This window comes from Porphyromonas endodontalis (assembly GCF_052173515.1).
Taxonomy (GTDB): Bacteria; Bacteroidota; Bacteroidia; order Bacteroidales; family Porphyromonadaceae; genus Porphyromonas; species Porphyromonas endodontalis_A.
Genome location: NZ_JBQMYL010000002.1, coordinates 115,344 through 225,765, shown reverse-complemented (window position 1 = coordinate 225,765; position 110,422 = coordinate 115,344). Strand labels below are relative to the sequence as shown.

Below are 110,422 nucleotides of genomic sequence, written 5' to 3'. Positions count from 1 at the left end.
AATGCACCGCTTTACGGTACTTCAAATTATACGAATGTATGGATCTAGAGAAGATAATCCCTCCTCTCGAAGAGAATGACTGCTGCGAGATGCTATCCATACAATACACTCCCCTCCAGAGCTTAGACCTCTCCAGCTTTAAAAAGCTACTCGTACTGGTAGCCTCTTTCAACAAGCAACTAGAGAGCGTTAAGCTAGCCGAATGCCCCGAGATGTTTGATCTAGACTGCTCCTTTACCAAGATCTCTAAGATCGATCTCAGCAAGGTACCGGCTCTCACAGGCCTCTACCTATGCATGACTCAGCATCAAAACATAGATCTCTCCCTCACACCCAATCTAAAGCTCCTTTCTATTGGTGGTAATTATCTGAAGAACATAGACCTCAGTAAGACCCCTAAACTCACCAATCTGAGCCTCTTCGACAACGAACTTACAACGATAGATGTCAGCATGCTCCCCAATCTAGAAATACTAGAATTGGAGCAAAACAACCTCAAGACTGTTGATGTTAGCAAGAATAAGGAACTCAAAGAGCTGACCATGCACATCAACAATATCTCTGATCTAGATCTATCCATGCTCCCCAATCTGCACCTAATCACGCTCTCCGACAACAACATATCGGAAGAAGCAATGGGTAAGATCGTCTCCAAGATTCCTCAATGCAAGGAGTTCAACGAAGAGGGAGAAGAAGAAAAGGCAGACCTCTGGGGGCACTGCTATATCGTAAACACTCCCTCTCCTACGAGCAACGTCTGCAATACCCTACAAGTTGCAGAACTAAAGAAAAAGGGATGGACACCATACGATGTCAATGGAGCAGCAGACCCCCAAGGCTTTATGACCAATGCCGTAGAATATGCAGGATCTACCCCTACCGGCATTTGCGCACCCATCAATGAAGACGGGGTAAAAATCTCCCAAACAGCTACAGGAGTACAGATACAGGGGCTTAATGCAAACACCCATGTATACCTCTTCAATACGAGTGGAGAGATGCTACAGAGATACAACTCCCTCAGATCTAGCGAAGTCAATATCGCGACCGAAGGATATCCTGCAGGCACTTACTTCGTAGCCATAGGCAATAAGAGCTACAAAGTAATCTTCCACTAAGATCTAGAAAGACGAGACTATAACCGGCAGAAAGGCTGTTTGCAGGAGCAAAAGCCTTTACTATGTGGTCAGAGAGAAGATACGTTAGAGTTTTTACTTTGGCGTATCTTCTTGTTTTGGTAGTAGAACTCGGGGAAACTTCCTCTGTCTCCCACCTTTCCAACAAAAGAAAAGTATAGGTTTTACCCGACAATCTTCCAAAAAATCACATATTAGTTGCCTAAACACTAAAAATATAGTATTTTTGCTCTGCAAAAAAAGGAATGAAGAGCTTTCTCTCCGGAACGAGGAAGAGGCTTTAGTTCCCAATCAGAAACTAAATGATAAAATAGTTGTACGATGAAACAAATTCTCCTTACAGCCGTTATCCTCGCGATGGGCATCGCTCCGGCTTTTGGACAAAAACATGTTCAGAACGAAAAAAAACACTCTGTCACACACAACGAAAGACGCTTCACTGTTGAGAACCGAAGAAATCGCCCTACACGCGTACACTTGTATGCCGGTCTAGGGTCTTCTAATGTAAACCTCCTCACAAAGGGACTCAAGGTAGAGTCTGAAAGAGCCCTTCTAAGCCCCACGGTGGGTGTAGACGTCCGTATCCCTATCGGTAGACTATTAGACCTCACCCCCGGGTTTAGCTACAACCAGCGTGGTATACGCATTGTATCTCAAAACCCCATTGTAGGAGTAACAACGGTACGTACTCCCATACACACGCTCTCCGGGAGCCTTCTTTTGGGCACGAGTTTGGGCGATAATGATTTTAGACTTCGATTCAATTATGGACTCTATGCCGGCTATGCTATCGGAGGCTCTGCCATCAAGAAAGTAAGCAAAGGAGGCGGAAATGTAGAAGTCTACGAGGTGGACCTATTCAAAGGGGATGAGACTCTTCCTTCGGGAGGCATCTCTTTCGAAGGGTTCAATAATGGCAAGGTACTCCCCGCTCTTAAGCGTTTCGACCTTGGGACACGCGTTTCTTGGAGCTTTGAGTTTGGCGGTCACTACAACCTCTCCTTCAACTTCGACCATAGCATTCTCAACCAGAGCAACGACGAAACAGTCAAGCTCTACCACAGAAGTGCCTTCACCACTATCGGCTATACATTCTAAGAGAAAGACTAATAGAGAGGTATCCACTCTCTAATTCTCTACCCGATACGAATGCTCTCGACCTCTAAGGTTGGGGGCATTTCTTTTTATATGCATATCAACATAAAAAAGCGACCCGAGCCCTCCCCAAAAGAGGAAACTCTTTAGGTCGCTTCTCACCCTTTCTCAAAGGTCTAGAGAGCTAAATAACGGCGAATGTCAAGCTCTCTTATTGTACAGAGAAGGTATCCTCTACTTAAGGAAAGGATAGGTATAGTCCGTAGGCGGCGCATAGGTCTCTTTGATGCAACGAGGGCTGCACCACTTTAGAAGATTGATCGGGCCTCCGGCCTTGTCGTTGGTACCCGATGCTCTCGAACCACCAAAAGGCTGCTGCCCAACAACGGCGCCGGTAGGTTTGTCGTTGATGTAGAAGTTGCCGGCAGCATGCTCCAGAGTTTGTAGCGCGAGCTCCGTGGCGTATCGGTCGTAGGAGAAGATAGAGCCCGTAAGGCCGTACTTAGCCGTGCGATCAACGAGCTGTAATGTCTCAGCATACTCGCCATCGGGATACACATAGACCGTGAGAACGGGACCAAAAAGCTCGTCACACATAGTTTCGTAATTGGGCGTTTTGGCGAGTATTACAGTGGGTTGTACATAGTAACCTACGCTCTTATCGCAAGCACCTCCGAAGACAATTTCGGCATCGTTGCTCTGCTTTGCTCTATGGATATAGGCAGCTAGGTTATCGAAAGAGGATTCGTCAATCACCGCATTGAGAAAGTTGTCAAACTCGCGCACATCGCCCATTTTTACCGTTGCAAGCATATCGCCAAGGCGACTCTTCACATCCGCCCACATGCTCCGGGGGATATAGGCTCTACTTGCTGCCGAGCACTTCTGCCCTTGATACTCAAAAGCTCCGCGCAATAGAGCCACAGCCACCTCTTGGGCGTCGGAAGAAGGGTGTACCATAACAAAGTTTTTTCCTCCGGTCTCACCCACAATACGTGGATAAGTGCGGTAGCGGTCTATACCCGAGGCAATGCTCTTCCAAATAGAATTGAATGTAGCCGTAGAGCCCGTGAAGTGGAATCCGGCAAGCGACTCACTCGCAGTTACTACCTTGCCGATGGTGCTCCCTTGCCCGGGCACAAAGTTCACAACCCCATCGGGTAGCCCGGCCTCCTTAAATATCTTCATAAGGAGGTAATTGCTGTAGAGCGATGTAGAAGAGGGCTTCCACACCGTTGTATTCCCCATCATAGCAGGGGCGAGGTTGAGATTGGAGGCAATACTTGTGAAGTTGAAAGGCGTTACGGCAAAGACAAACCCTTCCAATCCTCTGTACTCCATACGGTTAAGCATGGTAGCATCGCTCAAGGGCTGCTCACTATAGATTTGCCCTGCATAGTAGGCGCTAAAGGTAAGGAAGTCGATAAGCTCACAGGGGGCATCAATCTCCGCCTGCATGGGGTTTTTACTCTGCCCCAGCATGAGAGAGGCATTGAGTTCGTAGCGATACTTTGTGGCAATAAGGCGCGCAATACGCATCATAATGGAGGCTCTCTCCGTCCAGGGTAGGCGGCTCCAGTCGTGCCGTGCCTTGAGGGCGGTATCGATGGCGAGTTGCACCTCTTTCTCCGTTGCCTTATGATAAGTACCAAGGCGGTGCTTGTGATCGTGGGGCATCACCACGTTGCCAATATCTCCTGTGCGATACTCTTTCCCTCCTATGATTATCGGGATCTCCACCTCTTGGGCGGCTTGGCGACCCAATGCGGCTTTGAGGGCTTCTCGCTCGGGCGTACCGGGGGCATAACTATATACGGGTTCGTTTTTGGGTTTCTCGAAGAGATATACAGAGTTGTTCATATGTATTCTTGGGATTTTACTAGATGAATATTTCGGCTACCATGCAGCGAGCACTCCCCCCGCCTATTGTTTCTATAGTGGTGAGGTCGGGCGCTAAGATGCGGCTATAGCGTTGTAATGTGCGTAGTTGATCGGGGGTGAGGGAGGCTTTGGCAGCGGCAGACATCAGCAGTAGGGACTGCCCTTTGTCGTCGAGCACCTCCAGCATATTGCCGGCAAAGTGGCACACTTGCTCCAGCGTGATGGGCACAATCTCGTGCCCACTCGCCTCCAGGCTCTCCACCACACGCCGCCGCTCCTCTTCGTCTCGGATGCTTTCGAGACAAACCACGGCGTACTCCGTGGCAATCGTCATCATCACATTGGTATGATAGATGGGCTGCCCTTGGCTATCGTAGGAGTGAAAGAAAAGACTTGTATAGTCCAATTCGCTGCAATACTCCTCTACCACCTTTTCACTTGATCGCTCACTGGCGCAGTAGTAAACCTTCTTGTGGACGCGGTCGAGACACATGCTCCCGGTACCCTCAAGATAGAGGTGTTCCTTTTCGAAGCCGGAGAGATTCACAATCTTGGTCACCCCCTCCAGCATCCCCACCGTGGCAAGAGCGGATAATTTTCTCTCCTTTTGTCTGTTGGGAGCAAACATGGGATAGAGAATAAGCTCGCCCGTGATATGGGTACTAAACCAATTATTGGGAAAAATTGAATCGGGGGTATAGGGTTGGGGCGTATCCTGTATTACCCACACATCCACCCCATTGCGCCGCAAAAGATCCACATAGTCATCAAATTCGCGTCGGGCACGCACGGCGGTGTCATTACTCTGAGCCTCAGCCTTTTGGAAGTAATTATTTGCCGCAGTCTCGCTATTAAACCCAAAAGACGCAGGGCGCACCATCAGTACTTTGTTCGTTGCTTGCCGTCTCTCCATAGTCCTATTTTCGTTGGAGGATTATCTATTTCTTCAGGCTTCTCTCTAGGCAAGCTCTTCGAGAGAACGACGGATAATGGCAACGGCCTCCATGAGCTGCTCTCGAGTAATGGGGAGCGGCGGAGCCAAACGGATGATATGACGATGGGTAGGCTTGGCAAGGAGTCCATTTTGGGCAAATTGCTCACATACATTCCATGCTTCTATCCCATTTCGAGGTTTAATCACGATGGCATTGAGCAATCCCTTCCCTCGAATCAATTCGATAAACGGACTATCAATCTTGGCAAGTTCTGAGCGGAAAAGCTGCCCCAACTCTTCGGCATGCTCTGCCAGATGCTCGTCTCTCACCACCTCGAGAGCCGCTATAGCGACCTTGCAAGCTAGGGGGAAACCGCCAAAGGTAGAGCCGTGCTCACCCGGACCAATCGTAAGCATTACCTCATCATCGGCAAGCACAGCACTCACGGGCAATACACCCCCCGAGATGGCTTTCCCCAAGACGAGAATATCGGGACGTACGCCCTCATGATCACAAGCCAAGAGGCGACCCGTACGGGCAATACCCGTCTGCACTTCATCGGCCACAAAGAGTACACGATGCTTGTGGCAGAGGTCGCAACAAGCCTTCAGATACCCCTCATCCGGCACCATTACACCGGCCTCGCCCTGTATCGGCTCGAGCAAGAAAGCAGCAACACGGTACCCCTCGCACTCCAAAACCTCCCTCAGCTGCTCTATATTATTGTACTCTATCTTAGCAAACCCAGGTGTAAAGGGGCCATAGTCGGTATAGCTGGAGGGGTCGCTACTCATAGATATAATACTAATGGTGCGTCCGTGGAAGTTGCCATTACAAACCACTACAATAGATTCGTCTTCGGGCACTCCCTTTACCCGATAAGCCCAGCGGCGTGCTAACTTGAGGGCGGTCTCTACGGCCTCTGCACCCGTATTCATGGGCAGAACCTTGTCATAACCAAAATAATGGTGCATAAACTCCTCATACTCCCCAAGGCAATCATTGTAGAAAGCGCGAGAAGTGAGGCATATTTTTGCCGCTTGATCAGTAAGTGCCTTTACTATCTTAGGGTGACAATGCCCCTGATTAACGGCACTGTACGAAGAGAGAAAGTCAAAGTACTTTTTACCATCTACGTCCCAAACAAACGGGCCTTCACCACGTGACAATACCACCTCTAGAGGATGGTAATTATGCGCCCCAAACCGGTGCTCTAGATCGATGTAATGTTGTGCGTTTTTACTGATCTGCATAGTACTACTCTATTATAATGTTATTACTTATCAGCTACGGAGGTGAGGTAAAGTCACTTGAACTAGTACTCAACCATCCTACTACCAAAAGTATAGAATTACAATAATAACACTATCAAAATGTGCTATGTAAATTATTTACAGCACCTATTTGTTTTACAAATAAGCAGACTAAATATTCATTTAAGGCAAAGAAAGGGCGACCAGTATAGAAGCTATACTACTGGAAATAAAAGACTTACAACTATATTCAGAAGTAGCCTATTTTTATCCATTCATAGAGTTTTTTGCTTTCCTTTTTGCCTCCTCAAAAGGATCCGTACCGGTGTATCCTGCCGCTAGGCGCACACTCTTATAGCGAGCCACAATGTAGGTAAGGATGCCGTACATCCCCAGCAAAAAGGCGGTAAGACCTAGGGCACCGGCTCCACTCAGCCGCAGAGAGAGGACCCCACCCTCCACCGAGTCGAAAAGCGAGGCTGCCTGATAGAGCCCATTCGTAAGCGCCTCAACCCCCTGAGAAAGAAGAGGAAAGGCAACTCCCAAACTTGCCAGAATGGCGTACAACAGAGCCAGTGGGATAAGCAAAGTTGCCAGCAACATGAGAGGAAGATTGCTCCAAAGGAAAAGCGCAGAGGAGCTCCCAAAGTGATAGAGAACAAGGGGGAGCGTGAGTATCTGTGCCGAAAGGCAAACCGACAACGAGAGGTAAATATAGCGTGCCAGTGGATGCGAAAGCCGCCGAGCATAGAGCGCAAAGAAAGGCTCATAGAGTAGGATGGAGAGGAGAGCTGCGTAACTGAGCTGAAAGCCGACATCAAAAACATACCCCGGATGATAGAGCAATAACAGGATGGCACTAAGGGCCAATGTATTGAGTTTGTTTTGAGGGAGAAGAAGCAAAACGCCCACACTATAGAGCGTATACATGGTAGCGGCTCGCACCGTGGGAGCAGCAAGCCCTGTAAGAAGAGCAAAAAGCCATGCTATCATGATAAGGAAGAGCCCCCGAGCGATACGCCCCCTCCGATGGCGAGTGGGTGGGATAAGGAACGCAAACACACCCACCACCACTACTAGATGAAAGCCACTTACCGAAAGCAAATGCGCAGCTCCTGCGTGACGAAAAGAGGCATCTACCCCACTCGATCCATCTCGCATCCCCAGGCTAATAGTGCGTATCAAATCCGCCTCCTCGGGCGAGAGATGGAGCTGCTCAAAGGTTCGCACGAGGGTTATACGAAGGTCTTCTGCCCACTCTCTTAGGCTGGTACACCGAGAGCGCAGCACCACTCGATAGCTACGAGGATAGAGAGCCGCAGAGGCGCCACGCGCTACAAGATAGTGTTGGTACGATGGGTTTTCGATGGCTCCGAGGGGAGTAGACGACAAAATGCACCCCTCGGTAGGATAGAGATAGAGGGTATCCCCGTAAGAGATAATAGGTGCAGCCTCCGAGGGAGGGAGGTAGACGAGCAGATCCCTCTCCGCCCCTTCATGGAGAGGAGAGACCTCTACACGCCAATAGCCTCGGTCAGTTCGTCGGGGTGTGCCGTGAGCAATAGCACACACATTTTCCCTAGGCGTAGGGGCTCCATCCAAGCGACTATAATCAACCTGCGCAAGGATAAAACCAAGAGCGAATGTAGTGGTACCTAGCGCAATATGCCTTAGTAGAGGGGTAACCCTCCGAAAGGCGAGAGCGGAAAGATAGGTCAGAAGAAAAAGAGAGACAGCCCCTAAGAGAATGAAAACAGGGGAATAAAACGTGGGATAACGATAGCCACACAAAAGCCCTATCACAAGGAGAACCGCTTGCAATAGGGCAGGATGGCGCCTAAAAATAATCCGTTGGGGAATCTCTTCCCTCAGCGGCATAGGGCTTTTAGTCCATCTATCGCTTCAAAGGGATTGGCATGACCAAAAACATAACTCCCGGCAACGAGTGCATCAGCCCCTGCCTCCACAAGGAGCGGTGCCGTGGTAGCGTTTACTCCCCCATCCACCTCAAGGATGGTCTCGAGCCCCCTCTCGTCGATCATGCGACGTAGGCGGCGTGTCTTCTCCAACGTGCGATGGATGAATTTTTGCCCTCCAAAACCGGGATTGACACTCATAAGAAGCACAAGGTCGCACTCCTCAAGTACATCCTCTAGTACTTCCACGGGAGTATGGGGATTGAGGGTAACCCCCGACTTCATCCCTGCGGCACGAATGGCCGTGAGTGAGCGATGAAGATGCGGACTCACCTCGTAGTGAATGTTCATGATATGCGTCCCCACTTTGGCAAGCGGCTCAATGAATTTCAAAGGATCCACAATCATAAGGTGGACATCCAGCGGCTTCCGGCATATCGGACTAATAGCCTCAAGGATAGGGAAACCAAACGAAAGATTAGGAACAAAGACCCCATCCATCACGTCTATATGCAGCCAATCGGCATTACTTTGGTTAATCATCTTCACGGATTCCTCAAGGTGCAAGAAGTCTGCACTCAGTAGCGAAGGGGATACAATGGGGGACATAAATGCTCTCTATTTAGTTACTTATTTTGCTGTTGCTATCGCACCTCTGCAAAGGTATAGATTATAGGGGAGATCGCCCCCATTTACTCAAATAAAACCACCCCACTCCTCGGGGAGAAGTGAGGTGGATAGCGTGGACTGTATAACCCAATACAGCCCTATTTATGGAAACACATTGCCGAGTTAGAAGGCGAGCTTTAGCGTAGATCCATTGATGGAGAGAAGGTAGTTGCCTCGCTCAAGGGAGAGCGTGAGCGTACCATGGGCAATAGTGCCCTGTGCCAACAAAGCGCCCTCTACCGAGTAGAGCGAGTAGGTAGCACCCGTGGGGAGATTGCCCAATTGATACCCCTCTGCTACACGAGCCACGGAAATGGCACTTGCGAAAACATCATCGAGAGCCGTATCCTCTGCGAAGGTGTAGAAGAGGCGACTATTATGCTCAAGCTTGAAGGAGAACTCATTCGGGTTGCTGCTACTTGCGCTCTCTTCTCTTCCATTGAAGCGGAGACCCGACACCTTGTATCCCTGCTTGGGAGTGAGCACAGCCACGAGAGGGCTATTCTTGGCAATAGGCGTTTCAAATGCCACTTCGGTGCCCGAGACAAGGAGCTTGGCAGACCCATTCTCTCTATTGGAGAGGTCGAATACTTTGGCGGTAGCACAGCCGGTGCCATCGCCCTCTACATCCGACTTCCAGGTGAGACCTCCATCCCCTTTTGCCACAGGGAGAAGAGCCTTATCGTACGTAGTAGAGCCGGGATTACCTGCCAACTTTACAACATTATTAGGACCGGCATTTTCTGCTGTTAGAGCCTCGGGGAGCAGCATCAAATAGTCGTTGATCGAGCAAGCATCGAGATTATTCTTACCTAGGTCTAGAGCATACAATTTGGGAGCCTCGGTACCCTCAAAAGCAATTGAGGCGAGGAGGTTGTTATTAAGTAGCACTCGCTGCAGCTCCTTCGTCCCAAGTTTTAGCTCGGTGAGTTTATTGTTCATCAGGTCAATCGAGCGGAGCTTTTTGTTGGCGCTTAGGTCGAGAGAGGAAAGAGTATTGTCGCTAGCGACAAGGATCTCTAGTTGCGGTAACACCTTTGTGTCTAGAGAAGAGAACCCATTGTTATTGATATTGAGAACGGATAGTAGGGGCACCTTATCAAGGTCTAGCGAGGAAATCGTGTTATAACCACAATACAACTCCGAGAGCGCGGGTGTAAACGCAAGGTCCAGCGATGTAAGTTTATTGTCGGTCACGCTCAACTCCTCGAGATTGGGAGCTCTCTTTAGATTGATAGATTCAATCTTATTTTGGGCAAGACGTAGGGTTTTGAGTTTGCTTGCATTCGACTGCAATTTAACCCCTACGAGGTGCGTTTGAGAGGCATCTAAGAGGGTAACATCTCCATAGATACGTACCACGCTACCCAAATCTACCGTAGCACTTACCTGCTGAGCCTCAGAGGAGGTAATGGTATAATCTTTGCGCTCGCCATCGCCCCAGTCGATCTGGATATTGGTATTGGGCGCCCCGCCTATCTGCATCGTCATGTCGAAATCGGTGAGATCCTCATCATCCTCATCCTTACCGATAGACTCCTTAGTAACCGTGAGCTCTAGCAGAAGACTAGGATCTGTGAGCGTAATATTATAGGAGAGAAGCCCTGTATTGGTATTATTGGCAAGACCGGGATAGCCCGCATTCTCCACCTTACAACGCACCGTGGCCTTACCACTTGCATCAAGGATAGAGGGGTCGAACGTAAAGATGCCCTCCTTCTCCGTTACCTTGGTATTGTCTAGAGGCTCTTTGACCCAAGTGCCATCTACTTTTTGGAACCATGTAAATTTGGTTTCTATGGGCGTCTCTGAAATCCCCTTTTGGAATTTGAGATTTTTGAAGTCTACCGTAAGAGCATTTACGCGCTCCATCTTTACATAATGCCAATACATCTTGCCAATCTTGAAGTTATCGAGCTGCATTTCGTTCAGATCGGGCAAGTCGTCCATTCCTATGGCGCATTGGGATATATTGACCAAGGTGAGTTTTTTGAGATCTTTTCCCCCGAGAAGCACTGTGGGATATTCCTTATTGCTTACGCCTCTAATGGTCAGTTGCTTGAGGGTTTCTCTGCATGCACGCACGTCGATAGTGCGTACAGCCACTCCCTGCAAACCAAGGGTCTCTAGCTGGCTACACACACTCAAGTCTAGCGTTTTTATCGCTTTTTGAGAGAAAGGAGCCGGGCTGGCAATAAAGGTTTTTAGCTTAGGATTATTAGGAAGAATTACGTCCGTAACATCTGCTCCGCCAAGGGTAATTTCCTCGATATTGGGACAGTTGGAAAAGTCCAATTCGGGAGTTTCTGTTAGTTTAGTTTCGTCCAGATTCAGGCGAACGAGTGACTTCGATTGCAAACTTTTTACCCCATTCACACATTTGCTCGCAGTAATGCATAGGGTCACAAGTTTGTCGGCTTCTATGGTCAGATCGTAGTCTTCCGCCTTAGGAGTGAGCTCTAGCACACAAGTCTCCAGCTCTTTTCCCTCTTTCTTTTGCTCTAGCGTTAGAGTCTGCCCATTACCTAGAGTAACCTCTGCTTTATCGCCCACATTCGCTAGACGATAGAGCATCTTTAGTTGGGTAGAGCCTCCTTTTACATTAAACTTGAGTTCTTCTTTCTGCGCCGAGGCTTGCCAAGAAAAAGCAAACAATAGCGAGAAAATAATGAGTAAATGTCGTCTCATTTTCTTCCGTTTTTATGTGAATATTCCGTTGCTCCATATCTTTTTTGGGGTGGAGCTCCCCGGTAGATGTCCGACAATGTCGCTCTCCAAAAAATTCTCTACGAACGAGATCAACTTACCCCTACAAAGCTAAGAAAAAAAGAAACAGGGTAGAATTCGACAGATTCTCCGGGTGAAATAAATTCCGAAATCCCCCAGAAATGCTCCCCATAATAGGCTGAAAAATAAAAATATTCTACCCTAAAAACTTTTCCGTTTTGGGCAGCAATTTTTCGTCTCTCGCCTCAGTGGGGAAAATCCGCTAGAAAGGAGCCGTGGTAGAACACTCGCCCGTCCTCTTTCTCTAATCAGAAGACATTTTGTCCCATCTTAGGGCAAACTAAACACGCAACAGGCCAAAAATAAACCGAAATAGAGGGGAGCAAAAAAGGAGTGGCACGGTAGTTGTATGAATGGGGGTGTGCGCTTTCACACAATGTGAGAGCCGACCAAAGAAAGAGAAAACAAAAGAAAAGGATATATACTATGTCTAAGATTATCGGAATTGACCTTGGGACCACTAATTCGTGCGTCTCTGTACTCGAAGGGAACGAACCCGTCGTTATTGCCAACAGCGAAGGCAAGCGCACCACTCCCTCTATCGTTGCTTTTGTAGATGGTGGAGAGCGCAAAGTGGGCGATCCTGCCAAGCGTCAAGCTATCACCAACCCTACCAAAACCATCTATTCGATCAAGCGCTTTATGGGCGAGACTTTTGAGCAAGCCCAAAAAGAAATTGACCGCGTCCCCTTCAAAGTTGTGAAGGGAGACAACAATACTCCTCGTGTGGATATCGATGGCCGCCTCTATACGCCTCAAGAAATCTCGGCTATGATCTTGCAGAAGATGAAGAAAACGGCTGAGGACTATCTCGGGCAAGAAGTGACCGAAGCGGTGATCACCGTACCTGCCTACTTCAACGATGCGCAACGCCAAGCTACCAAAGAAGCCGGGGAAATTGCCGGGCTCAAAGTACGTCGTATCGTAAACGAACCTACAGCAGCATCACTTGCTTACGGGCTTGACAAAGCCAATAAGGATATGAAGATTGCCGTCTTCGACTTGGGTGGGGGTACGTTCGATATTTCTATCCTCGAACTAGGCGATGGAGTATTTGAAGTGAAGTCTACCAACGGTGATACACACCTCGGTGGAGACGACTTCGACCACGTTATCATCGACTGGCTTGCAGAAGAGTTTAAGGCCGACGAAGGTATCGACCTACGTCAAGACCCTATGGCTCTCCAACGCCTCAAAGAAGCCGCCGAAAAAGCCAAGATAGAACTTTCGTCAAGCACCTCTACGGACATCAACCTTCCCTACATCATGCCCGTCAATGGTATCCCCAAGCACCTTGTACGTACCCTCTCTCGTGCTAAGTTCGAACAGCTCAGCGACAAACTGATCCAAGCATGTGAAGCCCCTTGCTTGCAGGCGCTCAAAGATGCCAACCTCAGCCCCTCGCAGATCGACGAAGTAATCCTTGTTGGAGGTTCTACTCGTATCCCGGCTATCCAAGAAAAGGTACAAAAGATCTTCGGTAAGGCTCCTTCTAAGGGGGTTAATCCGGACGAAGTAGTAGCCGTAGGTGCTGCCATCCAAGGAGGTGTGCTCACCGGAGAAGTAAAAGATGTATTGCTCCTCGACGTTACTCCCCTCTCTTTGGGTCTCGAAACCCTAGGTGGTGTAATGACGCATCTTATCGAAGCCAATACAACGATCCCAACCCGCAAGAGCCAGGTTTTCTCCACAGCCGCAGACAATCAGCCCTCTGTAGAGATCCACGTATTGCAGGGCGAACGCTCCATGGCTAAGGACAATAAGAGCATTGGTCGCTTCAATCTCGATGGCATTACGCCTGCTCCTCGTGGGGTACCTCAGATCGAAGTTACCTTCGACATCGACGCAAACGGTATCCTCAACGTATCGGCAGTAGACAAAGCTACGGGCAAGGAACAGAAGATTCGTATCGAAGCCTCCAGCGGTCTTAGCGAAGAAGAAATCAACCGCATGAAGGCAGATGCTCAGGCCAATGCCGATGCCGACCGTCAGAATAAGGAGCGTATCGAAAAGATAAATCAAGCCGATACGATGATCTTCACGACCGAGAAGCAACTAAAAGAGCTAGGAGATAAACTCCCTGCCGACAAGAAAGCTCCGATCGAAGCCGCCCTCGAAGACCTCAAGAAGGCACACAAGGCCGAAGATCTCCCCGCTATCGACAAGGCTATGGAAGCCCTCAACACAGCGTTCCATGCAGCAAGCGAAGAAATGTACCGCGCAACCGGTGGTAACCCCGAAGGGGCACAACCCGGAGCCGACGGAGGCAACCCCTCGCAAGACAATGGAAGCAACGCTCAAGATGTGACCGATGCCGACTTTGAAGAAGTGAAGTAATTTCGCTCTTGGCATCTCACACACGACAAATCGCAGTAAGCCCCCCTCGCTTGCTGCGATTTCTCTTTTCTCTTAAAATAAATACAGCAGTAATCCAGACTTAGTTCCCTAGCCGACTACAATATGAATGATTCCTTTTTTCAAATCCTATCCATTGTTCTCACTCTAATCATTGCCATTCTGGGCTGGAAAATGCATAGAAAGACCGAGGAAATAAAGATAATGAAAGAACAACTATCGGATAAGAAATATAAATCTTACAGGGATATTATATCCATATTCTTCGATACAATAAAAAGTACAAAATCCGGAAAGAAAATTATCTGCAACCTTACAATGGATCAATTCATAGATATCAAGAAAGACATTTTTATGTACGGTTCAGACTCTGTCTTTTTCGCTTTCAACTCATGTCTCACAGGCTTATCCGAAGATATAGGTAATCAAAAAAAATATGTAGACTCTATTTTAGGTTTAATGTTAACGATACGTCAAGACATGTGTGGTAAGAAATCAAAGGTGTCAAAGGAAGATATTCTGATTAACCTCATGCAAAATAAAGCAGAAGTTAAAAAATTTCTTTCCTCTTTAGACTAACAGAGGGGAAAGAATCTAACAATACAACACCCTCTCTATTGAGGACTTCAGCCACTCGCAGGCCCTATCGGGTCCTCAATATGGAGCGGTGAGTGGTGCTCACGAGTTCAATACCTTCTTGCTTCAATCGCCTTTTCAGACATTGCCAGTAATTACCAACTTTTGTATAGTCAGGCTCGTTATTAATAGCACGAACGATGTCCGTTGCAAAAATCCAGCAACAGTTTTCATTCTCGTTCCACACAGTCCTCACTTCACGATTACCGAAGGGGCGGATTCAGCTCTTCATGTATTTCGCATGCAGCAATACTGCAGTTTTATCAACAGTTAGGATAGCTAATCCTATTTTTACTATCTTTGAAGGCGTAAATAAGCTGTATTGACAAAATCCACTGCGAGGATTTCGATGCAATACTGCGCAAATGTACTTTTATAAATAGTGTTATGAAGAAATCATTTTTGCCCATCTTTTGGGGAGTATTAGTGCTTATTACTTCCCTGAAGGCTAATGCCCAAAATGTAATTGTAAGCGAAGACTTTGCCAAATTCACAGAAGGCTCTATCGAAAATCCTTCCCCAAAAGATGTTGCAGATGAGTACACAACCTATATACCGGCTGAGCTAATGCAAAAAGAGGGGTGGACAGGAGCAGCAATCCATCAAGCCGGAGGCTGCTGTTTTGTCTCCAACTACACCTCTGAATGGGATATTGAGGACGGCTATCTCAACACTCCTCTAGGAGATTATAGTGGCAAGATCACAATAAAATTCCGTGCCAGAAGCCAAAAGAAATACGACACCCCGGCACATATCTATGTCAATGTAGCATTTCGCTCTGAGACCCTCGGGGGGAACAATTTTGAGTTATCAGACGAATGGAAGACCTATACCACCACCCTCAATATTGAGGCCAACGACAAATCGCAACAAGCCATTGTTCAATTCTCGGCAACGGAAGAGATCAAGTTTTTTATCGATGATATTGAGATCTCGAGGCAAAAAGCGCTCATCCCCTACCCCAAAGTGGATGGGTATGAAGGTCTAAAGGCTAATGGATTTACAGCCAAGTGGCTTCCCTTAGAAGGGATAGACACCTACCTTGTAAGCGTATATTCGAAGGCAGAATACCAAGAAAAAGACTCCATTGCAGAGTATTTTGACCATCTGAATTTAGATAGTGACAACAAACCCGTTTCTAACGATTTTGGCAGGTTTTCTACTTCTCTATCTAGTGAGCATCCCGTTTATATAGGCTCCGAAAACTCGAGGTCGGGCAATCAGGCATTACACTTTATAAATGGAGATTGGCTCGAACTAAAAGCCTCAAATAAGCCTCTAGTACATGCTAGCTTTTGGGCAAAATCTCCTAGTAACAGTCTCAAAGGAAGTATTATAGTAGAGCAATACCTGGGTACGGAATGGATGGAAGTAGTCGAAATTGACAGTAAGGGGATGCCCGAGTTTAAGTTTGTAGACTTAACCAAACACCTCAATTTCAATGCTACTGCTATACGAATCTCCTACAAAGGCGAGGGGGAAATGTACTTTGACGACCTCAAAGTTTACTATGAGCCAGACCATCAATATGCCAAAAATTATCAAGACAGAGAAGTAAAAAATAGTATTCAAATAGAGGTCGAAGGGCTTGATCCCGAGACAGATTACTTCTTCTCTGTCAAATCGAAAAAAGAGCAAGAAATTTCACTCCCCTCCGAAGAAGTTTTTGTGTACGGCTTAATACCCCCCACTTCTCTAGAGGCAACAGATATAGATACAGATCGATTTACAGCTCAATGGGGAGCCACACCTAAGGCACAAGGGTACGTACTCGAGAACTACAATCTCATAAAAGCGACAGAAGCTACGGAGTATGTGATTTACGACGAGAAGTTCGACAAAGTAAAGGTGGGAGAGACAAATCCCGAAAAGGCAAAAGCCGGCAAACAGGAGAATTCATATCTCGATGAATATACTCAATACCCGGGCTGGATGGGTGCAAACCTCATCATGGCAGATGGAATGATGGGGACAAAAGGATTTTCTGCAGCTATTACTACCCCCAATATTATACTACAACCTAGGGGGAATAGTCGAAAGGTAAAAGTAAACCTCACGGTTTGGGCAGAGAAGGGAACCGATCTCGCAATTCAAGTGAACGGGAAAAGACCCGAAGAGCTGGCTCCTATTCACTTCGATGAAACAGGATTTTTAGAAAGAGAAGTTACTTTCAATTACTCCGACAAAGCGGATATGCATCTGAGTTTCTTGTCGTGGTCGGGAGAACCATTCCTCTTAGATGCCGTAAAAGTAAGTGTAGCATTAGAGACCAATGACTCCATCTCCTTTATCAACAACCGCATAAACATCAAAAACAAACAGACAACATATCCCATACAGGGCCTAATTAACGAGAAGAATCACACCTACTTCTATCATGTTAGAGCCTTCCGGATTATTGGAAAGAATGTAATATTCTCAGAATTCTCTAGCGACACAAATGTAACTCTCAAGGAAAAAGAAACATCCCTGATAACGAATAGAGACTCTCAAGAGGATATTATATTTTCTGATGGACTTCTCATTTCCTCAAAAGATCAGCCTATAAGCATCTACAATATAGAAGGGAAACTTATACTCAAGCAATATCTACACATAGGAGAGTCGCTCTCACTCAGAGAATATTCTCAAGATTTACTAATCATACAAACTCAGCAGAAGGTCTATAAGATTACACTCCTATAGAAATGCTGTGAAAAAGTGAAGTAAGTCCGCTTGACATCTCTCTCACGACAAATCGCAGTAAGCATCCCTCGCTTGCTGCGATTTCCCTTTTTTCAGGCTCTCCTCTCCCTAAATGTTTTTGATATTTATAGTATATTTGCGCTGCAACTCAATTAAGAGATGAGCAGGAGGACTGCAAAATCAGCAAACTGAATAGAACGTTATTTTGGCATGAGAGCTTGGAATAAAACCGATTCCTCCATCCTAGTAATCCTCCTTTTAGCTGCCGTTGCCCTCGGCTGGTACTACCCCTCTATCCCCACAGAGGTGCCCAGCCACTACGGTTTGGATGGGAAAGTGGATGCCTTCTCTCCCAAAGTATTTCTGTGGGAGATTTATGGTATTCTCGTCTCACTCCAACTTATACTCTACTTTGTGGGTAAAACAAATCCTCGATTTTACAATTACCCATTCAAGATTCAAGAAGAGAATCGCGAGCGAGTCCTCCGAGCAACCTTCCGCCTTCTCAACGAGCTAAGGATATTCATTTTACTCCTCTTCTTATTGATTATTGGGTTTTCTCTATTTTCGATGGAGAGGATACCAATCTGGTTCCTTTTAGTGACAGTCCTCGTGCCAATCCTCCTCACCATAAAGGGGATCATCCTCATCTACAAAGCAAACAAACCGAATTAGGACATACCCTCTAACTATATTCGACCTATGACAACTGCAGGGAATTTTAAGCGAATCATTCTCCTAACTCTCCTTTTTCTGTTGGAGAGCTCTGCTCTTTTCGGGCAAATCAATTTGCATCTTGACATAAAAACCTGGGATCATCACCCACTAGAGAGCGGCGAGTTACTTGTACAAGAAGGCGATTCTGTGGTACACTTTTCGATAATCAAGGCACAAACGACCGACCTCATACTCCCCAAAGCCGGACTTTATAGCGTTCAACTAGCAAGCTCTAGCTACGAAACATTCGAAGTGGAGCGGTTCTTCTCTACAGACAGCACCCTCAACATCTTTTTGGACAAACCTGCGGTAGCATTGGGAGAGGTGGTAGTTACGGGGAAAGTAAGTCCCAAAGTAACTGCCACAGGAGAGATATTCAAACTATCGAAAAAGGCAAAAGCATCGGGAGATCCTTTTAGAGCTCTCTCAGAAATACCCTTACTACAAGTTGACATCAGCTCTCAGAGTGTCAAGATGCGCACCGGCGAGTCCCCTCTAATATTGGTAGACGGTCATCTTGTAAACTCTGGGATACAACCGATACATCCCGAGAATATCGAATCCGTAGAGGTCTCCGAAGTGGTAAGTGCTCGTTACCTGCAGATGGGTGTTACCAAAATTGTAAACATTCGTCTCCGCAAGGATATTCCTTTTTACTCGTATGTAGATCTTCGCACAAGGCACGACATTCCTCCGAGAGAGGGCTTCGCAGGAGCCAACTTTGAACTTGGAAAGAAGACCTTTGCTGTAGCAGGAGGGGCTTTTGTAGACTACCTTACCAACGATCGTATTCGCTACGTAAGTAAAGAGCAGATGGGGCAAGAAGAGAAAAGCCTATCGGGTATCTCAAATGCAAAATCAAGGGGAATAGATGGGCATTTATTGCTCAAATGGGTCCCCTCTCCTTCTGATTATTTCTCAGCACTCATCAAGGCCAAAACATCAAGAAAGCGCACAGAGGGGAAGCAAGAGGGTACATATACAGCATTGGGAAAAGCTTCTTCTCTCAAAACTACAGACAACAATAGTGTATTGGATGGGGGAATGCTAGCTTCTCTTTTCCACGAGCATACATTTCAGAACCAGAGTACACTCTCCACATTTTTCAATTACAACTATGGATTCTATGACCAATATCAAAACTATCAAGAGAGCTACGACAAAGACCAAGCCTCCTACCTTGTAGACCTTGCAACGCTGCGCAATCAGTACGCTCTCTCTATCGACTATGAGTCGGGAGAGCAATCATTTGGATCCTTGGCTATTGGGAATAACCTAGAATACACCCAAGACAAGGTAACAAACCAAGGCATATCGCCCGCTCTAACAGCCCACGTAGGGCTTTGGAGCAACTACACTCACGCAACCTATAGCAATCAGTGGGGGAAATTATACTACATGGCCTCTCTCGGGCTACAAGGCTTAGCTGTGAAGGCAGCTGATAAGAATCACTCCTATTGGAGACCACGTGCTGCTGTAAGTCTAACCCTTAAATTGCCACACTATCAATCACTACGAGGGAGTTACTACCTCACCAACGTCCTTCCCCAAAGCCGCAATCTTATCTCCTTTAATCTATCGACCAATCCCTGGTTTAAGGAGGAGGGGAACCCGTTCCTTGTACCGATGCAAATTCATCAGTTCAATTTAGGATATGATTGCACTTTTGAGGATTTTCGTATTTGGCTCTTTGGCGATCACAATCGCTATAACAAAATGATAGAGCCCTATGTACGCCAAGAAGGACAATATCAAATAAAATCGTATCGCAACAACGGCACCTATACAAGTACAGAAGGAGGAATAGGAGCTAACTACTCGGGTGAAAACTTCCAAATTTCCGCTACAACCTACTACACATCAGAGGTCTTTAATGGACAATCTCCCAAAGGTTCGTTTGGAGTAAAAGGGTATTTTCGTTGGGATTTTGGCGACTTCTTCATCTATTCTTCTCTATCATGGCGCAATCGCAACTACACAGCCATCAGCCAAACCATCTATAAAAATCCGCTAGAAGCCCATATACAAATTGCTTGGCAGGCGACCAATCGGCTCTATCTATCCCTCGGACTTCCCTACTTTTGGGGCACGAAAAGTGACATAACCGACATAAAGCAGGGCTCTTATACCAGCCACCAACAGACATTCTACGAAAGTGCAAGTTTACGCCCTTGGCTTCTAATTTCTTGGACATTCCGTAAGAATCCCAAGCTTGCGATCCCTAGAAAAATTCCCGATATGTAACCTCAAAAAACATCCGAAACCGCAGGTATGCTCCCCCTATATTTACCATATTGAGTCAAAGGGGGAGGTCTCATGTTGGCGAGGCATGAGGTCGGGGCCTTCTCTCCTGAGGGCTAAATATGGAGAGAAGTTAGGGAGAAAACAAGGGACCTTCTACCACAAAATCATTTTTCTTTACAGCGAAAGCTTATGAGCTTTCGCTAGATTGGTAGTGAGCAATTACCAAGTTACTCATTACTAATCGGCGTATTCGTAATGAGCTTTCGTCTAATTCTTAATACACTTTTCCGAAAATCTTAATACACTTTTCCGAAAATCTTAATACACTTTTGTGAGATTCTTAATACACTTCTGTTAGATTGGTAATTAGCTTTCGACGGATTCGTAATTGGTAATCATCGAATTACTCATAAGCTTTACAATAGAAAAATGCGTTGTGCTCGCCGAGGGCGAATGCCGCACTTTCCTTGCCAACACCACACAATAGAGTATCTTTGCGGTACGTTTAAGCTAGAAAGGAATCTTCGATCACCTCGTGTCTGCCACCGATAGAGCCTCCAATAGTCTGCGCAATGCCCGCTATGCCACTTTGTTTTACATGGTTGGGCTTATTGCCGCCTTCTTCTTTCGTCGCTATTTTATTCAGGTACTGGGGGATGAACTTCTCGGGTTAAACTCTACCTTGGTGAGCATCTTAGGCTTCCTCAATATCGCAGAACTGGGATTATCTTCGGCGATAGCCTTTGCTCTCTACCAGCCCCTGGCTCAAAACGATCGGCAACAAGTCAGCGAGATTATATCCATACAAGCGTGGTTTTACCGCTGGGTCGCTCGCATTGTACTCGTTGCATCGGGCATCTTACTCCTCTTCTTCCCCCTTATTTTTGAGGATAAAGGCATCCCTCTTTGGTATGCCTACGCCACGTATGTAGTCCTGCTTTTCAACGCGCTGTGGGGATATTTTTTCAATTTCCGGCAGATTATCTTCTCTAGCGACCAGCAGGAGTATAAAATGACGCTTGCCATACAGCTGCCCAGAGTACTCAAACAGGTATTGCAAATCTTAGCGATTCTCTATCTCCCAGCTCCCTACATATGGTGGCTCGGCATCGAGTTCCTATTTGGTGTAGTGGGGGCTCTTTTTATTGAATGGCTCATCCATAAGGATTACCCCTGGCTCAAGGCGAACGCCAAACAGGGGAATCGTGTTCGGCGTAATTACCCCGAAATCATACGCCGTACGAAGCAACTTTTCTATCACAAAATAGCCACCTTTGTACTGCAGCAGAGCACCCCTATCATAATATTTGCCGTATTTGCGAGTGCCCAAGGGCTTGCCGTCGTTACGATTTATCAGAACTATCTCGTTATCTACGCAGGGATTAGCGGGGTAATTTACGCTATATTCAATGGACTTACGGCCAGTGTTGGGAACCTCATCACAGAGGGCGACAACAATCGCGTAGAGGTCGTTTTCCGCAAACTTTATGCCCTCCGTCTCTGGATGGCTCTCGTAATTGCAGGGGGGATGCTGTGGTATTCTGAAGGATTCATGGAGCTATGGATTGGTGGGGGACGTAGCTTTCAGCAGATTGATTTGCTGCTCTTTGTGCTTTATATGCTGCTGCAACTCTCTCGCCTTCCCGATCAATTCATATACGCCTATGGTATGTATCAGGATATTTACGCCCCTATGATTGAAGCCATTCTCAATCTTGGGCTATCTATCCTCCTCGGCTCCATGTGGGGAATTACAGGTATTCTACTCGGCATCAACATAAGCCTTATTGTCGTGATTTACGGCTGGAAACCCTACTTCCTCTACTCCCGAGCCTTCAAAAAGTCGGTCTGGGGGTATCACCTACGCCAAGGAGCGGAGCTTCTTCTCGTAGTGGGCGCAGGGTGGGCTCTCTCCTATTTCTTGCCGAGTCTCACCTCCTTTGCGTCTACTCCCTCTTGGCTCGGATGGCTCAAGACGGCACTCTCGGGCACTTGCCTATTTGCCCTCATCTCCAGCATCCTGCTCTATCTTTTACATCCCGACTTTAGGCAAGGGTTCTCTATGCTCATCTCTAAAATACGTCGCAAACACACATGACCCCCTCGGTATCCGTACTCATCCCCGTCTACAACGTAGAGGCGTTTATAGAAAAGTGTCTCCGCTCAGTTCTCCGACAGGACTACCCCAATATGGAGGTTATTTTGGTCAATGACTGCTCTACTGATCGCAGCATCGCCCTAGCAGAAGAGGTTATTACACATGAGAACCCTCAGCGACATAAAATACAGATCGCACACCACGAGCAGAATAGAGGCATCGCTGCAACGCGCGCCACTGCTCTCAGTCTAGCAACGGGAGAATACCTGCTTTTTCTTGATAGTGACGACTATTGGGATAATGATTCGGTAGTAAGCCATTGGGTAGCCACAGCCCTACAAACGGATAGCCCCATAGTAATTAGTGATTACGTTGTAGACTACCACAAACAAAAAATACATCAATCAGTTTTAGAAATAAAGACTGGGCGAGAATACATACAAGCGATACTATCGGGGAGGCAACCCGCCTTCCTTTGGAATAAACTCATCCGCCGCAAGGAATGGGAAGAGTGGAATGGAGGTTTTGTAGAAGGGTTGGCACTTCTCGAAGATTATCGTGCCCTTATCCCCTTTCTTTACCATGTAGATAGGATAGGTTACCTGCATACCCCCACCGTGCATTACGTGCAGCAGCATCTAAATTCTCTCATCCATAAAATAAACATGAAGCAAAAGAGGGATTTGGAGGCTGTGCTCGAATATCTATCCCACTACCTACTGGTGGAGCAGAAGGAGGAGGATTTTGCCCCCTATATAGGTAGAGCCTACATCAATATTAAGATGATGCTATTCAACCGAATACAGGTGCGTGACTACCCCATAGTACGTAGCATCCACCCTGAGTATGACCGCCTCCTCTCTAGCCTTCCGCAGAGTACTCTAAATAAATGTATCTACAAACTCCAAAGCACCAGCCCCTGGGGACGCCTCGGGTGGCTCCTACTAAAGGTGCGCGAAGGAGTGAAAAAAGTTATCCGATAGTAGAATATGCCTACACCTCTAGCCATTGTTGTTAGCTCTATTGTAGACAAAGGTCCTCTCAAAGTGGTGGCAGCTCTAGTGCATTACCTGCCTAGAGACGTATACCGCCCCCTCATAGTCGAACTCCAATCCCCTACAAAAAAGGGGGATGAATTGCGCCAAAAATTTGTATCGTGGGGGTGCAAAGTTGTCTCCCTCTACGCGAGTCTTTGGCGTCTCGAATTGGGTACCTTCCGAGTGGCAAAGGAGCTACAAGATCTCCTCGACAAAGAGCAAATTCGCTTGGTTCATAGCCATACTTACCACCCCGATTTGGTGGTAGCACGGCTTCCCGAGAGGTTCATAAAGCTAAGTACTCTGCACAATCGTGCCCAAGAAGACTTCTCTTCTAACAAGGGTGCTCTAGTCGGAGGGTATATGTGGCGTAGGCTAAAGCGTGCCCTCATTCACTTCGATCATCTTATAGGGATCTCCAACGCTACTACCGACTATTACAACGAAAATCTTTCCCTCCCGAGGCTGGCAACAAGCATAGCCAACGGCATTGACCTAGAGGGCAGAGAGTTAGCAAAGTGCGAAGACAAGGCATCCCTTCGCAAAGAATTGGCTCTACCGGTAGACCCGGAAGCCCCTTTAATCCTCGCCATTGGGCTACAATCCCCCCTCAAAAACCATGGGCTACTACTACGTGCACTAGCCCAACTTGCCTCAAAAGAAGAGTACTGGCAAAAAGCCTCTGTCCTATTTTTGGGAGAAGGGGAGGAGCAAAAAGACTACCAAACGCTGGCACAATCGCTCGGTATTAACGCTATCTTTTGGGGTAATGTGCCAGACGTTGTCCCCTATATGCAGGCTGCAACCGTTTACGTGTCGGCCTCTCAATCTGAGGGATTCGGGCTTACCGTGGTAGAAGCCGTACTGGCTCAATGCCCGATGGCACTCTCGGATATTGCCTCTTTTCGTGAGTTTGCTCGTACTTTCCCGGCTCTCGAAAAAACACTCTTCCCCCCTAACAGCGTCGAGCGGTGCGCCCAAAGTATCGCCTGCGCCGCAAAAATACAGTACACCGAGAGTGACCTGAAACGATTTATCCGCTACTACTCCGCCCCTCGCATGAGCGAAGAGTATCATCTGATCTACCAATCTCTCCTTGCTGAATCAAACTCATAATCCTAGGCTATGCCGCCCTATTCCGCCCTATTCTTTGCCCTATTCTCCCTACTCGCATTCTTCTTGATTTGGACGATTGATAGGGACAAATATGCCTCGCAAATACCCATAGTTGCCCTAGGGGTACTGCTCATCCTTTTCCTAGGGTTGCGCTTTGAGGTAGGGAGAGACTACCCCATCTACAAAGATGCTTTTGAGAATGTTTTTTCCTCTCACTCCCAACATATGTCCAGAATTTGGAAGACTTACAACGAAGTTCTTCGCTTCTTGCATCTCGACTTCTCGGTATGGACCCTGGGCGTGGCAGCACTATTCATTCCCCTCTCTCTCTGGGGATACAAAAAACAGAGCTATCGCTTTGCCATAGCCGCACTTACATTTATACTGGTTTGGAAGCTCTATTTCGAATCCTTCAATACCGTACGCCAATGTATGGCTCAGGCTATCTGCCTCTTCTCGATCCCGCTTTTTAGAGATAGACGCTACCTAGAGACGCTTATCGTACTGCTACTCGCCTACCTCACCCACTCCTCTGCCATAATAATGTTTGTGCTGGTGCCTCTATTCTTTGTCCGCTTCAATAGGGTATTTATGGGCATTCTGTTTGCACTCTCACTCACCCTGCTGCCTATCATTACCAAAGCTATACTGCAATTCTCCATCCCCTATTTGCCATTTGACACCATGTACATTGAGCAAATGTACGACACACAAGAGGGACTGGGGTCGGGCGTCATGTACTACTTCAATACACTGATAGCCTTCTATTTACTATGGAGACAAAAAGATTTACTCGATCGAGATCGCAATCTCCTCCCCTACATCAATACCTTTTTCTTCGCTACTATAATCACAAATACCTTTGTGTTTTTCCAGGTTGCCGATCGCTTTATGTACTTTCCCTTTTTCTTCCTTCCGATACTCATATCCAACCTCTACGAAAAGGGGAACCAATACGATCGCTGGGTGATCATTACTCTACTAGTGGTACAATCGCTCATCACGATGCGTAATATCATGAATACAGACGAAAGTTACTACAACTACAAAATCATTATTCATGATAGGGAAGCTCCCAACGACTTCTGGATAAATCAGGCCAATAATCGAACTTATTCGTTATCTTTGTTTAGAGAAAACGATCAACCAAATGAACCTAAAGGAAATGAAGAAAAACGAAGAGAACAAATCTGCTTTGGACTTTTTCCATGCCAAGCCCAATAACTGGAATTGCGCCCAAACCATTGCTAAAGCCTATCAAGGGATCACTCGGGCAACAGACGACGATATAGAGGCAACTCTCCGCTCAAAGGGCGGTGGAAAAGCCGAAGGAGGCCTATGTGGAGCTCTCTATAGTGCCACACAAATACTCGGAGCGGACTCCCCCGAAGCTAAAGCTCTACTCGAAGAGTTTAAATCGCGCCTCGGAGCCACCCAATGCCACTCCCTAAAGGCTGAGCTACACATCCCCTGCAACGATACCGTAAGCCTAGCGGACGAACTACTCGAGAAGTACCTATCGCAGCAACAAGAGAGACTGCAATAATTCCTTCCACTCCCACTTGATAGAGAGTTTTGGGATTAACATAGGTACTCACATTACCACGGATAGAAATAACCCCCGTCAAGCTAGTTTGATGGGGGTTTTTATTTAGGATATAAGAGGGAAAAGCTATTTGGATTTCTTTTTTCTTCGGAAGGGATTCAACCGAGAGAAGCTTTTTCTCAACACACTGCGCCCTAAAGCAAGAGCCGTAGTCACTAGCATGGGGCGAACAAGGTCGAACAACTCCACTGCAAGGGGAGCGTACCTCATCCATGAAGCAGGCAACATCTTTCCGAGAAGGCTACCAGAGAAAAGATCCACTGTGCTTAGAGTACGAGCCGTTGTATCCTTGCCATGCGTTCCTCTATCTTTGGAGAATACCCTAAAGATCCACTGAGCCAACGAGCCTTGGGGTAGCACATCACGACGGACACTCTCCCAGATGGCATCTTTTCCTTCCGGGCTGCTGATCCAACGCCACTCACTCTGCACGCGAGCACGAGAGACGGAGAGGTCGCGCGCCGCCTCAGCTTGTAGCATCTTGAGTTCTTCGTCTACACTACGCTTCTTCATCGCCATCAAAAGAATCTTCTAAGGGATCTAATTCATCCCAATCTTTCCCCAACTCATCTTCAAAATTGGAGGACTTACAATGATTTGCTGCATCAATAAAAAGAGCTTTTACTCGGTCTCGTATAGGACGGGTAAGGGGCTTATACCACACCTTTACCACTACAATTATACCGATCAACAGCAATAAGGTGAGCAGTACTCCTAGGGTAATGTTACCCCCAAGTAGGTCGCTTATCAGATAGGCAATAAGGAATGCCACAAGTACCATACAGACAGGAACTATGAGCAATATAATAAGTAGAGCTACCAACTTGGCAACGAGCAGCGAAGCCCCCTCGGCACTATCCAATACGGACTTCCGCAAGAGAGCCATTGCGTACACCATCAAGTGGCGAACAAATGAGCGCAAACTAAAAGTCGATTCCATCAATCAAATTAAGCAGAAGCCATTCATACCCCTCCGCTCCTTCCCTTTGAGACGCTCCGTCTCCTCCAGGAAAAGAAAGAAACAGCACACACGAAGCTACATCCTTCAAGAACAATTCTCAAAAATGCACCCCGAGTAACCCTGCTAAGCTATAAGAAGCACTTCCCCCAAGACCTAGATGCCTAAGAGGGGAGTGCCCGGCTACAGCTCTATATTAGTCAAGATCTCCGGCAGAGAGGTCGATATTCTCTTCTACTTCTTGGATCTCTTTTTTCAGTTTATTGCGGTACTGGTTATACTTTGCCTTTGCTTCGTAATACCCTTCTACCACACTATCGCGAGCCTTGTCTGCTGTTGTCATTACATCATCGACAAAGCTATTGCGCTTTTCTTTGTCAGAGAAATAAGCTATTGCAGCACCCAAGGCTACACCAATAGCAATACCTAATCCAAACTTTACTTCACTCTTCATAACTTCAATTCTCCAATTAATAAGGTGATACTTACACTTTGTGCTAACAAACCGAAAGTTGAGGCCACCAACTCTTTCGTGAGCCCCACCTCTCTAGGGGTAAAGATACAAATAGTTTCTGATATAATGCAAATAGAACAAAAGGGACAGAATAGAGCAAGAGGGGCCTTTCGACGATGGAATGAGAGAAAATCCACAACCCAATAAAAGGAAGACAAACGATTTCTTTCATCGCCTCTGTCTTTTATCTAAGGAAAAACACAAGTACGGTAAGAAAACATTGAACCCAAGGTGGCAAATCAAAATCATTGGTTATCTTCGTAGAAGCAAAACGACTAAAAGCACAACTAAATTGAAAGATCGAATATGAAACGACATTTTCTCCTCTCCATCTACACCCTACTGCTATTATTTATGGGTGTTGCCTGTATGAATGCTCAGGCGCCTCTCATTACTATGACCACTATAGATGCGGACAATTATGAGGGGTCTATTGCTTTCTCACTTTCGGGATCTGAAGAAGATTTCAAGAGCCTCCTGATTGACGCGGGTTACGGCAAGAAGCCTGCCAACGAGGTAGATAGTGAGGGGAAAATACCTATCAAGGGAAACGTTGTTAAGATCTACGGCACCTGCCAAGGGTTTGTAGCACCTATGGAGCGGGTCAAAAACCTAGAGTTTGCAGAGAACGAATGCATCAAGCAACTCTCTCTTATGCTCAACGAATTCCCCCAGGGGTTGGATCTCTCCGCCAATAAAGCGCTAGAGAATGTCAGCTTTATGAGTTGCGAGATGCAGTCTCTTGATTTCAGCAAGCTCCCCGCCACGCTCAAGCAGCTATACCTATCCTCTAACGAATTGACAAGTGTAGATCTATCGGGGCTTCCACGGCTAGAGACAATCTACATTGACGAAAATCCTAAAATCCAATCCGTTGACTTCAGTAAAAACCCTCACCTCAACCGCATCAACATCTCGGGCAATCCCCTTATCAAAAGTGTGGACCTAGCGGCCAACAAAGAGCTTGTGGTCTTCGAGGCTTGGGATTGCAATCTATCGGATCTCGATCTATCCCATACCGATCTTTTGGAGAATATCGCCATAAAGAACAGCAAGGTAAAGAATCTCAAACTTGGGAAAACCGACAAAATTCAGGTTCTCGACATCTCAGACAACTCCATTAAAACAATCCGTACGGAGGAGATGCCCGAACTACTATCGCTCTCTGTGGCTGGTAATAAGGAGATGACCACCCTAGACGTTACCAAGTGTCCCGATCTCATAAGCCTAAGCATCGATAGTACGAAAATCGCAGAAATAGATCTTTCGAAATCGCTTGCGCTTGAGACACTGACAGCCTCTAAGAGTGCACTCAAGAGCCTGGATCTCTCCAACAACCCGCTGCTCAACCAACTCTCAATTGAGGATTGCCAATCTTTTACGGCTCTCGACATCTCTAAAAATCCTAAGCTGAGAATCCTTATCATTGCAGGCAATAAACTAGGATTTGATGCAACTAAGGAGATCGCAAATAACCTCTCCGACCTACTCGACACGGAGGACATTGGTGTATGGGGTGTGTTCTTAGAAAAGACTCCCGAAGATCAAAATAAAGTTTCCGATAAGACTGTAGTAGTAGCCTTGAAAAAGAAGTGGGAAGTAGTAGCACGCAATGTCTATGGGGATTTCTATGACTATACCGGAATTGACACCGGATTAAAAACGATAGAAAAGCAACCTAAGGGAGTACTAAACATTAGCGTTAAGGGGAATGGCATTGAAGTAAATAACCTCCCTCAAGGCTACCAGAAGAGGGTCAACATTTTCGATGAAAATGGGCATCTCATTCTCTCCGGACTTACCAACAGCAACTCCATTCTCTTTGATGGCGTAGAAAACCTACAAGGAGTTTTCATTGTAGAGTGCAATGGAGCCATAGGTAAGGGTATCATTCGTTGATAGACACTTATATAAAATCATAGCATAAAGGACAGAGTCTTCTACTCGCGGGTAGGAGACTCTTTTTCCTTTATCCGGGACAAGGGGCGTCAGCATGGCACAAAAAATCCATGCCTAAAACTTTTCTCGTTCCTGCCCTAAAAAGAAATATTTCTTAGTCAGAAAGTGGATGCATTTCCGGCTGGTTTTTCTTTTGTTTTAGGGCAAGAAATTTTTCGCAATTAGCCTAGAGGGAAAAAGAGAGAGGGCAACGGGGAGAGAATTTGTACCTTTGAGGGCATAAAAAACAAACTATAATTACCCCATGCCCTCAGATTATCGTCCTCGTCTTGTAGCCGACCAATCCCTCCCCTACCTCGCAGGATTACTTGATGCCGTGGCCGACGTTACCTACCTTCCGTCCCAAGAGATCACCCGCGAGCGACTTATCGAAGAAAAAACCGAGGGGCTTCTCATCCGCAGTGTCACACGTTGCAACCAAAGTCTACTTGAGGGCACTATGGTTCGCTCCATAGCGACCGCCACCGCCGGATTTGACCATATTGATAGAGATTACTGCTCTTCCCATGGTATCCTGTGGCGCAACTCCCCGGGCTGCAATGCGCGATCCGTAGCTCACTGGGTAATGGGGGTACTTGCCGAGCGTGCCCTACGCCTCAAAAGACCTCTAGCGCAAGAAACCCTCGCTATTATAGGGGTAGGTCATGTGGGAGGCAATGTACAGCAAATGGCTGAGGCACTAGGCGTCAAAACTCTTCTAGTGGATCCCCCTAGGGCAGAACAAGAGGGACAGCAAGGCTTCTCTTCCCTAGAGGAAGCAGCCCACGAAGCTACCATCATAACCTTTCACACCCCACTCACCAAAGAGGGAAAGCATCTCACCTATCATCTTTTGGGAGAGGACTTCCTCCGCCAGTGCCGCAAAAAGCCTCTTATACTGAATGCAGCCCGAGGAGCCATTGCCGATAGCGATGCTCTCCTCCAAGCCCTAAACTCCGAGAAGATAGAGGGGTTTTATCTCGATTGCTGGGAGGGAGAGCCCAATATCCGACTCGATGTTTTGGCGCGAGCAGAGCGTGCGACCCCTCATATCGCAGGTTTTTCTGCCGATGGCAAAGCCCGAGGCACGCGCATGGCAGTAGAGACTACGCTGGAGCATTTCGGGCTCAATCCCTCTCTCATTCCCTTTGACCAAATAACCCTCCCCTCGCCTGAAAATGCCACAATAGACCTCAGCTTGATAGGCTCATTGCGCCCGGAGTGGGTGCTTGCACATACCATGAAAGCTCTCTCCCAAATAGAGCTGGCTCTACGCCAAACTCCCGACCAATTCGAATCCCTTAGGGTGCATTACAACTATCCCCGTGAGGCTCCTGCCTATCGGTTGCTGGGCGTTCTCCCGGAAGAAAAGCAACTATTCCGCGCCCTTGGTTACGGCATTGCGTAGGCAGAAAATTAGAAACTCTATACTAAAGCATACACTTTGTGCGTTAAGCTAGCAGGACGTCTCTCCCCTCAAAGGAGGCTACCCGCACCAAAAGGGCTGAGACAGAATGCGAATAAGAAGAATAGCAGATGACAAAAAGATATCACCTCCTTGCACCGGCTTTTGGTGGTTTGGTAACTCTGGTGCTCCTCGCAGCTTGTGCCTCGCGCCCTCGCTCAACATCAGGTGGCGAATTGGTAGGAGCTTCACTTGCTTCGTGGCAAGAGCCATCGCCCTATGGCATGGTACTTATCCCTCGCGGTTCGATTGTGCTTGGGCATACTCAGGCGGATAGCCTTTGGGGCTTCCCGGCAGAATCGAAGGCAATATCGGTAGATGCCTTTTGGATGGATAGGACGGAAATTACCAATGCGCAGTACCGTCAGTTTGTCTATTTTGTACGCGACTCTATCATAAGGGAACGCCTAGCCGATCCTGCCTATGGAGGGAACCCCGACTACAAAATCACTACCGATAAGTACGACAATCCCATTGAGCCGCACCTCGATTGGTCTCGCCCCATCCCCAATCAAAAGCGTGCCACAGAGGAAGAACTCAACGCCATCAATAGTGTTTATTACACTAATCCCGTAACCCACGAGCGGGGGTTGGATCCCTCTCAAATGGTCTATCGTTACGAGCGCTACGACTATCACGCCGCAGCCCTGTATCGTACACAGATGCTCGCCTTGCGCAATCCCTCCATCACCCCTGCGGAGATCGAGGCTCTCCAGCTACCGACCATTGCCAAAGACACAGCCTATATCGACGATAACGGCCGCGTTATGCGCCAAACCATTACGCGCCGACTTGCTAGCGAATACGACTTCCTTAATACGTATATAGTGCCCATTTACCCGGACGAGGCCTGCTGGGTACGAGACTTCCCCAACTCGACCAATGCCGAGTATGCACACCTCTATTTCAATCACCCGGGCTACGATAATTATCCCGTCGTAGGGGTGTCTTGGGAGCAAGCTCAAGCCTTCTGCGCTTGGCGCTCAGCCTCTTTCCGTCAAGGGCTCAACATCCCCGAAGGGATGATCCTCGAAGATTTCCGTCTGCCCACCGAGGCTGAATGGGAGTACGCCGCACGAGTGGGCGATAGCAACCGACGCTACCCATGGAGCGCTCAAGACCTACAAAGCGATAAGGGTTGCTACCTAGGCAACTTCAAACCTGGGGAAGGCGATTACACCGCAGACGGGCACCTTATCACAAGTCAGGTGGGATCGTTCTCGCCCAACGACTTCGGATTGTACGACATGGCAGGCAATGTTGCCGAGTGGACCGAGTCCGCCTACTCAGCCTCTAGCTACAAAGATGTAGACGACATAAACCCGGAGCTGGACTATCATGCCGACCTACGTGACCCCGAGATACTCCGCCGCAAAGTAGTACGTGGGGGTTCGTGGAAAGATGTCGTACGCTTTATACAATCCGCCACCCGCAGCTACGAATCTCAAGGCAAAGCTCGCTCGTACATTGGCTTCCGCTGTGTGCGCAGAGCCATCAGCTTTACTCCTCAAAAAAGAAGCAACAAGAAAAAATAGCAAAAGAGTCCTATGGAAACAAATAAAAAAGCCGGTAAACTCAGTCTTTTTTTGGCGAGCCGCCGTGGAAAAAAGATCCTCAACGTAGCTTACAGTTGGGGGGCAGCCGTAGTAATTGTAGGGGCTCTTTTTAAGCTCTTACACTGGTCTTTTGGGGATCAAATGCTCTTCGTTGGGATGATGACAGAGTTCCTTGTATTCTTCATCTCAGGCTTTGAACAACCCGAAGAAACCTACAAATGGGAGCAAGTATTCCCCGAACTCAATGCAGGCCTAGAGGGAAGAAACCCACAAGACATGGAGCAGCAACGCGACTATCTCACCCAAAGGGCAGAAGCAGCACGGCAGCGTGCAGAGAGTTTCGAGCCCTCCTCTCCTTCACACCTCGGAGCCGCAGCCCCCGAGGTTTCACTCGCCGGAGTACTCTCCCAAGAGGAGCTTGATCACCTTCGTGGCAGCATACAGAGACTAAGCGGAGCTATCGACCAGCTCTCCCGACTCGGGGAAGTAACCAGCGGGATGACCCATCAGTGGCAGAGCATCAACCTACAGACGCTCAACGAACATACGGCACAATATAACGAACAGATAGCAGCCCTCGGCAAGAACATTACGGGGCTCAACGCCGCCTACGAGGCACAGTTGCGTGATGTAAATCAGCAAATTGCAGCCATCGAAGGGATCAATGCCGGTCTCGATCGTATGCGCGAGATGTATGAGGGGAGCCTCGGAGACAGCAACGCATTCCGTATGGAGAATGCCCACATGGCTCGCCAATTGCAAGACTTAAACCGCATATATGCACGCTTGTTGGATGCTATGACCATCAATATGGGAGGCTCCATGATGTCTCGCAATGCCTATCCGGACCCCTATCGTCAGGGCTATACTCCATCGTATGATGCCTATCCGCCCTCACGAGAAGAGCAGTACCCCAACCACCGTCAAACCCAACAATAAATCCTTAGTTCAATATGGCTTCGGGAGGATCTTCGGGCAATCGCAACCGGCAGAAGATGATCAATCTAATGTATCTCGTCTTCATTGCCATGGTAGCCCTCAATGTGTCTTCGGATGTACTGGCAGGCTTTGACAAAGTGGGAGAAGGTCTCGCCCAGATGCTTGCTACCACTACCGAGCGAAACGATCGCACCGGTATGGAGCTACAGCTAGCCTACAACCACAATCCGGACAAGGCAGCCACGGCTTTTGCTCGGGGCAAACAGATACAAAGTGCAGCCGACTCGCTCTACCAATTTATAGACGAACTCAAACAACTTATCGTTGTAAAAACGGACGGAAAGGATGGAGATGTAAATAATATCGACCGCAAGGATGATATGAATGCCTCCGCTGCCATTATGCTCAATCCGCTAGATCCCAAGGGAGCACAGCTACGCTCTCGTATTGAGCACTTCCGCAAAATGGCCGGGAGTATGATGCTCGACAGCGGTAAGCGTCGCGCTATGGAAAATATCCTTTCCACGTCTCCGAAAGGGATTCAGCCCTGGGAAAATTCTCTTTTTGAGGGGATGCCTACCATTGCTGCAGTGACTCTCCTCACACAAATTCAGACGGATCTACGCAACGTGGAGGGCGAAGTTTTGAGCGAACTTATCCGAAGCATTGATATTGGTGACTTCCGTGTCAATAAAATAGAGGCACAAGTAGTGCCGGAAAGTCAGATCGTAATGAGTGGGGGAACCTACCGCGCCCAAATCGTACTGAGCAGTGTAGACTCTACCCAGCAGCCCCGTATCGTGGTCAATGGTAAGGAACTTCCCGCATCAAGCCGTGGGGTATATAGTGTACCAACCGGCACTTCGGGCACTTTCCCCATCAAAGGATTCATCGAAATGCGGCGCGGAGATGGCACGCTCGAGAAGCATGAGTTTAACTCCGAATACACGGTCACAGCTCCCATGGCCTCCATTGCTCCTACCTTGATGAACGTACTATACGCAGGGATAGACAACCCCATCAACATAGCCGTGCCCGGTGTTGCCGGCGAAGCGATATCGGCAACGATGAGCAATGGAAGTCTCACCAAACGAGGGAATCAGTGGGTAGCACGCCCTGCCAAAGTAGGTACAGAAGCCGTCATAAGTGTATCGGCACGAGGGATGGATGGTAGTGTAAAGAAAGTAGCCGAACAGCGATTGAGAGTTCGCTCTCTGCCCGATCCTCTCCCCTACATTGAGTATAAGGATGCCAACGGAGCACCCAAACGCTTCCGTGGAGGGAGCCTCGCCAAACGCGATCTCCTAGAGGCCGGTGGAATCAAAGCTGCCATCGACGACGACATATTGGAGGTCTCCTACTCAGTAGTTCGCTTCCAGCTCACCTTCTTCGACCAGATGGGAAATGCCATGCCCGAAGTGGGGCAAGGAGATCGATTCTCGGAGCGACAACTCTCACGCATACGCTCCCTCTCCCGTGGCAAACGCTTCTACATCAGTGAAGTGATAGCCCGTGGTCCCGACGGCGTAGAGCGCAAAATTCCTCCCATTGAAGTAATAGTTAAGTAGATAAGCATGAAGTTCTATAATCATATAGCCTGCCACCTCTCCGCAGCTCTATTAGCTCTCTCTTTGAGCCTCACCTATAGTTGGGCTCAAAACGACTCCATACAAGCCGCCCCTGTGCGCAAAAGCACTACCTCTCGTCGCGCCCAACAAGAGAAACAAGAGGCCCAGCAAGATGGTCTGAGTGCACGTGCATCTGAACTAAACCAACGGCTAGAGAAGAATAGCAGCAACGCCCCTTGGAAGCGGGTCATCTACCGAGAAGTCAACCTCGATAGTGCCGAGAATGCTGCTCTCTACTACCCTCCTCGCCCCACCGAGACTGAGCAGAACCTCTTCTCTACACTCTTTAGACTTGTGAACAAAGGGGCTATCGAAGTTTTCGATTATACGGACGGATACGAAGCCTTCGACGCTAAACACAAACTCAACTTCTCCGACTTTCTAGATCGATTTGGTATCCTATTCGAAGAAGATGCCAGCCGAGAAGGGAATGCGCGCTACGTGGTAGCCGAAGCCGATATACCCTCCGAACTTGTAAAAAGCTACTTCTTGAAAGAAGAATATTACTTCGATCCCATCCGGAGCACCATCGATACCAAAGTAATTGCCCTCTGCCCTGTAATGCACGATACGGGCGACGCCGAGGAGCCGCTTAAGTATCCCCTCTTTTGGGTTACCTACGAAAGCATCCGCCCCTACCTGGCCATGCAGCCTGTAATGCTGAGCGACATCAATAACGCCACCACCTCTACACTCGACAATTACTTCCGCATGAGGCTATACAACGGAGGTATCTACAAAACACAAAACAGGCTTGGTAAGGCTCTCGCTCAATACTGCCCCACGCCGGACTCTCTCCGCAGCGAGCAGCAACGCATTGAGCAGGAGCTAAAAAGTTTTGAGGTAGGTCTTTGGATGCAAACGCCCCAAACTGATGCTCCCGAAGAGGTAACGACAGAGAGGAAAGACAACACTCAAACCACTACAGTACAAGATAATACGGCACGAGCTCGCCGCCAAAAAAGCAAGGAGAAAACACCCAAGGCTCCAAAGGCTGCCAAAGCAGCAAAACCGGCTAAGGCAACGAGCAGCAGCAAGCGAAGTGCGCGAGGACGCTTCTAGCCTCGCCCTCTATGCGTTCTCTTCTCCTCTCCCTCTTCACTACCTTTTTGCGTATAGGTAGCTTCACCTTTGGGGGAGGGTACGCCATGTTGCCCCTCATAGAGAGGGATGTAGTAGAGCGGCACAAATGGCTCTCTCACGAAGAGTTCATCGACCTATTTGCCGTTGCCCAATCGCTCCCCGGGGTATTTGCAGTCAATATATCCATCTTTGTGGGCTACCGCCTTGCGGGAAAGCGGGGTGGCACCATTGCCGCTCTCGGGACTATTCTCCCCTCTTTTGTCATTATTCTACTACTTGCTTTTACCTTCGAGAGTGCTAAGAGCAATCCCCATATTGCGGCTATAATGCAAGGGATTCGCCCTGCGGTTGTCGCCCTTATTGCTGTACCGGTTTATACCACTTGGCGTACCATGCGCCTATCCAACAGGTGGCTCATTGTGCCTATTCTTACGGCTCTCTTGGTTTGGTTTTTTGGAGTTTCTCCTATCTTAATTATCCTAGTATCGGGAGGGTTGGGGATACTTTATCGAGAAGGGCTCAAGCGCAAACTAAAGCAACAGAAGTAAGGTTGAGCCTAGCAAAAGAGTATGACTACCCTACTTCTCTACCTACAGCTTTTTTGGACTTATACCAAAATTGGACTCTTCGGCTTCGGAGGGGGCTACGCCATGCTCTCTCTTGTACAAGACGAAGTAGTGGTAAAGCAAGGCTGGATCACGGAGCAACAATTCACGGATATAGTGGCGCTGAGCCAAGTTACACCGGGTCCCATCGGCATCAACAGTGCCACCTATATTGGCTACACGGCTACGGGTTCTATCCTCGGGGCTATTGTGGCCACCTTGGCCGTCTCACTCCCCTCCTTTATTTTGGTGATGCTCATCTCCATGGCGTTCTCACGTTTTCGACAAAACCGATGGGTGGAAGCGGCTTTTGTGGGTATCCGCCCCGCCTCTGTTGGGCTTATTGCCTCAGCAGCTCTGCTACTCTCTATTCACGCAGAGGGCGTTTGGCAATGGATAAACCATGGGAATAGAGAGGCGATTGTAGTGCGAGACAATTTCCCTGATTTGCGTAGTCTTTTACTATTTGCTGTTACCTTTGTAGTCGCACTCAGGCGATGGGTACACCCGATCCTCCTCATCTTACTTGCAGGAGGTGCAGGGTGGTTGCTTTACTACGCCCTCGCTTAGTCTTGACTCTACAATAAAATAAAACTAACAACACACTAACTATCAAAACAATGATGAACAAAAAACACCATTGGCTCTACCACGCAATCCTTTGCGGAGCCGCCCTTTTTGCCTCTATCGCACCTAGCCTTGCACAACAAAAAAGTGACACAAAAGGCGAGGGACCTCTAGTCCTTGTAAGTACGGCACCTCAGCACCTTCTTTTTGGATTTGACCTAGGGCTCGAACGCTCCCTCTCTCCCAAACTTTCTCTAGGTGCCGATCTCACAGCTCACTTATGGCTTTTGGAAATGCCCAACATAGCGATCTCTCCCATGGCTAAATACTACTTCACGGGCACTGTAGGCTCGGGGATTTACGCTCGGGCAAAGGCTGTGGCGGGCTACTTCTTTGGCACTACAGCATTAGACGCTCCCTATTATGCGGGTCTGGGAGTAGGCTTCGGATTTTTACTCCCCATAGGGAAAACCAAGCGTTGGCACCTGGGCATCGATGGCGGGGTCAAGCTAGCCCTTCCCTTTGGTTACGAAGAAAACCGGCCAGCCGTAAGAACAGAATGGGGGTTGCCCTACTATACTCTGCTAAGCCCTGCATCCATTCCGGAACTATCTATTAGGATCGCCTACCGTCTCTAGTCCGGCAATTTAGTTCTCTATACCAAGCAATAAGCAACCATTGTATAGCCGATATTCATTGCTGTACTACGCCTAGCTGGTCTCGGATCTACAACAAAAAAAACACCAACAACACACTAATTATCAAAGTAATGATGAACAGAAAATGCCATTGGTTCTACCATACAATCCTTTGTGGAGCCGCCCTTTTGGCCGCTATCGCTCCCAGTCTTGCACAAGAAAAAAGTGACACAAAAGGCAAGGGACCTCTAGTCCTTGTAAGTACGGCACCTCAGCACCTTCTTTTTGGATTTGACCTAGGGCTCGAACGCTCCCTCTCTCCCAAACTTTCTCTAGGTGCCGATCTCACAGCTCACTTATGGCTTTTGGAAATGCCCAACATAGCGATCTCTCCCATGGCTAAATACTACTTCACGGGCACTGTAGGCTCGGGGATTTACGCTCGGGCAAAGGCTGTGGCGGGCTACTTCTTTGGCACTACAGCATTAGACGCTCCCTATTATGCGGGTCTGGGAGTAGGCTTCGGATTTTTACTCCCCGTAGGGAAAACCGGGCGTTGGCACCTGGGCATCGATGGCGGGGTCAAGCTAGCCATTCCCTTTGGTGACGGAGGAGATCGTCCAGCCTTAGGAGGAGACTGGGGGATAACCTACTACACTCTACTAAGCCCGGCAGCTATTCCGGAACTATCTATTAGGATTGCCTACAGCCTCTAGTCCGGCAATTTAGTTCTCTACACCGAGCGGTAGAGTAGTTCAATAGTCTGCTCTTTTTCCTCTTGCAGAAGGAGGTTTGACAATGATAAGTCATAGAAATGGAGATATGATTGTTGTATAGGGGAATCCCCCTATTTGCGTAGCATGTCACAACTTTCCACTATCTTCACGCCTGCACTTAGGCGATGGGTGCACCCGATCCTCCACATCTTACTTGTAGGAGATATCGGATAGTCACTTTACTACGCCCTTATTTAGTCTCGACTCTACAACAAAATAAAACTAACAACACACTAACTATCAAAACAATGATGAACAGAAAACACCATTGGCTCTACCACGCAATGCTTTGCGGAGCCGCTCTTTTGGCCTCTATCGCTCCTAGCCTTGCACAACAAAAAAGTGACACAAAAAGCGGTGTCCCCCAGACCCTTATAAGTACCGCACCTCAGCACCTTCTTTTTGGAATTAACCTAGGGGTCGAACGTGCGCTCTCTCCCAAATTTTCTCTCGGTGCCGATCTTACAACGCACCTCTGGCTTTTGGAAATGCCTAACATAGCCATCTCTCCCATGGCAAGATACTACTTCTCGGGAACTTTTGGGTCAGGGTTTTACGCTCAAGTAAAGGCTGTGGCGGGTTCCTTCTTTGGCACCACCACAGCATTAGGCAAGCCCTATTATGCCGGCGGGGGAGTAGGATGCGGATTCTTACGCCCTATAGGGAATAGCGGACGTTGGTACTTGGGCGCTGAGGCAGGCCTAAAACTAGCCTTTCCTTTTGGTCCCGATAATCGGTCAGTCGGAGGGGGAGAATGGGGGATAGCCTACTACTCTCTACTGAGTCCGGCAGCTATTCCGGAACTATCTGTAAGGATTGCCTACAGCCTCTAGTCCGGCAAATTTGGTCGCTACACCGAGCGGCTAGCAACAGTTGTAGAGTCGATATCCGTTGCTCGTACAAACCGCCGGAGTAGTTCGACAGTTTGCTCTTTTGCCTCTTGCAGAAGGGCGTCTCCTCCCTCCTCTTGGGGTACATAATTATTGATAAAGATCAGAGCGTTGCGAGTAGATAGTTCTACTTTGCTGCGCTCTGAGTCGCTTGTAGGGGTCGCAAAAGTACCTAAAGCATCTTCGTAAATGGGCAACCCTTGCACGTTAAGTACGCCACGGCCAATCCCCTCGAAGTGATCTTCGGCAGAGCCAATACGCAATGTTATATCCCCTTGTAGCGTATCGGCATCAAAGACTCCAAGTGAATACCCCGTAGCTATGGAGACGATATTGCCCAAATCGACAAGCTGATTGACCCAATACAACCCCAAGCCTTTGACAATACGTCGGCGCAACTGCTCGGCAGCCGGCCGGTAGCGATTGGGATCTTTGCCACAGAGTTTGTAAGCTGCTCTCGTATAATGGATGGTAGGCATCTCCTTTATCTTGTCAAGTTGCGTGGTGAGAACCACTTGTGCCATGAGCCTATCCATCTCCATTTTGAGCAGGTGGTCTGTAGGCATATTAGAGACCTTTGCCTCAATTATTGCCATGGAAAAATGGGGACAAAGCCGAGCAAAGTCAGAGGCTATGGATACATGGTGTCGCATAAAAGTTTAGATAAAATCATAGCTACCCCAATAGGTTTGCAGCTATGGATATGTAGTACTTTCGTAAGGATTTAGACCTGAGGAGGGCGGGTTAATCGTTGAGTCCTAGCTCATCTTTCACCTCATCGTCCCACTCAATATCAAGCAATTCGTCTTCGTCGTCCTCGTCGTCTTCTAGCCACTCAATAGCCCCCTCTTTATTGTAAAGAGCATCATCGTCGTGGAGCGTCTCTACCTGCATAGCCTCGCGTACCAGCTCTGTATTGTCGTAGGGCATCTCACGATTGAGCTCTTGCCAGAGCAGGTCTTTTAGTTCTGTGAGGCCACGTTGTGCCACTGCCGAGATGAAAACATGAGGTAGCTCTTGAGGAATTTCTTCACGAACCATCTCGATCAATTCGTCGTCGGCCAAGTCGCATTTGGTAATCGCCAGGAGACGACGCTTAGTGCCCAACCCCGGATTGTACTTGAGCAACTCGGCAAGCAAGACTTCATACTCCCGATAGATATGCTCCGTATCAATAGGGATCATAAATAGGAGTATAGAGTTGCGTTCAATGTGGCGAAGGAAGCGGAGTCCTAACCCTTTTCCCTCTGCAGCACCCTCGATGATACCGGGGATGTCTGCCATTACAAAGGAGCGATTGTCCCTATAACTAACAATACCGAGATTAGGAACAAGGGTGGTAAAGGGATAATCGGCAATCTTGGGTTTAGCCGCTGTTATGGCACTCAAAAGCGTAGACTTACCGGCATTGGGCAAGCCAACCAACCCGACATCGGCGAGGGTCTTGAGCTGCAAGATGATCTCACGCTCCTGTGCCGGTTCGCCGGGTTGTGCAAAGCGGGGAGCCTGATTGGTAGCATTTTTGAAGAAGGAATTTCCCTTCCCTCCACGCCCCCCCTTAAGGAGGAGCTTCTGCTCTTCGTGGCGCGTAACATCAAGGATAAACTCCCCCGTTGTGGCGTCATATACGGAGGTGCCGAGAGGTACCTCTATTATCACATCGCTACCCGAAGAGCCGGTTTTGAGAGCACCGGCACCACTCTCGCCACTCGGGGCATATATATGCCGATTGAAACGCAAGTGAAGAAGCGTCCAATAGTTGCGATTGGCACGAATATAAATACTCCCGCCATTACCTCCATCTCCCCCATCAGGTCCACCTTTGGGGATATATTTTTCGCGGCGGAAGTGTGCCGAACCTCTACCGCCCTTACCCGAGCGGCAGTAGATCTTCACATAGTCTACAAAATTGCTCTCTGCCATCTACCCTCAGCAGTCGCCTAAGCGAGTTTGTCAATAATTTGGTAGAGACGCTCGGAGATCTCCTCTACTCTACCTGTACCATCGACCAAATGGAGATTGCCCTGCTGAGCATAATACTCGGAGACAGGAGCTGTCTGCGTGCGATAAACCTTAAGCCTATGATTAATGGTTTCGATGTTGTCGTCGCTGCGCCCTTCCTTCTCTTTGCGGAGGAGCAAACGCTCTATCACCATCTCATCGGGCACAGAAAGCTCTAGCATGGCACTCACCTTGGTCTGGTGACGCTGTAGCAAAAGATCGAGGGCTTGGGCTTGAGCCACCGTACGAGGGAAGCCATCGAAGACAAAACCTTTTACGTCGGGATGCGAAGCTACAAGGTCTTCCATCATTCCAATGATAACTTCGTCGGGGACTAAGTGACCGGCCTCTATCAAAGTCTTAGCCTTCAGACCCAGTTCTGTCTCTGCCTTAATCTCTGCACGGAGAATATCTCCGGTCGATACATGCATTAACTGATAACGCTGTACCAAATTGGCACTCTGAGTACCCTTGCCCGACCCCGGGGCTCCAAATAAGATTAGGTTTATCATCACTCTTTGAGTTTGTAAATATCTCGGAGCATACGCCCTCTGTCATCGTAGTCTAAGCCATGCCCTACAATAAAATCGTTGTCGATCTCAAGCCCTACATAGTCCGCTTTTATATCGCACATTAGCGCCTTGGGCTTTGTGAGCATGGCAGCAATACGCACCTCTACGGCTCCCTCATCAAGGTATAGAGCCTTTACATTTTGCATCGTGTAACCGGAGTCGATAAGATCCTCCAAGATCACAACATGACGCCCCTTGAGGGGGGTACTAACGGGCATTACCTCCTTAAGGCTGAAGGTAGACTGCGTCCCTTGATATGACGAATAGCGAGCAAACGCGACCTCGTGCTCTGTGCCGATGTAACTCAGCAACTCAGAGGCAAACATAAAGGCACCATTCATGATCACTACATAGAGAGGATCTTTGCCTTCCATATCTACCCGTATCTCTTCTGCCATACGTTGGATGGCAGCATCAATCTCGCGATAAGTAATGTAAGGTGCAAATACCCTTCCGTAAAGCTCTATATCTTCCATACGAATCTCGTTCTTATGGGACAAAGTTAGCTTATTCCGTTCAATCCTCTTCGTTTCTCAGATGTTTTCTCCGAGAGAAGAGGGAGAAAAAGGGTAAAAAACCGTCTGAGAAAGAGCTCTTCATCCCCAAGGGGGCTTTTCCCATTGGGTAGAAATAAAAAAATTACTGCCCTAAATGTTGGGTCGTTTTAGGCTGAAATCCTCAGATTTCTCAGGCTAAAACTTTTTTATTCTTGGGCAAAAAAGGGAAGACTTTTTGGGCAAGAAAAAATTTCCCTCCAGCCAGCGACTCACAATGAGGATCCCCCGTATCTATTCACCCCCAAACTATGTATCCTCCCTCTCCTAGGGATAAAAAAAGGGAGTCTCTCCGCCGGCAAAGTCGTAGCTCCACAAGAGCCACTTTGCACGTCCTCGGAAAGACTCCCTTTATCCCCTCTCGTTATAGGACGAAGAGGGAGAGAAGAAAATCTAATTCTTAATCTAAGATTTAGATCAATACCCTATCCTCATCAATTGAAACTACGCCCTGTTCTGAAACGAGAAAAGGAATTTCGTAGTATTCAATGGATGTGCGTCCGGCATTACTCACGGTCTTCGCTTCTTTCTCAGTAACATGCAAAACGAAGCGACATCTACTCATTTCCGTTACATTATCAATCGAATAAGAGTCTACACAGTGGAACTTGAGACCTTCTGCTTCAATTATTTTTTTGGCATCCTCGATCTGCTTTGCATAGGTTTCCGGAGAGATGCCCTTTACGTCAACTGCGGGGATCTCAGAAAAATTGGGTTCCTCTGTATATGTTGTATATGCAGAAAGGTTGCTTGCAGATCCATCTACAAAGAAAACTTGATGCCATGCAGCTCCATCCTTATCCACCATCACTACCGAACAAGAATAAAGATCGTTGTCCAACTCCTTGCCCGGACGAGAATCTCTACCGAGATCTAGACTAACAAGCTTAAATTTGCTAGCATCCACCTTTTCTTCGATGATTCCTTGCACTTTTTCCCATGTCTCTTTAGTATCCGTAGGAACGCCTACAACACTAGAGATTGCATTACAAGCAGAGAGCAACAAAGCCACTGCGCTTACTCCTAAAACAGATAATTTCTTCATCATTTTATTCTTGTTTTTATCAGTAAAACTACTGCAAAGATAAAAAAAAGAAAGTGGAGTACCCCCTCTACAGAGCAGAAAAGACGAGAAACCTCCTCTTTTTGAGCCTACTAAAGCCCCGATAAAGAAAATAGAAATCCCCAATCACCCTTAGCAAAAAGGGTAATTGGGGAGAATCCTAAGAGGATATAAGAGAAACCTTTAGTCCAGCTTTGGACCAGCTTCTACAAGCGCCTTACCGGCTCCATTACCGGTAAACTTGGTAAAGTTCTTGATGAAACGTTCGCTCAAGTCGCGTGCCTTAGCATCCCACTCGGAGGCATCTGCATATGTATCGCGAGGGTCGAGGATTTTAGAATCTACCCCGGGAAGCTCTGTGGGAACGGCAAAACGGAAGTAGGGGATCTCCTTGGTGGGAGCCTTATCTATAGAGCCATCGAGAATCGCATCTATGATACCACGCGTATCCTTGATAGAGATACGCTTGCCCGTTCCATTCCAACCCGTATTTACAAGATACGCTTTAGCTCCAACAGCATTCATACGCTTTACAAGCTCCTGCCCGTACTTTGTAGGATGGAGGGAGAGGAAAGCGGCTCCGAAGCAGGCAGAGAAAGTAGGCGTAGGCTCCGTAACGCCACGCTCCGTACCTGCGAGCTTTGCCGTAAAACCAGAGAGGAAATAGTATTGCGTCTGCTCGGGAGTAAGGATCGAAACCGGAGGCAATACCCCAAATGCATCAGCCGAGAGGAAAATTACCTTGGTCGCATGCCCTGCCTTTGAAACAGGCTTAACGATATTCTCAATATGGTAGATCGGGTAAGAAACGCGGGTATTCTCCGTTACGCTCTTATCGCTAAAGTCAATCTTGCCGTTGGCATCTACGGTTACGTTCTCGAGCAAGGCATCACGACGAATCGCATTGTAAATGTCGGGTTCGCTCTCCTTGCTCAGGTTAATTACCTTGGCATAGCAACCACCTTCGTAGTTGAAAACGCCATCATCGTCCCAGCCGTGTTCGTCGTCGCCAATGAGCTTGCGCTTGGGATCTGTAGAGAGCGTTGTCTTACCCGTGCCCGAGAGACCGAAGAAGATAGCCGTCTCTTTGCCATCTTGGCTCGTATTGGCAGAGCAGTGCATAGAAGCACGTCCACTTAGCGGATTGAGGTAATTCATGTAGCTGAACATACCCTTCTTCATTTCACCCCCATACCAAGTATTGAGAATGATCTGCATCTTTTCGGTGAGGTTAAACACCACTGCCGTTTCGCTATTCAAGCCAAGCTCCTTGTAATTATCCACCTTAGCTTTGGAGGCGGTCAAGATCACAAAGTCGGGTTCGCCAAAGTTGGCTAGCTCCTCGGCTGTGGGGCGAATGAACATATTCGTCACAAAGTGAGCTTGCCAAGCCACCTCCATAATGAAACGAAGTTTGAGGCGTGTATTCTCATTAGCACCGCAGAATGCATCTACAACAAAGAGCCGTTTATTGGAAAGCTCGTTGGTAGCAATCTTTTTGAGCTCCGTCCAAGTCGCAGGAGAGATGGGCTTATTATCATTCTTGTACTCATCACTCGTCCACCAAATAGTATCGCGAGTGGTATCATCCAGCACAAAGAATTTGTCCTTGGGAGAGCGCCCTGTGTAGACACCGGTCATCACATTAACAGCTCCTAACTCGGTAAGTTGTCCCTTTTCATAGCCCGTAAGCTCAGGTTTCATCTCCTCGGCAAAAAGCGTGTCATAGGAGGGGTTATACAATACTTCTACGGGATCGAGGATATTGTACTTGCTAAGATCTATTTTACTCATAATCTGATTTTTATAAATTGAGAATTGTTTTATTTGTCGAAGTCAGCCAAACGCATATCGCCCTTCTCGGCAATAGCATGGTGGAAGGCGAAGCAAGCCTTGAGGTCGTGTGGGGTCTGTCCGTTTTTCGTACGCTCTAGATATTCGTTAAGTAGGGGTCGATAATCGGGATGTACACAGTTGTCTATGATACAACGAGCACGCTTGCGAGGAGACAAACCTCGTAAGTCGGCAATCCCATATTCTGTTATGATTACCTTCACAGAGTGCTCACTGTGGTCGAGATGCGACACCATGGGCACGAAGGCACTGATCTTGCCATCTTTTGCCGTGGAGGGCGTTGTGAAGATGGAAAGGTAGGCATTGCGCGTAAAGTCTCCCGAGCCACCAATCCCGTTCATCATACGGGTCCCATTTACGTGGGTAGAGTTAATATTCCCAAAGATGTCGGCTTCGAGGGCGGTATTGATCGTGATAACACCAAGACGGCGCACAATCTCGGGATTATTAGAATACTCTACAGGGCGAAGCAACAACTTGTCTTTGAAGAAGTCGAGATTGCCGTATATTTCTTGGATTACAGAGCGACTTACCGATAGAGAGCAACCACTGGCAAAGCGAACGCGCCCCTTTTTCATCAGCTCGATTACCGAGTCTTGTATCACTTCTGTGTAAACATCAAAAGTAGGAATACCCTCATTATCGCCCAAAGAGCCAAGCACGGCATTTGCCACATTGCCCACTCCACTTTGGATTGGGAGGAACTCTTTGGGAATGCGCCCGGCTACTAATTCGTCATGCAAAAAGCGAGCAACATTTTCGCCAATAGCCTTAGTCACATCATCGAGAGGGGTAAAACTCCCCTCATCGTTGGGTTCACTCGTCTCCACAATAGCCACTATTTTATCGGGATCTACCTTAATAAAAGGTCGCCCTACCCGATCACTGGGTTTGTAGATGGGTAATTCTTTGCGACAGGGGGGATCAAGAGGCTCTGCAATATCATGCATACCCCGAATTGCCGCCGGATGACGATCGTTGAGCTCTACGATAATTTTCTTTGCCAAGCGGCATATAGTGGGCAAAATCCCCACACCCGAAGTAGGAACGATTTCCCCCTCGGGAGTAACCTCTGCAGCCTCTACAATGGCAACATCGATATCCCCATAAAACCCATAACGCAGGTCTTGCGCAAGAGAGGATAAATGCAAATCTGTATAGTCTGTTTCCCCAGAATTGATAAGGGATCTAAGGTCTTTATTAGATTGATAGGGAGCACGAAAACGCACCGCCTTGGCACGTGCAAGCATACCATCTAGGCGGTCACCTGTGGAAGCTCCCGTAAAAACTCCGATTGAAAAGGGACGCCCCGCTTTATGCTCTGCCTCAGCACGTTCGGCAATTGCTGCGGGTACTACCTTGGGGCATCCGGCAGGGGTAAAACCACCAAAGCCCACATTAAAACCATCTTGAACGAATGCTGCCGCTTCTTGGGCAGTCATCTTTTTTTTCTCCATAGTCTGATACTTTCCTATATGTCTCCCCACGGGAAAACTTTTTTAGCCACTCTCTTAGTAGCTATATTCTATTTCTATGCGCTCTCTTTCGTACATTTGTAGCCGAATATGAGCACTCAAAGATACATAGTATTCAGCAAAGGCTCTCTATCCAAGGCCAATTATTTTCTCTTTGGGCCCTATCGGAGGGCCAAAACATGGCATTTTGTTCTATTTCTTTCAGGTTTTCTATCTCGAAAAGACATCCAAAGGTTCTTTCGTATAGCGATCAAAAGGGCGAACTTCCCAGCTCACCCTTTCGACATAACCAAAACCTTAACTATGAAAAATCTTACTTTTCCGCTGCAAAGGTAATAACTTTCTATAAACCAGCAACGGAATTTCTCTAAAAAAGAATCCTTTCGTAAAATAATAATAACACTACCCATAAGCTGTCTTTCAAAATGCAAAAAGACGAATCTCTCCAGACTACAAAGAAGATCCATATAGAGACCTATGGTTGCCAAATGAACGTGGCAGACTCCGAAGTCGTTGCCGCAATCATGGAAACTGCGGGTTATGAAATGAGCGACTCTCCCGACAATGCAGATGCCATTCTTATTAATACTTGTAGTGTAAGAGAGAACGCCGAAAAAAAAGTTCTCAACCGACTTGAGCATTACAATCAACTCCGCCGCAAACATGGCAAACCCTCTATAATAGGAGTGCTGGGCTGCATGGCAGAGCGTGTGCGGCAAGAACTGATAGAGAAGCATGGCGCCGACATTGTGGCAGGTCCCGATGCGTACAACGATCTCCCCAACCTCTTCGCTGCCGTAGAAACAGGGGAGAAAGCAATAAACATAGATCTATCTCGCACAGAGACCTACCGAGATGTAATTCCGCTCAAGCTCGCAGGGCTACATATTACCGGCTTTGTGTCCATCATGCGTGGATGCGACAATTACTGCACCTATTGCATCGTTCCCTACACTCGCGGACACGAGCGAAGCCGTGAGGTAGAGAGCATTTTGCGAGAGATTGATCACATGGTAGAGCTGGGCTACCGGGAAGTAACCCTCCTCGGACAGAATGTAAATTCGTACCGAAGAGAGGCTGCAACACCCGATGTCCCTCCATTCGACTTTGCAGATTTATTGCAAGCCGTAGCAGAGCGCGCCCCCAAGATGCGCATCCGATTTACAAGCCCTCATCCCAAAGACATGAGCGACAAGACCCTTGCCGTAATGGCTCGTTATCCCAATATCTGCAAGCAAATACATCTACCCGTACAGAGTGGTAGCAACCATATCCTCAAGCAAATGAAACGCGGCTATACCCGAGAATGGTACCTCGATCGCGTGCGAGCCATCCGAGAGGCCATGCCCGATTGCAGCATCGGCACTGACATGTTTTGCGGATTTTGTGGCGAAAGCGAAGAGGACTTCCAAGAGACGCTACGACTGATGCGAGAGGTCGCTTTCGATAGTGCTTTCATGTTTAAGTATAGCGAACGCCCCGGCACATTCGCAGCCAAACACCTCCAAGACGACGTGCCCGAGGAGACCAAGATACGTCGTCTCAATGAGATGATTGCATTACAAAACGAACTCAGTCTCGCCTCCAACAAACGTGATATTGGGAAGCAATTTGAGGTACTCGTGGAGGGCACGAGTAAGCGATCTCGAGAAGAGCTTTTCGGGCGTACATCACAGAATAAAGTGGTAGTATTCCCCAAAGAGCAGGCTCGTATTGGGCAATTCGTAGTCGTAGAAATACACGATGCCACAAGTGCCACATTGCTGGGGAAAGAGGTACATTTGCCCCAAGAAGAGTTACCTAACACACCCTAAACTCGCTTTTGGTTATGAGCATTTCCATCTCCGAGCATAGTATTACAGAGTTTGTCCGCTGGGCAGATTACCTCGGCACCTTTGCCTTTGCCATCAGTGGAACCCGTCTGGCTGCCGCCCACAGATTCGATTGGTTTGGCGCGTTTGTTATCGGACTTGTAACGGCCGTTGGTGGAGGCACTATCCGCGATGTTATGCTCGACCTCCCCGTCTTTTGGATGATAGAGCCCTCTTATATACTCATTGCCACCCTAGCGCTATTTGTTACCATAGTGCTCCGCCATTGGCTCGTGCGGATCAATAACACCGTATTTATCTTCGACGCTATCGGCTTGGGGCTCTTCACGGCCGTAGGCGTTGCCAAGAGTTTGCATGCCGGACTACCTTGGTGGATTGCCCCTGTAATGGGTACTGTAACAGGCTCTTTTGGCGGGATATTACGAGACATTCTTATCAACGAAGTCCCCCTGATCTTCCGTAACGACTTCTACGCCATGGCTTGCGTGATAGGCTCTTTTGTCTACCTTGGCATACTATACTTGGGTTGGTCTGCCCCTGTTGCCCAAGCGGCAACAGCCCTCACCGTAATGATCTTGCGAATCCTTGCAGCGCACTTCCACTGGAGTATCCCCGCGCTAAAACCCCATCTAGACGACCCAACATCTAAGAAATAATCAACCCATATCCCCTTTATTATGAGTAACAAAAAAATCCTTTTACTCCTCGTGAGTTTTATTACAGTTCTCTGTAGTAGCCAACAATCCTTGGCACAGATCAAACTCACGCCCTTGGACGAAAACGCCTTCGCACAGAGCAATCTTCAACTCGTGCTTGACGGCAACAAAGAGGTTGCCCTACTCTCTAGAGAGTGTGTTGTACTCAATGGGAAAGCAAAGATCATGCAACTCGTTTACCTCCCCAAAGCAGATCGTACAATAGACTTCTCTCAAGCCTATATTGTACTAGGCGAAGTTGGGATAATTAAATTTTTGGAAGATGGAACTGTCACCGCCGACCTTTTTGATCAAACGGGGCGAGACGGGTTCTTTATTTCCCAAGATGGTCAATGCGGTTATACCCCTATACCCGATGCAAAAGATGCCACCCTACGCCCCTATATCCTAGAGGATAAACGTGGAGACGAGATGGAAACTTATGCTCTAGTAAAACTCGGGAATAAAATATGGATGCGCGAAAACCTACGCACCGCCCTATTCCAAGATGGTACTCCCATCAAGACCGGCCTTGACAAGAAAGAGTGGGAAGCCACAAAGGCTCCGGCCGTAACTTACTACGATGGCGACGCCTCTAACCGCGCAGCAATGGGCGCACTCTATAACTGGTATGCCGTAACTGAGACTACAACGCCACTCGCGCCTAAGGGCTGGCAGGTTCCCTCCGCCGATGATTGGAGGGCTGTTGTCAAATACCTTGATCCCAACGGATTTATGCCCGATGAGTACGACAATCCCTCAATCCTCTCTCTAACCGCCGGAGAGATGCTCAAGAGCAAGGAGGGCTGGACCCACTCGCCCACAGGCAAACCGGAAGACATTGTGGTGGGGAACAACCTATCTCAACTCGACATTAAGCCCTTCGGTAGCACCTCTACGAGTAAGTATTTCAACGGCTATTCGGGCAAGGGGCTTCAAGCCTACCTCTGGAGTTGTACACAGAGTGACTATGAAGCCACCAAGGGCGAGTTCTTCAGACTATTCTGGGATCAGAAGGTGGCAAACTTCTTCTTCGAAGATAAGTTTATGGGCTACTCCGTTCGTTGTATCCTAAATACCCCTATCCAACTTACCGAGGCACAGCCAATTGACCCCACAGCTCTCACCTTGAGCGTGGCAACGGCAGGCTCACTCGCCTCGCAACTCTCCGAAGATCATAAACAATCGGTGAGTAAACTCACACTAAAAGGTTCGCTTGATGCTCGTGACTTTGCCGCCCTCCGCCAGCTCTCCAAACTCAACGAACTGACTCTCGAAGAGGTAAAGATCGAAGCCTATCGAGGGGATGGCGGCCCCATTGCCGGAGTCAAAAAATATCCCGAAGACGAGCTCCCTACCGAGAGCTTCAAGGGGAATGTTACACTATCCTCCTTCAAAGCAACGGGAGAGATTAGCTCTCTAGGCGCTAATTGCTTCGAAGGTTGTGCTCATCTAAACCAAGTAATGCTCCCAAAAGGTCTTACTGAGTTTAACGGCAGTAACTTCAAGAACTGCACATCCCTTCAGACTCTCACACTGCACGATGGCATCACAGATCTTGGAGCTTCTACCTTCGAAGGCTGTAGCTCGCTCGCTAGCATTACACTTCCTAGTGAGATAGAAGAACTTGGAGACTCGCTATTCAAGGATTGTAAATCGCTCACCTCTATAACTATCCCCGATAGCGTTATCTCTATCGGCATGAGTGCCTTTGAGAACTGCTCTGCACTAACGCAAATTGAGCTCCCCGATGCCGTAGAGACCCTTGGCATGTTTGCGTTCCAAGGTTGCACGGCCCTCCAGACGGCCACCCTCGGCAATGGAATCTCCGAAGTAGACTATGGAACATTCCTCGGAGACTATGCCCTCAAGAGCGTAACACTACCCGAAAACCTAGAGACAATCGGCGCATTTTCGTTCCAAGGATGTACGGCACTAAAGACTCTTACAATACCCCAAAAGGTTAAGAAGATTGCCAATGGGGCCTTCCGTAGCACAGCTATTAAATTCACCCTTCCCGAGGGCTCTCTATTTGAAGTAAAGGACGAGATGCTCCTCAGCAAAGATGGGAAAACGATCTACTACGTACCCAATACTTTCAGGGGCGAAGTGGTAATTCCCAATGGCATAGAGACCATCAATGGAGCTGCTTTTGCCGACTGCAAAGGCGTATCTAAGGCACATCTTCCTGCTTCTATCCGTGAGATTAAACTCATGGCTTTTGAGAACACCTCGCTTTATCAGCTGACCCTAGATGTTGTAAATCCCTCTGACATAAAACTTGGAGAAGATGTTTTTGGTAAAACGATGGACTATTCCCGCTGCGAACTTTTTGTTCCCGAAGCCTCCGTAGAAGCCTATAAAGCGGCTGAACCTTGGAAGAGATTCACAATCAAAGCCTCTACGGCTCTCTCATCTCCTGCCTCGGATTTCTTCCAAATTAGCCTCGAAGGACGCACCTTGCAGCTCTACACATCACAAAGCTCTTCATTCTCGATCTTCTCTACAGATGGGGAAATGCTTCTGCAAGGCTCTCTACAAACAGGTAGCAACCCAATAGACACGGCACAGCTACCCAACGGGGTTTACCTCCTGAGTGTAGGAAAGAATAGCCAACTCATCCTACTACCCTAAGACGGCTCCTTGAGCAGTACTACCAAGCCCTCTGCCCTCCGACCTTGTGAGCGCAGGGGGCTTTCTCTATCCCGACCTCCCCTTCGGATAAAAAGAAACCGCCCAAGGATTGCTCCTTAGGCGGCTCCGAAAAGTCTTCTTTCCCTCAGCTGGGGGAGAGAGTCTTTACTTAACGCTGGCAGAAAGTTTGCGGCGTTCTTTGATACGTGCTGCGCGACCCATACGATCACGGAGGTAGTACAACTTAGCACGACGCACCTTACCATGCTTTTCTACTGTGATGTTTTCGATAAAGGGGCTATCGTAAGGGAAGATACGTTCTACACCTACTTCGCCAGAAATCTTGCGAACGGTGAAACGACGCTTCTCACCATGGCCACGGAACGAAATAACCGTTCCACGATACTTCTGGATACGTTCTTTGTTACCTTCTTTGATGCGATACTCAATAGTAATAGTATCCCCAACGGTAAACTTAGGATGCTCTTTACCCGACTTAAATTCGTCGTTGACCAACTTAATGAAGTCCATACACTCTTTCTTTTTTAATTAGTACTCTTACCAAACGCAATGTAACGAGCTGCAGAAGAAGTGCCCCAATCAGGGAAACCCATCGTCTCGCCAGAGATTGCGCAAAGCCCTGCAAAGGTACAACATTCCAACCAAATAATTCACCTACTAGGAACAACAAACGGAGAGAAACAACTATTTTTGCGAAAGGATTAAAATAGAAATACAACCAAACAACATGAGCAAAATTAAATCTATTATCCTTGGAGGCTTTTTTGCCTCCTCCCTACTGCTAACTAGCTGTAGCACGCTATTGAGTCTATCGGACTCGTACACCTTCTCTAGAGCAAAGCTTGGCATGACCCGCGAACAAGTCTATAAACAAACGCGTTTGCGCCCCGTAAAGGTTGCCAAGCACCTTGACAAGGATGGTTCGGAAATAGAAGTCCTTTACTTCAAGACACTGATGAATGAGTGGGATAAAAGCGCAGCTCACATCTATGCTAACCAACGACTTGTTTTTCGAAATGGCAGACTTATAGCCGTGGAGCAGGGCGAGGAACAAATCGTGTACAAGCACATTTCAAATAATGGAGTAGGCATCTCTGTTGGAGTGCAGTAGAGAAACAGCCTCCTCACCTTCTCCCATAGGTGATAAAAAAGAACCCTCTCCTACCGCAAGTGGTAAGAGAGGGTTTCCCTTATATAATAGGTTCAAAGCTTAGTTTGTACCGAGGAAGCCCAAAAGCACCCCGGCGGCAAGAGCCGATCCGATAACCCCGGCTACGTTGGGACCCATGGCATGCATGAGCAGGTAGTTGGTGGGGTCGTACTCAAGCCCTAGGATCTGAGAGATTCGAGCCGAGTCGGGCACTGCCGATACCCCGGCATTACCAATAAGAGGATTGATTTTGCTCCCTTTCTTCAAGAAAAGATTCATCACCTTTACAAAGAGCACTCCCGCACAGGTGGCAATTACGAAGGAGAGAGCACCCAGCCCGAAGATCTTAATCGAATTGAGCGTTAGGAACTCCGTTGCTTGCGTTGAGGCCCCAACCGTTACCCCAAGTAGGATGGTAATGGTGTCGATAAGGGGACCCTTGGCCGTATCGGCAAGGCGTTTGGTCACACCACTCTCCTTGAGCAAATTACCAAAGAAGAGCATACCCAAAAGAGGAAGCCCCGAAGGTACCAAGAAGGTTGTAAGCAAAAGGCCTACAATGGGGAAGATAATCTTCTCTGTTTTAGAGACGGCACGCGGAGGCTTCATTCGTATCAAACGCTCCTTCTTTGTGGTAAGAAGGCGCATGAAGGGGGGCTGAATAATCGGTACCAATGCCATATAGGAGTAGGCAGATACCGCAATAGCTCCCATAAAATGAGGGGCGAGCTTAGACGAAAGGAAGATAGCCGTAGGCCCGTCTGCCCCACCGATGATACCAATAGCCCCTGCTTCGCTGGGAGCAAAGCCCCAAAGAAGAGCAAGCATATAAGCCCCAAAGATACCAAACTGCGCTGCCGCCCCAATGAGCATGAGCTTGGGATTGGAGATAAGAGCCGAGAAGTCGGTCATCGCTCCGATGCCCAAGAAAATAAGAGGAGGATACCAGCCCTGCCGCACCCCTTGGTAGAGGATATTGAGCACAGAGCCCTCTTCGTAAATACCGATCTGCAGACCTGCATCCTTAAATGGGATATTGCCGATGAGCATACCAAAGCCAATAGGGATGAGTAGTAGGGGCTCAAATTCGTAGCGAACGGCTAGGAAAATGAAGAGAAGCCCTACAGCCAGCATCACCCAGTGCCCTGTGGTTGCATTGGCAAAACCTGTAAAGGAGAGGAAAGTCTCAAGATTATCGACGAGGAAACTACCGAAACCCATGATTGTTGTTACGTTTTATTTATACTGAGAGGTGATCTTACCCAATCACCACAATGTCTGTACCCTCGAGTATCGACTCTCCTTTTTGTACTTTTACTTCGAGCACCTTACCTTCGCGGTCGCTATTGATGTTGTTTTCCATCTTCATAGCCTCTAGCACAGCTACTTTCTGACCACGTTTTACTACGTCGCCCACTTGTACTACCACATCAAGGATTACCCCTGGTAGTGGAGCCTTGATACCGCCCTTGCTACCGCCACCGGCAGAGGGAGCCGAAGCCTTAGGAGCCGAAACCACCGGGGTTACTCGCTTCACTACGGGACGGGGAGTTTCTTTTTTCTCGGTAAGCAGCTCTACTTGGTAGGTAGTGCCATTTACCTCTACTTCTGCCTCTTTTTCTTCGAGTTTATTGAGCTTAACGGCATACTCATTGCCGTTGATTTTGTATTTGAATTCTTTCATTTTGCAGAGTTGTCTATCTCTCTAATAATAATTTCAATGCTCCTTGATGGAGGGAACGCTACGCACGATCTGACTTTTAAGTGCCCAAGCTGACGCGACAGAGGGTCTCCGTATGGTAAGGCGCATATCCGTAGTATCGTGCATGTAATCTGCAAGAGACTCCGTAAGAGCCAAGCCAATTGCGGCAAGCACTTCTGGAGAGGGAGTGGTAGGAGTTTGTTTCATAATAATATTATCTTCCGGCAACTGAGGCGCGACGAGGTACCCCCGAGACGCGCTGATTAAAGGCCTTATTGCTCCAACCCGAGGGGGCGTGAGACTGTGTATGCGTGATGGTTATCAGACCACTTTCTTGGTCGTGCATACCACCGGCAGCCTCATAGAGAGCCATACCAATAGCTACGGCAACCTCGGGAGACATTCCATTTTTTTGGGTAGGAGCTACCACTTTCTTAGGAGCATTTTCACGCCTTCTATTACGTGCCGAGAGGTGTTGCGAAAATTTCCCTACCCCCTTAAAGCATAGATAAAGCACGGCGAGGCCAAAGAAAACCACGAGCATAGCCGTGATGGTCATCACAATGCCAGAGGGGTCTTCTGCGAGAAGTTCATTAGCCTTAGACTCGCTCTGAGCCAGCAGCGATAGGCTCGAAAGGACTATCGCCGAGGCTAGTATAGAGCAACGTCTTAGTAAGCGATTTACTTGCATAATCTCTGTGGAAAGGAATCGATCAAAGAGGCAAGTTGTCGTGCTTCTTGGCGGGGAGGCTCTGACGCTTAGTGCGGAGTTGCTCCAACGCCCGAATGATGCGGAAGCGCGTATTGCGTGGTTCGATCACATCGTCGAGGTAACCATACGATGCCGCCGTATAGGGATTGGCAAAGGCACGACGATATTCTTCTTCCTTCTCTAGGGCAGCCTTAGCAGGATCTTCTGCGGCAGCCACTTCTTTAGAGAAGACTACTTCTACCGCACCCGAGGGCCCCATCACGGCAATTTCTGCACTAGGCCAAGCGTAGTTTAGGTCGCTACGCATGTGCTTCGAACCCATTACAATGTAAGCCCCACCATACGCCTTGCGAAGAGTTACTGTTACCTTGGGCACGGTAGCCTCGCCATAAGCATAAAGGAGTTTAGCCCCATGTGCAATTACGGCATTGTACTCTTGCCCCGTACCCGGGAGGAAGCCCGGTACATCCACGAGGGTAACAATAGGGATATTGAAAGCGTCGCAGAAGCGAACAAAGCGAGCTGCCTTGCGAGACGAGTTGCTATCCAAGCTACCGGCCATCACCTGAGGTTGGTTGGCTACAATACCAGTACTCATACCATTAAAGCGTGCAAAACCCACAATAATGTTGCGAGCGTAATCGGCATGTACCTCAAGGAATTCTCCATTATCCACCACAGCCCCAATCACTTCGTACATATCGTAGGGACGGTTGGGCTCATCGGGGATAATCTCGTTGAGGAGATCTTCTTTACGATCTACAGGGTCGGTACACTCTACGAGAGGTGCCTCTTCCATGTTATTTTGGGGGAGATAGCTCAAGAGGCGACGGATAAGCTGGATACCATCCTCTTCGGTATCTACGGCAAACTGAGCCACACCGCTCTTGCCGGCATGTATATCAGCTCCACCAAGCTCCTCTTGGGTTACATCTTCGCCCGTTACGGTCTTTACCACTTTTGGTCCCGTGAGGAACATGTAGCTCGTACCACGCACCATTATATTAAAGTCTGTAAGAGCAGGAGAATACACGGCACCACCGGCACAAGGGCCAAAGATTCCCGAGATTTGGGGGATCACACCCGAGGCGAGGATATTGCGTTCGAAGATTTCGCCAAAGCCACAGAGGGCGTTTACTCCCTCCTGAATGCGTGCACCACCCGAGTCGTTAAGTCCGATTACAGGTGCGCCCACCTTCATGGCAAGATCCATCACTTTACAGATCTTCTGTGCGAGCATTTCTCCCAAGGCTCCACCCAATACGGTAAAGTCTTGTGCGAATATATATACGAGTCGCCCATCTATGGTACCACTCCCCACTACTACGCCATCGCCAAAAAACTTCTTTTTGTCCAAACCAAAATTGGTAGAGCGATGGAGGGCAAACATATCGATTTCTTCAAAACTACCCTCGTCTAGTAGCATAGCAATGCGCTCTCGAGCGGTGTATTTACCCTTGGCATGCTGTGCTTCGATGCGCTTTTCGCCACCGCCGAGGCGAGCCTCTTCGCGCTTAGCGATCAGTTCTCTCGTTTTTTCTAATTGTTGACCCATATGATTATCTCTAAAGTGTTTATTCGTTGTTTTATTTGTCTTTTCCGTCGCACAACTCTAGCAACAAGCCATGTGTGCTCTTGGGATGAAGGAAGCCGATATTAAGCCCCTCTGCCCCACGGCGGGGTTGTTTGTCTATAAGTTGCACCCCTTTTTCTCCGGCTTCGGAGAGGGCAACGCCGGCATCGGGCGTAGCAAAAGCGATGTGATGAATCCCCTCGCCTCGCTTCTCTAAGAACTTAGCGATGGGACTATCTTCGCTTGTGGGCTCAAGTAATTCCAGTTTAGTTTCTCCAATTTTAAGGAAAGCCGTACGTACTTTTTGGTCGGCTACTTCTTCTATGTTATAGCACTTGAGCCCTAAAGTTTCTTCAAAAAAAGGAAGAGCTTCTTGGATACTCTTAACGGCTATACCCAGGTGTTCGATATGTGATAGATCCATATGCTACACTTATTAATTTGCTTCTTTTTATAGGGGCACCCCCTCTGTGGCAAGAGAGGTGAGACACCTATATCTCGGTGCAAATATAGTAATAATACGCTAGCCAATGAATATATTAGGGAAAAATAGGGAGTTAGAATGAGAATTCCGAGGGCTTATAGCTAAGAAAAACACCCGTAACCATCAGATTTATACGCAGTAAGGAGATAAATGCACACCAACCCTATTTTGGTGCAGATATACACCCCTAAGGGAATAAAAAAGATACCCCACAGAGCTTTTCTCAACTCCATGGGGTATATGCTATATAGGGAAGAGAGCGCCTCCGGAGCAGGCTTAGCGCGACTTGCTCATAGAGGAGACTCTCTACCTCATAGTAGAGGGGAATTAATTACCTCCAACTCCTCCGGGGGCACCTCCAACTCCTTGTTTCTTTTCGCTACTCATCAAGTCCTTATTCTCAATGGTGCGGCTTACCTTGCGAATCGAGTTCTTGAGGTTACCAAAACTATAGCTGATTGAGACACCCGTAGATAAGCCATAGTTGCGAACATGGGTCTCACCTTTGAATGAAGGAGACGACATAGCGATTCTGAGATCATACCAAGGAGAGAAAGGATTGCTAATCCATCCTGAGACAGTTAATCGCTGTTTGAGGAACGACTTGCTCACACTCAGGTGGTGCCAAGACCCCCAGAAGCTCTTTAGGTTGATCGTAGGAGGTTGGATAAATATGCCTGCATTTACTCCTAGACTCCAATTCTTGGGAAGGGTAAACGTCGCACCCATGAAGCTGTTACCTCCCAGCCCTTTCATCACGGTATTGCCATAATTGTCTTTCCCATTAATCTTAATACCACTAGCATCTAGGGTTACAAAGTTTAGATTACTCTGCAGATAGAGACGTACCCACGACGCCGGCACATACTGCGTAAAGATGTTAAAGCCCAAAGAACGCATCTTACCCTTATCCGTATATGTCTGGTGTAAAATACGATTCCCCTTGTCGTCAAGTTGGCTAAAGAAGTACTCCTCTACTTTATTGTTGCTGAATTGGTAGCTGGCACTTAGCATGAGCGAGAACTTCTGCGTATAGTGCGAATAGGTAGCATCTAGGGCATGTACTCTCTCGTTGGAGAGGTTTTCATTTCCATACTTCACCTGTAGGGGCGACACCTGCTCACGGTAGGGATTGAGCTGGGTAATGCTGGGGCGTTGTATGCGGTAGTTGTATCCTAGCTTCAGTTGGTCTGCATCGGCAAGAGTCCATGTAGCAATAAGCTGTGGCACTACATCCAAGAAGGTGTGATGCAAATTAGCTTTGAGTTCTTTGGCAAACTCTACGTTTTGTACGCCATACTCGGCGCGAGCTCCGGCTACGAGATTGACATTACCTTTGCGGTACGTGACATTACCATAGGCTCCATAGATATTTTGCTTATATGCCATGGGAGAGCCACTAATACCCAAATGCTGCCCAAAGAGACTCCCAACGACCCATTCATTGCTGATTTTATCCAAGACCTTAAACACAGACTCGGTTGCACCCAAACGGAATATACTCTTAAGCCCTGCCTCTACCTTCCACTTATCGCCAAAGGGACGAACGTAATCGATCTGGCCGGTATGCTCATTAAAAGCAGCATCGGTTTGGGAGAATTGTCGATTGGTCTGCAGAATGCTCTCGGCATTCGCCGGGTCGAAGATTTTCTGATCAGTAAGAACCTCGCTATGATTGGGAGTATGAACCCATTGGTAGGAGAGGGTCAGGGACTCACCCTTTAGAGCCGTGGTATGCTCGTAGTCGAGCCGAGTTTCGAGCGTTGTGGAGCTACTCTTGGTATCAGCCCTCAACCCATCCTTGGCAAGCAACTTGCCCGAGGGGTCTTCGGTGCGTGTGGTGGTAATATTCACCCCCGGGGTGTTATGGCTAGAGAGATCCACATTCAACGATAAGAGGTTGCGCTCATTGATGTCGTAGGTGAGGTTCAATCCCCCCATGTGGTAGCCATAGCGACTTTTATTGCGCTCCACTGTATTCTCGCTGGTAAGACGGATACCCGTATCACGATAAGTAAGGACTGAGGTATTGAGCATCGGCATCATAGAGAAGTTGTACACCCCTCCGTGATAGTTGGCAGTAACCCCAAACTTACCGACCTTGCTGGTGAAAAATACATTCCCACCCCCACCGGGTTGTATGATAGAGCCATCTACTCCTATCTGTGCCTGATACCCCTCAAAAGAGGTTTGTTCCGTGATAATATTGAGGATGGCACCGACCCCTTCAGCCTCATATTTTACCCCCGGCTCTGTGATTACCTCCACCGACTTAATAGTAGAAGCTGGAATGCTACGGAGTACCTCCTTAGGATTTGAGGAGATCATTTTAGAGGGCTTACCATTGAGGTAAATACGGAAATTCTTCGACCCCTTAACGCTAACATTTCCCTCTCCATCCACCGTTACAAGGGGTACCTTTCGGAGCATATCTCGGAGGGACTCAGCCTTGCTCAAAGGGTCATCCTTTACATTATAGGCAATGCGATCGGCATCAAGACGTACCAAAGGACGAGCAGCCGTAACGGTTACTTCTGCAAGATTTTCGGCATCGTCGGCCATAAAAAGGCGCAACATACCCATACTTTTTACTTTGCTGTAAGGGAGTATCTGGGATTGCATCTTCTTGCCTACAAAAGAGGCTTCTACCTTGTACTCATTGGCCACAGGTACAGATATAGCAAAACGCCCTCCATCGTCGGTAAGCTGCCGTAGAGCACTCCCCTCCTTCCCCTCCTCAATAGGGGTGAAAGAGACTGCTGCAAAGGGTACCGGCTCACGGCTAAGGCTATCCAATACCATGCCTCGCAGCAGGTGATTATTTTGGGCTCCGGCTCCACCGATAGCAAAGCATAGAGCCAACAAAAAACTCAAGCATAAAAACCTATTTCTAGGCTTCTCAATAGAGTACGATCTCATAATAACAAGTGCTTTTTTCTTTTCGCTCCTCCTACATCTCAAGGTGAGTACCTAGGAGAAGCTTCCATTATCTCTAATTTAACTAGTCATGAACAGAAGAGGGGCGGAAAGCTTCGCTCAGCCCTCCGACGCCTCCAACGGGGCAAATGTACGATAATTCAACAAAAAACCTAACAAATACCCCTCTGACTCAAAGGAAAACGTCCGATTCAGTAAGAAGCATCTATGCAAAACGAGCTCTCCTCCCTATTTCCCCTCTCTTCATCAGGCTCTAAAATCTCAGCGCGTGAAACACTCAAAAATCACTGCCCTATACTTTTTTCTTTTCCGGGCAGGATTTTTCTATTTCACAGGCAGGAAGTAAAAATTTTTAGGGCAAAGTGCCCCCACAAAATCAGCCTAAAGAAAAATGGAAATAGCGTGGCCACCATTTGACATCTAGCGACAAACAAAGAGTCCCCTCGCCAATAGCCTAAAAAGCACCCCTCTAAAGGGATAGTAGCCGTGCATATGGAAATAGTATAAAAGTACTGCATACATGTTTTTCGTATTGATAAAAGATAGTTATAGAGTTTTACCTACCTTTGTCTCGTCACAAGCGAACATCTAATTCCGTAGGATTGGCTTTGAGATATATTTGTAGACAAGAGTGCTAGCGAGCAAACCCTCTACAAAGGGGAGCAGACCCCTAACTCATAACTTCCGATAGTAGAAGTAGTTCCTTTTTTGACATAGTACTAATTTTAATTCTCACAAGAGGAATGAACATCTATCTAGGTAACCTTAATTTCAAGGTAAAGGCTGAGGATCTTACCGCCCTCGTGCAACAGTATGGAAGCGTAGCCAATGCTCGCATCATTACAGACAGAGAGACAGGTCGCTCTCGCGGTTTTGGATTTGTAGAAATGGACGACGAAGAGGCTTTGGCTGCCATCGAAGCCCTGAACGAACAGGAGTTTATGGGACGTAAACTTGTTGCGAAACAAGCAGAAGAACGCCCCGAACGCGCTCCTCGTCGCTAACGCACTATCCCATCCCCCTTCGTCTACACGGAGGGGGATTCCCATGAAAAACAGAAGTATTAGAAGCGCAGGCGAACAAAGTGCACCCCGGAGAGCACAGCAACTTGGTTGCGTAGAGCCTGAATGCGAGGGCGCGGAGCCTGTACAGTAAACTCCGCATCAATCAAACCTCCCTTTGTTTGGATATTGTAACTCAGCAGCGTAACGGAGGTATTATTCTTGACAAGAGAAATCAACCTAGAGACCAATTCCACACTATCGATAGCCTCTACATAAAGGTGGGCTTTGGGTTGCGTAGAGCCTAACCCACTCCACTCAGCCGGGAGTAGTTTGTCGGGGTTATTTTGCATCAGATAGGGCACATTGGGACAGCTCTTGCGGTGGATACGAATCCCCGAGCGAGAGGGATAAGCCACGATAGCATCCCCAAACTGTGGATTACAGCACTGAGCGAGCGCGTAATCAACACCATTGAGACTTTCGTCCATAATCACCACGGTACCGGCACCACGCCCGGCAACGGTATTGTCTTGCCCGGGGGTATCCCCCGTTTGCACGGCTTCGTAGGTGAGGGGGATGGTCAATGTTCCCTCCTTGGCAGCTGTTTCCAAAGTCGTGTATTGGGCATTGTAACGACGTTGGTACTCTTCTAAAACATGATTTAGATCCAACTTGCCGTCGGCCACATCGCGGAAAAACTCGTTAAGTGCGGCATAGCCCATTTTGCGCGTGAGCTGATTGAATAGACTCTCATCCCAAGTAAGGTGCCTATTGCGGAAGCGGCGTTCGAGAGTAGCACGTGCTTCGCTAAGCCCTCGCTCGCTCCGTTCTCTTAGTTTCTGGCGGATTTTATTTTTGGCTGCAGAGCTAACAACGATCTGTAACCAGTCTTCCCTCGGGTATTGATTGCGGTTGGTTGTCACACTTACCGTATCCCCATTCTGCAACAGAGTGCGCAGAGAGGCATTCTTGCCATTGACCAGAGCCGCTACCGCCGTAGCCCCCACATTGGAGTGAATGGCGAAGGCAAAATCGAGTACTGTAGCCTTTGGGGGAAGTTTTTTCAGCTCTCCTCGGGGGGTAAAAACAAATATCTCTTTGGGGGCTCCTAGGCTGTACTTCTCGTTTTCGTCCGTAGAGACATTCGCTTTTGTCTCCAGCATTTTACGCACCGAAGTAAGCGTTTTGTCCAGTTCTCCCTCACTCTTAAGACCCTTATAACGCCAGTGGGCAGCTACCCCTCGCTCTGCCACCTCATCCATACGTCGCGTACGGATTTGGATTTCTATGAAGCGACCTTCGGGCCCCTCCACGGTGATTTGGAGGGATTCGTAGCCATTGGCCTTGGGTGTGGTAATCCAATCTCGCAGACGCTCTGTATCGGGCGTGAATTTGTCCGTAATCAAACTATAGCAGTACCAGCAGGCTTCGTGCTCCTCCCGAGGAGGGGCTTCTATAATGATGCGCAAGGCGGTAAGGTCGAAGATATTATCGAAAGAAACCCCCTTCTTCTGCATTTTGTTGTGGATGGAGCTAATGCTCTTGGTGCGGGATTTTATCTCGTAGCGCCATCGCTTGGTACCACTATCAATGCACTGCCTAAGGAGGGCAACAAACTTTTGCAAGTATTCTTCGCGTGCACGTTTGGTCTCTCCCAGCATCGATTTGATGGCATAGAAAGATTCGGGTTGCGTGTATTTTAGGTATAGATCTTCCAGCTCTCCCTTGGCGGCATAGAGCCCGAGTTTGTGCGTTAGAGGGATAAAATAACTATTCACCTCCTCGGCTTGCTCGCGACGCTTCTCCTCGGGCAGATATTTTTTAGCCGTGCGCATCCGATAGAGGCGGTCTGCAATGATCAGAAGCAGTACGCGCACATCTTCGGCCACCGTGAGCAGCAGTTCGCGAAAGAGAGAGTCCTCCACATGGGAGCGACGCATATAGATCTGAGCCGTCTCTCGTATGCGAGCAATAAGGGATACAGTCCCCTCCGGAGTAAACTTCGCCACCTCCTCCGGCGTAAAAAAGCCTTTGTAAACAGCCCTATAGAAGAGTACTGCCGATAGCGATACACTACTGAGATTAAACTCCTTAGATACAATAAGGGCTACTTCGAGCTGACGAAGAAGCCCGTTGTAGCCAAACTCATCTCGGGCAAAACAGCCCTGTTTCACTAAAAAAGTGAGCCGCTCCCGATACACCGACGGGGGGACTTGGATATGCGGTAGCCCCCTCAGCTCTCGGTACAGCTCCAGCAAGCGAGCCTTTTCTTCTCGGGAGAAATAATTCTCTTCTTGCGGAGGGGTGGGATTAAGTTTCCCCTCGGGAGTAACATCTATCGGCTGCATATACTTTCCTTTCTTCTCTGGGGAAGAAGGAGAAGCGACTAAAACTCGTCGATCTCTTCCATCCCTGCCACTACATAAGGACGCACCAAGTCGTGAGGCTTTATCACCTCGTCGTTCCACTCAATAAGGTCTATATCAAGGGGGATAATTCCCTCTTCGTCATCATCCGGATCGCGCCCGAAATCTTTCTCTATCGCCTTGAGGCGAGAGCAAAAGTCCTCACAAGACTCACCGGTAGGGATCATGGCGACCAAGTTTAGAAAGGGCTTAGTGCCCTCGGGTAGGTCTATGGGTTCGGTAATCTCGGGTGTGGAGAAGCGGCTCCCCGGGTACGAAGATTGCAGTAGCTGGGTAACACTATTGATATTATTCGTTCGATCTTTGTTGCTACCTATGCTAATAATGGCTTTGTTTGTCATTGCTATAATAATGCGCTCTCTAGTCTAAATGGATAGGGATTACTTACGATTGTTGTGCTGGATACGCACCGACTCTTCATGTATAAGGGTCATAAGTTTTTTTACGAAGGAGGGATCAAGCCCCAGGCTCTCAGCCCACGAGGTACACTCTGCCAGGTTGGCCTCAAATTGCGCCTCCTGCAAGACGGGGATATCGGCACGTCTCTTTAGTTCTCCAATGCGAGTAGCAACGATCATACGATGCGCCAGATTGGAAATAAGAAGATTGTCCATCTCGGCAAGAGTGGCTCGGTAAGACATGAGACGTATATCCTCTATCCGAGTTGCCTTACTCCTTATTACGAGATTATCTATTATGGTTTTAAGCTCAGATGGGGTAACCTGCTGACGAGCATCCGTTAGGGCTTTGGCAGGTTGGATATGACTCTCGATCATCAAACCTTGGAAGCCAAGATTCAATGCCTTTTGGCTCACAGCCTGAATAGCTTCTCTGCGCCCCGAAATATGGCTTGGGTCACAGATAAGAGGGATATCGGGCAATTCGTTTTGGAACTCAAAGGCTACGCCCCAATAGGGAGCGTTGCGGTAGTCTATCTTGATGGCAGGGGGAGGGGGGAATCCTCTGAAGATGGCAGAAATGTCCGTAATACCCACTTGCCAAAAACGCTCAATGGTACCGATCCACAACTGCAGGTCGGGGCACATTGGGTTTTTAATCATAAGGGGGATATTAGACCCTCGGAGCACTTCGGCAATCTCCTGTACAGAGTGAGGATTTGTAGAGGTGCGGGCTCCAATCCAGAGCACATCCACCCCGGCCTCTAGGGCAGCCTCGGCATGCCTATAGGTACAAACTTCGGTAGTAGTGCGGTAGCCAAATTTTTCTTTTACCTCTGCTAACCAAGAAAGGCCTTCGATGCCAATTCCTTCAAAACCGCCCGGTTTGGTGCGAGGTTTCCAGATACCGGCTCTGAAGAGATCTATTCGGAGCGGTTGCAAACCCTCGGCCGTAGCAAGTAGCTGCTCACGGCTTTCTGCACTGCAGGGGCCTGCAATCAGGCGGTATGATCGTGGCTCTGTAGGCTCTTCCGGCAAGGGAGAAGGCTTCGGGGAAGGTGCGGATTGTTCGTTCATCATTATTCCTATAATGTCTGATAAGATGCCAGCTCGTTTTCTAGTATCGACGTGTAGTGCCGCGCAATCTCATCACGTGCAAAGGTAGCAATATACTCTCTATTAGGCTCCACTGTATGGGTATAACCCAACGATTTCCACTGCTCATAGTAACGACAAATGTACTCAATTATTTCGGAAGCCTCGCCGGCGGGGCAGCCTCCTCTTGCCCTCTTTAGTATCTCCTCCCCAATCGCCTTATCGCCCATAACCATAAGGATAGGCTTTTCCATGGCAAGTGCTTCGAAAATCTTTGTTGAGACGATACCATGCGCTCCGTGCCGCGTTTCGGGCGTTCCCAACATGAGTACCATACTGCTCTGCTGCAACAAATGCGGCACCCGAACAAAGGGCTGCATACTATGAATCTGCTGCAGAGAGGCCACAAAGGCGGGGAAACGACTCAAACACTCCTCAATAAGTTCTCGCGACTGCTCATCTACATACCAAGCCACCTCTAGCAACCCCTCTTCTATAATTGGGCGCAAAGCAACACTACTCAATGCCTCAAAAAGAGGAGTAGGATTGGAGCGAGCAAGGGTCAATAATCGCCCTGTAAAAAGGAGGGTAAAGCGAGGCGTTCTCTCCGGCTCCCGAGGGTAAAAGAGGGAGCGATCATAACCATTATAGAGCACCTCCACCGGTACCCCTTTTGAGGCTTTTTGCAGGACGCTCTGATGCCAAGGGGATACGGTGACAATCTTTTGTGCCGACCGAAACGCCCGACTCCGCTGGCGGATATACTGATGTTTTAGAAGAGAAAGGAAGAGTTTTTTGGGCAATGATTTTTGTCCCTTGTGGGTAGGAAGGAACTCGTAGCGAGGGTATTGCTCTACAATATCTCGCGAATCCATCACTACGGGTAGATGGTACTTTTTGGCAAGTTGTGCAGCCGTACCATGAGGGAAGGTGCGGTACGAAAAAGAGACAATCAGGTCGAATTCGTCCATCTTCAGTAGCTCCTCAAGAGCCACCCTAAAGGCGCGTTCTTTGGTAGAGAAGAAGGCTTCTCCGAGGGACTCCCACACGCTATACGACTTCCTCAGAGGTATGCGGTACGTGGGGCAAAGATCCTCCATTCCCTCGAAGACCTTGCCGTGCCCTGAGTTATTCCATTGCTTAATATCCTCAGTAGCCACCACCACTTGCCACCCCAAAGAGACCCAATAGCTCACTAGAGAAAAGACGCGTGGTGCAAAATGGGGTGGGTAGAGATCGGCTAGTACAAGAATACGTCGGGACATGGTATAAGCTCTTCTAGAGGTTTTTCTTCCGCTGTGTCACTTTCTTCTATGCGCAGGATGATACGCAATAACTCGCGATAAAGTCGAGAGTGATAGGGGTGTACCTCTTTGGCTAGCAGGTCATTATGGAAAAGCAAATTAAGCTCTCCATTGTATTTTGCGGTTGCAATGAGCAACTGATAACTGTACGTTAGAGCATCGCGTGCGCCTAGTCCCATATATTTAGTACGGTCTAGCGAACAATCCATTAGCGTAAGCGGATGCAACACGAGGTTGGTAATGGTACCGGTAGAGGGCATGATGTAGTGAATCGGGCGGCAGGTACCCAAGCGGAAGCCCGCAACATCGGGGTAGCCCATTGAGTAATCGTCTAGAATGCCTGCATTGAGGAGGTATAAAAAATCCTCCGGCTCACGAGCTGCCAAATAGTGATAACGAGCGTGCGTAATGCTCTTCTTGAGATCGTGCTCCAGCAGATGCAACTGATGCTCAATGCGCTCGGGATGAAGAGATCCCTCCATAGGGATATGGAAAGCCTCCTCTACTCCATACTTACGGGCATAGAGATGTACTCGACGGGCAGCTCCATGCGTAACGCGGTAGTTGGGACGATCCTCGGGTTCCTTGCTCGGTGTTTTGTAGAAAAACAGCGTCTTGCACTTCCCTTTTGGAAGCCTACGCTCTACCTCTCGGTTCCATTCCAAAAAACGATCGAAGGTAAAATAACGATCGCTTAGTAGGGAACGGAAAGCCAATTGATAGGCATTCCATAGACTCTTATGCTCCTTTACGTAAGCACGAAAAAGGCTACGCACGCCATGGTATTCGTATGGACAATCAATATCGTGCGTGAGGTGGACTCGAGCAAACTTACGAGGGATAGAGGGGATTTCTAGCTTGGAATACTCCTCTTGACCGCTCTCTCGAAAAGCACTTTGCAGCAAAGAGCGGAGTTGCTCTCCATACTCCTCCACAATAGGGCGGTGCAAGAAACCGGCTCGATAGGGGAGGCTTTTCTTCCCCGGGAAACGCCCGTAGGCGTCGCGCTCTGTGCGGCGGTACATCTCCTCGTAGCGCGAAACAAGGTAATATGCAGAGGCTACAATATCGGCATGAATCAGAATAGGACCTCCGGCATATGCCCTCGTTACGCAAGGGGTACCAAAGAGCAAAGGAATACCCTCCCACTCCAAAAGCGGAAGTTTGGGATCTGCGGCATCTGTACCATACACCCCTACGTCAAAGAATCCGGAGGGCATGATCACCACCTTGTAGCGCGACATCTCGGCAAGATTGGCTGTATAACCCACCGCATTGGTGAGCTTCCCCGGCAACTCCTCTTCCCTCAAAAGGAAGGAGATAATATAGCGAGCAATTTTATCTGTGCGCATGGAGCTGTCTGTAATGGTAGGCTAAACGCAACCTCTGCACGAGGGATAGGGAGCCTTTACTTATCCGATAAAAGGGATATTGCTCCCCATAAAAAGAACGGAATACCGCCTCAACGCCCTGCAACATAGAGCCCTCAAAATCAAAATGGGTTAGGTGGCAACGTACCAAGGCAAGCATGGTAGAGTGAATCAAATAAGCAGGAGCCGCTTTGTGCTCTTTGCCCCCAACGGATGCGGAGGCTATGAGATAACCGGTGGACCCCTCGTAGGGAGTAAAACCGGCGGCAAGGAGATCGCCCTCCTTAGAATAGATGGTAGGCAGAAGCCCTTGCCCACGACTCATCGCAACATCCACCGTATGCTCTAGAGTTGAGAGGAGGTGATGGGCAAGCCCCTTTTTGCGGTAAAGCGTATGCGAGAGGCGTAGTAAATCTTCGGGAGTAGAGGCCTCTTGGTATTGATACCCAAGCTGTTTTGCCAACGTGATTTTGTGCCGTATATCCCTATTTTCGCTCGCAAGAAGAGCCTTTTCGTCCTCGGGCAACCGCCTAGCATATGAGTAGCGAACAAAAGAACTATACCCCTGCCAATAGTAGGGCAACCAGTCTGTAAAGGATGTGGGGAAGGGTACTTCAAAATACTTGAATTGCGGCATGGCCACCACAAACGCCATCGTTATCTTGCGTCTCTGCACAAAGATTCCATGCTGACTTTGGGGAGACCCCTCGCCACCCTCCCCCTCAGGAGAAAAGTAAATCCCCCCTACTTGCGTGTAGGGAGGAGATATGGCCACCCCTCGCACGGGGGTATATAAAGGGAAAACGGCGAGTACTCGACCATCATCGGAGAGGGCACACCAAGGCTGCCATTCCTTGGCACCACCTGTTACGGCATCGAGCCACCAAGGATGGTAATATAGAGGGACGGTCTCTGCCTGCTCGGCAACAAACGTCTCATACTCAGTGCGACTGGTAACGATAGTCACCTTCTCCACAAAGCTTTGCCCGGGGCGATTGGTTACTAAATCCCTCGTTGCTGACGCAGAGCCTCGCCAATCTTCTCACGAAGTTCGCTGCTAAGCTCCGGATTATCTTGCAAGATACGGCGTACTGCATCCTTGCCTTGCCCCAGCTTGGTGCCGTCGTAGCTGTACCACGAACCACTCTTCTGGAGAATGCCAAAATCGGTACCCAGGTTGATTATTTCACTCTCCGAGGAGATACCCTCTCCGAAGATAATTTCAAACTCGGCAGTCTTAAATGGAGGAGAAACTTTGTTCTTTACCACCTTTACGCGCGTCTCATTACCATAGACATCATCGCCATTTTTGAGCTGAGTTTTACGGCGAATATCAAGACGCACTGAGGCGTAAAACTTAAGGGCATTCCCCCCGGTTGTTGTTTCCGGATTGCCGTAGGTAACGCCTATCTTTTCACGCAATTGATTGATGAAGATGCAGACGGCATTCGATTTGCTTACCGCGCTAGTCATCTTACGCAACGCCTGCGACATAAGACGAGCTTGTAGCCCGATATTCTTATCGCCCATCTCGCCCTCAATCTCTTGTTTGGGAGTAAGAGCGGCCACAGAGTCTACTACCACTACATCTACAGCAGACGAGCGGATGAGCTGCTCGGCAATCTCCAGAGCTTGCTCCCCGTTGTCGGGTTGTGAGATCCAAAGACGCTCAATATCCACGCCCAAGCGCTCGGCATAAGTAGGGTCGAAAGCGTGCTCGGCATCGATGATAGCGGCCAAACCGCCCATACGTTGCGCCTCGGCAATGGCATGGATGGCAAGCGTAGTCTTACCGGAAGATTCGGGACCGTAGATTTCGATAATGCGCCCACGAGGGTATCCGCCTACGCCAAGGGCTACGTCTAGAGCAAGGCTCCCCGTAGGGATCACGTCTACACTATCGGAGGTTCTCTCTCCCATATTCATGATGGAGCCCTTCCCGTAAGTTTTCTCAATGCGCTCCATCGCCATCTGTATGGCGGCTAGTTTGTTTTTGTCTATAGCCACCTTTTCTTTGGTGGGATTAGACTTTGTATCGGGAGTTGTGCTCTCGGGGAGCTTTTCTTCTTCGTTCATAAGTTGTCTATTACTTTGAGTATCTGTTCAGCGTGCTTAGAGGTATTCACCTCTTTGCCACTGAATATATAACGTATTACCCCTTGGGCATCTACCACAAAAGTAGAGCGCAGAGTACCCATGTACTCTTTGCCATACATTTTCTTAGGCACCCATACGCCCATTTCCTCTTGCAGGCGATGTTCCTCATCGGCAATCAGCGAGAAAGGCAGGTCGTACTTGCTACGGAAGCGTTGGTGGGAAGCCTGCGAATCTTTGCTTACCCCCACAACACGATACCCTCTCTCGGCCAAAGCCTCGATGTGATCGCGCAGGGAACAAGCCTCGGCTGTGCAGCCGGAGGTATTATCTTTTGGGTAAAAATAGAGTATCCATGGCGACCCTAAAAAGTCGCTACTCTTAAGTAGGGTACCATCTTGATCCGGCCCTAATATCTCGGGTATTTTATCTCCTATATTCATCACACACAAAGGTAATTCTTTTCGTCCAAAGCGTATCTATTATAAGAAAGGGTGCTGTCTCTCACACGAGACAACACCCTACTTAAGATTACGGATGATCCTCTGGGAGGATTACATCATACCTCCCATACCACCGCCCATTGCAGCGGCAGCGGCAGCCGCATTCATATCTGCTTTATCGTCTTTTTTCTCTGCTACAACGCATTCCGTTGTTAGGAACATACCGGCAATAGAAGCAGCATTTTCGAGAGCAACACGAGACACCTTAGCAGGGTCGATTACCCCGGAAGCAACGAGATTTTCGTACTTATCAAGACGTGCATTGTAACCAAAGTCGGCCTTACCATCGCGTACCTTTTGTACTACTACGGCACCTTCCTTACCTGCATTAGCCACGATTTGGCGAAGAGGTTCTTCGATGGCGCGCTTTACGATCTCAATACCGGTTGTCTCATCGTCTGTCTCACCCTTGAGGCTTTCGAGAGCATCAATGGCACGAATGTAAGCCGTACCACCACCGGGAACGGTACCCTCTTCGATAGCGGCACGAGTGGCGCTGAGGGCATCTTCTACACGGTCTTTCTTCTCCTTCATCTCTACTTCGCTGGCAGCACCCACATAGAGAACAGCTACACCACCGGCAAGTTTTGCCAAACGTTCTTGGAGCTTTTCGCGATCGTAATCGCTCTTGGTATTCTCAATCTGAGCACGGATTTGAGCTACACGAGACTCTAGTTCGCCCTTGTCTCCCATACCATTTACAATCGTAGTATTATCCTTGTCTACCGTTACCTTTTCGGCCTGACCAAGCATCTCAATTGTAGCAGCTTCGAGAGAGAAACCTGTCTCTTCGCTAATCACAGTAGCCCCTGTGAGGATGGCAATATCCTGCAACATAGCCTTACGACGATCACCAAAACCGGGAGCCTTCACGGCGCAGATCTTGAGACCACCACGCAAGCGGTTTACTACGAGAGTTGCAAGAGCTTCGCTGTCGATATCCTCTGCAATGATCAGAAGAGGACGGCCTGTTTGTAGGCTCTTCTCGAGAAGAGGAAGGATATCCTTGATAACTGAGATCTTCTTGTCATAGAGGAGGATGTAGGGATTCTCCATTTGGCACTCCATCTTCTCCGTATTGGTTACGAAGTAGGGAGAGATATAACCGCGGTCGAACTGCATACCCTCTACCACCTTTACTTCGGTGTCGGTACCCTTAGCTTCTTCTACCGTGATAACTCCTTCTTTCTTTACCTTGCCCATAGCTTCGGCAATAAGGCGACCGATTTCTTCGTCCCCATTAGCCGAGATCTTAGCCACGTGCTCAATTTTCTTAAGGTCGTCACCTACAGCCTCGCTCTGAGTGGCAATGTTTTTAACCACGGTAGCCACAGCCTTGTCAATACCACGCTTTAGCTCCATAGGATTGGCACCGGCTGTTACATTCTTGAGCCCTACATTGATAATGCTCTGGGCAAGAACGGTAGCCGTAGTGGTACCATCACCGGCATCGTCGTTGGTCTTGGATGCTACCTCACGCACAAGCTGAGCTCCCATGTTTTCAAAGGCACCTTCGAGCTCGATTTCCTTTGCTACGCTTACCCCGTCTTTGGTGATATGGGGAGCACCATAGCTCTTACCAAGGATCACATTACGCCCCTTAGGACCGAGGGTTACCTTCACTGCATTAGCAAGCTGATCCACACCTTTTTTGAGGAGGTCGCGTGCTTCTTGATCAAATAATATCTCTTTAGCCATAGCTTTTTCTTTTTAGATGTATATGTTATTTAGATGGATTGTTTCCGCGACCAGATCCACTTTTATTCCCAGTGGTAGAAGGCATATTACCTCCTGTTTGCTGAAAAGGATTTCCTGGCCGTACGCTTGTCTTTGCCATATTTCTTAATTTAACGTTGTGTTACCCCTTTATCACAGCCAAGACATCGCTCTCGCGCATGATGATAAACTTATCACCCTCAAGCTCGATTTCTGTACCGGCATACTTCCCATAGAGCACTACATCCCCCTCTTTCAATTCCATCGGGTTATCCTTAGTACCCTTACCAGCGGCTACAACAGTACCACGGAGAGGCTTTTCTTTAGCGGTATCGGGAATGATGATGCCACCTTGGGACTTCTGTTCTGCATCGGCTGGCTTCACTACCACACGATCTGCAAGCGGTTTGATATTCATACGAATACGATTATTATGTTACTATTCTATTTATTTCTTCCTGGGGATTAGCTCTATATGCACTCGCTAGTGCCGAGCCCATCCTTGATATCGAAAATTCATACAAATACTATGCCAAGAGGCAGAAATAGGCTAAGAAGACAATTTGTCTCCCCTTTCTTCGCAGAAAAAATCACCTAAAAAGAAGGGCTTTAGCACTTGGGATTCTCTTTAAGAGCAGACAGAAAAAGGCTGAGGAATGCGTACAAAGAGAGTAACGCATTCCCCAGCCCTCGGTGGGAAATCAGCTTAGCCGAGAGAGGGGATCTCCTCCCTAGGCAATACTTTTCACAACCGGATAAATATCCCTCTTTCCCGTAGTACGAACCTTTACCTAGTGGGAGTAGAAGGCATTCGAGAGAGTTTTAACCAAACAGCTCGTGACTCTTCTTCTGCACGAACTACAAGGGAAAAATCATTATTAGTCAGCTTGGTTATAATCCAAGAGCCATACAAAAAGGCATAATCCCTGTCAAACCTATAAAGTTTTATAAGTGAAAGAGCCTGTCTCTCATAGGAGAATTCAGTAAACCGATTATCGTACATATTCTCGTATTCCCTCTCCCATGCGCTGACGAAAGGCGTGGGGTCTTCGTCAAAGTACCAACGCCCCCTCTCTTTGAGGAAGGAGATATTTACTCGTGCTGTTACAAGCTTCCCATCTGCATTTTTTGTAGAAACAAAGCCTTTCCACGCCGTACCGACAAGGTTAATATCTTCTACAGGATCATTTCCTCCACACGATGTTACACTAAAGGCGAAGAAAACACTCAAAAAAAGGGTGAGCAAATAACTCACTTTAAAGGATGCAATTCTTTTTTCCATACCATGATAATTTGTGGCAAAATTCTATTGTACTCTACTTATGTATAAGGGAGGTTTCTCAAACGAATCCGATCACATGAGGCTAATCCTGCCTAGCAAGACTTCGACCACCTCATCCCTCTAATGTTAAAGACACTACTAAGGAATGCGTTTTAACTTAAGCCAAACCGTCCTCGATGGCAAAGCAGCACGCGAAGTTAGAGAGAACTTGTTTTTCGTGCGCTCTGTAATCATCCAATCTGCAATAAGGGGCTCATACAGATTTCGGAATCCACGCAATTCTAAAACCTTTTCGGAGAACCTGAAGTATGAGAATGTACTAAACCTATCAGACTCAGGCAAAGGTGCCATTTTTCCTTCATCCCATGCTCCTAAAAAAGGAGCCGGATCCTCCTCAAAATGCCAGTGCCCCACAGAGTTACCATGGAAAGAGATCTTGACCGAAACCTCTACGATCTGTCCTTTTGTATCTTTTGTAGCAACAGTACCTTGCCAAGCAGTGCCAACGAGGGTTACATCAGAACTCGTAGGCACTGACCTCTCGCACGACGTTAAACTAAAGGCAAAGAAAATACCCAAAAAGAGGGTGAGTAAAGAACTCGTTTTAGTGGTTATAATCCTGTCTCTCATACTGTTATGACATTTATAATGAGTGAGTCTACCGCAAATGTAGGTATTTCAAAAGAAACTCCCTCCATCAAGAGCCTTTTATTTTCAGCTGATTTGCAGGAGGAATTCTGCCCAAGAAATAAAAAATTCTAGGGCTAAACTTCTAGAGATTTAGGTCTAAAATGAAAAAAGTGCTGCCCAGTTTTTCTCAGAAAACCAGGCAGCACTCCCAAAAGAAACGTACCGCCTCCTCTTCTAGAGACGAAGGGAAGGCGGCACGCAACGAATTAAGGAAATAAATTTGAAAGAGAGAAAATCTAATTCTTAGACAGAGGGAATTCTTCTCGAAGATGTACCGAAAGCGCTCCGGCCCTGCGGCTTCGTAAGGATAACACTTCAACCAATGCTCCCCCACTCTGGGGGTCGCTCTGCCGTTCCAAAGGAGGAAGAAGTAAAATACTCTATCCTAGCCCCCTCTCGAACTAAGATTTAATCAAATCGCTATCTAACTAAATCTCTGCTGCAAAATTAGCACGGATTTCTACTCTCCACAATACCTTCTGATAGGCATTTTTGGGGCAGTGACTACTCTATAATAGCGATTAAATGGGATAAAAGACTCTTATTCTTCTGTGAGATCGCCCTCTTCATCTTCCTCATCCTCTCCCTCGTCGGGATTCATCGAGAGCATATCTAAGTACTCGTCCCATGCAGGATCCAGCTCGTTGTCGAACTCTAAAGGGAGAAGAGGAAGTGGCTCAAGAGCCTCGTTAAGTCGCTCGAAGAAAACCCTGTCGGTACGGGCATAGTAAACCCAGTATTTAACCCCACCCCCGAGGTGATTGCCCGTGAGGATAGCCAACTTGTCTCGCTCCATCTTGGGGCGCAATAGGTCATCTACTTGGGCAATGATACGCTCCGCTTCACGCGTAGGCATCCCCTTTTCGTCCGCCTCGTAGGGAAGTCGTACCTCGATACGATGCTTCAGCTTCCCCGATAGACGAAAGGCTTCGAGATCAAGTCTCCCATTCATTATTACTACAGCACCGCTATCGTCGCTAGCGATGGTGGTGAACCATTTATCCGTTAATACCATATTATTGAATCTTTTGCTCTCGCTCGCACCGAGATTGTCGTTTACTTTCGCGCATCAATTGCAGGCTATTGAGCAGGTTCTGCCAGATCGAATAGGCCGCCATTGCTACACTTGATAGAGGATTGAGATATACCTGAGCCATCCAAATAGCCAAGCTCGAGTTTTTTTGTCCCAGGCTCTGCCCTAGCGTAATACTCTCCTTAAGGAAACGCCTACTGAGCCACTTACCCAAGGCGAATTGGACTAGGCAAGCCACAAGTCCCACCAAAATAAGCAGGAGCATAGAGGGTATTTCGGAACGAGGCTCCTCCGCCATAAAATGCACTGTCTTGGCTATAATAATGGCAAGGGCAACCACCCAAACCCAAAACGAAACAGAGGATAAGCCGGTCAAACGGGCGTGCACTTTGGGCACTAGGGCGCGCAACCCCCAAGCCAAAAGGAGCGGAGTCAAGACGATGGGGAGCACGTGCGCAAAAATCGTCAGTACCGACTCCCAAAAGGGGACATTCCCCTCCCCCACTATACTAAAAAGGAGAGGCCCCACAAAGGCAATACCGATACTTGTAAGCAGTACATAGGCTGTACCTACGGCAATATTGCCCCCAAGCATGCCAATAATCACAGGCGAAGCGGAGGCCGCAGGGCATAGAAAACAATTGAAAGCCCCCTGAGCTATACTCTCGGGAAAGAAGGGGCGAAGGAGGTAGTAAGAGCCAAGAGCCAAGCCAATTTGCAGAATAACGAGAAGCCCATGGACGGGTAAAAAATGAAGGTCTCCCGGGCGTAACTTTAGGAAAGTAAAGAAGAGCATGCAGACAATCATATAGGGAATGGCAACACTCAGAGGGCTGAGCCAACGATAAAAGAGAATCCCTATAAGAATGGCAATAGGTAACCCATAATCTTTGATACGCCGCATAAAGCGACTAGGGATGGGGCGATAGAGTGTGTGCTTCATGAGTTCGGATCCTCAACTGTACAGGAGAGTCCATAGATGGCAGCAGCGGCAGAGCGTAAGATCTCCAGTTGCCCCTGCCGTATGCGGCACTCCAATAGGCTTTCCCCTTGTGCAAACCCTTGCTCTAGTATCTCGGCACCCATGGTTTTGACAAGGCGCATCACGGTACCTGTAAGATGAGGAGCAAAGCGGAGCGTAAAAGGGCTCAAGAGAATCACCTCCCGACGAGGAGCCTCCATAAGCACGAGGCGAGCACTCTCTTTATAGGCATCTATAAGCCCACCTGTTCCGAGCTTTACCCCACCAAAGTAACGCACCACAGCCACCAGTACATCGCTTACGTTCTGAGCCAAGATCTGCCCATAGATGGGGCGGCCTGCCGTGCCGGACGGTTCACCATCGTCATTCATTCGACTCTCTTCTCGCAGGGCACCCACAGCATAAGCCCAGCAAACATGCGTAGCATTATAGTACTCTTTGCGTAGAGAGGCTACGAGCTCCAAAGCTTCTTCTACCGCATGAATAGGATGAGCATGAGCTATAAATCGGCTTCTCTGTATGGAGTACTCTACTTGGTTTTGCTCTGCCAGGGTCTCGTAATGGTCTTGTCTTTCCTGCTCCATCATCGTAAAACAGCAAGAGCCGGAACGAGGATATTATGCCCTATTCCGACTCTTTCTTCTTCTCTTATGGGGTGGACGATGGGGCTCGAACCCACGACAACCGGAACCACAATCCGGGGCTCTACCAGCTGAGCTACGACCACCATACTAAACCAACCTCGCTGCGGTCTCTTTACGACACACCTCCGCGATTGGTGCTGCAAAGGTACAAATAGTTTTGATATACACAAGAATTCCGCCCCATTTTCTTGAGACAATCCCCAAAGGCAAGGGCTATACAAGGCTCTTCTCCGCACCACTGATTGCCCTCAACGTCTCTCCTTTTTCGCGCTATTGCAGTTGCATCCAATAGTTATGCACCGCTCCATGTGCCTGCAAGGAGGGGTGTAAGATGTACACAAGGTCTTGCAAAATAAGATCAGGATGATACCACCCTTGCTCCCAATACTCGTTGCCACCCTGTATGTCTACCAACCTTGTATTGAGGTGCACCTGCCCATTACGAAAAGCCTGAATGCCCCGAATCTCAGGATCGAGCTCCCCAAATTGCTCCAAGGTCTGTATCCCCGGTATTTCCCACGAGAGCCAGTACTCAGCATCACGATAGCGACCAAGAAGCTCTTGAGAGCTGAGTGTAAGCCCCACAATAGAGCCTTTGAGGGGGACAAATTTGCTGTTGGCATCATGCAAAAGATAATCCGCATAACCGGCCGGATAGGGTATTTTCCATCCGTTCTCCACCCTTTGCGCAAAGACTACGCGAGGGCGTTCCGGACGGTCTTGAGCTATCAGGCGCAGAGACTCATAGCGCGATGCTGTGGCCGAAAACAGACTATCCGCCGTCTTGGCTTTGCCCATCAAAAGCCCGATAAACTTGAGCCACTCGGCACGCCCTAGGGGAGTTCGCTCATAGATGTCGTAAGAAAGGACTACTCTATCCGCGAGTTCTTCGGGTGCAACTGCGGCCCCTGGATAGCCCGGCAAGGGGCTCCACAAGATAATATCCGGGTCAAGTTCTTTTATTTTTCTTGCATTGATATTTTTTCCTCTCCCCAAAGTATCGAGTGCTCCAGCCCTAAGACGTTCATTCAAGTCATTGTCATAGAGCTTTGTCACACTCTCTATTCCTACGATGCTAGCTCGCTCATTGAGCACCTCTAGAGCTCCAATCGTAGAGAGACCAAGGCACACCACGCGACGAACCGGAATTGGGATAATACGCTCGTTGGGGAGAGGAGACACTTTTTCCACGTCCTGCCGAGGAACCAATAGGTATCTAGCCACCGTATCCTGACGCGTAGGATCGAGGATTGCCACCCGATGCTGCGCCTCCGGCAAGTGAGTCACGGAGAGATGCTCAGAAAAAATGATGGAAGGATGAGCGGCCTCCAAATCGGGATAAGAGCCCTGAGCGGGCGAACTACTGCTCGTACAAAACAGGTAACCTATCCCAAGAACTAGGAAAGCCAGCAAGGGATAGAGAACTCTCTTGGGGAGGATATGGAAAAATCTTTTCATTGATTAAGCAGAAGAAATAGGACTAGCGACGGCGACGACGGGACTTCTTTTTCGTTTTGCTCGTAGCCTTTGTTTTCGTCACTTTGGAGCTCGTCTCCTTAGCCGGGATGGTGAGTTTCTTCCCCGGCACTAGGTTGTAGCGGGTATTTTTGATGTTATTCGCCTGCATGAGCTGATCCATCGTAATACCATATTTTTTAGCGATACCGGCTAGAGTATCTCCCTTACGTATGGTGTAAGTAGTCGTCTTTGCAGAAGCTACTACAGGCTTATCGGCCTCTGTTGTTTCCCCCTCCTTGCTCTCGCCATCGCTTGCCAAAAGGTCTGTGGAAGAGGATGTCATCTTGCCAAGTCGCACCTTCTCTACATTCTGGTACAGCTCCTCTAAGCGTCTATCCAGTCGGTTAATTGCCTTCATGGGCAAGCGTATAGAACAAGGGGAGATATGCCCCGGAACAGTACCTTGCTTGTACTGGGGATTGAGGAGTTTGAAGAGACTTTGGGACACTTCGGCAGCCTCGGACAATTCACGAATAGAAAGAGAATGGCGAATAAGCAGCGTATCGGTAGCCAGGGGAAGAGATACATTTTTGGGGCAAATCTGGTAGTCTGCATGGTAGTGCATGGCATAAAATGCTCCGATGAATAGAGGAACGTAGCCTTGCGTCTCACGTGGCAAATAGGGGTAAACGCTCCAGTAGTCGGTACGTCCACCGGCTCGGTAAACTGCTCTATTGAGGTTGCCCAATCCACAATTGTAGGCAGCCATCGCCATAAACCAATCGTGATAAACCTGATATAAGTCGCGTAAGTATCGGGCAGCAGCATCTGTACTTTTCTCGAGGTCTAGCCGCTCATCAAGCAGAGAATTAATGGTTAATCCGTAGGCTTTGGCGGTAGGTGCCATAAATTGCCAGAGACCGGCGGCTCCGGCGGGGGATACGGCTGTGGGGTTCATCCCCGATTCTACAATAATGAGGTACTTGAGTTCGAGAGGAAGTTTGTACTTATCGAGAATGGCCTCTATGGTCGGAAAATAATAATCACCCAAGCTGAGCATCGCAGAGATGAGCGTCTTTTTACGAGTCAAAAAGATCTCTATACCATTGCGCACTTGCTGATTCAAAGGGATATTCATGGCCGTAGGGAGACGGAATATTCGCTCACGATAGAGCATCTCGGGCGTCTTCTGTGGTACATTACGACGGATAGCACCACAGGTAGTATCAGCAGGGAGATTGGTGCTGTAGCCCTGGTTCCATTTGGCAATAAGGGCATCGGCATCAGCCTCGAGGCCGAGAGGGGTAACGATCTCACTAGAGCCGGACAGTACTTTGCGTTGCTGAGCAGAGAGATCAAGCGTACTAAGTATGCCTATAAAACTGGCAATAAGGATAAAGCCATAGGTGTGGCGAAATTCTTTATAAGTCATTAGAACAATAATCTATAGGAAAGCCCCGGAGCCACGGTAGGCGAGGGCGAGATAGCGCTCCATGGCTGAGCGATCAGCGAGGGAGCAAGAGACATCGAAAGATCAGGGGATACGTCGAAAAGAAATAACTCGGCATCCACATAGGCATCGATGATGGAGAGAAGATACACAGCTGCCGACACGATAATACTCAAGTCGCGATTGCGTCGGTATAGCTCGGTACCTTTTTTGAGACGGCTCTGGATGTTGCCATCTCCCACATAATCTGCAGGGTTTCCTCCATTAGGAACAAAACCCTTCCAAGAGTCTTTTTCGAGAGGATTCTCGTTCATAAAATCTACGTATGCCGTGTGGTACTCATTGTAGAGACGAGCATTCCACGATACAGCATAGGTACAGGCGGTAGCGGCAGCAAGCACAAGAGGGATCTTCCAATACTTACGATTGTACAACTGCCCCCCTCCGGGGATGAGAGCATAGAGCAGTGCAAAGGTGGGATTAGGGGCAAAGTGACTACTCGTAGCAAGGAAGTTACGGCGGAGAGGAGCCTCCGGAGTGGGAAGCATCTGTAGGGTGTCTGGCAAAGGAGCAGAGGGTGCAAACTCTGCGACTTGAGTAATCGTGTCTTTTTGTACACTATCAATCGGCAGGGGCAGGAGGGAAAGTTCGTCTAAAGCATAGGAAGCCCCTTTGGCAAAAGCCTCTCTATGGGTAAAGGCGAGAAGCCCTACGAGCAACAGACCACACCCCACAAGGCGGCAAAAGCGAAGGCTCCACTGGGAAGCCCTTTTTGGGGGAAGAGGGAATGGAGATGCCGCAGCTCGCATGGGGAAAGTCTACTTACGTTGCTCTTCTAGTCGCTCTATGATATGGGCGAGTTCTGCCTCATTGGCAAATTCGATGGTAAGCTTTCCCTTACCCGACTTATTGCCCGTAATCTTTACTTTACTACCAAAGAACTTCGATAGCTGTGTATTGAGGACAGAGAAGTCCGGTAGGGGTTCGCGCCCCGTACGCACCAGCTCTGACTCTCTCATCATACGCTTGATCAAATACTCAATCTGGCGTACCGATAGATTCTTCTTGATGGTGGTAGCGTATACCGATAGCTGATCCTCTAGACGAGGGAGAGCCAATATGGCACGGGCATGCCCCATATCGATTTTCTTCTCTGTCAGCCCCAATTGGATCTCGGCAGGGAGCCGTAGGAGACGAAGATAATTACTGATAGAAGAGCGCGTCTTACCTACTCGCTTGGCAAGATCTTCCTGCTTCATATCGGAGTTTTGGAGCAAACGATGGTAGGCAAGGGCTATCTCAATGGCGTTGAGATCCTCACGTTGGATATTCTCAATGAGTGCCATTTCCATAATTTGCTCATCGTCTGCCGTCTTGATGTAGGCGGGGATAGTAGACAAACCTGCCCGTTTGCAAGCTCGCCAACGCCGCTCCCCGGATATGATCAAATAGGTACCATCTTGGAGCTGCTTAAGCGTAATAGGCTGCACCAACCCGATGGATTGAATAGAGAGAGCAAGCTCCGCCAAACTCTCTTCGTCGAAGGCTCGCCGAGGTTGATCCGGGTTGGGTTGTATACTATCTATATTAACTTCGTTGATGCTCGAGGTGCCCGAAGCCTCTCCAAGTAGGTTGTCGAGTCCTCGTCCGAGGGGCCTATTTTCTCTTTTCATAGTGATTGATCGTTTAACAGAAGTCTATTTGCGTCGCTTGGGATTCCGTCGGATTAGCTCCTCGGCAAGCTGCAAGTGGTTCACAGCCCCCTTGCTTTCGATATCGTAAAGGATCACGGGGACTCCGTGGCTAGGGGCTTCGCTAAGCTTTACATTGCGGTTGATTACGGTCTCAAAGACCATATCGCCAAAGTGCTGCTTCACGTCGTTGTAAATCTGATTGGCAAGGCGGAGGCGACTATCGTACATAGTCATCAAAAAACCCTCAATCGCCAGCTCCGGATTGAGTTTGCTCTTAATAATACGTATAGTAGACAGCAACTTACTGATACCCTCAAGTGCAAAATACTCGCACTGTACAGGTATGATTACCGAATGGGCTGCCACAAGAGAATTGACTGTGATAAGCCCTAGAGAAGGAGAACAGTCTATGAGGATATAATCATATTGATCTACAAGAGGAGTGAGCATCTTGCGCATTACGGACTCTCTCTGGGCAAACTCCAGCATCTCTATCTCTGCTCCCACAAGGTCTACATGCGAGGGGAGAATGTCGAGCATCTCTATACCTGTAGGGATTATAGCCTCCCGGGGGGAAGCCTCCATCACTAAACACTCGTAGATAGTCTTTGCTTGTTGCTCTACAGCTACGCCCAATCCCGAAGTCGCATTGGCTTGAGGGTCGGCATCCACTACAAGCACTTTCTGCTCAAGGGTGGCGAGAGAGGCTGCAAGATTGATGGTTGTTGTGGTCTTGCCTACCCCCCCTTTTTGATTCGCTAGCGCAATGATTTTTCCCATAGTTCTCTTCTTTTGCAGGGGCAAAACTACGAATAAAAAGCGACTCGACTGCTTAATTGTTGATAACTTCTCCCCTCGGAGATTTCCACCTTACCCCTATCTTCTGCCCCTTTCCTACTCTCTCTCAAACTATTACTATCCATGGTTTCCCATGCGCCCACAATGGGACGCCTAGGATGGAAAGAGCACGAAAAATCTTGAAGGGGAGGGAGAAAACGTCAAGCAAAGGGGAGGTTCATCCCCGTAATCTTGCGGTAGAGATCTAAGGCGTAGAGATCCGTCATACCCGATATATAGTCTAGGGTACATTGGATCTTACCGTACGTTGTCTTCTCGTGTACGTTGTATTGACTGCTTACGCGGTTGAGAAAAGTTCTCGAATAGGCGTTGTCGGGGTGCATCAAGGCGTGCATCATCCTCTCTATAATCTCGGAGAAGACTCGATGACCGGCCAGCTCTACATCCACGACATCTTGCGCAGTATAGATATGTTTGTAGGCGTAACGACTTGCCGCTTTATAGGCTTCTGCCTCGGGGATTACAGCAACCAAAGGACTACGAAACTCCCCTGTCATAATCTCGGGTTCGTACTCCAAAAAGGCTTTCCCACAAGCCTCAGTTAGGTGATTAATAACCCTAGAGCGGAGATAAGCCACTCGCTCATTACGATCTTCAATGGAGTGCAATACCTCTAGCGAAGTCGCCTGCTCCTCAGCATCCAAAAAGGACATAAAAAGAAGGGAAACCTCCTCAAACGAAATGATTCGTAGCTTGTAGGCATCCTCCAAGTCCATTATTTGATAACAAATATCGTCGGCAGCTTCCACCAAAAAGACCAAAGGATAGCGAGCATAAACATCGGGAGAATCTTGCAGGCGAAGAATGCCTAAATGCAGGGCAATCTCGGCAAAAGTATCCTCCTCAGTAGCAAAGTAACCAAACTTGTTTTTACCTCCTGCCGAGAGAGACGAATAGGGATACTTTACGATGGAAGCCAGGGTGCTATACGTAAGAGCAAACCCTCCGGGACGCCTCCCCTCAAAGCGGTGAGTAAGTAAACGGAAGGCATTGGCATTCCCCTCAAATCGGATAAAATCTTCCCACCGACCGCCTTCACTACGCACAGCGTCTTCCCATTCTGCTCCGGCTCCCTCACGAAAAAACGCAGAGATAGCACGCTCCCCACTATGACCAAAGGGCGGATTGCCCATATCGTGAGCGAGGCAAGCTGCCGAAACGATGTTGGCAATATCCGAATCATAAAAAGGCAACCCCTCGTAACGCTCTCGCAGGCCACTTGTAACAATATTCCCTAGAGAGCGACCCACACAACTTACCTCTAAGCTGTGCGTTAATCGGTTGTGCACAAATATAGTACCGGGGAGGGGAAATATCTGTGCCTTGTTTTGCAATCGCCGGAAAGGGGCGGAAAAGACCATACGGTCGTAGTCTCGCTCAAACTCGTTGCGCACCCGAGAGCGAAAGGAGGGAAGAGAAGAAACCTCTCGCTCAAGGCGTCTGTCGGATAAAAGAGTATGCCAATTCATCTGTCCCATAGGTGAGAACAAAGATACTCATTCGAAAGCAAAAAAGTGCCCTAGCAGAGGGAAAAGGTCTTCTCTGCTAGGGCACACAAAGATTTACGGAAGAGAGCTTCTCTCTCCTATGCTATATTACCAAACGAGTACGCGATCTTCGGGAGCAAGATACATCTTGTCACCCTCTTTGATACCGAAAGCCTTGAAGAAAGCATCGATATTGCGAAGCGTTTGATTTACTCGATACATACCCAAGCTATGAGGGTCGATATTGGTAAGGCGGATCATCTCTTGCTCTGTGATGTTTTGCCCCCAAACGCGTGCATACCCGATAAAGAAGCGTTGTTCGGCGGTAAATCCATCAATCATGGGAACTTCCTTGCCCTCAAGAGCCTTTTGTAGCGCGAGGTGTGCTACGATAAGACCACCTTGGTCAGCAATGTTTTCGCCCAAAGTAAGAGCACCATTTGCCTTTACGTTACCCACTACGGTGAGTGCGTTGAACTGATTTACGAGCTTAGAGGTAGCGGCTTGGAACTTGGCAGCGTCTTCCGAAGTCCACCAATCGTTCATATTTCCGTCCTTGTCGTAGTTACGGCCTTGGTCATCAAATCCGTGGGTCATCTCGTGACCGATCACTACCCCGATGGCACCATAGTTTACAGCATCATCTGCATTGGGGTTGAAGAACGGGGGTTGCAAGATACCTGCAGGGAAGCAAATCTCGTTGGTTGTAGGCATGTAGTAAGCATTTACATCCTGAGGATTCATGAGCCAACGCTCACGATCTACGGGCTTGCCTAGCTCACTCATATTGAAGTCTTGCTCAAAACGAGTTACCTCCTTGAGGTTTTCGTAGAAGCTCTTATCGGCACTGATAGCGAGTTTTGAGTAGTCTCTCCACTTATCGGGGTAGCCAATCTTTACGGTAAAGGCATTGAGTTTTTCTTGTGCTTTTGCCTTGGTAGCATCGCTCATCCAATCGAGGCTAGCGATGCGTTCACCGAGAGCAACCTGGAGGTTCTTAACAAGCTGAGCCATCTTTTCCTTAGACTCGGGCGAGAAGTGACGCTTTACGTATACCTCACCGAGAGCTTCGCCGAGAACGCCGTTAACCAAGTTGACAGAACGACGCCAGCGAGGGTGTTGCTCCTTGCTACCGCTAAGAGTCTTTCCGTAGAACTCAAAAGAGGCGAGAGAGAAGTCGTCACTAAGGTAGCTAGCTGCCCCATCTATTTCGGATGCGATAAGGTAGTCTTTGATCTCGCGGAGGTCTGCCGTGGGGAACCACTTATCGAATTTATCGAAGTAGTTGTATTGGGTTACGTCCCACTTTTCGAGATTAGAGAGATTGCGTTCGGCAAGATATGCGTTCCAATCAAAGCCCTTGTGCGAAGCGGCAAACTCCTTAACTGCCACAAAGTGATAGTTGGCACGGCTGTCGCGCAACTCCTCTTGCGAGTAGCTCATCTGAGCGAGCTCACGAGAGATCTTTGCATTGTTTTTGGTAATACGATCAGCGTCCTCCTTGCTATAACCGGCAAGAGTAAGCACCTTATTGATGTACTTATTGTATTCCTCTAGGATCTGTGCATTCTCAGCAGATAGGTAGTACTCTCTATTACCAAGAGCGAGAGAGGGCTGAGACACGTGCATGATGTTCATGGTGCTGTTCATGTCGTCGGCAGCTACATAAGTGCCAAAGAACACAGAACGGCCCTCTTTTTCCCACTTACCAAAGATCTTGGGAAGGTCTTGCTTATTGGCAATAGCTTCGATCTCTTCGAGGTCTTTTTTGATAGGGGTAGCACCCAATTCATTGCGGGTAGTACTATCCATTGCCTGCTTGTAAAGAACGGCAACGCGATACTCGTTAGTACCCTCTTTTTGCGTTTTACCGGCAAGCTCTTCTACGATGTCGCGGATCTGCTCGATAGAGCGTTCGCGGAGGACATCAAACGAACCATAACGGCTATGGGTAGCAGGAAGCGGATTGTTTTTCATCCAACCGCCATTGGCGAAAAGATAAAAATCTTCGGCAGGATTTACTGTTGTGTCTAGCGCTGTGAGGTCGATAGCCGGCATAGCATCTTGGTCTTTTGTACCATTGCCACCGCTACAACCTGTGAGCATGAGCCCCATAAACGAGGGCAATAGAAGTAACATCTTTACTTTCATAGGTTTTATAATGAATAAGTTTTTGGGCAAAAAAGGGAGGAATAGCTTTAGAAAAGCGGTGATGGATACGTTCCATCGGCAGCCAATGAGGCAAGACGGGCTACTACATTCTTACGATCTTCTTGGTAGGTTACGCCAAACCACTGTGCCGTACTCGAGAGAAGACGCACCTTTGCCTCACCGCTTTTTATAAGCGTGTCTACCATTAGAGGAATGTAAAACTCACTCTTAGGCTCTGCGATATGCTCTTCTAAGAAACGTACAAAAGCCTTTTGGGAGTAATCGAAATAATCGGGAGTAAAGCCCCAGAAATTCATCGAAACGGGGGTAGACAATGGGAAGGCGAGCCCGGACTTCCCATCAAGACAGCGAGAAGGATCTTTAGGATCTCGAGCAAGAGCGGTCTGCTCCTCTACCTTTTGCAAGCAACCCTCCGAGTCCACCGAACAAACACCACGCGAGACCGTCCCCCCTTCGCTAAGCGTATTACCCAAGTGATAGGCCACCATACAGTAGTCTCCTTTGGTAGAGGGATCGATAGCTTGTAGCGCCTCTGCCATCACGGCAAAAGCCTCCCTGCCATAAAAATCGTCGGCATTGATCACGCAAAAAGGCTCACGAATAGCCTCAGCCGCCATCAATACAGCATGATTTGTACCCCAAGGTTTTACACGCTCTTCCGGACAAACAAAAGGCTGAGGGAGCTTATCAATCTCTTGGAAAACAACCTCTGTAGGAATGGCGTGCTCATATTTAGACAGCACCTTCGAACGGAATTCTTCTTCAAAATCCCGGCGAATTACAAATACAACCTTACCAAACCCAGCGTACAGCGCATCATAGATAGAATAATCCATAATGGTCTCGCCATTGGGCCCTACGCCGTCTAATTGCTTAAGGCCTCCATACCGGCTTCCCATGCCGGCAGCCATTACAAGAAGGGTCGGTTTCATATATTACAAATCTAAATACCTTCGTCTCTTTCGCCCACAAAGGTAGGATTTTTTGGCTAGACAGCCCTTCTCAGAAGTTAATTCGCTCCATACGAGGAGATAAGGGCAGCCAATCGACTCATCAATTCATCAAGGGGCATGTCGGAGCGTTCACTCATCGTTTTGAGGGTAGCCATGGGCAACATCACCTTGGCAATAGGTGTCTGTAGCATTGCAAATTTGGGGTTGATCGAGGGTAAATCCACCTTCAACTGGGGATAACGTTTGAGCAGGTCTTTTAACTTAGTATTGGGAGATAGTACCGAGCTACCGATCTCTTCCTCCGAAGCCTCTGGCTCCTGTTGCTCTTCGTCCCAAGTAAGCAAGGTGCGGGAGCCCTCTAAGCTACGGATATGAGTACAGTCTTGCATCATCTCCAAAACGCCTCGGAAGTGCCCTTCGGCATCACGCACTGCCACATAAACGATATAGATAAAGAGGCCGGGCTTATTGATCCAAAACTCTGCTTTACTTTGCTCACCTCGTCTGAATTTCTCTATAATTTCCTCTACAATATGGACGCTCTTTGGCGGGTGGCATTTGCTTACCTCTCTACCAATCACCTCCCTACTACGAGGGAATACCCTATGGGGCGTATCGGTATAGAACTTGACTAGTTCGTTCTCATCCACATAAGAAAGATCTACAGGGAGATGGCGGAAAAGAAGGTTGATCTGATCCAATGTCAATCGACCCTCTGCCACGTGCAAAACTTCGTCTGAGGACTGCCCCTTCGAGCCAAGTCCATGGCGAGCGAGCAAATCAGCCAGTTCTCCCATAAAGTCACCCTTGGGGGCCGGAACGTGAGAGGGCTTGTATTCGGGCATTTCGATAGCAAAAAATCCGATCTCGTAGTCCCCATGCTTCATGGCTTCAAACTCTGTTTCAGAAATTAATTTGAGCGAGGTAGGATAAAGGATTAGCTCCTCTTTACTGATCAAGTCGAGCATATCGGTTGCCATGGTGCGGAAGGCCTCAGGAAAAGCGGCATAATTGCCCAACTGCAATAGATCCATTGCCTTATTCATCTCATCGCGCACATAGTCATCGTACGTCCACATCGTAGTAGAGGGGCGTGTAAATCCCTTTCTTTCGAGTACGGAGTAGAGTTGGTTTTGTTTACGACTAAAATGCACTTTATAGGGCATGATCTCTTGCATCAAAGCCGTCCAGGGGTCTGGAGCAAACTCGCCTTGCAGCAATTTTTCGCCCTCTTGGAGCAAGGCTTTCATCTTCTCTGCTTCTCGCAAATAGGCATCAAGGGGATGCCCAAAGGGGAGTGAGAGTTTGGGTTGCTCAATAAGACCCTCAAAGATTTGCAGTATCTCGTGCACATTCTCCGTGCGGCATTCATCGGGATCTTCCTCTCCCTTTACCAGTTGCTCAGCGGCGGCAAACTCTTCAGGAGTGATACGCCCCACATCTTGGAGCATACGTTTCCTAGCCTCTTCTAGAGTGATTAAACCATCGCTGTACTCACTACGGATTTGGAGCATGCGCTGCAATTTGCCTTTGTCTAGGCTATCGAATATGGGATTTGTCGGAGTCATACTTTCTTTTTTTTACGGTTGTAATTATCTGTTTGCGATAAGGGAGCCACTCGATGCATCCCCAAATCAATACAAATGTACAGAGAATCACTGTAACGACACTACCCTCGCAATAAAAACATTGAGAAGGAGTCAATTCTCACCACACACAAAACAAAAGAGAAACGACAGCCTATATTTTTTTGCACACAGGCCTAAAAGAAAATATTTCTTGGGCTAGATTTCTTCAAAAATCAGGCAATATAGTGAGGCGATTCTGGCTAGTTTTCTGTCCTTTTCTAGGCAGAAAGGGAATCCCTCTCGGAGCAAAAGAAAAATGCTGCCACCTTTCTCCCCAAAGAGAAAGATAGCAGCATTCGATTGCTTCGCACTCAGTGCGAAGTATTACTCTTCGGCACGGAACATAGGATCCCAGGGGGGAAGCATGGTAGGCTTGTCGTTCATCACAGCGCGCACCTTATCTGTAAGGTATTTCTTATCCACTACGATACGGAAAGTATAGGCATCAAACCACTCGTCCGTCATGATGAGGTGACCTTGGTGCCCCGAGGTAGCTCCCCAACTATTTTCCACCATCCATTTGGTAGGTTTGCCCGCTGCATTCAGATCCACAGCAACGAGGGTCATGGCGTGGGTCGAACCACTATCGCCGGTCTCAATACGCTCCTTTTTGTTCATATCAATGGGGTAACCTAGGATAGCTTCGTAGTCATTATAACCCAAGCTTAGTATCCCACGCTTGCTATCGAGTTCCTTGCCCACGTCGCAAGAATAATAGAGCATTGTGCTATCCTTTATAGAGGCAATGGCCATTGTCTTTAGCTCTTCGATGGGAACATTTACGTACGTCCAGTTCTTACCATCGTACATGTGGCGGTCGTACTCAATCTGGTAGGTTTTGTAGTAAGGACGCGAGGGGTCGTTCATAATCATCACGTACTCGTTGCGGAGATCACGCCCAATAAACTCTTGATAGAAGCTCTTAGGGGTGTACTCTTTTGTACTGATAGCCTTACCCTGAGCATCGCGAAGCGTGTAGGTAAACTTCGTAGGAGGCTCTCCCAAATTGAGTACCAAGAGACGATACACGCTCTTGAGAATGGTTAGTTTTTGCTGCTCTAGTTGCTTTTCACTGGCCCCTTTTTCTGCAGCTTGACGAAGGCGAATCCCCCCTTGGCGCAATACCTTAGCGATAAGAGAAGAGAGACGGCTTGTATTGTTGCTATTGGTTGTCTCGGGCATAACTTCGCTCGGCACCACACCATACTTAGTAAGGTTGTCCGAGACGCCCGTGAACTGACCTCCGTCACCAATAGGGTTGCGGAAGAGCCAAGCTACCGTACGATCGTCTATGGGTTTCTTACGGGTATCAATAATCCCTTGGAGGAAAAGATTGGATTTCTCCAGCTGATCCCAAAAGAAAGAATAGTTATGTGAGAAGAAGAACTCGCCTGCATTATTCTTTTGCATTAGCTCGGCACGGAGCACATTCAGACCGGTAAAGAGCCAGCAACGTCCGCTCTGCTTTTGGTCGGCGATGCCTCGGCTCGCTACTCTATTAGAGAATTCCCCTGTAGGATAGTCCTTGGGAGCGGCACTGGTAAGCACCATTCCATTGGCTTGGATTGCATTGAGGAGAGCACGATTGGCAGGGCTTTGATCAAACCCTGAGCGGATAGTAGAGAGATCTTGCTCGGTAAGACCACCCTTGCCCACTTGAGCTGCAACCGGCAGAGAAAGCGTGAAAGCTAACGCCAGCGATAGCGAGGTGAGTAGATTTTTTTTCATTGTTCTATTATTTCTATTTGGATTGTTTATTTACAAGACAGCAAAGCGCACAACGCGAGCTTTTCGGCTCTTAGGGTCACTGATGAGTACGGAGTAAATGCCCGGGGCATAGCGTTCACCACTCGAGGAGCGCACGGTAAGCGGATACTCGTTCCCCGTGGCAACGACACTATGTACTAAGCCTCCCTGAGCATTGGTAACACGCAACTCCATACCGGTATTGAGCCCTGTAATGGTGACTAAGTCAGGGTCTTCGGGGCGCAGAGGATTGGGGTATACATGGATAGAACTCAAGGACTCTTCGGTCGTATCGAAGTTGCCTGTTTGCAAGGTAATCAGCCCTTCGGAAGTGCCAATATAGAGCAACCCCGTAGCATTGTCAAGCGAGAGGGTATTTATATTGTTGCTTAGGAGAGGAGTATCTTCAGCGCGATAGTGAGCCAATATTTTGGTACCATCACTACTGAGCAAATAGAGACCGTCGCTTGCCGTTCCCACCCATTTGTTGTTAAGTCTGTCTACAGCAAGGGCATTGATACGGACGTTATCAAGAACGTAGTATAGGTTAGGCTCTACCCCTCCTACGGGACGAGAAGCCACAGGAGAGGCGGCTTTATGCACACGAGTGGGGGCGTTTACAATGATGGGACCCTTATCCGAACCCAACCAAAGGACACCCTCTCTATCAAGAGCCATGCAGTAAAAAGTGCGCGTGGCAATACTCTTGCCCGAGCGATCGACAAACTGAGAAATACTACGAATCACATCATCGGCTGTATTATCGGGGGTGCCGTTTATATCTACGATTACCACACCCGTTCTATCGCCATGCACGATTGTACACCAAACAATATCCCCGGGGAGTACGAGGGAGGGGCCAAAAGCATTGGCATCACGCACACTCATTTCTAGGAACTTATGCCAATTGCCCTTAGCATCGAGGTAGACAATATTTTCGGAAACAGAGCCTTGGAACATCCAAAGCCCTCCTTTCGAGTCGAAAGACAGGCTCCCCACTCGTACAAAAGTATTGCTATAGGGTTTATTGGGGAGGGCACTTGAGAGGGGACTATTCTCCAACGAATATTGCTGTACCAGCTCATCATTACGAAACTCCAGCAGACCTTCGCCCCAAGTGCTGGCAAAAAAGTGCTTAGGATCGCGAGGGTCTACGGCTAAGGAAACCACGTCGTAGTACTGAGGTTTTACACGCCCCTGTATCTCCTCCTCTGTAATCTTGATCCAAGGATGTACTCGATCTTGTATCTTAATGCACCCCGGGATGCGGTTACGGTCGCCTCCTCTCCCTCCGGAGACGGCGTAAAATCGTCCTCCGGATAGCACGGTATAAAAATAATTATTATCCCAAGGGCTATCGTATTGCGGCTTCCACTCTTCGCTGCTCCCCTCTGCTCCTGAGAGAGTGAGGTGCTCTATTCTGTTCGAAGCTGCGAGCCAAAGCTCCGTGGGGAGGCCTGCCGTGGCAAAGTCGGCGAGGTTAGCCCGGAGAGAAAGGACGCGTGGCTCCTGTTTTTCATCAAGAAGAATGAGTTGATTCGCTCCCTGTGCCAACGTCGTTTTGTAATCCCTAAGAAGATTCTCAATCCCCGAATAGAAAAGAGTGGCAGCCCCTTCTCCTTTTGGGAGGCGGTAGAGAGAACCGTCTTTGTGCAACAGAAGCAAATCCCCCTGATAGGTTGCAATCTGTAGTAATTGAGTCGCATTGTGGGGGAGGTCTACGCGCTTCCACTCAGAGGGGTCTTGTAAATTACGCGTCTCATCTCCTCGGAATAGCGAGCCATCGGGGCGTAAAGCGTAAAGAATGCTCCCCAGCTGAGCAACATCTCGCACCTCAGTACCCAAAAAGTAGGTGGCCTCTATGTGGGCGCGCTCCAGCGTCACTCGAGAGATGCCGAAGCCTCCGGCAAGATACACTTTGTCCTCGGCGCCGATGAGGCGGTGGAGCTTCTTGTCTGCCAAACGATAGTTGTCGTACAAGGCAGTATTGCTCACAACCCCTTGGGGCGAGAGCACATCCATTTTACCGGATAGATAGTATATGAATAGCCGCTGCGCCGAGGCTTCGTAGTAGATGGTAGAAATACGATTATCTGTTAGTCCATCCGCATGACTATAGAGGTGTACGCGGTCGGGGCGTTTCTTCTCAATACCAAAAAGACTGCCGTTGGCAACAAGATAAACATGGGTCGGGGTATCCTCTATTTGCTCGTAGTGATTCATGGCAAGGATCGGCTGCCAAAGAGCCTCCTGAGCGGCAAGGGGGAGTAGCGACACAACCCAAACGCCCAAAGCTAGGGCAAGACGAAGTAATGGCTTCATAGAGGATATTGTTTGAGGTATTGACTAAAAGCTGCGATGGCGCGCGCTCGGTGGCTCATGGCATTCTTCTCATGCTCCGTCATTTGGGCAAAGGTTCTTTCCTCGCCTTCCGGCACAAAAAGAGCATCGTACCCGAAGCCCGCCTCTCCGCGCTCTTCTAGTATGATCGTCCCCTCCACGCATCCCTCAAAAAGATGCTCGGCTCCGGCGGCATCAATATAGGCAACCACGGTACGAAAACGAGCTTTGTAAGGAGGAGAGAAAGAGCGAAGATCCTCCACCAACTTCTGCCGATTGGCAGCATCGTTGTGCGCCTCTCCGGCATACCGCGCCGAGTAAACTCCGGGAGCTCCTCCCAGACAATCGACTTCGAGCCCCGTATCATCGGCAATCGTGGGGAGCTGAGAAAGGCGATGGGCATCGCGCACCTTTATAAGGGCATTTCCCTCAAGGGTAGGAGCATCTTCCACAGGATTGCTTTGCACTCCCGCCTCTGCCAGACTGATTAGAGTACATCGCTCTTGCAAGATTTGGCGCACCTCTGCGAGCTTGTGCGTATTATTCGTAGCGAAAAGTAGTTTTTCCATTATCTTTGTGAGTGTAGAGTTCCTAAACTCCACACAGGTAGCAAAATTAGCAAGATGGCAGATATTATCCAAATACAAGAGCTATGTTTATCTCTTCCGGGCGTGGAAGAATGTTTCCCTTTTGACGAAACAACGCTCGTTTTTAAGGTAAGTGGAAAGATGTTTGCCCTTATTCCCCTAGAGAAAGATCCCCAAATGATGGTCAAGTGCGACCCCGATCTCGCCGAAGAGTGGCGGCTCCGATTTGAGGAGGTAGAGCCTGCATTTCACATGAATAAGAAGCATTGGAATAGTGTTATTTTAGGGGGGACGCTCTCTTGGGAGCGAGTAGAAAAGATGCTCCTACACAGCTACTATCTTGTAGTACAAGGGCTACCCAAGCGACTTCGTTGCACACTCACCCTACCGGATTCCCTCGCAGATTATGCCCACCCTCAGCTTTAGAGTACTATCCCCCACCTCACCCGTAGAGAGCACCTACACCTACCTCTACGATTGGGCTGCACAACACCCTCAAGACCCGAACGCCTATGTGCTAGAGGTGCCCTACCAATCGGCAGGGCGCGGTCAGCAGGGGAACTCATGGTACTCCTCGGAGGGGAAAAATCTTTTACCCTCCTTCCTCGTTCGCTTTCCTCGCTTCTATGCCCCCATGGCTTGGGCAGTCTCGGAGCTTACAGCACTCGCCGTTTGGGAGGCTGTAGCCCCTCTCGTGCCTTCTCCAGAGCTATTGCGCATCAAGTGGCCCAATGATATTTACTACGGAGAGCGCAAACTTGCAGGCATATTGGTAGGGCATTCGTTTTCAGAAATGCGCATCAATTATAGCATTGTAGGGGTAGGGCTTAATGTCAATGAGCGTACATTCCCTTCCGACCTCCCCAACCCTATATCCCTTTATCAGATAGTTGGGAAAGAGCTAGACCTCTCTCTCGTACGCTCCCTCCTCTACCAATCGATGGAGCAACGCCTAGGGGAGATTACCACGCTTGCCCCCACGCTCAATATGTATCACCTCGATTACCTTGAGAGACTCTATAAACGCGACGAACAAGCCACCTTCCGCAACGCCCAAACCGGACGGGAATTTGTAGGAATAATACGCGATGTACAACCCAATGGACTCCTTGTAATGATGGTAGAAGATGGGCTCAAACACTTCGCCTTTAAGGAGATAGAATATGTTCACGACCTCTAGCAATACACTCTCTCAGCGGGAGAAAAAACTCATTGTATCCTTACAGCAAGCCAAAGTGCGCCGTACGGAGGGGCTTTTTGTGGCAGAGGGGCCCAAACTTATTGGGGAGCTCCTTGCTACCTTCCCTTGCCGATTGCTGGTTACTACCGCCTCGTTCCTCCCCCTTGTGGAGGGCTTGGGTCAGATCCAACGTGTGGTGCTATTACCCGAGGGATACGACTTTAGTTCCCTTAGCACACTGCGTACTCCGCGCCCCATGATTGCCTTGCTAGAGCTCCCAACTCCCCCCTCGACCTCTATCATTACCGCTCCCAGTCTTTTGCTCGACAACGTACAAGACCCCGGCAATGTAGGCTCCATCCTACGCACGGCCGATTGGTTTGGCTGCCGAACTGTATTTACTACAGAGGGAACAGCAGACCCCTTTTCGCCTAAGGTGGTACAGGCAACGATGGGCGCCTTGGCACGGGTCAAGGTAACGCCGGTAACCGATATCCACTCTCTACTCGGGCAAGCCCATAGGGATGGCGTTGCTATTTTGGGCACATTCTTAGAGGGGGAAGATATTCTCGCACACCACAGCACGCCCCTTTTCTCCTCTCCCTACCTCCTAATCATGGGCAACGAAGGGCAAGGCATCTCCCCCACAGTTGCTCAATATGTAACCCAACGTCTTACTATCCCCCCCTCTTCTCCGGACGGCAAACAGGTAGAAAGCCTCAACGTAGCTGCCGCTACTGCCATTGTATTGGCCTGCCTACACCGTCACTAACCTCTCCCTCTATGAACAAAACAATCAAGCACGACCAAGGCTATATAGAGATCCGTGGAAATCGCGTCAATAACCTAAAGAACATTGATCTCTCCATACCCAGAGGGAAACTCACCGTTATATCGGGAGTTAGTGGATCGGGGAAAAGCTCTCTTGCTTTTGATACACTCTACGCCGAAGGACAGCGAAGATATGTCGAGAGTCTATCGAGCTATGCGCGCCAATTCCTAGACAGAATGCCCAAGCCCGACTGCGACTTTATCCGCTACATACCGCCAGCCGTGGCTATACAACAGCGCGTAATCAGCCGTAACCCCCGTAGTACCGTGGGAACAAGTACGGAGATCTACGACTATCTAAAGATGCTTTTTGCACGCTTTGGTAAGACCATTTCTCCCATCTCCGGCACCGAAGTCAAAAAACATACGCCCCACGATGTAGTAAAAGCGGTGGGCACCCTCCCCGAGGGAACTCGCATCTACATAGTGGCTCCTCTAGCGGAGCGCGGCGAGGCTCTTGCCGGCCGACTCCAAATCTATCAAAGCTCCGGATTCAGTCGAGTTTGGAGCGAAAAAGAGGGCGTGGTACGCCTAGGAGATTTCTCTCCTGGCGAGAGAGAAGAGGCTCTCTACCTCGTAGTGGATCGAATGTCGGTGCGACATGCCGATGGAGCCTTCGAAACCCGGCTTGCCGACTCGGTAGAGATTGCCTTTTATGAGGGGCACGGAGCTTGTAGCATCGTTGCGGAAGGAGAGAATCCCGTCAAACTAGAGTTTAGCAACCGACTAGAAGCGGACGGAATCACCTTTGCCGAGCCTAGCCCCGACCTCTTCGACTTTAACAGCGCCACAGGAGCCTGCCCCGAATGCGAAGGGTACGGAAACATACTCGGCTTGTCACCCAAGTTGATTATACCCAATCCCTCACTCTCGATCTACGAAGACGCCGTTGCCTGCTGGATCGGCCCCCAATCCTCCCTCTGGAAAAAGGAGTTTATGGCTCTTGCCAGTAAGGAAGACTTCCCTATCCACACGCCTTATAAAGATCTTAGCGAGGAGCAACAAGGACAGATTTGGCGAGGCTTCTACCACGAGCAGTACCAAGAATATGTGGGTATTAACAGCTACTTCAAGATGCTGGAGAAGGAGCTGTACAAAGTGCAAAACAGGGTACGACTTGCCCACTTTAGGGGGAAAACCATCTGCCCTTCGTGCGGAGGGAGGCGACTGCGCCCCGAGGCATTATATGTGCAATTTGAGGGGAAAACAATCGACCAAATCACCCAACTCTCTATCCTAGATGCTCGGGACTTCTTCGAGGGGATCGCACTACCCGAAGCTCAAGCCAAAGCCGCAGAGCGACTTCTTTATGAGATACGAAGCCGACTGCAAGTACTCTGCGACGTAGGGGTAGAGTACCTCACTTTAGATCGTCTCTCCAATACACTCTCGGGGGGAGAAAGCCAACGTATCACCCTCTCTACTCGGCTAGGGAGCAACCTCTACGGAGCTATGTACGTACTCGACGAGCCTAGTATCGGCTTGCACGAGCGCGACACAGAGCGACTCATCGGGGTGGTAGAGCGCCTGCGTGATGCCGGCAATACCATTGTGGTGGTGGAGCATGACGAGAAGATGATTTGTGCAGCAGATACACTCGTAGACATCGGACCCGATGCCGGTATTCATGGGGGAGAGGTTATCTATGTAGGCTCCCCAAAAACCATAACCAAAGAGACTCCGGGGTACACTGCCGGGTATTTATCCGGACGGCTTTCTATCCCCATCCCCACGGTACGTCGAGCCTACAAGCACCATATCACCATCCATAACGCGCAGAAAAACAATCTGCAAAACCTAACCCTCGACCTCCCTCTCGGGGTCTTGGCCGTAGTAACCGGCATTAGCGGCTCGGGCAAGAGTACCCTGGTACGCGACGTACTCTACGAAGATCTCCGGCACTACTTCGATACACACGAGCCGGGCTCTCTCTCGGGCGATCTCAAGAGATTGAAAGCCGTAGAATACGTAGATCAGAATATGGCAGGGCGCAATGCGCGAAGCAACCCTGCGACCTTTATCGGAGCTTTTGACTCCATCCGTGAGCTGTATAGTCGCCTACCCCTCTCTCGCCAGATGGGCTACAAGCCCTCCTTCTTTAGCTTCAACAATAAGAATGGGGGTCGCTGTGAGGAGTGCAAAGGAGAGGGGACTATTGCGGTGGAAATGCAGTTTATGGCAGACCTTATCCTTACCTGTGATGCCTGTGGAGGGAAGCGCTTCAAACGTGAGATTTTGGACGTGGAATACCATGGGGTCAACATCAGTGATCTCCTCGCGATGAGCATATCCGAAGCCGTGGGTTTCTTCCAACAATACCCCGAAGAAGAGTACACTAAAGCCATTGTCTCTCGCCTCAAAGTGCTCGAAGAGGTAGGCCTCGGGTATGTGCAAATGGGGCAGAGTTGCTCTACACTATCGGGAGGAGAAAACCAGCGTCTAAAGCTTGCTTACTACCTGGCTCAACGCGCCGTAGAGCCCACACTATTCATCTTCGACGAACCCACTACAGGGCTACACTTTCACGACATCTCTCGCCTACTCCACTCCCTACAAGCCCTTATAGAGAAGGGGCATTCCGTGCTCATTATTGAGCATAATCTGGAGATTATCAAGTGTGCCGACTACGTTATAGACCTCGGCCCTGAAGGGGGAGCCAAAGGCGGATTACTCATGGCATGTGGCACGCCTGAGGAGGTGGCAGCTTCGCCTCAGTCTATTACAGGGCAATATCTACGAGAAAAACTGCAACCCCTATGCCCCTAAAGAAGAAAACAACACCCGAGAAGCTATTTTACTCCCCCCACGAAGTCTGCGAACTTATCGGGGAGGACGTGCACACCCTCTACTATTGGGAAGATACCTTTGGGCTCTCCATCGAAAGAAGCCGAGGCGGGCACCGACGTTACACACCACAAAACATAGAGACGTTGCGACTGATTCATTTCCTCATCCGCGAGAGAAAGTTCACCAGTGATGGCGTAAAACATTACCTCCAAAACCCCAATAAAGAGGAAAACAAGCGCAAGGTAATAGAGCAACTGCGCATCTCCCTAAACGAGGTGGAGGGGCTGCTCAAAGCCTTCAACGCCTATCGCCTATCCCAAGGCAGCGTACACCACGACTCCAACGACGAGCCATTCGAGTAGAAGGGAAAGGCTCTCCTCTCTCTTTCGGGAGACTGACTTCGAAAACGGAAAAAGTGAGCAAGAAAAAAGCGCACGAGCTGTAACAAAACAACTCGTGCGCTAAATATTTTTGATTTCTAGGCTAAACCCAGAAAAATCTCAGCTATATTTGCACCCATTTTAGGGCAAAAAATCAAACAAAATTAGCCGGAATATTAGTGAGGTAATACCCCATTTTTTACGAAGACCTTGTGGAGTTTGTCTATCGCAAAGTCCAGTTGTTCCTTTGTATGCGTAGCCATAAGGCTGAAGCGGATAAGGGTATCCTCGGGTGCTACTGCCGGAGAAACTACGGGATTTACGAACACGCCTTCTTCGAAAACATCGCGTGTAATGCAGAATGTAGCTTCGTTGTTGCGAATGAACAACGGAATAATAGGGGTAGAAGTGTTGCCAATCTCAAACCCTAGAGCGCGAAAACGCTCGAGGGCATACCTCGTAAGCTCCCAAAGATGATCCAAACGCTCAGGTTCGCTCAGCATAATATCTAGAGCCGCTCCGGCTGCTGCGGTAGAGGCAGGCGTGCAACTTGCACTAAAGATATAGCTACGAGCATGGTGGCGAAGGTAGTTAATCAGGATTTTGTCTCCGGCAATGAACCCTCCCAAGGAGGCGAACGATTTGCTGAATGTACCCATGATAAGATCTACCTTATCGGTGAGTCCGTAGTGGTTGCACACCCCACGACCATTTTGCCCCAGTACCCCAAAGCCATGTGCCTCGTCCACCATTACGGTGGCATTGTAACGCTCTGCAAGTTTTACAATCTCGGGGAGGTTACATACATCCCCTTCCATAGAAAACACACCATCCACGATGATGAGTTTCACCTTATCGGGGGCACACTGAGCCAAACGACGCTCGAGCGATGCCATATCATTGTGGCGGAATTTAAACGACTTGGCAAAGGAGAGACGGATCCCTTCAATAATGGAAGCATGATCCAATTCATCCCAAATTATATAGTCTTCTCTGCCTAGGAGACAAGATATAACCCCGAGATTAACTTGGAAACCCGTAGAGAAGATAATGGCATCATCTTTGCCCACAAACTGAGCCAATCGCTGCTCCAACTCAAGGTGAGAGTCGAGTGTCCCATTAAGGAAACGACTGCCAGCACACCCCGTCCCATACTTCTCTGTTGCAGCAATCGCAGCTTCTTTGAGTTTGGGGTGGTTGGTCAATCCCAAATAGGCATTAGAGCCAAACATGAGTACACGACGGCCATCAATAATCACCTCTGTATCTTGCTCGGACTCAATTTTTCGGAAATAAGGGTAGATACCCTTGGCTTGTGCCTCCTGAGGGGCAGTGTAGTGTGCTAATTTCTCCTGAAGTAGGTGCATATAGAGAGATTAATTTGCTTTCTATTTGGATATAGGCATGGCGTCTCGGGAGGGAACCGCGTTTTGCAAGCAGCATGAGCCTGCATCAGCATTCTGTTGTTCCTCCTCTTGCATTGGACTATTACGTTGCAAAGACTTTAAGAAGTCCTCATCAGCCTCAATCGCCTCTAGGGCGAGCTTGGCAGCTCCTTGCTCCGAACCCTTTTTGGTGGAGCCTTTGCTATGCCCCATAGGCTGGTTGTCTATGAATACTTGTGAGACGAAATAACCGCGTGGGCCCGGTGCATGACCAATAAGACGGAACTCTACCGTACACTTGTGCTTGAGGCCCCACTCGATAAGTTTATTCTTGAAATTGGTGCCGAGATCGGGCTGCGTCTCACGGATTTCTCGATAAATCCCGAGCATCTTGTGATTGACAAACTGATGGGCGAAGTCGAATCCTCGATCTAAATATATCGCGCCCACGATCGCCTCAAGAGCATTTCCCGGCGCATCCTTCGCCAGAAAATTTTCACTCGAGTGCTGTATCAATCCATCTATGCCCATACGTTTGGCGATGGTATCCCCTATTTTGCGAGAGACAATCTTGGCTTTTTGCTCCGACAAAGCCCCCACAGGGCTATTGGGATAGGTGCGATAGAGTGTCTCGGAAACCACTGCGCCAATAATACTGTCTCCTAGGAATTCTAGTCGATCGTTATTGTCGTTGTATGTCGTTTTGCTCCGCCCGGCAGCTCGCTTACCGCCATTACCCGAAGCTGTGGTAGAGGGATCTATAAGAGCCAAACGGTAGTATTCTTTGTCGCGGATGGCAAATCCTAGGATCTGCTCCAGCGTCTTCCAGTCCGGCTCGAGCCTCTTTTTCTTCTTCGTAAGTGCGGGGAGAAATCGTGAGAGAAGGGCAGAGAAAAGCATGTGTAGACAGTAAAATTCGGCTACGTATCCCTTGTTAGTTGGCTAATGTAGAGAGTGTGGTGATGCTAAAAGTAGATAGGAAATCACAAAACAAGAGGGATACCCAAAGGAACCTAACCCACTAACAAAGCGGTTAAAGCCACTCTCTGAGTATCCCTCTTTAATAGTGATAATTACGACATTGCGCGCTTCTCTTAAAAAAGAAATCTGAAGTTATTTACCAACGTATTTCTTGAAAAGAACGCAAGCATTGTGACCACCAAAGCCAAATGTATTAGACATGGCAGCACGCACGGTGCGGTGGCAAGGCTTGTCGAATGTGTAGTTGAGTGCAGGGAATTCCGGATCCTCGTCGTCCGGTTGATGGTTAATCGTGGGAGGAACCACATCCTCACAAACCGACTTCACAGCAACAAGGGCTTCGAGAGCTCCCGTAGCTCCTAGGAGGTGACCCGTCATCGACTTTGTAGAACTGATGTTGAGCTTTTTAGCTTCATCACCAAACACAGCCGTGATGGCCTTCACTTCGCTAATGTCTCCCACGGGCGTGCTCGTTCCGTGCACGTTGATGTAATCTACATCACCAGGCTTGAGGTTTGCATCCTCTAGCGTGCGCTCCATCACAAGCTTTGCGCCAAGCCCCTCAGGGTGGCTCGCTGTGAGGTGGTGCGCATCCGCAGAGAGACCAAAGCCTCCAAACTCTGCATAGATCTTAGCTCCACGAGCCAAAGCGTGCTCTAGCTCTTCGAGGATCAAGATACTACTCCCCTCCCCTAGTACAAAGCCATCGCGGCTCTTACTAAAGGGACGGCTCGCGGTCTCAGGGCTATCGTTGCGCGTAGAGAGGGCATTCATAGCGTTGAATCCACCAATACCGGCAATGGTAACAGCCGCTTCACTACCCCCGGCTACCATTACATCTGCCTTACCAAGACGGATCATGATAGCGGCATCTATGATAGCATTGGTAGACGAGGCACAAGCCGAAGCTACCGAGTAGTTGGGGCCATTGAAGCCGTATTGAATAGAAACAAGCCCCGCAGCAATATCCGAGATCATCTTAGGGATGAAAAACGGATTGAAGCGCGGTCCCTTCTCGGGGCTATAGTCCATCACCTCCTGCTCAAAGGTCTCGAGACCTCCGATACCGGCTGAGATGATTACCCCTACACGCTCAAGATCTGTCTTCTCGAGGTCGAGACCAGAATCTTCGAGAGCCTCTTTGGCAGTAACCAAAGCGAACTGTGTGTAGCGGTCGTAGCGGCGAGCTTCTTTGCGATCGAAGTGATCGTTGGGATTAAATCCCTTCACTTCGCAGGCAAACTGCGTCTTAAAGTGAGACGCATCGAAGAGGGTGATAGGACCGGCACCGCTCTTCCCCTGGAGGAGACTTTCCCACGTCTCAGACACACTATTACCCACAGGGGTAAGTGCTCCAAGACCCGTGACAACAACTCTCTTAAACTCCATGGCGAGATTATGCCTTATGACTTTCGATGTAGTTGATAGCGTCGCCTACAGTCTTGATAGTCTGAGCTTCTTCGTCGGGGATCGTCATATCGAATTCCTTTTCGAAGCCCATCATGAGTTCTACAGTATCGAGAGAGTCTGCACCAAGGTCGTTGGCGAAACTTGCCTCACGGGTTACTTCACTAGCATCTACACCAAGTTTGTCTACGATGAGTTCGATTACTTTTGCTTCAATTTCGTTCATTGTCTTACTCTATTAGAGGGTTTATACTATTTATTTTGGGTGCAAAAATCGCGCGTTTCGCACTATCTTTGCAGCAAAGATAGGTATTACTACCTAGGAACTCGATCCTCTTTGCGAGGGCAAATATACAATGTTTCTGCACAACACAATACAGTTTGTGCGGATTTTGACTAAAAAAGAATGGTACGAATAGCAATACTCGCTAGCGGTAACGGCTCGAATGCAGAAAATTTGATCCTGCAACAGCCCTCCGACCTGCTCCAATATCCCCTAATTATTACGGACAATGCACAAGCCGGAGTGCTCCAAAGAGCCGAAAGATTGGGAGTAGCTGCTCATGTTTTTAGTCGTGCCGACTTCCGCGAAGGCACCGCCGTATTGCAACTGCTGCAAGATGAGAAAATCGATGCCATTGTGCTGGCAGGCTTCCTCTCTCGCATACCTCAAAATATTATAGAGCACTATCCCTCACACATTATCAACATACACCCAGCCCTCTTGCCGCGCTTTGGGGGAAAAGGAATGTATGGGCACTTCGTGCACGAGGCCGTACTGGCAGCAGGAGAAGTAGTCTCGGGCATTACTATTCATTACGTGGATGCTGAATACGACCATGGGAGTACGCTATGCCAAGCGACCTGCCCCGTCTACCCCTCGGTAGACACCCCCGACTCGCTTGCCGAGCGCATTCATCACCTAGAGCACCTATACTACCCTGTGGCAGTACGACAGATGGTACAACGGATGAAGGAGGAGATATGACCAAGAAAGAGCGTTTTGAGGGGATATTGGCATGGTTCGGAGAGAATATGCCTGTGGCGGAGACAGAGCTACACTACCGGTCGCCTTACGAACTGCTGGTGGCTGTAATTCTCTCTGCACAATGCACCGATAAGCGAGTGAATATGGTTACTCCCGCTCTCTTTGACGCCCTACCCACGGTAGAGGCGATGGCGCAAGCGAGCCAAGAGGAGATACTCGCTCTTATTAAAAGCATCAGCTACCCCAATAGCAAAGCAGAGCACCTGAGCAAAATGGCTCAGAGAGTGGTGCAAACATTCGGCGGCTCTATCCCTGCCTCTCGTGAGGAGCTAATGACCCTCCCCGGGGTGGGACGCAAAACAGCCAACGTGATCCTTGCCGTTCTCTACAACCAGCCCACGATGGCCGTTGACACCCACGTATTCAGGGTCTCGGAGCGTATTGGTCTAACGACGCGTGCCAAAACGCCCCTTGATACAGAGCTAACCCTCGTACGTTATATCCCTCCCGAGCTCATCCCCAAGGCGCACCATTGGCTTATATTGCATGGGCGTTACGTCTGTTTGGCACGCTCGCCCAAATGCACATCTTGCGGCATTACCCCCTGGTGCCGCTATGCACAGAAAAATAATCTCACTACAAACAAATAAAACTCCGTACAATGAACCGATTCAAACTCTCCTCTTGCTGTGCAGCTCTTGCACTACTCATTCTTTCCCTACTCCCCGGTTGTGGCAAGAAAACATCTAAGGAAAAAGATGAGAATCCCGACCGACAACAGTTCTCCCTCGGCGTAATGGCCTCGGTCGATTACCTACCCTTTGCGGTGGCGCTAGACAAAGGCATATACGACTCTCTGGGGCTGGATCTCCGGCTTGAGCACTTTTTCTCTCCCGTAGAGCGCGACGCTGCGCTACAGGGTGGGGTACTAGACGGTACCGTTACAGACTACACCTCTGCCGCTCTCCTCAATGCCGCCCAACTGCCCATTGTGCTAGACATGAAGTGCGATGGAGCCTTTCGCCTCATCGTTGGGCAGGGCAAATCGATCTCCTCTTTGCAAGATCTCAAAGGCAAGAAGCTGGCGCTTAGCAGCAACACGGTGATTGAGTACACAACCGACAAACTGCTGGCTCAGGCCGGGATTGCACCAGAAGAGGTGGAGAAAGTAGAGATCGTAAAAATTCCCCTTCGCCTAGAGATGCTCCGCAACGGAGAGGTAGACGCGGCCGTTTTGCCCGAGCCTTTTGCCACCATGGCACAGGAGAGTGGGCTAACCTCACTTATTTCCACAAAAGAACTGGGTATTAACCTTACGGGGATTGCCCTCACACGCGAGGCTAGCGAACGCAAAGAGGCAGTAAACTTGCTGCATCAAGGATACAACCTCGGAGTGCAATACATGCAACAACACCCTAGAGAAGAGTGGGTAAAGGTACTCATCAGCGAGCTTGGCATCTCCGAGACGGCAGCTCTAGCCATGGAGCTACCCGACTTCACTCCCGTAGCGACCCCCACCCCTCAAGAGCTAGAAGAGATGAACCGATGGCTCAAGAGTAAAAAACTTGTGGACGAGGGTTATTCCACCCAACAGCTCCTTCCATAATCCCCAATACCCATCCCTGTATGGAGGCTCTCACCGCCCAGCACCTCTCTCTCTCCTACGGCCATGGTGCCAACAGCGCCTTGGCTGTAGAAGATATAAACCTCAGCATCCCTCGGGGGGAGATCTGTGCTCTGGCAGGATCTTCGGGGAGTGGTAAGTCTTCCCTGATGCGTGTTTTCGCGGGACTAATACCCCCAACCCAAGGAGTTGTACAGATTTTTGGAGAGGCTCCCAACCCCAAGCGCCATCGTTTGGCATTTGTTCCTCAGAACTATGGCCTCCTAGCTTGGAAGAGAGTACGGGAGAATATCCTGCTACCAGCTCACCTTGGGCACGACATTGTAGACACAGATTTTTTTGAGGAAATTGTGCAAGTGCTGGGACTAGCCGACCTCTTAAAGCGTTACCCTCATACCCTTAGTGGAGGGGAGCGGCAGAGGGTTGCTTTGGCGAGAGCCTTTGTGATGAAGCCCGATCTTCTGCTCCTAGATGAACCCTTCTCCGCCCTTGATATGGCAACAGCAGAGCGCAGCTATGCTCTATTTCGCAGTCTGCTCGCAGAGTTCCCCACTACTTGCCTCTTTGTAACACATAACCCTAGAGAGGCAGCACTGCTTGCCGGTCACGTTCTACTCATAGGGGGGAAGCCAGGGAAAATTATTGCCGACCTACATGATCCCTCGGAGCAGGAGATCCGTAATATCTTGACCAAGCTAGCCTAACCCTCATGCCCAATCAGTCTCTTTTTGCTCGTTTAGGATACATCCTCTTGGGGGCATTGTTGCTTCACCTTCTTTGGGCTACCCTTTCCCTTGCAATGCAGAAGGCTCTCCTCCCCACCCCTTGGGCTGTGTATGCCCACATGCCTACGGCTTGGCAAGAGGGTATGGCCGGGCACCTCATGGCTAGCCTTGGCCGCATTGGGGTAGGGCTTGCTCTCGCCCTCCTTATCGCCCTCATCATTGCCCTTGCCATGCACCGCTACCGGCACTTTGGCAAGGTCTTCGATGCCTTTATCTACTTTTCCTACCCCATTCCCAAGCTTGCTTTGCTTCCTATTGTCATGCTCTTGGGGGGACTTGGTGAGAGTACAAAGATTATCATGATCCTCCTAATCGTGCTCTTCCAACTGATAGTTTCTCTACGTGATGCCCTTGCTGCCATCCCCAAAGACAACTACATTGTGATGCATTCACTCGGGGCTTCGCCGACGGCCATGCTGCGCCATCTTTTACTACCGGCTCTTGTGCCCGCCCTGCTTTCGGCTCTACGCATAGCCATAGGCACCGCTGTCTCTGTACTCTTTGTTACGGAGACATACGGCACCTCGCGGGGTATGGGGTACTATATAGTTAATGCTTGGATGCGAGTAGACTACCTCAATATGTATGCCGGCATCGCCTTCTTAGGAGCTACGGGCTTCCTACTTTTTGTGCTTACCGACTGCGCGGAGTATCTCTTAGCCCCTTGGCGACGCGCTCAGTAGAAGTAGCCTTACCCTTCTATTCTGGGAGAAGTCTCCCCTGCCACCTTCTCATTGACTCGGCGGTAAAGTTCCTCGATATTCTCATCTCGATGCTCCAAAAAGAACACCTGATTGCAGTCCGCAAGCCTCTGATGCAGCTGATGCAGTACAATTTTCTGCGGTAGAGTGATCCCCGAGAAGAATATCGTAACAATCTTCTTGAGTTCGGGGAATAATTTCACTACCTCTTCACGCCCTTTTTCCGTAATGGAGACATAGAAGCTCCTATGGTCCTCTTCGTTTCCGTGCTGCTCTATAAGCCCGCGAAGTAAGAGCCGATTGATTACCTCCGTACAGCTTGTTTTTTCCATCACATTGAGGTTGTTTAGCTCGGTCTTGGTCATCATGGGGATCCTCAGAAGGCAAACCAAATAGGTATAATCATCCATCGTAATAACCGACTTATTGGAGCGCAAAGCCTTCCTAAAATACCCCCGCATGTAGCGGAATAGATGGCTAATCTCGCGCGCCATGGCAGCCTCAAGGAGTACCTCATCTTGCTCTGTTTTGGGGACTTCTTGCCCCCCAGGCAAGCGATCGGCTCGGTAGCGTACTCGCTCACTCAGGAAGGCGGAAAAAGAGGCGAGATCCGTCTCTTCCCCCTCGGGACAGATGGCTCCGTATGCCTCCAGTTCGGGTAAAAGTTGCGCTATCAACTGGTATGAGTTCATGGGATATTGGGATAAAAAGAGGAGAATTACTTTTTAGTGGATTTCTTTTTCGACTTCTTCTTATTGGTGGGTTTGCGGTTCGTATCCTTCTTGTCTTTAGCAGGAGTAGAAGGCGTTTTGGGCTGCTCTATCTTTTGTTGGGCTAGATACTCTTGATAGTAAGGCAGAGCCTTGGGTAGGTACTCCCCGATAGCCTTGATACGATTGGCATCGCTGGGGTGGGTACTCAATAGCTCCGAAGTAGAGCCTCCTCCCTGCTGCGCCATTTTCTTCCAAAAGCTGATTGCCTGTTCGGGGTTATAGCCCGCCATGGCCATAAATACAAGACCTATTTGGTCGGCTTCGTGCTCCTGCTTACGACTATAGGGTAGCGAAACAAGTACTTGCGAACCCAAGCCGTAAGCCTGCTGTATCACGGTATTGGTGATAGCGGAGGTAGAACCAACGGCAGAGACAAGCACACGCCCACCCATCTGACGCAGGATCTCGGTACTGAGTCGCTCGTTGCTATGGCGAGCAATAGCGTGACTTACCTCGTGCGACACCACCGTAGCAAGTTCGTCGTCGGTAGCACATAGGGGCAAAATACCGGTATAGATAACAATCTTTCCGCCCGGCATGCAGAAGGCATTGACGCGTCTGTCTGCAATTACCGTAAACTCCCACTTCATCTGCTGGGCAAGGTCGTTAAGGTTATTCTTGCGGAGGTAGCTGGTGGCAGCATCGGCAACGCGCTGGCACACCTCCCTCACTCGCTCCACCTGTTTGGGGTCGTCGCTGTGTGGCATCTGCCGCACATACTCGGTGTATTGGGCGGCACTCTGTGCTATGATTTGGGATTCCGGAACAAGATTAAGCGACTTCCTCCCCGAGATAGGCACTGTACCACAAGCTACCCAAAGCAGGGGAAACGCTAGAGATAAGAGGAGTCGAAGCGAAAAAGCGCGCTGATGTAAGTTCATAGTGTTGTTTATTGTTTTTAAATGTTTTTGTCTGATTCTTTTTTCTCCTCATGGATAAACTCCAGATACTCCACGAGCCTTCTCTCCGCTGCCCCGGTAACCTGGGGGGTATAGAAGTGTTGCCCACGCGCCTCCGAGGGGAGGTACTCTTGTGGCACATAGTGCTTGTCGTAGTCATGAGGATATTTATAACCTACTCCATACCCCAAGTCCCCCATCAGCTGAGTGGGCGCATTGCGGAGATGAAGCGGTACGGGCAGGTTGCCCGAGTTGCGCACGTAGGCAAGGGCGGAATCTATGGCAAGGTAGGCGGAGTTACTCTTGGGCGATGCTGCCAAATAAACCACCGCCTCGGCGAGTGGAATACGCCCCTCCGGCCAACCTATCAGTTCCACAGCTTGAGCCGCCGCATTGGCTATCATCAGGGCATTGGGGTTGGCCAGGCCAATATCTTCGGCAGCCGAAATCACAATCCGACGAGCCACGAAACGGGGATTTTCTCCGCCCTCAATAAGGCGAGCCATCCAATAGAGTGCCGCATCGGGGTCACTGCCTCGGATACTTTTGATAAAGGCCGAAGCAATGTCGTAGTGCATCTCGCCTCCTTTGTCAAAAGCCATGGGCTGGCGCATCATACTCTCGCGCACCAATTCATCCGTAATAACGAGAGGGGTAGCCGAGGTTGCCCCTGCCAAAATCTCTAGTAGATTGAGGAGCTTACGGGCGTCGCCCCCGGCATAGGCAAGGAGCTGCTTGTCACTCTCTATCTTCACCTTACGGGGCACCAAATAAATATCTGTAGAGATGGCCCTCTTGAGCAATTGTCGCAAATCTTCGGGTTCTAAGCTCTGCAATACAAAGACCTGACAACGCGAGAGAAGCGGACGAATCACCTCAAACGAGGGGTTCTCGGTCGTGGCACCAATGAGTGTGACAATACCGCGCTCTACGGCAGCGAGTAAAGAGTCTTGCTGACTTTTGGAAAATCGATGAATTTCATCGATAAAGAGGAGAGGGCGACTCTTGGCGGCAAAAAAGCCCTGTGTGCTACGCTCTGCCTCCTCCAAGACGCGGCGCACATCGCCCACGCCCGAGCCTACTGCACTTAGCTTGTAAAAAGGAGCCTCCACACTGTGGGCTATCAGCTCCGCAAGGGTTGTTTTACCCACCCCCGGAGGTCCCCACAAAATCAGAGAGGGCACCTTACCCGATCGGATCATCCGCCCCAAAGGAGCCGTCTCTGCCACAATATGACGCTGCCCCACATACTCCTCTAGAGTAGTAGGTCTCATGCGCTCTGCTAGCGGTTGATGGGGGTTGTTTGGGCGATCCATAGGGCTAAAGGGGGATAGCACAATACGCTTTTTCCGTACTATTTCCTGGAGCAAAGGTACATATTTCTTTTTCTAATTCTCCTGCACAACAAAATCCACCAGGAGCATCGGGCGTAAGCAATAAGCTAGAGCCTTTTGGGAGCTCCGGGTAATTCTCTTTTCTTTTTTGGCTGTTTTTGAAGGGGGAAACCAGCCTAAAAACTTTTCGTTCCTGCCCGAGAAACTTTTTATTTTCAGCCTACGGCGGAATTTTTTCCAGGCAGCGTTTTCTCCGCATTTCACACCTAATACAATGCCCTCCCCTCTGTCCCTATCTCGCAGCGGAACCATAGTAGCAAGCCTCCCCCCCTTTAGACAAAGACAAAATAGGTTGGAAAAATCAGCCGACATCCCTATCTTTGTAAAAGAATTAGAAATAAAACAACGCACCTATTAGTTCGAACCAACATGAGAAAAGGACATTTTTTATTGAGCTGTTGCGCCTTGTGT

The 110,422-nt window shown here is 48.7% G+C and carries 96 protein-coding genes, 1 tRNA gene and 1 pseudogene; 38 read left to right on the top strand and 60 right to left on the bottom strand.

The features are described 5' to 3' along the window. On the top strand, positions 1 to 1,118 hold a 1,118-nt coding region (locus ACTTHR_RS01970), incomplete at its 5' end, for a leucine-rich repeat domain-containing protein (protein ID WP_442604993.1). A gap of 339 nt (positions 1,119 to 1,457) precedes the next feature. Further along, positions 1,458 to 2,234: an outer membrane beta-barrel protein gene (locus ACTTHR_RS01965; protein WP_315333425.1), complete on the top strand. Its 777-nt coding sequence runs from the start codon at positions 1,458 to 1,460 to the stop codon at positions 2,232 to 2,234. Between the two features lie 231 nt (positions 2,235 to 2,465). Here ACTTHR_RS01965 and pruA read toward each other — a convergent pair whose 3' ends face one another. From pruA to ACTTHR_RS01935, 6 genes are all read right to left on the bottom strand, one after another. Then, positions 2,466 to 4,091, bottom strand: a complete 1,626-nt coding sequence (pruA, locus tag ACTTHR_RS01960; RefSeq protein WP_442604992.1) for an L-glutamate gamma-semialdehyde dehydrogenase — start codon at positions 4,089 to 4,091, stop codon at positions 2,466 to 2,468. Positions 4,092 to 4,110: 19 nt separating this feature from the next. Further along, the gene (gene ctlX, locus ACTTHR_RS01955) at positions 4,111 to 5,025 is read right to left on the bottom strand and encodes a citrulline utilization hydrolase CtlX (RefSeq protein WP_442604991.1); all 915 of its coding nucleotides are present in this window, start codon (positions 5,023 to 5,025) and stop codon (positions 4,111 to 4,113) included. A 45-nt stretch (positions 5,026 to 5,070) separates the two neighbouring features. Further along, the gene (rocD, locus tag ACTTHR_RS01950) at positions 5,071 to 6,300 is read right to left on the bottom strand and encodes an ornithine--oxo-acid transaminase (RefSeq protein WP_442604990.1); all 1,230 of its coding nucleotides are present in this window, start codon (positions 6,298 to 6,300) and stop codon (positions 5,071 to 5,073) included. Positions 6,301 to 6,567: 267 nt separating this feature from the next. After that, positions 6,568 to 8,178, bottom strand: coding sequence for a ComEC/Rec2 family competence protein (locus tag ACTTHR_RS01945; protein ID WP_442604989.1), 1,611 nt, complete (start codon positions 8,176 to 8,178; stop codon positions 6,568 to 6,570). After that, positions 8,169 to 8,825: a ribulose-phosphate 3-epimerase gene (gene rpe, locus ACTTHR_RS01940; protein WP_276774107.1), complete on the bottom strand. Its 657-nt coding sequence runs from the start codon at positions 8,823 to 8,825 to the stop codon at positions 8,169 to 8,171. The genes ACTTHR_RS01945 and rpe overlap by 10 nt, the downstream gene beginning before the upstream one ends. A 183-nt stretch (positions 8,826 to 9,008) precedes the next feature. Beyond that, the gene (locus ACTTHR_RS01935; protein ID WP_442604988.1) at positions 9,009 to 11,573 is read right to left on the bottom strand and encodes a leucine-rich repeat domain-containing protein; all 2,565 of its coding nucleotides are present in this window, start codon (positions 11,571 to 11,573) and stop codon (positions 9,009 to 9,011) included. A 525-nt stretch (positions 11,574 to 12,098) separates the two neighbouring features. Here ACTTHR_RS01935 and dnaK point away from each other — a divergent pair. Both dnaK and ACTTHR_RS01925 read left to right on the top strand, forming a co-directional pair. After that, positions 12,099 to 14,009, top strand: coding sequence for a molecular chaperone DnaK (dnaK, locus tag ACTTHR_RS01930; protein WP_311552151.1), 1,911 nt, complete (start codon positions 12,099 to 12,101; stop codon positions 14,007 to 14,009). A 222-nt stretch (positions 14,010 to 14,231) separates the two neighbouring features. Then, entirely contained in the window at positions 14,232 to 14,606 is a 375-nt protein-coding gene (locus tag ACTTHR_RS01925) for a hypothetical protein (RefSeq protein WP_442604987.1), read from the top strand. Between the two features lie 16 nt (positions 14,607 to 14,622). Here the strand turns inward: ACTTHR_RS01925 and ACTTHR_RS01920 are convergent. Then, a pseudogene (locus tag ACTTHR_RS01920) lies at positions 14,623 to 14,883 on the bottom strand (cell filamentation protein Fic); the annotation flags it as partial. Positions 14,884 to 15,050: 167 nt separating this feature from the next. On the opposite strand from ACTTHR_RS01920, the gene ACTTHR_RS01915 reads away from it, so the two are divergent. The 8 genes from ACTTHR_RS01915 to ACTTHR_RS01880 all read left to right on the top strand — a co-directional run bounded on the left by ACTTHR_RS01915 (position 15,051) and on the right by ACTTHR_RS01880 (position 26,106). Continuing rightward, positions 15,051 to 17,348: a hypothetical protein gene (locus tag ACTTHR_RS01915; protein WP_442604986.1), complete on the top strand. Its 2,298-nt coding sequence runs from the start codon at positions 15,051 to 15,053 to the stop codon at positions 17,346 to 17,348. A gap of 210 nt (positions 17,349 to 17,558) precedes the next feature. Then, positions 17,559 to 18,023 (top strand): DUF1648 domain-containing protein, encoded by a 465-nt coding sequence (locus tag ACTTHR_RS01910; protein ID WP_442604985.1) that lies wholly within the window; start codon positions 17,559 to 17,561, stop codon positions 18,021 to 18,023. 27 nt (positions 18,024 to 18,050) lie between these two features. Then, on the top strand, positions 18,051 to 20,309 hold the full coding sequence (locus ACTTHR_RS01905) for a TonB-dependent receptor (protein ID WP_442604984.1): 2,259 nt from the start codon (positions 18,051 to 18,053) through the stop codon (positions 20,307 to 20,309). A gap of 535 nt (positions 20,310 to 20,844) precedes the next feature. After that, on the top strand, positions 20,845 to 22,407 hold the full coding sequence (locus tag ACTTHR_RS01900; RefSeq protein WP_442604983.1) for a lipopolysaccharide biosynthesis protein: 1,563 nt from the start codon (positions 20,845 to 20,847) through the stop codon (positions 22,405 to 22,407). Continuing rightward, a complete protein-coding gene (locus ACTTHR_RS01895; protein WP_442604982.1) occupies positions 22,404 to 23,390 on the top strand; it encodes a glycosyltransferase family 2 protein in 987 nt (328 codons plus the stop codon). The genes ACTTHR_RS01900 and ACTTHR_RS01895 overlap by 4 nt, the downstream gene beginning before the upstream one ends. A gap of 6 nt (positions 23,391 to 23,396) precedes the next feature. Then, a complete protein-coding gene (locus ACTTHR_RS01890) occupies positions 23,397 to 24,560 on the top strand; it encodes a glycosyltransferase (RefSeq protein ID WP_442604981.1) in 1,164 nt (387 codons plus the stop codon). Positions 24,561 to 24,569: 9 nt separating this feature from the next. Continuing rightward, positions 24,570 to 25,784 (top strand): EpsG family protein, encoded by a 1,215-nt coding sequence (locus tag ACTTHR_RS01885; RefSeq protein ID WP_442604980.1) that lies wholly within the window; start codon positions 24,570 to 24,572, stop codon positions 25,782 to 25,784. Then, positions 25,726 to 26,106: a C-GCAxxG-C-C family (seleno)protein gene (locus tag ACTTHR_RS01880; protein WP_442604979.1), complete on the top strand. Its 381-nt coding sequence runs from the start codon at positions 25,726 to 25,728 to the stop codon at positions 26,104 to 26,106. Before ACTTHR_RS01885 ends, ACTTHR_RS01880 begins: the two co-directional genes overlap by 59 nt. A 126-nt stretch (positions 26,107 to 26,232) precedes the next feature. Here ACTTHR_RS01880 and ACTTHR_RS01875 read toward each other — a convergent pair whose 3' ends face one another. The 3 genes from ACTTHR_RS01875 to ACTTHR_RS01865 form a co-directional block, all read right to left on the bottom strand. Next, entirely contained in the window at positions 26,233 to 26,679 is a 447-nt protein-coding gene (locus ACTTHR_RS01875; RefSeq protein WP_442604978.1) for a hypothetical protein, read from the bottom strand. Further along, a complete protein-coding gene (locus tag ACTTHR_RS01870; RefSeq protein WP_147286663.1) occupies positions 26,666 to 27,106 on the bottom strand; it encodes a hypothetical protein in 441 nt (146 codons plus the stop codon). Before ACTTHR_RS01870 ends, ACTTHR_RS01875 begins: the two co-directional genes overlap by 14 nt. 214 nt (positions 27,107 to 27,320) lie before the next feature. Then, positions 27,321 to 27,578 (bottom strand): YtxH domain-containing protein, encoded by a 258-nt coding sequence (locus tag ACTTHR_RS01865; protein WP_004332155.1) that lies wholly within the window; start codon positions 27,576 to 27,578, stop codon positions 27,321 to 27,323. 366 nt (positions 27,579 to 27,944) lie between these two features. Here ACTTHR_RS01865 and ACTTHR_RS01860 point away from each other — a divergent pair, with 366 nt between their 5' ends. The 11 genes from ACTTHR_RS01860 (at position 27,945) to ACTTHR_RS01810 (ending at position 39,666) form a co-directional block, all read left to right on the top strand. Further along, positions 27,945 to 29,537 carry a leucine-rich repeat domain-containing protein gene (locus tag ACTTHR_RS01860; protein ID WP_442604977.1) on the top strand — a complete coding sequence of 531 codons (1,593 nt, stop codon included), beginning with the start codon at positions 27,945 to 27,947 and terminating at the stop codon, positions 29,535 to 29,537. Positions 29,538 to 29,841: 304 nt separating this feature from the next. Further along, positions 29,842 to 30,984, top strand: coding sequence for a 4-phosphoerythronate dehydrogenase (locus tag ACTTHR_RS01855; protein ID WP_442604976.1), 1,143 nt, complete (start codon positions 29,842 to 29,844; stop codon positions 30,982 to 30,984). A 128-nt stretch (positions 30,985 to 31,112) separates the two neighbouring features. Then, a complete protein-coding gene (locus tag ACTTHR_RS01850) occupies positions 31,113 to 32,576 on the top strand; it encodes an SUMF1/EgtB/PvdO family nonheme iron enzyme (RefSeq protein ID WP_442604975.1) in 1,464 nt (487 codons plus the stop codon). 12 nt (positions 32,577 to 32,588) lie between these two features. Continuing rightward, positions 32,589 to 33,536 carry a gliding motility protein GldL gene (gldL, locus tag ACTTHR_RS01845; RefSeq protein ID WP_442604974.1) on the top strand — a complete coding sequence of 316 codons (948 nt, stop codon included), beginning with the start codon at positions 32,589 to 32,591 and terminating at the stop codon, positions 33,534 to 33,536. Between the two features lie 14 nt (positions 33,537 to 33,550). After that, positions 33,551 to 35,104, top strand: a complete 1,554-nt coding sequence (gldM, locus tag ACTTHR_RS01840) for a gliding motility protein GldM (RefSeq protein ID WP_442604973.1) — start codon at positions 33,551 to 33,553, stop codon at positions 35,102 to 35,104. 6 nt (positions 35,105 to 35,110) lie between these two features. Further along, entirely contained in the window at positions 35,111 to 36,226 is a 1,116-nt protein-coding gene (gldN, locus tag ACTTHR_RS01835; RefSeq protein ID WP_442604972.1) for a gliding motility protein GldN, read from the top strand. Between the two features lie 11 nt (positions 36,227 to 36,237). Beyond that, entirely contained in the window at positions 36,238 to 36,795 is a 558-nt protein-coding gene (locus tag ACTTHR_RS01830) for a chromate transporter (protein WP_442604971.1), read from the top strand. Between the two features lie 21 nt (positions 36,796 to 36,816). Continuing rightward, positions 36,817 to 37,422 carry a chromate transporter gene (locus tag ACTTHR_RS01825; protein ID WP_442604970.1) on the top strand — a complete coding sequence of 202 codons (606 nt, stop codon included), beginning with the start codon at positions 36,817 to 36,819 and terminating at the stop codon, positions 37,420 to 37,422. Positions 37,423 to 37,472: 50 nt separating this feature from the next. Then, positions 37,473 to 38,057, top strand: coding sequence for a hypothetical protein (locus ACTTHR_RS01820; RefSeq protein WP_442604969.1), 585 nt, complete (start codon positions 37,473 to 37,475; stop codon positions 38,055 to 38,057). Positions 38,058 to 38,188: 131 nt separating this feature from the next. Next, positions 38,189 to 38,773: a hypothetical protein gene (locus ACTTHR_RS01815; RefSeq protein ID WP_442604968.1), complete on the top strand. Its 585-nt coding sequence runs from the start codon at positions 38,189 to 38,191 to the stop codon at positions 38,771 to 38,773. A 308-nt stretch (positions 38,774 to 39,081) separates the two neighbouring features. Then, positions 39,082 to 39,666: a DUF3575 domain-containing protein gene (locus tag ACTTHR_RS01810; protein WP_442604967.1), complete on the top strand. Its 585-nt coding sequence runs from the start codon at positions 39,082 to 39,084 to the stop codon at positions 39,664 to 39,666. Positions 39,667 to 39,683: 17 nt separating this feature from the next. Here the strand turns inward: ACTTHR_RS01810 and ACTTHR_RS01805 are convergent, their stop codons facing one another. From ACTTHR_RS01805 to ACTTHR_RS01775, 7 genes are all read right to left on the bottom strand, one after another. Beyond that, positions 39,684 to 40,376, bottom strand: a complete 693-nt coding sequence (locus ACTTHR_RS01805) for a B3/B4 domain-containing protein (protein WP_442604966.1) — start codon at positions 40,374 to 40,376, stop codon at positions 39,684 to 39,686. A gap of 91 nt (positions 40,377 to 40,467) precedes the next feature. After that, the gene (gene obgE / locus ACTTHR_RS01800) at positions 40,468 to 41,646 is read right to left on the bottom strand and encodes a GTPase ObgE (protein ID WP_442604965.1); all 1,179 of its coding nucleotides are present in this window, start codon (positions 41,644 to 41,646) and stop codon (positions 40,468 to 40,470) included. Positions 41,647 to 41,663: 17 nt separating this feature from the next. Further along, positions 41,664 to 42,236: an adenylate kinase gene (locus tag ACTTHR_RS01795; protein WP_004332243.1), complete on the bottom strand. Its 573-nt coding sequence runs from the start codon at positions 42,234 to 42,236 to the stop codon at positions 41,664 to 41,666. After that, positions 42,236 to 42,772, bottom strand: coding sequence for a phosphoribosyltransferase (locus tag ACTTHR_RS01790; protein WP_311140921.1), 537 nt, complete (start codon positions 42,770 to 42,772; stop codon positions 42,236 to 42,238). The genes ACTTHR_RS01795 and ACTTHR_RS01790 overlap by 1 nt, the downstream gene beginning before the upstream one ends. A gap of 490 nt (positions 42,773 to 43,262) precedes the next feature. Further along, entirely contained in the window at positions 43,263 to 43,898 is a 636-nt protein-coding gene (locus ACTTHR_RS01785) for a hypothetical protein (protein ID WP_442604964.1), read from the bottom strand. Between the two features lie 198 nt (positions 43,899 to 44,096). Beyond that, on the bottom strand, positions 44,097 to 45,707 hold the full coding sequence (gene pckA, locus ACTTHR_RS01780) for a phosphoenolpyruvate carboxykinase (ATP) (RefSeq protein WP_442604963.1): 1,611 nt from the start codon (positions 45,705 to 45,707) through the stop codon (positions 44,097 to 44,099). Positions 45,708 to 45,736: 29 nt separating this feature from the next. Next, positions 45,737 to 47,224, bottom strand: coding sequence for an acetyl-CoA hydrolase/transferase family protein (locus ACTTHR_RS01775; RefSeq protein ID WP_442604962.1), 1,488 nt, complete (start codon positions 47,222 to 47,224; stop codon positions 45,737 to 45,739). A gap of 443 nt (positions 47,225 to 47,667) precedes the next feature. Here ACTTHR_RS01775 and miaB point away from each other — a divergent pair, with 443 nt between their 5' ends. Genes miaB through ACTTHR_RS01760 form a run of 3 tightly spaced genes read left to right on the top strand, consistent with a single transcriptional unit; the run spans position 47,668 to position 52,403 of the window. After that, positions 47,668 to 49,056 (top strand): tRNA (N6-isopentenyl adenosine(37)-C2)-methylthiotransferase MiaB, encoded by a 1,389-nt coding sequence (gene miaB / locus ACTTHR_RS01770; RefSeq protein ID WP_442604961.1) that lies wholly within the window; start codon positions 47,668 to 47,670, stop codon positions 49,054 to 49,056. Between the two features lie 14 nt (positions 49,057 to 49,070). Next, entirely contained in the window at positions 49,071 to 49,730 is a 660-nt protein-coding gene (locus ACTTHR_RS01765; protein WP_004332262.1) for a trimeric intracellular cation channel family protein, read from the top strand. Positions 49,731 to 49,751: 21 nt separating this feature from the next. After that, positions 49,752 to 52,403 (top strand): leucine-rich repeat protein, encoded by a 2,652-nt coding sequence (locus ACTTHR_RS01760; protein ID WP_442604960.1) that lies wholly within the window; start codon positions 49,752 to 49,754, stop codon positions 52,401 to 52,403. Positions 52,404 to 52,568: 165 nt separating this feature from the next. On the opposite strand, the gene rplS is transcribed toward ACTTHR_RS01760, so the two are convergent. Beyond that, positions 52,569 to 52,934 (bottom strand): 50S ribosomal protein L19, encoded by a 366-nt coding sequence (gene rplS / locus ACTTHR_RS01755; protein ID WP_004332247.1) that lies wholly within the window; start codon positions 52,932 to 52,934, stop codon positions 52,569 to 52,571. A gap of 217 nt (positions 52,935 to 53,151) precedes the next feature. Between rplS and ACTTHR_RS01750 the strand changes: the two genes are divergently transcribed. Next, a complete protein-coding gene (locus ACTTHR_RS01750) occupies positions 53,152 to 53,535 on the top strand; it encodes a hypothetical protein (RefSeq protein WP_314824702.1) in 384 nt (127 codons plus the stop codon). A 99-nt stretch (positions 53,536 to 53,634) separates the two neighbouring features. On the opposite strand, the gene ACTTHR_RS01745 is transcribed toward ACTTHR_RS01750, so the two are convergent. The 7 genes from ACTTHR_RS01745 to ACTTHR_RS01715 form a co-directional block, all read right to left on the bottom strand. After that, entirely contained in the window at positions 53,635 to 54,795 is a 1,161-nt protein-coding gene (locus tag ACTTHR_RS01745) for a sodium ion-translocating decarboxylase subunit beta (protein WP_442604959.1), read from the bottom strand. A gap of 37 nt (positions 54,796 to 54,832) precedes the next feature. Beyond that, entirely contained in the window at positions 54,833 to 55,258 is a 426-nt protein-coding gene (locus ACTTHR_RS01740; RefSeq protein WP_004331992.1) for a biotin/lipoyl-containing protein, read from the bottom strand. A 33-nt stretch (positions 55,259 to 55,291) separates the two neighbouring features. Next, positions 55,292 to 55,483: a hypothetical protein gene (locus ACTTHR_RS01735; protein WP_004332205.1), complete on the bottom strand. Its 192-nt coding sequence runs from the start codon at positions 55,481 to 55,483 to the stop codon at positions 55,292 to 55,294. A 7-nt stretch (positions 55,484 to 55,490) separates the two neighbouring features. After that, positions 55,491 to 55,967: an OadG family protein gene (locus tag ACTTHR_RS01730; RefSeq protein ID WP_442604958.1), complete on the bottom strand. Its 477-nt coding sequence runs from the start codon at positions 55,965 to 55,967 to the stop codon at positions 55,491 to 55,493. A gap of 22 nt (positions 55,968 to 55,989) precedes the next feature. Continuing rightward, complete coding sequence (locus ACTTHR_RS01725; protein ID WP_004332160.1) at positions 55,990 to 57,543, bottom strand: acyl-CoA carboxylase subunit beta; 1,554 nt, start codon at positions 57,541 to 57,543, stop codon at positions 55,990 to 55,992. Positions 57,544 to 57,574: 31 nt separating this feature from the next. Beyond that, positions 57,575 to 57,985 carry a methylmalonyl-CoA epimerase gene (gene mce / locus ACTTHR_RS01720; RefSeq protein WP_304284802.1) on the bottom strand — a complete coding sequence of 137 codons (411 nt, stop codon included), beginning with the start codon at positions 57,983 to 57,985 and terminating at the stop codon, positions 57,575 to 57,577. Between the two features lie 387 nt (positions 57,986 to 58,372). After that, positions 58,373 to 60,919: an outer membrane beta-barrel protein gene (locus ACTTHR_RS01715; protein WP_442604957.1), complete on the bottom strand. Its 2,547-nt coding sequence runs from the start codon at positions 60,917 to 60,919 to the stop codon at positions 58,373 to 58,375. Between the two features lie 806 nt (positions 60,920 to 61,725). Here ACTTHR_RS01715 and ACTTHR_RS01710 point away from each other — a divergent pair. Continuing rightward, on the top strand, positions 61,726 to 61,986 hold the full coding sequence (locus tag ACTTHR_RS01710) for an RNA recognition motif domain-containing protein (protein ID WP_276774184.1): 261 nt from the start codon (positions 61,726 to 61,728) through the stop codon (positions 61,984 to 61,986). Positions 61,987 to 62,045: 59 nt separating this feature from the next. Here the strand turns inward: ACTTHR_RS01710 and ACTTHR_RS01705 are convergent, their stop codons facing one another. The 28 genes from ACTTHR_RS01705 to rdgB form a co-directional block, all read right to left on the bottom strand. Then, positions 62,046 to 64,334, bottom strand: a complete 2,289-nt coding sequence (locus tag ACTTHR_RS01705) for a RelA/SpoT family protein (RefSeq protein WP_442604956.1) — start codon at positions 64,332 to 64,334, stop codon at positions 62,046 to 62,048. Between the two features lie 38 nt (positions 64,335 to 64,372). Further along, positions 64,373 to 64,753 (bottom strand): 2-amino-4-hydroxy-6-hydroxymethyldihydropteridine diphosphokinase, encoded by a 381-nt coding sequence (locus ACTTHR_RS01700; protein WP_004332215.1) that lies wholly within the window; start codon positions 64,751 to 64,753, stop codon positions 64,373 to 64,375. 39 nt (positions 64,754 to 64,792) lie between these two features. Then, positions 64,793 to 65,890: a bifunctional 3-deoxy-7-phosphoheptulonate synthase/chorismate mutase type II gene (locus tag ACTTHR_RS01695; RefSeq protein ID WP_442604955.1), complete on the bottom strand. Its 1,098-nt coding sequence runs from the start codon at positions 65,888 to 65,890 to the stop codon at positions 64,793 to 64,795. 5 nt (positions 65,891 to 65,895) lie between these two features. Further along, on the bottom strand, positions 65,896 to 67,170 hold the full coding sequence (locus ACTTHR_RS01690) for a glycosyltransferase (protein WP_442604954.1): 1,275 nt from the start codon (positions 67,168 to 67,170) through the stop codon (positions 65,896 to 65,898). Further along, entirely contained in the window at positions 67,146 to 68,561 is a 1,416-nt protein-coding gene (locus ACTTHR_RS01685) for a polysaccharide deacetylase family protein (protein WP_442604953.1), read from the bottom strand. The genes ACTTHR_RS01690 and ACTTHR_RS01685 overlap by 25 nt, the downstream gene beginning before the upstream one ends. Further along, on the bottom strand, positions 68,548 to 69,546 hold the full coding sequence (locus tag ACTTHR_RS01680; RefSeq protein ID WP_442604952.1) for a hypothetical protein: 999 nt from the start codon (positions 69,544 to 69,546) through the stop codon (positions 68,548 to 68,550). The genes ACTTHR_RS01685 and ACTTHR_RS01680 overlap by 14 nt, the downstream gene beginning before the upstream one ends. A gap of 35 nt (positions 69,547 to 69,581) precedes the next feature. Continuing rightward, positions 69,582 to 70,655 (bottom strand): recombinase RecA, encoded by a 1,074-nt coding sequence (gene recA, locus ACTTHR_RS01675; protein WP_314861857.1) that lies wholly within the window; start codon positions 70,653 to 70,655, stop codon positions 69,582 to 69,584. Then, complete coding sequence (locus ACTTHR_RS01670; protein ID WP_276775117.1) at positions 70,652 to 71,116, bottom strand: peroxiredoxin; 465 nt, start codon at positions 71,114 to 71,116, stop codon at positions 70,652 to 70,654. The genes recA and ACTTHR_RS01670 overlap by 4 nt, the downstream gene beginning before the upstream one ends. Positions 71,117 to 71,227: 111 nt before the next feature. Next, positions 71,228 to 72,874, bottom strand: a complete 1,647-nt coding sequence (gene groL / locus ACTTHR_RS01665) for a chaperonin GroEL (RefSeq protein ID WP_442604951.1) — start codon at positions 72,872 to 72,874, stop codon at positions 71,228 to 71,230. Positions 72,875 to 73,034: 160 nt separating this feature from the next. Continuing rightward, entirely contained in the window at positions 73,035 to 73,310 is a 276-nt protein-coding gene (locus tag ACTTHR_RS01660; protein ID WP_304284811.1) for a co-chaperone GroES, read from the bottom strand. Positions 73,311 to 73,679: 369 nt separating this feature from the next. After that, positions 73,680 to 74,174: a hypothetical protein gene (locus ACTTHR_RS01655; RefSeq protein ID WP_442604950.1), complete on the bottom strand. Its 495-nt coding sequence runs from the start codon at positions 74,172 to 74,174 to the stop codon at positions 73,680 to 73,682. 138 nt (positions 74,175 to 74,312) lie between these two features. Continuing rightward, a complete protein-coding gene (locus ACTTHR_RS01650; protein WP_442604949.1) occupies positions 74,313 to 74,804 on the bottom strand; it encodes a hypothetical protein in 492 nt (163 codons plus the stop codon). A gap of 601 nt (positions 74,805 to 75,405) precedes the next feature. Beyond that, positions 75,406 to 75,879 carry a DUF695 domain-containing protein gene (locus tag ACTTHR_RS01645; protein ID WP_442604948.1) on the bottom strand — a complete coding sequence of 158 codons (474 nt, stop codon included), beginning with the start codon at positions 75,877 to 75,879 and terminating at the stop codon, positions 75,406 to 75,408. 1 nt (position 75,880) lies between these two features. After that, positions 75,881 to 76,840 carry a bile acid:sodium symporter family protein gene (locus ACTTHR_RS01640; protein ID WP_442604947.1) on the bottom strand — a complete coding sequence of 320 codons (960 nt, stop codon included), beginning with the start codon at positions 76,838 to 76,840 and terminating at the stop codon, positions 75,881 to 75,883. Continuing rightward, entirely contained in the window at positions 76,837 to 77,463 is a 627-nt protein-coding gene (locus tag ACTTHR_RS01635) for an IMPACT family protein (RefSeq protein WP_442604946.1), read from the bottom strand. The genes ACTTHR_RS01640 and ACTTHR_RS01635 overlap by 4 nt, the downstream gene beginning before the upstream one ends. Before the next feature lie 67 nt (positions 77,464 to 77,530). Then, positions 77,531 to 77,606, bottom strand: a tRNA-His gene (locus ACTTHR_RS01630). Between the two features lie 187 nt (positions 77,607 to 77,793). Then, a complete protein-coding gene (locus ACTTHR_RS01625) occupies positions 77,794 to 78,981 on the bottom strand; it encodes an ABC transporter substrate-binding protein (RefSeq protein WP_442604945.1) in 1,188 nt (395 codons plus the stop codon). A 22-nt stretch (positions 78,982 to 79,003) separates the two neighbouring features. Beyond that, the gene (locus ACTTHR_RS01620) at positions 79,004 to 80,413 is read right to left on the bottom strand and encodes a transglycosylase SLT domain-containing protein (RefSeq protein ID WP_442604944.1); all 1,410 of its coding nucleotides are present in this window, start codon (positions 80,411 to 80,413) and stop codon (positions 79,004 to 79,006) included. Then, entirely contained in the window at positions 80,413 to 81,240 is an 828-nt protein-coding gene (locus tag ACTTHR_RS01615) for a DUF5683 domain-containing protein (protein ID WP_442604943.1), read from the bottom strand. Before ACTTHR_RS01615 ends, ACTTHR_RS01620 begins: the two co-directional genes overlap by 1 nt. 9 nt (positions 81,241 to 81,249) lie before the next feature. Next, positions 81,250 to 82,104, bottom strand: a complete 855-nt coding sequence (locus ACTTHR_RS01610) for a ParB/RepB/Spo0J family partition protein (protein WP_004332045.1) — start codon at positions 82,102 to 82,104, stop codon at positions 81,250 to 81,252. A 24-nt stretch (positions 82,105 to 82,128) separates the two neighbouring features. Beyond that, positions 82,129 to 82,905 (bottom strand): ParA family protein, encoded by a 777-nt coding sequence (locus ACTTHR_RS01605; RefSeq protein ID WP_004332106.1) that lies wholly within the window; start codon positions 82,903 to 82,905, stop codon positions 82,129 to 82,131. A 218-nt stretch (positions 82,906 to 83,123) separates the two neighbouring features. Continuing rightward, positions 83,124 to 84,461 carry a dGTP triphosphohydrolase gene (dgt, locus tag ACTTHR_RS01600; protein ID WP_442604942.1) on the bottom strand — a complete coding sequence of 446 codons (1,338 nt, stop codon included), beginning with the start codon at positions 84,459 to 84,461 and terminating at the stop codon, positions 83,124 to 83,126. A 117-nt stretch (positions 84,462 to 84,578) separates the two neighbouring features. Further along, a complete protein-coding gene (locus ACTTHR_RS01595; RefSeq protein WP_442604941.1) occupies positions 84,579 to 86,621 on the bottom strand; it encodes a M13 family metallopeptidase in 2,043 nt (680 codons plus the stop codon). A 47-nt stretch (positions 86,622 to 86,668) separates the two neighbouring features. After that, positions 86,669 to 87,574 carry a nucleotidyltransferase family protein gene (locus tag ACTTHR_RS01590; RefSeq protein WP_442604940.1) on the bottom strand — a complete coding sequence of 302 codons (906 nt, stop codon included), beginning with the start codon at positions 87,572 to 87,574 and terminating at the stop codon, positions 86,669 to 86,671. A 77-nt stretch (positions 87,575 to 87,651) separates the two neighbouring features. After that, the gene (locus tag ACTTHR_RS01585; RefSeq protein ID WP_442604939.1) at positions 87,652 to 89,163 is read right to left on the bottom strand and encodes a PAS domain-containing protein; all 1,512 of its coding nucleotides are present in this window, start codon (positions 89,161 to 89,163) and stop codon (positions 87,652 to 87,654) included. Positions 89,164 to 89,547: 384 nt separating this feature from the next. Further along, complete coding sequence (locus tag ACTTHR_RS01580) at positions 89,548 to 90,951, bottom strand: C1 family peptidase (protein ID WP_442604938.1); 1,404 nt, start codon at positions 90,949 to 90,951, stop codon at positions 89,548 to 89,550. A 30-nt stretch (positions 90,952 to 90,981) separates the two neighbouring features. Beyond that, positions 90,982 to 93,291, bottom strand: coding sequence for a type IX secretion system anionic LPS delivery protein PorZ (gene porZ, locus ACTTHR_RS01575; RefSeq protein ID WP_442604937.1), 2,310 nt, complete (start codon positions 93,289 to 93,291; stop codon positions 90,982 to 90,984). After that, complete coding sequence (rdgB, locus tag ACTTHR_RS01570; protein ID WP_442604936.1) at positions 93,288 to 93,878, bottom strand: RdgB/HAM1 family non-canonical purine NTP pyrophosphatase; 591 nt, start codon at positions 93,876 to 93,878, stop codon at positions 93,288 to 93,290. The genes porZ and rdgB overlap by 4 nt, the downstream gene beginning before the upstream one ends. Before the next feature lie 54 nt (positions 93,879 to 93,932). Here rdgB and ACTTHR_RS01565 point away from each other — a divergent pair, with 54 nt between their 5' ends. From ACTTHR_RS01565 to ACTTHR_RS01545, 5 genes are read left to right on the top strand one after another with little or no spacing between them, the layout of a single operon-like run. Next, complete coding sequence (locus ACTTHR_RS01565; RefSeq protein WP_004332003.1) at positions 93,933 to 94,322, top strand: MmcQ/YjbR family DNA-binding protein; 390 nt, start codon at positions 93,933 to 93,935, stop codon at positions 94,320 to 94,322. Further along, positions 94,303 to 95,076 (top strand): biotin--[acetyl-CoA-carboxylase] ligase, encoded by a 774-nt coding sequence (locus ACTTHR_RS01560; RefSeq protein WP_442604935.1) that lies wholly within the window; start codon positions 94,303 to 94,305, stop codon positions 95,074 to 95,076. The genes ACTTHR_RS01565 and ACTTHR_RS01560 overlap by 20 nt, the downstream gene beginning before the upstream one ends. Beyond that, positions 95,060 to 95,848 (top strand): TrmH family RNA methyltransferase, encoded by a 789-nt coding sequence (locus tag ACTTHR_RS01555; protein ID WP_442604934.1) that lies wholly within the window; start codon positions 95,060 to 95,062, stop codon positions 95,846 to 95,848. Before ACTTHR_RS01560 ends, ACTTHR_RS01555 begins: the two co-directional genes overlap by 17 nt. Positions 95,849 to 95,859: 11 nt before the next feature. Beyond that, complete coding sequence (uvrA, locus tag ACTTHR_RS01550) at positions 95,860 to 98,673, top strand: excinuclease ABC subunit UvrA (protein WP_442604933.1); 2,814 nt, start codon at positions 95,860 to 95,862, stop codon at positions 98,671 to 98,673. After that, positions 98,664 to 99,056, top strand: a complete 393-nt coding sequence (locus ACTTHR_RS01545) for a helix-turn-helix domain-containing protein (protein WP_276775076.1) — start codon at positions 98,664 to 98,666, stop codon at positions 99,054 to 99,056. The genes uvrA and ACTTHR_RS01545 overlap by 10 nt, the downstream gene beginning before the upstream one ends. 194 nt (positions 99,057 to 99,250) lie before the next feature. On the opposite strand, the gene spt is transcribed toward ACTTHR_RS01545, so the two are convergent. From spt to ACTTHR_RS01525, 4 genes are all read right to left on the bottom strand, one after another. Then, complete coding sequence (spt, locus tag ACTTHR_RS01540; RefSeq protein WP_276775074.1) at positions 99,251 to 100,441, bottom strand: serine palmitoyltransferase; 1,191 nt, start codon at positions 100,439 to 100,441, stop codon at positions 99,251 to 99,253. 21 nt (positions 100,442 to 100,462) lie between these two features. After that, the gene (locus ACTTHR_RS01535; protein WP_315555598.1) at positions 100,463 to 101,359 is read right to left on the bottom strand and encodes a ribonuclease III family protein; all 897 of its coding nucleotides are present in this window, start codon (positions 101,357 to 101,359) and stop codon (positions 100,463 to 100,465) included. A gap of 213 nt (positions 101,360 to 101,572) precedes the next feature. After that, entirely contained in the window at positions 101,573 to 102,829 is a 1,257-nt protein-coding gene (fabF, locus tag ACTTHR_RS01530; RefSeq protein ID WP_442604932.1) for a beta-ketoacyl-ACP synthase II, read from the bottom strand. A 7-nt stretch (positions 102,830 to 102,836) separates the two neighbouring features. Continuing rightward, complete coding sequence (locus tag ACTTHR_RS01525; RefSeq protein WP_004332124.1) at positions 102,837 to 103,073, bottom strand: acyl carrier protein; 237 nt, start codon at positions 103,071 to 103,073, stop codon at positions 102,837 to 102,839. 180 nt (positions 103,074 to 103,253) lie between these two features. Between ACTTHR_RS01525 and purN the strand changes: the two genes are divergently transcribed. The 5 genes from purN to ACTTHR_RS01500 are packed head-to-tail and all read left to right on the top strand — an operon-like array spanning position 103,254 to position 106,927. Then, positions 103,254 to 103,835 carry a phosphoribosylglycinamide formyltransferase gene (gene purN, locus ACTTHR_RS01520; protein WP_442604931.1) on the top strand — a complete coding sequence of 194 codons (582 nt, stop codon included), beginning with the start codon at positions 103,254 to 103,256 and terminating at the stop codon, positions 103,833 to 103,835. Then, positions 103,832 to 104,485 carry an endonuclease III gene (gene nth, locus ACTTHR_RS01515; protein ID WP_442604930.1) on the top strand — a complete coding sequence of 218 codons (654 nt, stop codon included), beginning with the start codon at positions 103,832 to 103,834 and terminating at the stop codon, positions 104,483 to 104,485. Before purN ends, nth begins: the two co-directional genes overlap by 4 nt. An 11-nt stretch (positions 104,486 to 104,496) precedes the next feature. Beyond that, positions 104,497 to 105,441, top strand: coding sequence for an ABC transporter substrate-binding protein (locus ACTTHR_RS01510; protein ID WP_442604929.1), 945 nt, complete (start codon positions 104,497 to 104,499; stop codon positions 105,439 to 105,441). Positions 105,442 to 105,461: 20 nt separating this feature from the next. Beyond that, on the top strand, positions 105,462 to 106,163 hold the full coding sequence (locus ACTTHR_RS01505) for an ABC transporter ATP-binding protein (RefSeq protein ID WP_442604928.1): 702 nt from the start codon (positions 105,462 to 105,464) through the stop codon (positions 106,161 to 106,163). A 5-nt stretch (positions 106,164 to 106,168) separates the two neighbouring features. Then, the gene (locus tag ACTTHR_RS01500; RefSeq protein WP_442604927.1) at positions 106,169 to 106,927 is read left to right on the top strand and encodes an ABC transporter permease; all 759 of its coding nucleotides are present in this window, start codon (positions 106,169 to 106,171) and stop codon (positions 106,925 to 106,927) included. Positions 106,928 to 106,935: 8 nt separating this feature from the next. On the opposite strand, the gene ACTTHR_RS01495 is transcribed toward ACTTHR_RS01500, so the two are convergent. From ACTTHR_RS01495 to ACTTHR_RS01485, 3 genes are read right to left on the bottom strand one after another with little or no spacing between them, the layout of a single operon-like run. Continuing rightward, positions 106,936 to 107,637, bottom strand: coding sequence for a MarR family winged helix-turn-helix transcriptional regulator (locus ACTTHR_RS01495; RefSeq protein ID WP_442604926.1), 702 nt, complete (start codon positions 107,635 to 107,637; stop codon positions 106,936 to 106,938). Between the two features lie 26 nt (positions 107,638 to 107,663). Then, complete coding sequence (locus ACTTHR_RS01490) at positions 107,664 to 108,599, bottom strand: M48 family metallopeptidase (RefSeq protein ID WP_442604925.1); 936 nt, start codon at positions 108,597 to 108,599, stop codon at positions 107,664 to 107,666. Positions 108,600 to 108,616: 17 nt separating this feature from the next. Next, on the bottom strand, positions 108,617 to 109,891 hold the full coding sequence (locus tag ACTTHR_RS01485) for a replication-associated recombination protein A (protein WP_442604924.1): 1,275 nt from the start codon (positions 109,889 to 109,891) through the stop codon (positions 108,617 to 108,619). Positions 109,892 to 110,422 lie beyond the last annotated feature (531 nt).

Excerpts from the sequence above, each read along its gene's own strand:
- purN (WP_442604931.1), top strand. The coding sequence starts at position 103,254 with ATGGTACGAATAGCAATACTCGCTAGCGGTAACGGCTCGAATGCAGAA.
- ACTTHR_RS01870 (WP_147286663.1), bottom strand. The coding sequence starts at position 27,106 with ATGGAATCGACTTTTAGTTTGCGCTCATTTGTTCGCCACTTGATGGTG.
- ACTTHR_RS01795 (WP_004332243.1), bottom strand. The coding sequence starts at position 42,236 with ATGATAAACCTAATCTTATTTGGAGCCCCGGGGTCGGGCAAGGGTACT.
- obgE (WP_442604965.1), bottom strand. The coding sequence starts at position 41,646 with ATGGCAGAGAGCAATTTTGTAGACTATGTGAAGATCTACTGCCGCTCG.
- ACTTHR_RS01625 (WP_442604945.1), bottom strand. The coding sequence starts at position 78,981 with ATGAAAAGATTTTTCCATATCCTCCCCAAGAGAGTTCTCTATCCCTTG.
- ACTTHR_RS01695 (WP_442604955.1), bottom strand. The coding sequence starts at position 65,890 with ATGATGAACGAACAATCCGCACCTTCCCCGAAGCCTTCTCCCTTGCCG.
- ACTTHR_RS01660 (WP_304284811.1), bottom strand. The coding sequence starts at position 73,310 with ATGAATATCAAACCGCTTGCAGATCGTGTGGTAGTGAAGCCAGCCGAT.
- ACTTHR_RS01735 (WP_004332205.1), bottom strand. The coding sequence starts at position 55,483 with ATGAAACAAACTCCTACCACTCCCTCTCCAGAAGTGCTTGCCGCAATT.
- dgt (WP_442604942.1), bottom strand. The coding sequence starts at position 84,461 with ATGGGACAGATGAATTGGCATACTCTTTTATCCGACAGACGCCTTGAG.
- ACTTHR_RS01595 (WP_442604941.1), bottom strand. The coding sequence starts at position 86,621 with ATGAAAGTAAAGATGTTACTTCTATTGCCCTCGTTTATGGGGCTCATG.
- gldL (WP_442604974.1), top strand. The coding sequence starts at position 32,589 with ATGGAAACAAATAAAAAAGCCGGTAAACTCAGTCTTTTTTTGGCGAGC.
- ACTTHR_RS01790 (WP_311140921.1), bottom strand. The coding sequence starts at position 42,772 with ATGGAAGATATAGAGCTTTACGGAAGGGTATTTGCACCTTACATTACT.
- ACTTHR_RS01880 (WP_442604979.1), top strand. The coding sequence starts at position 25,726 with ATGAAGAAAAACGAAGAGAACAAATCTGCTTTGGACTTTTTCCATGCC.
- ACTTHR_RS01850 (WP_442604975.1), top strand. The coding sequence starts at position 31,113 with ATGACAAAAAGATATCACCTCCTTGCACCGGCTTTTGGTGGTTTGGTA.
- ACTTHR_RS01610 (WP_004332045.1), bottom strand. The coding sequence starts at position 82,104 with ATGAAAAGAGAAAATAGGCCCCTCGGACGAGGACTCGACAACCTACTT.
- ACTTHR_RS01890 (WP_442604981.1), top strand. The coding sequence starts at position 23,397 with ATGCCTACACCTCTAGCCATTGTTGTTAGCTCTATTGTAGACAAAGGT.
- gldN (WP_442604972.1), top strand. The coding sequence starts at position 35,111 with ATGAAGTTCTATAATCATATAGCCTGCCACCTCTCCGCAGCTCTATTA.
- ACTTHR_RS01750 (WP_314824702.1), top strand. The coding sequence starts at position 53,152 with ATGAGCAAAATTAAATCTATTATCCTTGGAGGCTTTTTTGCCTCCTCC.
- ctlX (WP_442604991.1), bottom strand. The coding sequence starts at position 5,025 with ATGGAGAGACGGCAAGCAACGAACAAAGTACTGATGGTGCGCCCTGCG.
- ACTTHR_RS01885 (WP_442604980.1), top strand. The coding sequence starts at position 24,570 with ATGCCGCCCTATTCCGCCCTATTCTTTGCCCTATTCTCCCTACTCGCA.
- ACTTHR_RS01865 (WP_004332155.1), bottom strand. The coding sequence starts at position 27,578 with ATGAAGAGTGAAGTAAAGTTTGGATTAGGTATTGCTATTGGTGTAGCC.
- recA (WP_314861857.1), bottom strand. The coding sequence starts at position 70,655 with ATGAACGAAGAAGAAAAGCTCCCCGAGAGCACAACTCCCGATACAAAG.
- ACTTHR_RS01560 (WP_442604935.1), top strand. The coding sequence starts at position 94,303 with ATGCCCACCCTCAGCTTTAGAGTACTATCCCCCACCTCACCCGTAGAG.
- dnaK (WP_311552151.1), top strand. The coding sequence starts at position 12,099 with ATGTCTAAGATTATCGGAATTGACCTTGGGACCACTAATTCGTGCGTC.
- ACTTHR_RS01730 (WP_442604958.1), bottom strand. The coding sequence starts at position 55,967 with ATGCAAGTAAATCGCTTACTAAGACGTTGCTCTATACTAGCCTCGGCG.
- ACTTHR_RS01640 (WP_442604947.1), bottom strand. The coding sequence starts at position 76,840 with ATGAAGCACACACTCTATCGCCCCATCCCTAGTCGCTTTATGCGGCGT.
- ACTTHR_RS01510 (WP_442604929.1), top strand. The coding sequence starts at position 104,497 with ATGAACCGATTCAAACTCTCCTCTTGCTGTGCAGCTCTTGCACTACTC.
- ACTTHR_RS01785 (WP_442604964.1), bottom strand. The coding sequence starts at position 43,898 with ATGATGAAGAAATTATCTGTTTTAGGAGTAAGCGCAGTGGCTTTGTTG.
- ACTTHR_RS01490 (WP_442604925.1), bottom strand. The coding sequence starts at position 108,599 with ATGAACTTACATCAGCGCGCTTTTTCGCTTCGACTCCTCTTATCTCTA.
- rpe (WP_276774107.1), bottom strand. The coding sequence starts at position 8,825 with ATGTCCCCCATTGTATCCCCTTCGCTACTGAGTGCAGACTTCTTGCAC.
- ACTTHR_RS01525 (WP_004332124.1), bottom strand. The coding sequence starts at position 103,073 with ATGAACGAAATTGAAGCAAAAGTAATCGAACTCATCGTAGACAAACTT.
- ACTTHR_RS01725 (WP_004332160.1), bottom strand. The coding sequence starts at position 57,543 with ATGGGTCAACAATTAGAAAAAACGAGAGAACTGATCGCTAAGCGCGAA.
- gldM (WP_442604973.1), top strand. The coding sequence starts at position 33,551 with ATGGCTTCGGGAGGATCTTCGGGCAATCGCAACCGGCAGAAGATGATC.
- ACTTHR_RS01635 (WP_442604946.1), bottom strand. The coding sequence starts at position 77,463 with ATGGAGCAGGAAAGACAAGACCATTACGAGACCCTGGCAGAGCAAAAC.
- ACTTHR_RS01645 (WP_442604948.1), bottom strand. The coding sequence starts at position 75,879 with ATGGTATTAACGGATAAATGGTTCACCACCATCGCTAGCGACGATAGC.
- nth (WP_442604930.1), top strand. The coding sequence starts at position 103,832 with ATGACCAAGAAAGAGCGTTTTGAGGGGATATTGGCATGGTTCGGAGAG.
- uvrA (WP_442604933.1), top strand. The coding sequence starts at position 95,860 with ATGAACAAAACAATCAAGCACGACCAAGGCTATATAGAGATCCGTGGA.
- ACTTHR_RS01535 (WP_315555598.1), bottom strand. The coding sequence starts at position 101,359 with ATGCTTTTCTCTGCCCTTCTCTCACGATTTCTCCCCGCACTTACGAAG.
- ACTTHR_RS01505 (WP_442604928.1), top strand. The coding sequence starts at position 105,462 with ATGGAGGCTCTCACCGCCCAGCACCTCTCTCTCTCCTACGGCCATGGT.
- ACTTHR_RS01700 (WP_004332215.1), bottom strand. The coding sequence starts at position 64,753 with ATGACAAACAAAGCCATTATTAGCATAGGTAGCAACAAAGATCGAACG.
- ACTTHR_RS01670 (WP_276775117.1), bottom strand. The coding sequence starts at position 71,116 with ATGAATATAGGAGATAAAATACCCGAGATATTAGGGCCGGATCAAGAT.
- ACTTHR_RS01565 (WP_004332003.1), top strand. The coding sequence starts at position 93,933 with ATGGCAGATATTATCCAAATACAAGAGCTATGTTTATCTCTTCCGGGC.
- ACTTHR_RS01860 (WP_442604977.1), top strand. The coding sequence starts at position 27,945 with ATGAAACGACATTTTCTCCTCTCCATCTACACCCTACTGCTATTATTT.
- ACTTHR_RS01820 (WP_442604969.1), top strand. The coding sequence starts at position 37,473 with ATGATGAACAAAAAACACCATTGGCTCTACCACGCAATCCTTTGCGGA.
- groL (WP_442604951.1), bottom strand. The coding sequence starts at position 72,874 with ATGGCTAAAGAGATATTATTTGATCAAGAAGCACGCGACCTCCTCAAA.
- ACTTHR_RS01690 (WP_442604954.1), bottom strand. The coding sequence starts at position 67,170 with ATGTCCCGACGTATTCTTGTACTAGCCGATCTCTACCCACCCCATTTT.
- ACTTHR_RS01830 (WP_442604971.1), top strand. The coding sequence starts at position 36,238 with ATGCGTTCTCTTCTCCTCTCCCTCTTCACTACCTTTTTGCGTATAGGT.
- ACTTHR_RS01685 (WP_442604953.1), bottom strand. The coding sequence starts at position 68,561 with ATGCGCACAGATAAAATTGCTCGCTATATTATCTCCTTCCTTTTGAGG.
- ACTTHR_RS01495 (WP_442604926.1), bottom strand. The coding sequence starts at position 107,637 with ATGAACTCATACCAGTTGATAGCGCAACTTTTACCCGAACTGGAGGCA.
- ACTTHR_RS01745 (WP_442604959.1), bottom strand. The coding sequence starts at position 54,795 with ATGGGTTTCGGTAGTTTCCTCGTCGATAATCTTGAGACTTTCCTCTCC.
- spt (WP_276775074.1), bottom strand. The coding sequence starts at position 100,441 with ATGCACCTACTTCAGGAGAAATTAGCACACTACACTGCCCCTCAGGAG.
- ACTTHR_RS01710 (WP_276774184.1), top strand. The coding sequence starts at position 61,726 with ATGAACATCTATCTAGGTAACCTTAATTTCAAGGTAAAGGCTGAGGAT.
- pruA (WP_442604992.1), bottom strand. The coding sequence starts at position 4,091 with ATGAACAACTCTGTATATCTCTTCGAGAAACCCAAAAACGAACCCGTA.
- ACTTHR_RS01485 (WP_442604924.1), bottom strand. The coding sequence starts at position 109,891 with ATGAGACCTACTACTCTAGAGGAGTATGTGGGGCAGCGTCATATTGTG.
- ACTTHR_RS01605 (WP_004332106.1), bottom strand. The coding sequence starts at position 82,905 with ATGGGAAAAATCATTGCGCTAGCGAATCAAAAAGGGGGGGTAGGCAAG.
- ACTTHR_RS01815 (WP_442604968.1), top strand. The coding sequence starts at position 38,189 with ATGATGAACAGAAAATGCCATTGGTTCTACCATACAATCCTTTGTGGA.
- pckA (WP_442604963.1), bottom strand. The coding sequence starts at position 45,707 with ATGAGTAAAATAGATCTTAGCAAGTACAATATCCTCGATCCCGTAGAA.
- ACTTHR_RS01805 (WP_442604966.1), bottom strand. The coding sequence starts at position 40,376 with ATGCGACACCATGTATCCATAGCCTCTGACTTTGCTCGGCTTTGTCCC.
- ACTTHR_RS01765 (WP_004332262.1), top strand. The coding sequence starts at position 49,071 with ATGAGCATTTCCATCTCCGAGCATAGTATTACAGAGTTTGTCCGCTGG.
- ACTTHR_RS01965 (WP_315333425.1), top strand. The coding sequence starts at position 1,458 with ATGAAACAAATTCTCCTTACAGCCGTTATCCTCGCGATGGGCATCGCT.
- ACTTHR_RS01810 (WP_442604967.1), top strand. The coding sequence starts at position 39,082 with ATGATGAACAGAAAACACCATTGGCTCTACCACGCAATGCTTTGCGGA.
- ACTTHR_RS01620 (WP_442604944.1), bottom strand. The coding sequence starts at position 80,413 with ATGACTTATAAAGAATTTCGCCACACCTATGGCTTTATCCTTATTGCC.
- ACTTHR_RS01655 (WP_442604950.1), bottom strand. The coding sequence starts at position 74,174 with ATGGAAAAAAGAATTGCATCCTTTAAAGTGAGTTATTTGCTCACCCTT.
- ACTTHR_RS01615 (WP_442604943.1), bottom strand. The coding sequence starts at position 81,240 with ATGCGAGCTGCGGCATCTCCATTCCCTCTTCCCCCAAAAAGGGCTTCC.
- ACTTHR_RS01500 (WP_442604927.1), top strand. The coding sequence starts at position 106,169 with ATGCCCAATCAGTCTCTTTTTGCTCGTTTAGGATACATCCTCTTGGGG.
- ACTTHR_RS01855 (WP_442604976.1), top strand. The coding sequence starts at position 29,842 with ATGCCCTCAGATTATCGTCCTCGTCTTGTAGCCGACCAATCCCTCCCC.
- ACTTHR_RS01905 (WP_442604984.1), top strand. The coding sequence starts at position 18,051 with ATGACAACTGCAGGGAATTTTAAGCGAATCATTCTCCTAACTCTCCTT.
- ACTTHR_RS01760 (WP_442604960.1), top strand. The coding sequence starts at position 49,752 with ATGAGTAACAAAAAAATCCTTTTACTCCTCGTGAGTTTTATTACAGTT.
- fabF (WP_442604932.1), bottom strand. The coding sequence starts at position 102,829 with ATGGAGTTTAAGAGAGTTGTTGTCACGGGTCTTGGAGCACTTACCCCT.
- ACTTHR_RS01740 (WP_004331992.1), bottom strand. The coding sequence starts at position 55,258 with ATGAAAGAATTCAAATACAAAATCAACGGCAATGAGTATGCCGTTAAG.
- ACTTHR_RS01875 (WP_442604978.1), bottom strand. The coding sequence starts at position 26,679 with ATGAAGAAGCGTAGTGTAGACGAAGAACTCAAGATGCTACAAGCTGAG.
- rdgB (WP_442604936.1), bottom strand. The coding sequence starts at position 93,878 with ATGGAAAAACTACTTTTCGCTACGAATAATACGCACAAGCTCGCAGAG.
- ACTTHR_RS01650 (WP_442604949.1), bottom strand. The coding sequence starts at position 74,804 with ATGAGAGACAGGATTATAACCACTAAAACGAGTTCTTTACTCACCCTC.
- mce (WP_304284802.1), bottom strand. The coding sequence starts at position 57,985 with ATGGATCTATCACATATCGAACACCTGGGTATAGCCGTTAAGAGTATC.
- ACTTHR_RS01705 (WP_442604956.1), bottom strand. The coding sequence starts at position 64,334 with ATGCAGCCGATAGATGTTACTCCCGAGGGGAAACTTAATCCCACCCCT.
- ACTTHR_RS01945 (WP_442604989.1), bottom strand. The coding sequence starts at position 8,178 with ATGCCGCTGAGGGAAGAGATTCCCCAACGGATTATTTTTAGGCGCCAT.
- miaB (WP_442604961.1), top strand. The coding sequence starts at position 47,668 with ATGCAAAAAGACGAATCTCTCCAGACTACAAAGAAGATCCATATAGAG.
- rplS (WP_004332247.1), bottom strand. The coding sequence starts at position 52,934 with ATGGACTTCATTAAGTTGGTCAACGACGAATTTAAGTCGGGTAAAGAG.
- rocD (WP_442604990.1), bottom strand. The coding sequence starts at position 6,300 with ATGCAGATCAGTAAAAACGCACAACATTACATCGATCTAGAGCACCGG.
- ACTTHR_RS01895 (WP_442604982.1), top strand. The coding sequence starts at position 22,404 with ATGACCCCCTCGGTATCCGTACTCATCCCCGTCTACAACGTAGAGGCG.
- ACTTHR_RS01910 (WP_442604985.1), top strand. The coding sequence starts at position 17,559 with ATGAGAGCTTGGAATAAAACCGATTCCTCCATCCTAGTAATCCTCCTT.
- ACTTHR_RS01590 (WP_442604940.1), bottom strand. The coding sequence starts at position 87,574 with ATGAAACCGACCCTTCTTGTAATGGCTGCCGGCATGGGAAGCCGGTAT.
- ACTTHR_RS01915 (WP_442604986.1), top strand. The coding sequence starts at position 15,051 with ATGAAGAAATCATTTTTGCCCATCTTTTGGGGAGTATTAGTGCTTATT.
- porZ (WP_442604937.1), bottom strand. The coding sequence starts at position 93,291 with ATGAAGCCATTACTTCGTCTTGCCCTAGCTTTGGGCGTTTGGGTTGTG.
- ACTTHR_RS01775 (WP_442604962.1), bottom strand. The coding sequence starts at position 47,224 with ATGGAGAAAAAAAAGATGACTGCCCAAGAAGCGGCAGCATTCGTTCAA.
- ACTTHR_RS01555 (WP_442604934.1), top strand. The coding sequence starts at position 95,060 with ATGTTCACGACCTCTAGCAATACACTCTCTCAGCGGGAGAAAAAACTC.
- ACTTHR_RS01580 (WP_442604938.1), bottom strand. The coding sequence starts at position 90,951 with ATGAAAAAAAATCTACTCACCTCGCTATCGCTGGCGTTAGCTTTCACG.
- ACTTHR_RS01585 (WP_442604939.1), bottom strand. The coding sequence starts at position 89,163 with ATGACTCCGACAAATCCCATATTCGATAGCCTAGACAAAGGCAAATTG.
- ACTTHR_RS01545 (WP_276775076.1), top strand. The coding sequence starts at position 98,664 with ATGCCCCTAAAGAAGAAAACAACACCCGAGAAGCTATTTTACTCCCCC.
- ACTTHR_RS01925 (WP_442604987.1), top strand. The coding sequence starts at position 14,232 with ATGAAAGAACAACTATCGGATAAGAAATATAAATCTTACAGGGATATT.
- ACTTHR_RS01825 (WP_442604970.1), top strand. The coding sequence starts at position 36,817 with ATGACTACCCTACTTCTCTACCTACAGCTTTTTTGGACTTATACCAAA.
- ACTTHR_RS01935 (WP_442604988.1), bottom strand. The coding sequence starts at position 11,573 with ATGAGACGACATTTACTCATTATTTTCTCGCTATTGTTTGCTTTTTCT.